The 115343-nt window shown below is 41.4% G+C and carries 109 protein-coding genes and 2 tRNA genes (2 of these 111 cut by a window edge); 39 read left to right on the top strand and 72 right to left on the bottom strand.

Annotated elements, in window-relative coordinates; genetic code table 11:
- Positions 1-1223: the 5' portion of a SusC/RagA family TonB-linked outer membrane protein gene (locus H8B17_RS04665; protein ID WP_190307968.1), read on the bottom strand. 1804 nt of this gene lie to the left of the window's left edge; 1223 of the gene's 3027 nt are visible here — the first part of the coding sequence; its start codon is at positions 1221-1223; the stop codon falls past the left edge of the window.
- A 294-nt stretch (positions 1224-1517) separates the two neighbouring features.
- On the bottom strand, positions 1518-2255 hold the full coding sequence (mtgA, locus tag H8B17_RS04670; protein ID WP_190307969.1) for a monofunctional biosynthetic peptidoglycan transglycosylase: 738 nt from the start codon (positions 2253-2255) through the stop codon (positions 1518-1520).
- Positions 2256-2398: 143 nt separating this feature from the next.
- On the opposite strand from mtgA, the gene mutS reads away from it, so the two are divergent.
- Positions 2399-4975 (top strand): DNA mismatch repair protein MutS, encoded by a 2577-nt coding sequence (gene mutS, locus H8B17_RS04675; RefSeq protein ID WP_190307970.1) that lies wholly within the window; start codon positions 2399-2401, stop codon positions 4973-4975.
- Positions 4976-5389: 414 nt separating this feature from the next.
- On the opposite strand, the gene H8B17_RS04680 is transcribed toward mutS, so the two are convergent.
- Positions 5390-6559, bottom strand: a complete 1170-nt coding sequence (locus H8B17_RS04680; RefSeq protein ID WP_190307971.1) for a hypothetical protein — start codon at positions 6557-6559, stop codon at positions 5390-5392.
- A gap of 374 nt (positions 6560-6933) precedes the next feature.
- Here H8B17_RS04680 and H8B17_RS04685 point away from each other — a divergent pair, with 374 nt between their 5' ends.
- Positions 6934-7641 carry a tRNA1(Val) (adenine(37)-N6)-methyltransferase gene (locus tag H8B17_RS04685; RefSeq protein WP_190307972.1) on the top strand — a complete coding sequence of 236 codons (708 nt, stop codon included), beginning with the start codon at positions 6934-6936 and terminating at the stop codon, positions 7639-7641.
- Between the two features lies 1 nt (position 7642).
- Entirely contained in the window at positions 7643-8137 is a 495-nt protein-coding gene (locus H8B17_RS04690; RefSeq protein ID WP_190307973.1) for a metallophosphoesterase family protein, read from the top strand.
- 11 nt (positions 8138-8148) lie between these two features.
- On the opposite strand, the gene H8B17_RS04695 is transcribed toward H8B17_RS04690, so the two are convergent.
- The gene (locus H8B17_RS04695; RefSeq protein WP_190307974.1) at positions 8149-8484 is read right to left on the bottom strand and encodes a MerR family transcriptional regulator; all 336 of its coding nucleotides are present in this window, start codon (positions 8482-8484) and stop codon (positions 8149-8151) included.
- A 284-nt stretch (positions 8485-8768) separates the two neighbouring features.
- On the opposite strand from H8B17_RS04695, the gene H8B17_RS04700 reads away from it, so the two are divergent.
- Genes H8B17_RS04700 through H8B17_RS04710 form a run of 3 tightly spaced genes read left to right on the top strand, consistent with a single transcriptional unit; the run spans position 8769 to position 10908 of the window.
- The gene (locus tag H8B17_RS04700) at positions 8769-9749 is read left to right on the top strand and encodes a deoxyhypusine synthase family protein (protein WP_190307975.1); all 981 of its coding nucleotides are present in this window, start codon (positions 8769-8771) and stop codon (positions 9747-9749) included.
- Positions 9750-9766: 17 nt separating this feature from the next.
- Positions 9767-10297 (top strand): hypothetical protein, encoded by a 531-nt coding sequence (locus tag H8B17_RS04705; RefSeq protein WP_190307976.1) that lies wholly within the window; start codon positions 9767-9769, stop codon positions 10295-10297.
- A 29-nt stretch (positions 10298-10326) separates the two neighbouring features.
- Positions 10327-10908: a non-canonical purine NTP diphosphatase gene (locus H8B17_RS04710; RefSeq protein ID WP_190307977.1), complete on the top strand. Its 582-nt coding sequence runs from the start codon at positions 10327-10329 to the stop codon at positions 10906-10908.
- Positions 10909-11596: 688 nt separating this feature from the next.
- Here the strand turns inward: H8B17_RS04710 and H8B17_RS04715 are convergent.
- Positions 11597-14140: an OstA-like protein gene (locus H8B17_RS04715; protein ID WP_317170990.1), complete on the bottom strand. Its 2544-nt coding sequence runs from the start codon at positions 14138-14140 to the stop codon at positions 11597-11599.
- Positions 14141-14585: 445 nt separating this feature from the next.
- On the opposite strand from H8B17_RS04715, the gene tilS reads away from it, so the two are divergent.
- The 5 genes from tilS (at position 14586) to H8B17_RS04740 (ending at position 18287) form a co-directional block, all read left to right on the top strand.
- The gene (gene tilS, locus H8B17_RS04720) at positions 14586-15920 is read left to right on the top strand and encodes a tRNA lysidine(34) synthetase TilS (RefSeq protein WP_190307979.1); all 1335 of its coding nucleotides are present in this window, start codon (positions 14586-14588) and stop codon (positions 15918-15920) included.
- Between the two features lie 5 nt (positions 15921-15925).
- Positions 15926-16417: a hypothetical protein gene (locus H8B17_RS04725; RefSeq protein WP_190307980.1), complete on the top strand. Its 492-nt coding sequence runs from the start codon at positions 15926-15928 to the stop codon at positions 16415-16417.
- Positions 16418-16504: 87 nt separating this feature from the next.
- Positions 16505-16828 (top strand): DUF4834 family protein, encoded by a 324-nt coding sequence (locus H8B17_RS04730; RefSeq protein WP_190307981.1) that lies wholly within the window; start codon positions 16505-16507, stop codon positions 16826-16828.
- Between the two features lie 48 nt (positions 16829-16876).
- Positions 16877-17980 (top strand): DNA replication/repair protein RecF, encoded by a 1104-nt coding sequence (gene recF, locus H8B17_RS04735; protein ID WP_190307982.1) that lies wholly within the window; start codon positions 16877-16879, stop codon positions 17978-17980.
- Positions 17973-18287, top strand: a complete 315-nt coding sequence (locus H8B17_RS04740; protein ID WP_190307983.1) for a DUF721 domain-containing protein — start codon at positions 17973-17975, stop codon at positions 18285-18287. Before recF ends, H8B17_RS04740 begins: the two co-directional genes overlap by 8 nt.
- Here the strand turns inward: H8B17_RS04740 and H8B17_RS04745 are convergent.
- From H8B17_RS04745 to sucC, 3 genes are all read right to left on the bottom strand, one after another.
- Entirely contained in the window at positions 18282-18902 is a 621-nt protein-coding gene (locus H8B17_RS04745; protein WP_190307984.1) for an L-threonylcarbamoyladenylate synthase, read from the bottom strand. The two genes, H8B17_RS04740 and H8B17_RS04745, sit on opposite strands and share 6 nt — an antisense overlap.
- 81 nt (positions 18903-18983) lie before the next feature.
- Entirely contained in the window at positions 18984-20429 is a 1446-nt protein-coding gene (gene asnS, locus H8B17_RS04750; protein ID WP_190308358.1) for an asparagine--tRNA ligase, read from the bottom strand.
- A 428-nt stretch (positions 20430-20857) separates the two neighbouring features.
- Entirely contained in the window at positions 20858-22051 is a 1194-nt protein-coding gene (sucC, locus tag H8B17_RS04755) for an ADP-forming succinate--CoA ligase subunit beta (RefSeq protein WP_190307985.1), read from the bottom strand.
- Between the two features lie 167 nt (positions 22052-22218).
- On the opposite strand from sucC, the gene H8B17_RS04760 reads away from it, so the two are divergent.
- From H8B17_RS04760 to H8B17_RS04775, 4 genes are read left to right on the top strand one after another with little or no spacing between them, the layout of a single operon-like run.
- Entirely contained in the window at positions 22219-22872 is a 654-nt protein-coding gene (locus H8B17_RS04760) for an ABC transporter ATP-binding protein (RefSeq protein ID WP_223816400.1), read from the top strand.
- Between the two features lie 8 nt (positions 22873-22880).
- Complete coding sequence (locus H8B17_RS04765) at positions 22881-23342, top strand: ATP-grasp domain-containing protein (RefSeq protein ID WP_190307986.1); 462 nt, start codon at positions 22881-22883, stop codon at positions 23340-23342.
- Complete coding sequence (locus tag H8B17_RS04770; RefSeq protein ID WP_223816369.1) at positions 23343-23915, top strand: HAD hydrolase-like protein; 573 nt, start codon at positions 23343-23345, stop codon at positions 23913-23915. It begins immediately after the preceding gene.
- Positions 23916-23942: 27 nt separating this feature from the next.
- The gene (locus H8B17_RS04775; RefSeq protein WP_190307987.1) at positions 23943-24950 is read left to right on the top strand and encodes a LacI family DNA-binding transcriptional regulator; all 1008 of its coding nucleotides are present in this window, start codon (positions 23943-23945) and stop codon (positions 24948-24950) included.
- Between the two features lie 31 nt (positions 24951-24981).
- Here H8B17_RS04775 and lpdA (H8B17_RS04780) read toward each other — a convergent pair whose 3' ends face one another.
- Positions 24982-26370, bottom strand: a complete 1389-nt coding sequence (gene lpdA / locus H8B17_RS04780; RefSeq protein ID WP_190307988.1) for a dihydrolipoyl dehydrogenase — start codon at positions 26368-26370, stop codon at positions 24982-24984.
- A gap of 339 nt (positions 26371-26709) precedes the next feature.
- Here lpdA (H8B17_RS04780) and H8B17_RS04785 point away from each other — a divergent pair, with 339 nt between their 5' ends.
- On the top strand, positions 26710-27018 hold the full coding sequence (locus H8B17_RS04785; protein ID WP_190307989.1) for a DUF3817 domain-containing protein: 309 nt from the start codon (positions 26710-26712) through the stop codon (positions 27016-27018).
- Here H8B17_RS04785 and H8B17_RS04790 read toward each other — a convergent pair.
- The 3 genes from H8B17_RS04790 to H8B17_RS04800 all read right to left on the bottom strand — a co-directional run bounded on the left by H8B17_RS04790 (position 27015) and on the right by H8B17_RS04800 (position 29560).
- Complete coding sequence (locus tag H8B17_RS04790; protein WP_190307990.1) at positions 27015-27425, bottom strand: acyl-CoA thioesterase; 411 nt, start codon at positions 27423-27425, stop codon at positions 27015-27017. The genes H8B17_RS04785 and H8B17_RS04790 overlap by 4 nt on opposite strands.
- Before the next feature lie 52 nt (positions 27426-27477).
- Entirely contained in the window at positions 27478-28884 is a 1407-nt protein-coding gene (gene lpdA / locus H8B17_RS04795; protein ID WP_190307991.1) for a dihydrolipoyl dehydrogenase, read from the bottom strand.
- A gap of 139 nt (positions 28885-29023) precedes the next feature.
- Positions 29024-29560: a plastocyanin/azurin family copper-binding protein gene (locus tag H8B17_RS04800; RefSeq protein ID WP_190307992.1), complete on the bottom strand. Its 537-nt coding sequence runs from the start codon at positions 29558-29560 to the stop codon at positions 29024-29026.
- A gap of 360 nt (positions 29561-29920) precedes the next feature.
- Between H8B17_RS04800 and floA the strand changes: the two genes are divergently transcribed.
- From floA to H8B17_RS04815, 3 genes are all read left to right on the top strand, one after another.
- Positions 29921-30904 (top strand): flotillin-like protein FloA, encoded by a 984-nt coding sequence (floA, locus tag H8B17_RS04805; RefSeq protein ID WP_190307993.1) that lies wholly within the window; start codon positions 29921-29923, stop codon positions 30902-30904.
- Between the two features lie 270 nt (positions 30905-31174).
- Positions 31175-31693, top strand: a complete 519-nt coding sequence (locus H8B17_RS04810; protein ID WP_190307994.1) for a KdsC family phosphatase — start codon at positions 31175-31177, stop codon at positions 31691-31693.
- Complete coding sequence (locus H8B17_RS04815; protein ID WP_190307995.1) at positions 31694-32278, top strand: Maf family protein; 585 nt, start codon at positions 31694-31696, stop codon at positions 32276-32278.
- A gap of 24 nt (positions 32279-32302) precedes the next feature.
- Here H8B17_RS04815 and H8B17_RS04820 read toward each other — a convergent pair whose 3' ends face one another.
- From H8B17_RS04820 to trpD, 6 genes are all read right to left on the bottom strand, one after another.
- Positions 32303-34879, bottom strand: coding sequence for a TonB-dependent receptor domain-containing protein (locus tag H8B17_RS04820; RefSeq protein ID WP_190307996.1), 2577 nt, complete (start codon positions 34877-34879; stop codon positions 32303-32305).
- Between the two features lie 105 nt (positions 34880-34984).
- Positions 34985-35419 (bottom strand): hypothetical protein, encoded by a 435-nt coding sequence (locus H8B17_RS04825; protein ID WP_190307997.1) that lies wholly within the window; start codon positions 35417-35419, stop codon positions 34985-34987.
- A 293-nt stretch (positions 35420-35712) separates the two neighbouring features.
- Positions 35713-36489 (bottom strand): tryptophan synthase subunit alpha, encoded by a 777-nt coding sequence (trpA, locus tag H8B17_RS04830; protein WP_190307998.1) that lies wholly within the window; start codon positions 36487-36489, stop codon positions 35713-35715.
- A gap of 2 nt (positions 36490-36491) precedes the next feature.
- The gene (trpB, locus tag H8B17_RS04835) at positions 36492-37676 is read right to left on the bottom strand and encodes a tryptophan synthase subunit beta (RefSeq protein WP_190307999.1); all 1185 of its coding nucleotides are present in this window, start codon (positions 37674-37676) and stop codon (positions 36492-36494) included.
- Positions 37669-38289 (bottom strand): phosphoribosylanthranilate isomerase, encoded by a 621-nt coding sequence (locus H8B17_RS04840; RefSeq protein WP_190308000.1) that lies wholly within the window; start codon positions 38287-38289, stop codon positions 37669-37671. The genes trpB and H8B17_RS04840 overlap by 8 nt, the downstream gene beginning before the upstream one ends.
- A 3-nt stretch (positions 38290-38292) precedes the next feature.
- Positions 38293-39282, bottom strand: a complete 990-nt coding sequence (trpD, locus tag H8B17_RS04845) for an anthranilate phosphoribosyltransferase (RefSeq protein ID WP_190308001.1) — start codon at positions 39280-39282, stop codon at positions 38293-38295.
- A gap of 386 nt (positions 39283-39668) precedes the next feature.
- Here trpD and H8B17_RS04850 point away from each other — a divergent pair, with 386 nt between their 5' ends.
- On the top strand, positions 39669-41015 hold the full coding sequence (locus tag H8B17_RS04850; RefSeq protein ID WP_190308002.1) for an FAD-dependent oxidoreductase: 1347 nt from the start codon (positions 39669-39671) through the stop codon (positions 41013-41015).
- A gap of 72 nt (positions 41016-41087) precedes the next feature.
- Here the strand turns inward: H8B17_RS04850 and H8B17_RS04855 are convergent, their stop codons facing one another.
- From H8B17_RS04855 to H8B17_RS04875, 5 genes are all read right to left on the bottom strand, one after another.
- Complete coding sequence (locus H8B17_RS04855; RefSeq protein ID WP_190308003.1) at positions 41088-41543, bottom strand: hypothetical protein; 456 nt, start codon at positions 41541-41543, stop codon at positions 41088-41090.
- 60 nt (positions 41544-41603) lie between these two features.
- Positions 41604-41825 (bottom strand): DUF2795 domain-containing protein, encoded by a 222-nt coding sequence (locus tag H8B17_RS04860; RefSeq protein ID WP_017258669.1) that lies wholly within the window; start codon positions 41823-41825, stop codon positions 41604-41606.
- A 123-nt stretch (positions 41826-41948) separates the two neighbouring features.
- A complete protein-coding gene (locus H8B17_RS04865) occupies positions 41949-42707 on the bottom strand; it encodes an ABC transporter ATP-binding protein (protein ID WP_190308004.1) in 759 nt (252 codons plus the stop codon).
- Positions 42708-42741: 34 nt separating this feature from the next.
- Entirely contained in the window at positions 42742-43482 is a 741-nt protein-coding gene (locus tag H8B17_RS04870) for a lysophospholipid acyltransferase family protein (protein ID WP_190308005.1), read from the bottom strand.
- 48 nt (positions 43483-43530) lie between these two features.
- The gene (locus tag H8B17_RS04875; RefSeq protein WP_190308006.1) at positions 43531-44901 is read right to left on the bottom strand and encodes a dipeptidase; all 1371 of its coding nucleotides are present in this window, start codon (positions 44899-44901) and stop codon (positions 43531-43533) included.
- 157 nt (positions 44902-45058) lie between these two features.
- Between H8B17_RS04875 and H8B17_RS04880 the strand changes: the two genes are divergently transcribed.
- Both H8B17_RS04880 and H8B17_RS04885 read left to right on the top strand, forming a co-directional pair.
- Entirely contained in the window at positions 45059-47824 is a 2766-nt protein-coding gene (locus H8B17_RS04880; RefSeq protein ID WP_190308007.1) for an outer membrane beta-barrel protein, read from the top strand.
- A complete protein-coding gene (locus tag H8B17_RS04885) occupies positions 47824-48615 on the top strand; it encodes a GLPGLI family protein (protein WP_190308008.1) in 792 nt (263 codons plus the stop codon). The genes H8B17_RS04880 and H8B17_RS04885 overlap by 1 nt, the downstream gene beginning before the upstream one ends.
- Positions 48616-48688: 73 nt before the next feature.
- Here the strand turns inward: H8B17_RS04885 and H8B17_RS04890 are convergent, their stop codons facing one another.
- Positions 48689-48868 (bottom strand): histone H1, encoded by a 180-nt coding sequence (locus H8B17_RS04890; protein ID WP_148917667.1) that lies wholly within the window; start codon positions 48866-48868, stop codon positions 48689-48691.
- Positions 48869-49001: 133 nt separating this feature from the next.
- The gene (locus H8B17_RS04895) at positions 49002-51140 is read right to left on the bottom strand and encodes a S46 family peptidase (protein WP_190308009.1); all 2139 of its coding nucleotides are present in this window, start codon (positions 51138-51140) and stop codon (positions 49002-49004) included.
- Between the two features lie 94 nt (positions 51141-51234).
- On the opposite strand from H8B17_RS04895, the gene H8B17_RS04900 reads away from it, so the two are divergent.
- From H8B17_RS04900 to H8B17_RS04915, 4 genes are all read left to right on the top strand, one after another.
- Positions 51235-52563, top strand: a complete 1329-nt coding sequence (locus H8B17_RS04900; RefSeq protein WP_190308010.1) for a DEAD/DEAH box helicase — start codon at positions 51235-51237, stop codon at positions 52561-52563.
- A gap of 3 nt (positions 52564-52566) precedes the next feature.
- On the top strand, positions 52567-52806 hold the full coding sequence (locus H8B17_RS04905) for a hypothetical protein (protein WP_317170991.1): 240 nt from the start codon (positions 52567-52569) through the stop codon (positions 52804-52806).
- A 70-nt stretch (positions 52807-52876) separates the two neighbouring features.
- Positions 52877-53227, top strand: a complete 351-nt coding sequence (gene gldC, locus H8B17_RS04910; protein WP_190308011.1) for a gliding motility protein GldC — start codon at positions 52877-52879, stop codon at positions 53225-53227.
- Positions 53224-53631, top strand: coding sequence for an EVE domain-containing protein (locus H8B17_RS04915; RefSeq protein ID WP_190308012.1), 408 nt, complete (start codon positions 53224-53226; stop codon positions 53629-53631). Before gldC ends, H8B17_RS04915 begins: the two co-directional genes overlap by 4 nt.
- A gap of 20 nt (positions 53632-53651) precedes the next feature.
- On the opposite strand, the gene H8B17_RS04920 is transcribed toward H8B17_RS04915, so the two are convergent.
- The 7 genes from H8B17_RS04920 to H8B17_RS04950 form a co-directional block, all read right to left on the bottom strand.
- Positions 53652-54176 carry an acyl-CoA thioesterase gene (locus H8B17_RS04920; protein WP_190308013.1) on the bottom strand — a complete coding sequence of 175 codons (525 nt, stop codon included), beginning with the start codon at positions 54174-54176 and terminating at the stop codon, positions 53652-53654.
- 51 nt (positions 54177-54227) lie between these two features.
- Positions 54228-55157 carry an SDR family oxidoreductase gene (locus tag H8B17_RS04925; RefSeq protein WP_190308014.1) on the bottom strand — a complete coding sequence of 310 codons (930 nt, stop codon included), beginning with the start codon at positions 55155-55157 and terminating at the stop codon, positions 54228-54230.
- A gap of 34 nt (positions 55158-55191) precedes the next feature.
- Positions 55192-56148 carry a M20/M25/M40 family metallo-hydrolase gene (locus H8B17_RS04930; RefSeq protein ID WP_190308015.1) on the bottom strand — a complete coding sequence of 319 codons (957 nt, stop codon included), beginning with the start codon at positions 56146-56148 and terminating at the stop codon, positions 55192-55194.
- Positions 56149-56353: 205 nt separating this feature from the next.
- Complete coding sequence (locus H8B17_RS04935) at positions 56354-57004, bottom strand: lipoprotein signal peptidase (RefSeq protein ID WP_190308016.1); 651 nt, start codon at positions 57002-57004, stop codon at positions 56354-56356.
- 66 nt (positions 57005-57070) lie between these two features.
- The gene (locus H8B17_RS04940; RefSeq protein ID WP_190308017.1) at positions 57071-57451 is read right to left on the bottom strand and encodes a TraR/DksA family transcriptional regulator; all 381 of its coding nucleotides are present in this window, start codon (positions 57449-57451) and stop codon (positions 57071-57073) included.
- An 8-nt stretch (positions 57452-57459) separates the two neighbouring features.
- The gene (gene ileS, locus H8B17_RS04945) at positions 57460-60876 is read right to left on the bottom strand and encodes an isoleucine--tRNA ligase (RefSeq protein ID WP_190308018.1); all 3417 of its coding nucleotides are present in this window, start codon (positions 60874-60876) and stop codon (positions 57460-57462) included.
- A 121-nt stretch (positions 60877-60997) separates the two neighbouring features.
- Complete coding sequence (locus H8B17_RS04950; RefSeq protein WP_190308019.1) at positions 60998-61351, bottom strand: HesB/IscA family protein; 354 nt, start codon at positions 61349-61351, stop codon at positions 60998-61000.
- Positions 61352-61627: 276 nt separating this feature from the next.
- On the opposite strand from H8B17_RS04950, the gene H8B17_RS04955 reads away from it, so the two are divergent.
- The gene (locus tag H8B17_RS04955; protein ID WP_190308020.1) at positions 61628-62899 is read left to right on the top strand and encodes a serine hydroxymethyltransferase; all 1272 of its coding nucleotides are present in this window, start codon (positions 61628-61630) and stop codon (positions 62897-62899) included.
- A 282-nt stretch (positions 62900-63181) separates the two neighbouring features.
- Positions 63182-63772 carry an RNA polymerase sigma factor gene (locus tag H8B17_RS04960; protein WP_190308021.1) on the top strand — a complete coding sequence of 197 codons (591 nt, stop codon included), beginning with the start codon at positions 63182-63184 and terminating at the stop codon, positions 63770-63772.
- Here the strand turns inward: H8B17_RS04960 and purE are convergent.
- The 8 genes from purE to H8B17_RS05000 all read right to left on the bottom strand — a co-directional run bounded on the left by purE (position 63769) and on the right by H8B17_RS05000 (position 69922).
- A complete protein-coding gene (purE, locus tag H8B17_RS04965) occupies positions 63769-64278 on the bottom strand; it encodes a 5-(carboxyamino)imidazole ribonucleotide mutase (protein ID WP_190308022.1) in 510 nt (169 codons plus the stop codon). The genes H8B17_RS04960 and purE overlap by 4 nt on opposite strands.
- Before the next feature lie 4 nt (positions 64279-64282).
- Positions 64283-65425 (bottom strand): 5-(carboxyamino)imidazole ribonucleotide synthase, encoded by a 1143-nt coding sequence (locus tag H8B17_RS04970; protein ID WP_190308023.1) that lies wholly within the window; start codon positions 65423-65425, stop codon positions 64283-64285.
- A 17-nt stretch (positions 65426-65442) separates the two neighbouring features.
- A complete protein-coding gene (locus H8B17_RS04975) occupies positions 65443-65949 on the bottom strand; it encodes an NADH-quinone oxidoreductase subunit B (RefSeq protein ID WP_190308024.1) in 507 nt (168 codons plus the stop codon).
- Between the two features lie 3 nt (positions 65950-65952).
- On the bottom strand, positions 65953-66540 hold the full coding sequence (locus H8B17_RS04980; RefSeq protein WP_190308025.1) for an NADH-quinone oxidoreductase subunit A: 588 nt from the start codon (positions 66538-66540) through the stop codon (positions 65953-65955).
- A gap of 23 nt (positions 66541-66563) precedes the next feature.
- Positions 66564-67907, bottom strand: coding sequence for a signal recognition particle protein (ffh, locus tag H8B17_RS04985; protein WP_190308026.1), 1344 nt, complete (start codon positions 67905-67907; stop codon positions 66564-66566).
- A 165-nt stretch (positions 67908-68072) separates the two neighbouring features.
- Positions 68073-68765 carry a zinc metallopeptidase gene (locus H8B17_RS04990; protein ID WP_190308027.1) on the bottom strand — a complete coding sequence of 231 codons (693 nt, stop codon included), beginning with the start codon at positions 68763-68765 and terminating at the stop codon, positions 68073-68075.
- Between the two features lie 217 nt (positions 68766-68982).
- Positions 68983-69405 (bottom strand): SH3 domain-containing protein, encoded by a 423-nt coding sequence (locus H8B17_RS04995; RefSeq protein ID WP_190308028.1) that lies wholly within the window; start codon positions 69403-69405, stop codon positions 68983-68985.
- A 19-nt stretch (positions 69406-69424) separates the two neighbouring features.
- Positions 69425-69922 (bottom strand): BON domain-containing protein, encoded by a 498-nt coding sequence (locus H8B17_RS05000; protein ID WP_223816370.1) that lies wholly within the window; start codon positions 69920-69922, stop codon positions 69425-69427.
- Positions 69923-70381: 459 nt separating this feature from the next.
- Between H8B17_RS05000 and H8B17_RS05005 the strand changes: the two genes are divergently transcribed.
- Positions 70382-70765: an HU family DNA-binding protein gene (locus H8B17_RS05005; RefSeq protein WP_190308029.1), complete on the top strand. Its 384-nt coding sequence runs from the start codon at positions 70382-70384 to the stop codon at positions 70763-70765.
- A gap of 329 nt (positions 70766-71094) precedes the next feature.
- Here H8B17_RS05005 and H8B17_RS05010 read toward each other — a convergent pair whose 3' ends face one another.
- Complete coding sequence (locus tag H8B17_RS05010) at positions 71095-72114, bottom strand: glycosyltransferase family 2 protein (protein WP_190308030.1); 1020 nt, start codon at positions 72112-72114, stop codon at positions 71095-71097.
- Positions 72115-72212: 98 nt separating this feature from the next.
- Positions 72213-73277, bottom strand: coding sequence for an MACPF domain-containing protein (locus H8B17_RS05015; RefSeq protein ID WP_190308031.1), 1065 nt, complete (start codon positions 73275-73277; stop codon positions 72213-72215).
- 234 nt (positions 73278-73511) lie between these two features.
- Here H8B17_RS05015 and H8B17_RS05020 point away from each other — a divergent pair, with 234 nt between their 5' ends.
- Positions 73512-74516, top strand: a complete 1005-nt coding sequence (locus H8B17_RS05020; protein ID WP_190308032.1) for a hypothetical protein — start codon at positions 73512-73514, stop codon at positions 74514-74516.
- Positions 74517-74522: 6 nt separating this feature from the next.
- Here H8B17_RS05020 and H8B17_RS05025 read toward each other — a convergent pair whose 3' ends face one another.
- The 4 genes from H8B17_RS05025 to H8B17_RS05040 all read right to left on the bottom strand — a co-directional run bounded on the left by H8B17_RS05025 (position 74523) and on the right by H8B17_RS05040 (position 78370).
- Positions 74523-75314, bottom strand: coding sequence for a glycosyltransferase (locus H8B17_RS05025; RefSeq protein ID WP_190308033.1), 792 nt, complete (start codon positions 75312-75314; stop codon positions 74523-74525).
- Positions 75315-75402: 88 nt separating this feature from the next.
- On the bottom strand, positions 75403-76422 hold the full coding sequence (locus H8B17_RS05030; RefSeq protein WP_190308034.1) for a hypothetical protein: 1020 nt from the start codon (positions 76420-76422) through the stop codon (positions 75403-75405).
- Positions 76423-76453: 31 nt separating this feature from the next.
- Complete coding sequence (locus H8B17_RS05035; protein WP_190308035.1) at positions 76454-77545, bottom strand: glycosyltransferase family 8 protein; 1092 nt, start codon at positions 77543-77545, stop codon at positions 76454-76456.
- A gap of 72 nt (positions 77546-77617) precedes the next feature.
- Positions 77618-78370, bottom strand: coding sequence for a glycosyltransferase family 2 protein (locus H8B17_RS05040; protein ID WP_190308036.1), 753 nt, complete (start codon positions 78368-78370; stop codon positions 77618-77620).
- Positions 78371-78529: 159 nt separating this feature from the next.
- Here H8B17_RS05040 and H8B17_RS05045 point away from each other — a divergent pair, with 159 nt between their 5' ends.
- On the top strand, positions 78530-79294 hold the full coding sequence (locus H8B17_RS05045; protein WP_190308037.1) for a glycosyltransferase family 32 protein: 765 nt from the start codon (positions 78530-78532) through the stop codon (positions 79292-79294).
- Here H8B17_RS05045 and H8B17_RS05050 read toward each other — a convergent pair.
- The 9 genes from H8B17_RS05050 to nuoH all read right to left on the bottom strand — a co-directional run bounded on the left by H8B17_RS05050 (position 79291) and on the right by nuoH (position 88824).
- On the bottom strand, positions 79291-80325 hold the full coding sequence (locus H8B17_RS05050) for a glycosyltransferase family 9 protein (RefSeq protein ID WP_190308038.1): 1035 nt from the start codon (positions 80323-80325) through the stop codon (positions 79291-79293). The two genes, H8B17_RS05045 and H8B17_RS05050, sit on opposite strands and share 4 nt — an antisense overlap.
- A gap of 5 nt (positions 80326-80330) precedes the next feature.
- The gene (locus H8B17_RS05055; RefSeq protein WP_190308039.1) at positions 80331-80936 is read right to left on the bottom strand and encodes a DUF4254 domain-containing protein; all 606 of its coding nucleotides are present in this window, start codon (positions 80934-80936) and stop codon (positions 80331-80333) included.
- Positions 80937-81235: 299 nt separating this feature from the next.
- Positions 81236-82690, bottom strand: a complete 1455-nt coding sequence (locus tag H8B17_RS05060; protein WP_190308040.1) for an NADH-quinone oxidoreductase subunit N — start codon at positions 82688-82690, stop codon at positions 81236-81238.
- Positions 82691-82703: 13 nt separating this feature from the next.
- Positions 82704-84308 carry a complex I subunit 4 family protein gene (locus H8B17_RS05065; RefSeq protein ID WP_190308041.1) on the bottom strand — a complete coding sequence of 535 codons (1605 nt, stop codon included), beginning with the start codon at positions 84306-84308 and terminating at the stop codon, positions 82704-82706.
- 3 nt (positions 84309-84311) lie between these two features.
- A complete protein-coding gene (locus H8B17_RS05070) occupies positions 84312-86321 on the bottom strand; it encodes an NADH-quinone oxidoreductase subunit 5 family protein (protein ID WP_190308042.1) in 2010 nt (669 codons plus the stop codon).
- A 2-nt stretch (positions 86322-86323) separates the two neighbouring features.
- On the bottom strand, positions 86324-86629 hold the full coding sequence (gene nuoK, locus H8B17_RS05075) for an NADH-quinone oxidoreductase subunit NuoK (protein WP_190308043.1): 306 nt from the start codon (positions 86627-86629) through the stop codon (positions 86324-86326).
- Positions 86626-87174, bottom strand: coding sequence for an NADH-quinone oxidoreductase subunit J family protein (locus H8B17_RS05080; protein ID WP_190308044.1), 549 nt, complete (start codon positions 87172-87174; stop codon positions 86626-86628). The genes nuoK and H8B17_RS05080 overlap by 4 nt, the downstream gene beginning before the upstream one ends.
- A complete protein-coding gene (locus H8B17_RS05085; RefSeq protein WP_190308045.1) occupies positions 87175-87738 on the bottom strand; it encodes a 4Fe-4S binding protein in 564 nt (187 codons plus the stop codon).
- Positions 87739-87750: 12 nt separating this feature from the next.
- Positions 87751-88824: an NADH-quinone oxidoreductase subunit NuoH gene (gene nuoH, locus H8B17_RS05090; RefSeq protein ID WP_190308046.1), complete on the bottom strand. Its 1074-nt coding sequence runs from the start codon at positions 88822-88824 to the stop codon at positions 87751-87753.
- 194 nt (positions 88825-89018) lie between these two features.
- On the opposite strand from nuoH, the gene H8B17_RS05095 reads away from it, so the two are divergent.
- Positions 89019-89792: an META domain-containing protein gene (locus H8B17_RS05095; protein WP_190308047.1), complete on the top strand. Its 774-nt coding sequence runs from the start codon at positions 89019-89021 to the stop codon at positions 89790-89792.
- Positions 89793-89840: 48 nt separating this feature from the next.
- Here the strand turns inward: H8B17_RS05095 and H8B17_RS05100 are convergent, their stop codons facing one another.
- Complete coding sequence (locus H8B17_RS05100; RefSeq protein WP_190308048.1) at positions 89841-91127, bottom strand: citrate synthase; 1287 nt, start codon at positions 91125-91127, stop codon at positions 89841-89843.
- A gap of 183 nt (positions 91128-91310) precedes the next feature.
- Between H8B17_RS05100 and H8B17_RS05105 the strand changes: the two genes are divergently transcribed.
- Both H8B17_RS05105 and H8B17_RS05110 read left to right on the top strand, forming a co-directional pair.
- Complete coding sequence (locus H8B17_RS05105) at positions 91311-91673, top strand: BlaI/MecI/CopY family transcriptional regulator (protein WP_190308049.1); 363 nt, start codon at positions 91311-91313, stop codon at positions 91671-91673.
- Positions 91674-93572: a M56 family metallopeptidase gene (locus H8B17_RS05110; RefSeq protein ID WP_190308050.1), complete on the top strand. Its 1899-nt coding sequence runs from the start codon at positions 91674-91676 to the stop codon at positions 93570-93572.
- Between the two features lie 22 nt (positions 93573-93594).
- Here H8B17_RS05110 and pth read toward each other — a convergent pair whose 3' ends face one another.
- Together pth and H8B17_RS05120 are read right to left on the bottom strand one after the other, a co-directional pair.
- On the bottom strand, positions 93595-94158 hold the full coding sequence (gene pth / locus H8B17_RS05115; protein WP_190308051.1) for an aminoacyl-tRNA hydrolase: 564 nt from the start codon (positions 94156-94158) through the stop codon (positions 93595-93597).
- 86 nt (positions 94159-94244) lie between these two features.
- Positions 94245-94841: a 50S ribosomal protein L25/general stress protein Ctc gene (locus H8B17_RS05120; protein WP_190308052.1), complete on the bottom strand. Its 597-nt coding sequence runs from the start codon at positions 94839-94841 to the stop codon at positions 94245-94247.
- A 347-nt stretch (positions 94842-95188) separates the two neighbouring features.
- Here H8B17_RS05120 and H8B17_RS05125 point away from each other — a divergent pair, with 347 nt between their 5' ends.
- Positions 95189-96145, top strand: a complete 957-nt coding sequence (locus H8B17_RS05125; RefSeq protein WP_190308053.1) for a ribose-phosphate pyrophosphokinase — start codon at positions 95189-95191, stop codon at positions 96143-96145.
- A gap of 115 nt (positions 96146-96260) precedes the next feature.
- On the opposite strand, the gene H8B17_RS05130 is transcribed toward H8B17_RS05125, so the two are convergent.
- Both H8B17_RS05130 and H8B17_RS05135 read right to left on the bottom strand, forming a co-directional pair.
- A tRNA-Met gene (locus tag H8B17_RS05130) sits at positions 96261-96333 on the bottom strand.
- Positions 96334-96384: 51 nt separating this feature from the next.
- Positions 96385-96457: transfer RNA gene (locus H8B17_RS05135), tRNA-Met, on the bottom strand.
- Between the two features lie 329 nt (positions 96458-96786).
- On the opposite strand from H8B17_RS05135, the gene H8B17_RS05140 reads away from it, so the two are divergent.
- From H8B17_RS05140 to H8B17_RS05150, 3 genes are read left to right on the top strand one after another with little or no spacing between them, the layout of a single operon-like run.
- Positions 96787-98841, top strand: coding sequence for a ComEA family DNA-binding protein (locus H8B17_RS05140; protein ID WP_190308054.1), 2055 nt, complete (start codon positions 96787-96789; stop codon positions 98839-98841).
- A complete protein-coding gene (locus tag H8B17_RS05145) occupies positions 98835-100934 on the top strand; it encodes a ComEC/Rec2 family competence protein (protein ID WP_190308055.1) in 2100 nt (699 codons plus the stop codon). Before H8B17_RS05140 ends, H8B17_RS05145 begins: the two co-directional genes overlap by 7 nt.
- Complete coding sequence (locus tag H8B17_RS05150) at positions 100924-102825, top strand: RecQ family ATP-dependent DNA helicase (RefSeq protein ID WP_190308056.1); 1902 nt, start codon at positions 100924-100926, stop codon at positions 102823-102825. The genes H8B17_RS05145 and H8B17_RS05150 overlap by 11 nt, the downstream gene beginning before the upstream one ends.
- A 29-nt stretch (positions 102826-102854) precedes the next feature.
- Here H8B17_RS05150 and H8B17_RS05155 read toward each other — a convergent pair whose 3' ends face one another.
- From H8B17_RS05155 to H8B17_RS05200, 10 genes are all read right to left on the bottom strand, one after another.
- Positions 102855-103607 (bottom strand): SGNH/GDSL hydrolase family protein, encoded by a 753-nt coding sequence (locus H8B17_RS05155; protein ID WP_190308057.1) that lies wholly within the window; start codon positions 103605-103607, stop codon positions 102855-102857.
- Positions 103608-103643: 36 nt separating this feature from the next.
- Positions 103644-104831, bottom strand: a complete 1188-nt coding sequence (locus H8B17_RS05160; protein ID WP_190308058.1) for an aspartate aminotransferase family protein — start codon at positions 104829-104831, stop codon at positions 103644-103646.
- A 103-nt stretch (positions 104832-104934) separates the two neighbouring features.
- Entirely contained in the window at positions 104935-105387 is a 453-nt protein-coding gene (locus H8B17_RS05165; RefSeq protein ID WP_190308059.1) for a hypothetical protein, read from the bottom strand.
- Positions 105387-106112, bottom strand: a complete 726-nt coding sequence (locus H8B17_RS05170; protein ID WP_190308060.1) for a hypothetical protein — start codon at positions 106110-106112, stop codon at positions 105387-105389. The genes H8B17_RS05165 and H8B17_RS05170 overlap by 1 nt, the downstream gene beginning before the upstream one ends.
- Positions 106113-106147: 35 nt before the next feature.
- A complete protein-coding gene (locus H8B17_RS05175; protein WP_190308061.1) occupies positions 106148-106693 on the bottom strand; it encodes an RNA polymerase sigma factor in 546 nt (181 codons plus the stop codon).
- Between the two features lie 13 nt (positions 106694-106706).
- Positions 106707-107660, bottom strand: a complete 954-nt coding sequence (locus H8B17_RS05180) for a transketolase family protein (protein WP_190308062.1) — start codon at positions 107658-107660, stop codon at positions 106707-106709.
- Between the two features lie 30 nt (positions 107661-107690).
- Complete coding sequence (locus tag H8B17_RS05185) at positions 107691-108539, bottom strand: transketolase (protein WP_190308063.1); 849 nt, start codon at positions 108537-108539, stop codon at positions 107691-107693.
- A 128-nt stretch (positions 108540-108667) separates the two neighbouring features.
- Positions 108668-109222, bottom strand: a complete 555-nt coding sequence (locus H8B17_RS05190) for a NifU family protein (RefSeq protein ID WP_190308064.1) — start codon at positions 109220-109222, stop codon at positions 108668-108670.
- 74 nt (positions 109223-109296) lie between these two features.
- Positions 109297-110646 (bottom strand): adenylosuccinate lyase, encoded by a 1350-nt coding sequence (gene purB, locus H8B17_RS05195; RefSeq protein ID WP_190308065.1) that lies wholly within the window; start codon positions 110644-110646, stop codon positions 109297-109299.
- Between the two features lie 158 nt (positions 110647-110804).
- Entirely contained in the window at positions 110805-111023 is a 219-nt protein-coding gene (locus tag H8B17_RS05200; protein WP_190308066.1) for a hypothetical protein, read from the bottom strand.
- A 233-nt stretch (positions 111024-111256) separates the two neighbouring features.
- On the opposite strand from H8B17_RS05200, the gene H8B17_RS05205 reads away from it, so the two are divergent.
- Entirely contained in the window at positions 111257-112606 is a 1350-nt protein-coding gene (locus H8B17_RS05205) for an acyl-CoA dehydrogenase family protein (protein ID WP_190308067.1), read from the top strand.
- 63 nt (positions 112607-112669) lie between these two features.
- Here H8B17_RS05205 and yidC read toward each other — a convergent pair whose 3' ends face one another.
- Positions 112670-114487, bottom strand: coding sequence for a membrane protein insertase YidC (gene yidC / locus H8B17_RS05210; RefSeq protein ID WP_190308068.1), 1818 nt, complete (start codon positions 114485-114487; stop codon positions 112670-112672).
- A gap of 44 nt (positions 114488-114531) precedes the next feature.
- Positions 114532-115343 carry the 3' portion of a CTP synthase gene (locus H8B17_RS05215; protein WP_223816371.1) on the bottom strand. The gene runs 796 nt beyond the window's last position, so the window shows 812 of its 1608 coding nt (coding positions 797-1608); its start codon lies beyond the right edge, outside the window; its stop codon occupies positions 114532-114534.

Genomic DNA, 115343 nt, shown 5'->3' on the forward strand with positions numbered 1-115343 from the left:
TCATTGATCAACGGAGCTGTCGGGTTGCGTTGTACAGCCTGTTCGAAATCACTCCCGGTTGTTTTGCCGTAATCTGCTGAAGTAAAGTCGTTGTTTACACCACCTCCCAATAGGTTTGCTTTACTGAAGTTTGCGGCTATGTTGGTAGATATCGTTAATCGATTGCCAAGTCCGGTCTGCGTAAAATTAAATCGCCCGCCAAATTGTTCCTTTCCGCTTGCTTTTGCAATACCCTCCGCATTTTCAAAGTTAATGGCTGCGCGATAGGTAGAATTGTCACCTCCACCGCTTGCGACAAAATTATGAAAATGAGAAAAGTTGTCTTTGTTAACCAATTCGTCGAACAAATCAGTAGATGCCCCAAGGTCCAAATTTGGTCTGTCCTGACCGTTCACCACGAGTTCCCTAAACTTCGATGCATTCAACATAGCAGGTCGCTTATCTACAAATTCTCGCTGTCCATAGGTGTAGTATTCAAATTGTGGTGTGCCAGCCCTTCCCTTTTTTGTCGTCACCAAGATAACGCCACCGTTACCTCTTGTTCCATAGATAGCCGCTGCCGAACCGTCTTTTAAAACATCGATAGATTCAATGTCTCCTTGTTTGATGAGATCCAAGCTTCCGCCCGGGATCCCATCAATGACGACCAAAGGGGTATTTGTTCCTTTAATAGATGCCATTCCCCGAAGTTGTATGTTTGTTTGCCCATTCGGATTGCTCCCTTGTGGACTTGTAATATTAAGTCCGGCGACTTTTCCTTGTACTAACTCCATTGGATTCCGAACACCACCGCGATTGAAATCTTTCTCTTTAACGGAAGCTACGGCCGACGTTATTTCGCGCCTGCTCTGGGTACCGTATCCTACAACAACAACCTCTTCCAATGTTTCCTCGTCAGGAACTAAGCTGAATTCTACCTGTTCGGCGACAGGAAGTTCCAGCGATCCATACCCGATAATGGAGGCAACGAGTACCTCACCAGCACGGGCTTCGATAACAAAATGACCGTTTTGATCAGTTTGTGTACCCCGATCTGTACCTTTAACGACGATACTGACAGCTGCTATAGGTTGGTTTGTTTTAGCGTCTATAACCGTTCCCTGTACTTTAAGTTCCTGTAAGACGGAATGTTGCCTCAGTGAAATAAGCTGATTCGATTTAGCAGGTTGTGTCGGTCCGATATAAGCGACCAGAAGCGCTAATGGTATAACAATTTTCTTCATGGTTTTTAGCAATAAGTAAATGTAATGTGTATTCTGTTTATATGTTTGAAAGCTTTGATGCCAACTGCGATAGCTGATTTATACATTGATGAATGCTAATTTACATCTACTCGGTATGTGTACTTGTTAATGACTGGTTAACGACTTTTTAAATTTGACATGAACATCCCTTTGGAAACTTCCTTGTATTCCATCATCTGGTTCGGGATGCGCAATAGAAATTCCTGTCGAACAATAGTTCTTCGTTCGATAGATATGATGTTACATGGGAGAGAAAGTCTTCGGTTATACCGATTACTCTGGAATACGGTAGTGGCCCATATATCTTACAATGCTGTTTGCCCGTCGGTTGACATAGGCAGACGGACGTCTAGCGTCCCATTTTTGCGGGCTTGGCAGAATGGCAATAATCAATGCGGCTTCTTTTCTTGTCATGCTTTTAGCCGATTTGTGAAAATAATAATTCGCCGCTGCTTCTGCTCCATATACGCCTTGCCCCATTTCAATGACATTCAGGTATACTTCTAAAATACGTTTTTTGCTCCAAAAAGCTTCTATAAGGACGGTGAAATACGCTTCCATTCCCTTTCGGAACCAAGAACGCTGTGGCCACAGAAAGACATTTTTTGCTACCTGTTGGCTGATGGTACTGCCACCCCTCAAGGTCTTACCGGCTTGATTTCGTTCGATCGCCTTTCGGATCGCTTTCGTATCGAAACCGCTGTGCGATATAAAATAGGCATCCTCTCCTGCAATGGCGGCACGCTTGAGGTTGTCGGATATGTCCTCATACGGCAGCCACTTCTTGTCTATCTTCCATTCTTTACCGGCGGCTTTTCGTTCAAAAGCGCGCTTGACCTGGAGATAGGTGAGAGGCGGGTTTATGAAAGTAAGTAGTAATACCCAGGTAATGGTACCTCCAAAAAAAGCAATAACAAGACGTATCAACCATTTTTTGACAAGGGTATTCAACTTATTCGCTGTTGTTTTTTTCTTTGTATTCTTTCTTTTTGATGACCGCTTGATTGCCATTTTTTTCTTGGTTCGATACACAAAACTAGAAGATTTTTTTCAAAATAGCATTCACCTTGTCAAATCACATCATTTCCCTTATTTTTACGATTCATTAAAAAATCATAAAACCATTGGCAAAGGCGAAAAAACAAACACCTTTAATGCAGCAATATAACACGATCAAGGCGAAATATCCAGGTGCGTTATTGCTGTTTCGAGTAGGCGATTTTTACGAAACGTTTGGAGACGACGCGGTCAAGGCAGCAGGAATTTTGGGGATCGTTTTGACAAAACGAGGAAACGGCACCGAATCGGAAACGGCACTCGCGGGTTTTCCTCACCATTCTTTAGAGACGTATTTGCCGAAATTGGTGCGTGCAGGACAACGTGTTGCGATATGCGACCAGTTGGAAGATCCTAAGCAAACTAAAACGATCGTCAAGCGTGGTGTCACCGAGTTAGTGACGCCGGGAGTCTCCTATAATGACAATATCGTACAGCAGAAAGCTAATAATTATCTGGTATCTATTTTTAGCGAAAAAGGACAATATGGGGTGGCGTTCCTGGATATATCTACCGGGGAGTTTTTGGTGACACAAGGAAACGCCGGTTATGTAGATAAACTTTTGCAGGGCTTTAAGCCGACCGAAATTATTTTACCTAAAAAACAGTATAGGGACTTTTTAGAACAGTTTGGTAGCCAGTATTATACCTACACGTTAGATGAATGGCCCTACACGGGAGATTATGCTACCGAAACTTTACTGAAGCATTTTGAGGTCAAGTCTATGAAGGGCTTTGGAATCGATCGGATGCCCGTAGGCATTGTTTCTGCTGGTGTTGCTCTACATTATCTAAATGAGACAGAACATCGGAATCTACAACATATATCGAATATCTCCCGCATTGAGGAAGATCGTTATATGTGGTTAGACCGTTTCACCATACGCAATTTGGAGCTTATCGGTTCACCAAATGAAAATGCCGCGACCTTAGTTGATATCCTCGATGAAACTGCATCACCTATGGGTGCGCGGCTATTGAAGAGATGGATGGTGATGCCATTGAAAGATCTACAGTCTATAAATGAGCGACTGCATGTGGTATCTTTTTTTTATGCGAATGCGACCTTACGGGACGAGCTAATCCGGGAAATAAAGCAAGTGGGCGATTTAGAGCGTTTAATTTCTAAAATCGGCCTTCAAAAAGCGAACCCGCGGGAGATTACGCAGTTGAAGCGTGCCCTATATGTCGTGGAAAAACTGAAAGCCCTAACGCATCAAGACACATCGGAGGCATTACGAATCATATCGGACCAGCTGAATATTTGTCAGGATATTCGGAACAAAATGGAGCGGACTTTGCACCCAGAGCCTCCCGTATTACTTCATAAGGGGAATGTGATTGCCGATGGGGTAGATGAAGAATTGGATAAATTACGTAAAGTAGCTTTTGGTGGTAAAGACTATCTTTTGGAAATACAACGTCGGGAATCGGAAGCAACGGGCATACCCTCATTGAAAATAGCATTTAATAATGTCTTTGGATACTATTTGGAAGTGACCAATACGCACAAAGATAAAGTCCCCTCATCTTGGGTGCGTAAACAGACGTTGGTAAATGCAGAGCGGTACATTACAGAAGAACTCAAGGAATACGAAGAGCAGATATTGGGCGCAGAAGAGAAGATGCAGGCGATTGAGAATCGTATTTATGCGGAGCTTTTGCTTGATATTGCGACTTATATTAAACCTATTCAACTAAATGCCCAGCTAATAGCTAAGCTTGATGTACTGTTGAACTTTGCACGGATTGCGGAGAAGAACTTTTATGTGAAACCGCAACTCAGCGATGGGAAGATATTAGATATCAAAGGTGGACGGCACCCGGTTATTGAGAAGCATTTGCCTATAGGCGAGGATTATATCACCAATGACACGTTATTGGATCCAGAAACGCAACAAATCATTATAATCACTGGTCCCAATATGGCCGGTAAATCAGCGCTATTGCGTCAAACAGGCTTAATTGTATTGATGGCTCAGATAGGCAGTTTTGTGCCAGCAAAAGAGGCGTCTATCGGTCTGGTAGACAAAATATTTACGCGGGTTGGCGCATCGGATAATCTTTCCTCTGGTGAATCGACGTTCATGGTGGAAATGAACGAAACAGCCAGTATTATGAATAATTTGTCTGATAGATCGTTGGTGTTATTGGACGAAATTGGACGCGGAACGAGTACCTATGATGGTATATCCATTGCATGGGCAATTGCGGAGTTTCTCCATAACCATCCCTTTGCACGGGCGAAAACACTCTTCGCAACCCATTACCACGAACTAAACGAGCTGACAAACTCCATGTCGCGTATCAAAAATTTCAACGTCACGGTCAAGGAGATGAATAACAAGGTAATCTTCTTACGGAAACTGGTTCCAGGTGGATCAGAGCATAGCTTTGGTATCCATGTGGCTAAATTAGCCGGGATGCCACCGAAGTTAATTGGACGTGCCAATGAAATCTTGAAGCGCTTAGAGCAAGAACGTACAGGAGGGGAGCAGATTAAAGATAGTATGCGTAAAATACAAAAGCAGGCCTATCAATTACAAATGTTTTCCATCGATGATCCTGTTTTAGAAAAGATAAGAGATATGTTGAATAATCTTGATGTAAATACGTTGACACCGGTGGAAGCACTGATGAAATTGGATGAAATACAACGGTTGTTAAAGAATTGATTTTCCACTTTTGACCGCAAAAGTGGAGCGAACCGACCAACGGGAGCTCATGAACACCCAAATAAACACTTGTTCATAAACTCGTCGCTTCGGATGTTTTACATCGTGGGTAGTACTAAGGATGAATTTCTACAGTTGTAAAACATCGGGATGCGACATTTTAATGTTAAGGGAGGGGAAGTGCATTGGATGTAGAAACTATCCGAAGTGTTCAGCGAAGCGTCACTTCGGATTTTATTTTTGGTTAAGAGGGGTTCATGCATTTGTATTGTCCCACCCTTAACTTTTTAGAGGTCGCATCTGGCTATTTGAGGTTTGTAGAAATATTCCTTTGCACTACAAATCCTCTCAAATAGCCAAAGCGACGAGTTTTTTGTTACTTTTTTGCGGAAAAAAAGTAAAAGATAAATCTTTTTAAAATCTAAAAAACAATTGCAAACTGCCGTAATTCGGTTGGACTGACGTTAGGAGGTTGCTGTCCCAATTGTAGGGGACATAATGATAAGCTGCTTCCAATCCAATATAGGTTTTTCCGGAGAGATGGCGCATAGCGGATAGAGCCAGGCTACTGCGCATGGTGTTTATATAGAAATGACGAACAGATCGTGTTTCGTAATAGTCATAACCATCATCGTAGTAGCCTTCATTGACCTCTGAAAGCCCTGTCGTTGCCATTTCCCAGAATAGACCAACTTTAGGGGCTATAATAAACTTATCGTTGTCGAAAACCTTATATCCCACTGTACCGCCGATGCCAAGGCTTGCCATTGATCGAATGACTTCTATCTCATCGTATAACCTATATTCTACCTCTCTGTCGTTGCTGTTGATGCGTACCTTTAAACCCGCTTCAAACAAAAAGGGATTGGAAAGTCTAGAAGAAAATAGAACGCCGACAGCGGGGCTTGTTGTAAATACAGGGGCGGAACCTGTTAACGGAAACTCGGCACCTGCGTAAACACTCACGCCATGACGGTTCTTACCGTAATACTTATCAGAAGTGGGTTTTGGGGTATTGTTGCCGCTCGGTTGACGAGTCGCTCCATCATGCACCTGATAAAATTCATCAATGTGGTCAGCAAACAGCAGCGCAATTTTCTCTTCTTGTTCGGTCAAATTATAAGAGGGAGAGTTTAATAGCGCTAAAGCTTTGGTTTTGGTCAATGAGTCGATGGCATGCCGTAGCGGCACGAAGTCAAAGTCTGATCGGTTTTCGCGGTATATTTCGGCGTGTTTTTCCTCGACCGAATAATCCCAGCGCATCACCAATACCTCTTGATAGTCTTTGGATAAATAATTTGCTATGATATCTCCCGTTGTTTTTTTCTCGATTAAAGCACGTAGGATCCGCAACCGTTGTGTGAATTCATTTTCTCCACAAGTACTCTGAATCGTGTTTAAGACAGGTTCTAGCCTTTCAAAATCATTTTTACGAAAAATATCGACAAGTTGTTCCAGGGCTACTTTCGTTATTTGTTCACAGTCCTGCCATTTTATAGATATATTATGTTGTTCTTTGCCATAACCATCGATGGGAAGAGAGGCAAACTGTATAAACAGGAGAAATGTTAAAATTTTAGCCATGGCGTAATGAATCGCCAACCAAAGTACGGAATTTTTACTTTTTTCCCTCAAAAAAAATAAACAAAACCGAGCGCAGCGAGCTCATGGATACCAAAATAAACACAAATCCATAAAACTCGCCACTTTAAAATTGGATGCGTCCCACTACCCCGCACCTTTCCCGCATCGAGAATAGTTTACATGTCGCATTAAGAGATTAAGGATGGAATAGTACAATTGCACCAGCCGTTCTTTAACTTTTTAGGTCGCATCCGGAATTTTGAGGTTTGTAGGAACCCCCGTTTTTTGCACTTTCCATTTTCTCAAAAATCCAAAGCGACGATTTTTGCGTTCCTTTTTCTAAAAAAGGGGCAAAGAAAAATTACCTTTGTACTATGCGTTCGGTTTTTCGTTTTAAACAGTTTGAGGTAGATCAGGGTACTTGTGCAATGAAAATTAATACAGATGGTGTGTTGTTGGGTGGTTCTACTTATTTTCCGGAAGCGAGACGTATATTGGATGTCGGAACTGGTACCGGTGTTATAGCATTGATGCTCGCGCAAAGTCATCCCCATGCCTATATCGATGCAGTCGAAATTGACGATGCTGCGTACCAGCAAGCCGATATTAATTTTCAAAAATCAGATTTTGCGGAACGTCTGAAGGTGTTCTTAGGTTCATTTGCGGATCTTCAACCGGAATTAGCTTATGATTTGATCGTATCGAATCCACCATTTTATACGAATTCACTTCATAATCCCGATACGCGAAAACGTCTAGCAAAACATACAGACATGTTATTTTTTGAAAAACTGTTGTCTTTTGTATCGCGCTACTTAACAGATAACGGGCAATTTAAACTGATTATTCCGGCTGCATTGGCAGACGAAGAAATTGCACCTATTCTTTCTGACTATAAATTGTATGTGCAGGATGAAATAGCCATATCATCTTTTTCGAAGGAGCTGCCAATGAGGAAAATATGGGGGATTGGAAAGAAAGAAGTACCTCTGAAAACAACGGTTCTTCATATTTATACAGAAAGAGGTATTTATTCTGCAGATTATAAAACATTATTGAAACCTTATTTTTTAGCGTTCTGACATGACGAAGATTGGACTTATATCGGATACCCATGGTTTTTTGGATGAGGCTGTTTTCAATTATTTCGATCAGTGTGATGAGGTATGGCACGCAGGAGATTTTGGATCTGTCGCCATAGTCGATACACTAGCGGCTTTTAAGCCTTTTAAGGGCGTATGGGGAAATATTGATGGGAAGGATGTACGAGCAGTGTGTCCAGAGCATCAGCGGTTTTTTTGCGAGGGAGTCGATGTGTGGATGACGCATATCGGAGGTTATCCCGGACGATACGCGGTGCAGGTGAAACCGGAAATTGTTCTTCATCCCCCAAAGCTTTTTATCTGTGGCCATTCTCATATCCTAAAGGTACAGTTTGATCCAAAACTGGGTTTGTTGCACCTCAACCCCGGTGCTGCTGGTAAACAGGGTTGGCATACGGTGCGTACGTTAATGCGTTTTGATATTAACGGAGATAAAATAGAAAACTTGGAAGTGATTGAGTTGGGTGTGCGGTAGAAAACGAAAATTTATAGGCTGTCCCGAACCTCCACTAAGAATTTCTTAAGCCGTTCTAACGAGTCGATAACCCGCTGATTCTCTTTTACTTCATTTTTATTGGACCGAATATAATCCCTGGCGCCCTGCAGCGTATACCCCTTATCTTTTACAAGATTAAAGATGATTTTTAAATTGGAGATGTCGTTTTGCGTGAAAAGACGATTCCCTTTTTTGTTTTTCTTGGGTTGTATAATATCAAACTCCCGTTCGTAAAAGCGTATCTGTGACGCATTTACATCGAACATGGCAGTCACCTCACCCATGGTATAGTATAGCTTGTTTATTTCGCGTTCTTTGTACGGCATATGTTCCAAGAATTTGTAACCTAAACAAATATATACAATTTTATGTCGAAGGACAATAATCTGTCTTTTTACTTTCTAAGTAAAAAGATGTAAGTTTGGATATGCACATACTTACATGGGTAATAGGAACGGAGGAAATTATTATCCTTTCTATTCTCGTCTTGATTTTGGTTTTTTTTGGGGTTGTTTTTAGTCGTTTGTTGAAGCGGAAGTAATGATAATCTGCATCGCCAGTATCTTGATAAAATCCGTACCTTTGCTTCTAAAATACAAAGTTTGAAATTATGAGTACACAAAAAGGTCCTATTTCTCAATTTATTGAGAAAAACTACCTGCATTTCAATGCGGCTGCTCTGGTAGATGCGGCCAAGGGATATGAAACGCACCTATTGGAAGGTGGAAAGATGTTAGTCTCTCTAGGCGGTGCGATGAGTACGGCTGAATTGGGGATTTCATTGGCAGAAATGATTCGGCAAGATAAAGTCCACATTATTTCTTGTACAGGTGCAAACCTCGAAGAAGATGTCATGAATTTGGTGGCTCATTCCCATTACAAACGCGTGCCGAATTACCGAGATTTAACGCCGGAGCAAGAGCGTGAATTGCTTGACCAGCATTACAACCGTGTAACGGATACCTGCATTCCGGAAGAAGAAGCTTTTCGCCGTTTACAGAAACACTTGGAAGATGTATGGCATGCTGCCGAAGAAAAAGGAGAACGTTATCTACCGCATGAGTTTCTGTATCAGGTGGTGAATTCGGGTGTATTGGAGCAATACTACGAAATTGATCCGAAGAATTCTTGGATCGTGGCAGCTGCAGAGAAAAACCTCCCTATTGTATGCCCAGGTTGGGAAGATTCTACAACCGGAAATATCTTTGCTTCGAATGTGATTAAAGGTAACTTGAAAGCCAGCACGGTGAAGTCAGGTATTGAATATATGATCTATTTAACAGAATGGTATCGCGCTAATTCCGATGGTAAAGGAGTAGGATTCTTTCAGATTGCGGGCGGTATATCAGGGGATTTTCCTATCTGTGTTGTTCCGATGATGTATCAGGATTTAGAATGGGAAGACGTACCTTTTTGGTCTTATTTCTGTCAGATATCGGATTCCACAACCTCGTATGGTTCGTATTCAGGTGCTGTTCCTAATGAGAAAATTACCTGGGGTAAATTGGATGTTGATACACCAAAGTTTGTCGTAGAGTCGGATGCGACTATTGTGGCACCGTTGATTTTCTCTTATATTTTGGGATATTAATCTTTCTCTCCTCCTTGATGAGTCATTTAAAAACGAATAATCCTGTTGCGCTTCAAGCGTTGATGTCAGAAACCCTTTTTATTCCCAAGGAGAAAGCGGACTTTGTAGCGCCGCGCTCGGGGAACGTGCTGGATGGCGGGACAGGAGGAGAGACAGAAGAATTTATTTATCAAGGCGATAAATCTACGGGAATCTTGTTTATTTTGCGGTATCCAGATTTCCCGTATTTTTCGCCGCAGGCGGAGGATGCCTTTGTGAAAACCTTGGGTGCGTTGAATTTGTCGTTTGAAAATGTAGCGGTTGTCAATCTAGCAAACTCCCATAATCCAAATGATTTCAAGCGGATTATGCAGTTTTTTCAACCGACTAAGATTACATTGCTCGGCGTGGAACCGATCTCGCTCAAGCTTCCCGAGATCGCGCACAATTCGTATATGAAAGGTAAGGTAGCGACCGTCTTCCATACCTTTAGCTTTGAGGAAATGTTTGCCGATGTGCAAAAGAAAAGACTGTTCTGGAATGAATTCAAGACATTTGTGGTGTCATAATTTAGTATAATCTAGGAAATTACAAACATATGGAACTAATTTTTGCGACGAATAATGCCCATAAGCTCGAAGAGGTCCAAGCGATTATTGGCGATAGGTTTGTTGTTAAATCTTTAGCAGATATCGGTTGTACGGATGACATCCCGGAAACAGGTGTGACCTTTGAGGAGAACGCTAAACAGAAAACAGACTATCTTGTTGATAGATACGGCTTGGATTGTTTTGGTGATGACTCCGGGCTAGAGATTGATGCCCTTAATAAGGAACCAGGTGTTTACTCCGCGCGCTATTCCGGTTCGCGTGATATGGAAAAAAATATTGATTTGGTGCTAGCCAAATTGGGCGATAATCCGAATCGAACAGCACGTTTTCGAACGGTGATTTCGCTGTTTCTAAATGGACAGCAATATTTCTTTGAAGGAGCGATAGAAGGAACGATCATCCGCGAGCGTAGAGGATCGGGAGGTTTCGGTTATGACCCTATTTTTATTCCTGCGGGCTACGACCAGACATTTGCAGAAATGACTTCTGAAGAAAAAAATAAAATCAGCCATCGGGCTATTGCGGTTGGGAAATTAGCGACGTTTTTGAAAGAGAATAGTCCTGGTTAAAGCGTTATCTAAAGTAGATTCGCTATTTACCTTTAAAATATCCCAGCACGGCAGCCTTTGGCAATGCTTTTATTCCTTCCTGTACACTTCCCTCATTTTTCCGTACCTCAACAGCTTGACGACGTACGAGTCTGCAACGACGACGCTCCTCATGAGCGTGCCGAGGCCCCGATATGCGGCTTATACGACCATCAAGGAAGCACGGAGGCCCTTCTTACATTCCTTGTTGTCCCTCGACAGCAGTGTGAGTGCCCTCAGAACACCGTATCCGTACGTCTACACGTTATATTCAACCCTCTTTGTAAACTAGCCATCTCTCCATATAGCTATCTCACACCGCAATAACATTTTGAGCAACGGCAATGCCGCATTTACGTCCTTCGACACCACTTTGACGCCCCTCAAGGCGTTCAAGAGGGACGGCATATAGCCATAGAGATTCCTCTACTTGGTTTTGAGGTGCATCAACAAAGCAAAGAGGCTCGTCGTAAAGATAAAGACGTGCCTCAACAAGTCACAGAGGTCCGGGATCGAAGCAAAGAGGGGGCTCGTTAAAGTGAAGACATTCCTCGTTAGGACAAAGAGGTACCTCGCTATGTCGTTCCCGTTCTGCAAAAAATGGAGACAATCCGTTACCAAGTTCTATATATTTTGTTGAACGGATGCAGGTGCCCCGATTGTCATGACGTTATTCGGGGTCAGGTACATTTTCTTTCTCCACAGCTTCTTCTTTTTTAGCTGCTGCTTTCTCCACCTCTTCTTCGGTAGTGATCGGAGCTTCGCCCTCTTGTGGCGCTGGTTCTACCTCTGTTTCATTTTCGTTCGGCTGTTTCGGATCGGTCGGTCTCTCATCCGTCTCATTATTCAAAACAGGTGGATTTTCTGCTGTCTCCTGTTGTGTTGCCGGCTCTTCAGAAGTTTCTGTCAATTCATCGAGTTCCGTTATGTCATCAGGCGTTCCGAGCGGGCTTTCATCCTGTGGGCCTCCCGCAGGAGCTTCTGGTTTTTCGACTTCCCGCTTCCTGTTCATCATATCCTCTTTCGATTTTGGTCGATCTTGTGGGCGCCAGACAAACCCAGGTAAGACTTCATTTTCCTGTGTCACTTGCTTAAAAGGATAAAGCTTCTGGTCTACTTTTCGTATCGTGATGTAGTCAATGATTTTTTTACCCTCCATCTTAATTTTGATACGCGCCCCCCTGTCGTGAAACATCTCCGTTATCCGATGGGTTTTATCGTTCGTGGCAAAGCTTAAATTCTCCGCATTTCCATCCACATACATCCGATCAATGGAATTATTGGCAAAGAAAGCGGTAATTTTTCGACCCTTAAGCTGATTGAACTTAACGGTGTCCAACACGGCGTTTACCATAAAGGCGTTGTTAATCAAAAGTGCATTATCCATGCGTTGATTTTGAATCTGCATATAGATCGTGTCGGAAGAAATTTGAGACCCTTCGGCCCAAATCATGGGACGACCCATAAAACGGAACATGGAATCTGCCATGCCATAGTATACAGAATCAGCTACCGCCTGCAAATCGGATTTGAACATCCGAACATTGTAGTAGGCTTTGACAATACGTGTCCGAGCGGTATCCAGATACGCTTGATTGGTCGTGTCCTTGAATGTCGTATCAGGCGTTTGTGCAACCGATATAGCTTGATTAATGAGACTGTCGGCGGTTGCCTCTTCGGGCATGGTGGCTTGCAGGCGTAAAATCGAATCCTGTGCCATGCTTCGCGCGATATCTGCCCGCGCTGTCTCCTTGATAGCCGCTTTTTTGGTGGAATCAACCGGTGTTACTTTCTTGGTGTCCGCCGGCTTCGCTATGGCTAACTTCTCCTCAACTTTTTGTGCCACGACGGTCTCCACGCTGTCCGTTTTCATCCGGTTAATCGATGCGCTATCGATGGGTATGCTATCTGTGGAGACGCTATCGATTGCTGTTTTAACAGAGTCGGACAGTTGTGTTAGATTATCCGTTTCTATGCCGCTATCCTCCGATCCATAGTCGTCCTCGTCTCCATAATCAATATCCTCATCCGTCTCTATTTCTCCGCCACTCCGATCTAGCTTAAAGTCTAGCGCCTGGTAATCGCGCAGCATAATCATACGGGAATAGAGGGTGTCTGCCGTCATATAAACGGAATCCACCTTAGCGGTGTCCCGGGGAAGTGTCATTTGTGTAGAATCTGCTGCGGTGATAATTTCTTTATCGGCAGCGACATCCTCTTCTTCTATTTGAATGATTTCTTCCTGCGTTACCGTGTCTTTCTTTGCCTCCGTTAGGTCGATTTTAACAGAATCTACCGGAACCATTACCGAACTATCGGCAGGGGCAGAACTGGTCGAGTCGTTCTCCACCACCATGGTGATCAAGGGCTTGTCTGTCATGGTAATCGATTCATCCGCTTGGTCATATAAACCATAACCACCGTACGCATAGAATTTATCCAGCGTATCGACAAATACGACATTCCGATAGGCTTTTCCTACACCCGTAGCGCGATCGTAGTAAAGACTGTCGCCCTTTAAAAAACGTGTTCCCTCGGTATATAAATTGTTTTTGTTGAAATTGGCGATACCTTTTTCCGTATTGTAGTTGCCTTTTTCGGTGTACAGATTCTCTCCGCTATTCCCTTTGATGTTTGTCGGTCCAAAGAAATAAGTCATCCGCAGATCAGAATTGTACCGCATTGTATCTGTATAGATCTTTACATCCGGTGTGCGCACCACGACTTTATTGCGGAAATAGGCATCTTGTGTGTTTTCGAAGTAGTAGGCATTTCGGGAAGTAATCGTATCTCCTTTGGAAATAATTCTTCCACCTCCGGTGTAGTTGCCTATTTTGTCACGCATCTTGTAAATAAGGTGATTGGTCGTTAAAACCGAGTTGGCATCGACCATGCGTACGTTATTGGTTAATGTAGCAATTTGGGGAGAAGCATCATAATGTAAGCGGTCAGAATAGATGATTGTCCCTGACGGCTGCGTGATGACGACATTGCCGAATGCCTCAAAGAATTGTCGGCCAACCTCATCCTCGTAAATAATGCCGCTGTCGGCAGACAATGTATTCCCTTTATGCGCATACACAGGTTGAATACTGCTAAAACCCTGTTGGTCGATAACCGTACTATATCTCGAGGAGATAAGACGTAACTCCTCCTGAGCAAACACCGATGTAAGCCACATGAGGTTTAAAATAAGTGCAAAACAGTATTTCACGAAGACAAAAATAGTTAATTAAATAGCAAAAATTTGTTAAAGCAATTTTTTTCATGTTCTTTTATCCATGAGTGTTTAATTGTATGGATGAGCACTTCGTGGTTTCCCCGCGAAAAAGAACCAAAACCGAACGAAGTGAGCTCATGGATACCATAATATACACTTATCCATAAAGCTCGCCGCTTCAAATGTTTTACATTTGAGATACTACTAAGGATGATTTTGTACAGTTGTAAAACATTTGGATACGGCATTTCGATGTTAAGGGAGAGACAATGCAATTGTACTATCCCTCATTAACTTTTTATGTCGCATCCGAATATTTGAAGTATGTAGAACCTTCATTTTGCACAGACCTTTGTTTCAAATATTCGCAGCGACGATTTTTTGTACAACTTTTTTCTAAAAAAAGTTGTTTAAGAAAAACAACCCTTAACTTTGACATATGAATCTAGTTCACCGTTTTCAACAGTATATACGAGAAACACTACATATTAGCGCAGATGACAAGGTATTGCTAGCGGTCAGCGGGGGGCGTGATTCGATGTTGATGGCACATCTGTTTATAACGAGTGGCTATACCTGTATAATAGCACATTGTAACTTCCAGTTACGGGAGGGGGAGGCTGACCTAGATGAACAGTTGGTAAGCACATTTGCGCAACAACATAAAGTACCTTTTTTCGCGAGGCATTTTCAAACTACTGACTACGCACAGCAGCATGGCTTGTCCATACAAATGGCTGCCCGCGAGCTACGCTATGCTTGGTTTGAAAAACTACGAGTACAACAGGATGCACGATGGATTGCGATTGCCCAGCACCAGGATGATCATATCGAAACGGTTCTGCTTAATTTGGCAAGAGGAACCGGCTTGCTCGGCCTACAAGGTATCCTCCCTAAAAGAGGAGAGATAATTAGACCGCTTTTACGTTTTTCATCGGAAGAGATCACCACCGGTGTACAGCAATTACAGATCCCATTTCGGGACGACCAATCTAATTTTTCTACGAAATACGCGCGCAACAAAGTGCGGTTGGAAATTATGCCCAAATTCCGAGAAATTACGCCAGAATTTGATGGTATCATGCGAGAGAATATTGTTCACTTTCAAGAGGCATATGATCTGCTCCAGTCTTTTGTTTTGCCGATCCGCGAAGAATTGTTTGTGTTACAGGATAATAGGGTCCGAATTAGCAAGCAAAAATTGGAGCCGTATATTCAACGGCTTCCCTTATTATTTGAATTGTTTAAGCCATACGGTTTTTCTAAGAATGTTTTGACCGACCTACAAGAGCATTGGCGCGGTGAATCGGGGAAAATCTTCCATTCACCACATTATGAATTACTGTTGGATCGGAACGATATCTGGTTGAAATCGAAAAATCTCGTTTCGAATACAGGTAATCTTCTAGAAATAGCTGCGGATAGTGCCAATTTTGCTTTTGGAGATAAACAATTTGAGATGTGTGTCGTAGAAGATACGTCGATTCGCCAATCTGAAAATGTATTACAGGTTGATTTCGAAAAGTTAGTGTTTCCGTTGACAATGCGCTTCTGGCAAGAGGGCGATTATTTTTATCCGCTAGGGATGGGGGGGAAGCGACAAAAACTGAGTGACTATTTCGTGCAACAGAAAATAGGGCGATACGACAAAAATACAATACCGATTTTAATCAACCGAAATGGGGATGTTGTATGGATTGTGAACTATCGTGCAGATAATCGATATCGGATAACAGAAAGTACAAAAAAAGTCTTTACTTTAGTTTGTAAATAAAAGCTATGAGCGGAAATTATCTTTTTCAGGAAAAGCAATATTTGGGACGGGATGCAACATGGATTAGCGTGCGGTTGATTTTGGCCTTATTTTGTTTTGTAGCCTATTATTTGAATATAGAAAATTTACCTTCCCGACAGTTGTTTTTCATTGTTGGTACAGGGGTGATTATTGTTTCTGTGGTCATGATTTATATGGTGCACTATAAAACAACTGTATCGGGTAAGTTTTTAATACTAAGCGGTCTTTGGTCGTCTAAGCTTGTTAAAATAGACTTGTATAATATTGCGAAGGTCGAGCTCAAGCCGTATAGCTCCTTCATCTTCAATAATCCGGTTTATAATTTGCATAAAGGGGGGAAAATACGTTTTTATTCTGGCGGAAAGGATGCGGTGTGGCTGACGGATAAAGAAGGTTTGGTATATATTATCGGTTCGCATAAAGCCGAGGAATTTGCCCGTGCAGTTATGGAAGCAAAACGGAAGCTGAATTCTTAAATTTTGTTAAGGGTTTTGATGCTGACATTCCGTTGACGGTGAAAAAAGAATTAAATTACTAAATTTGAGGAAAACGTAGAAAAAAGCATGGAATTACTTAAAATACTCGCTATCTTTTTGCTGGTCTTTTATGGATTGAAATATTTGTTTCGCCTGCTGATGCCTTTTGCCCTGCGCAAAATGACGGAACGCCTCATGAATAAAGCCCAGCAGCAACAAGCCGCAGGAGGGGGACGCAAGACACATTATTATAATACCACTGGAGGAAACCCTTTTGATCAATTTAAGCAACAAACGCCGCCCAAAAGAGAAGGGGAGGTGCGTGTGGACTATGTGCCGCAAGAGGAAGCGAAACCCAAAAAAGGGGCACAGACGGCGGGTGAGTTTATCGACTTCGAAGAAATTAAATAACCGTTTGCCTCCCACTCTTTTACTTTTGAGTTTTTACTGTATAAAAAAATGTGGTTGAAGCAACTTGCTGTTTTTAATTTTAAAAACTACACGGAATCCTCTTTGGAATTTTTGCCCCAGATAAATGCTTTTGCAGGACTAAATGGTGCAGGGAAAACCAATTTACTAGATGCTATCCATTATCTCGCTTTATGTAAATCTTATTTTAATCCAATAGATTCACAACATATCAAAAAAGGCTGTGACTGGTTTATTGTACAAGGCGAGTTTGAGCGCGAACAGGTGCCGGATGTTATTTCTTGCAGCTTAAAAAGAAATCAGAAGAAACAGTTCAAGCGTAATAAAAAGGATTATCAACGTTTAGCCGATCATATCGGTTTATTTCCGTTGGTGATGATTTCACCTAATGATGCGGCTATCGTGACAGAGGGAAGCGAAGAACGACGTAAATTCATGGATAATGTGATCTCTCAAACCGATAATCATTATTTGGACATTCTTATTCAATACAATAAAATCCTTTTACAGCGTAATACATTGCTTAAGCAGGTAAAAGAGAGAGGAATATTGGACTTGGGCTTATTGGATATTTTGAATCTTCAACTGACCGAAGTAGGGGAGCGGATATTCGAAAGAAGAAAGCAATTTATGGATGAATTTCTTCTTGAATTTGAACGGTACTATGCTTTTTTAACAGATGGTTCGGAAGAAGTTTCGTTGGTTTATGAATCGCCATTGATGGGGGCGGATTTCGGGAAGTTGTTGCGGGATAGTTTGGAAAAAGACCGGGTGTTAGAGCGAACGTCGCAGGGGATACATAAAGATGACCTTGTATTCACTATTCACGATGGCATGGCGTTAAAAAAATTTGGCTCACAGGGTCAACAGAAATCTTTTCTGATCGCGCTGAAGTTAGCGCAATATAGTTTCCTTAAAAACAAAAAAAACGCTAAGCCGCTACTTTTATTAGATGATATTTTTGATAAATTGGATGAGAATAGAACAAAAAAGCTTATGCAGCTCGTTTCAGAGGACGAATTCGGGCAAATATTCATTACGGATACAGAGGCCAAAAGAATAAAAGATATTTTTGAGGAAATAGCGCAACCAATTCGTATTTTTGAGGTGAAAGGTGGCACTATAGATGTATAAAAAGAAACAGGACGAAATCCCGACAAAAGATGATATAGGTATTAAGGAGGCCGTAGAAAAGTGGATTGAGACCTATCGTCTACGTTCTAAATACGATGAATCATCGATCGTGAATGCTTGGCCAAATATAATTGGGAAAGCTATTGCCAATCGTACCCAACAGATCTATATTCGCGATAAAAAATTGTTTGTTAAAGTCGAATCGGCGGTCATTAAAAATGAATTGGCGATGATGCGTCGACAAATAATAGGTCGGGTGAATGAATATGTCGGACACGTGGTGGTAGAAGAATTTATTATTTTATAAGTACTCGTCGAGGTCTCCTTTTCCGTCCCGTATAATTTCAAAATCGCCTGAAGTAACATCCACAACGGTAGAGGCAACATTGTCGCCGTACCCGCCATCAATCACCAAATCTACTAACTCCTCGTATTTTTCATGAATGAGTTCGGGGTCTGTAGAATATTCGATAATCTCATCTTCATCACGAATAGAGGAGGTTACAATTGGATTACCTAGTTCTTTAACTATTTCGCGTACGATGTTGTTATTGGGAACACGAATACCTACCGTTTTCTTTTTGGTACTTAATAGCTTAGGGACTTGGCTGCTGGCATTAAAAATAAACGTGAACGGACCGGGCAATGCCTTTTTTAACACACGGAATACAACGGTATCAAAAGGTTTGGTGTACTGGGAAATATCGGTCAAATCATAGCAAATAAAAGATAGATTTGACTTTTCCGGTTTTAGACCTCTTATTTTGCATACACGCTCAATAGCGCGTTGATTCGTAATATCGCAACCTATACCATACACCGTATCCGTAGGATAAATAATAACACCTCCCTTTTTCAGTATATCTACCGCCTGCTCGATAAATTTCGGATTCGGATTTTCCTCGTGTATTCTTAAAAGCATTGTTAAATAAATAAAGAAGCTGAAGCTAACAATAATAAAACCGCTGAAACTTAAAATTGTTCAGCAGTTTCATCTCCTTTGTTAAAATTCTGCATTGTTGGGCGTTCTCGGAAATGGAATAACATCCCGTATGTTGGTCATCCCGGTTACAAATAGTACAAGACGTTCGAAACCTACACCAAAGCCAGCATGTGGAGCAGATCCAAAACGGCGGGTGTCTAAAAACCAATCCATCTCTTCTTCTGGAATACCGACTTCAGCCATACGTGTGAGCAGTTTATCCAGATTTTCTTCTCGTTGTGAACCGCCAACCATCTCTCCGATACCAGGAAACAAAATATCCATAGCACGTACTGTATGGCGGCCTTGTGCGTCGGGTTCATTCTGCTTCATGTAGAACGACTTAATCTCACGTGGATAATCAGTCAGAATTACCGGTTTTTTATAATGTTTTTCTACCAAATAGCGTTCGTGTTCCGATTGCAAATCTGCGCCCCATTCCTCAATAAGGTATTTAAATTGCTTCTTCTGATTGGGTTTGCTGCGTTTCAGGATTTCGATAGCCTCTGTGTAAGTAACGCGTTCAAAATCGTTTTCGATAACGAAGTTCAGTTTTTCAATTAAGTTCATTTCAGAACGCTGCTGTTGCGGTTTTGATTTCTCTTCCTCCAACAGACGGTTGTTCAATAGCTCGATTTCTTCTGGACAGGTGTCTAACGCATATTTGATAACATATTTCAACAGATCTTCCGCTAGATCCATGTTATCGTCCAACTCATAAAAAGCCATTTCCGGCTCAATCATCCAAAACTCAGCCAAGTGGCGGGTCGTATTCGAGTTTTCTGCTCGAAAAGTGGGGCCAAAAGTATAAATATTACCTAACGCCATTGCCGCAAGTTCTCCTTCCAATTGGCCGGATACGGTTAGATTAGTCTGTTTGCCGAAAAAATCCTCTTTGAAATCTACTTCGCCAGATTCGGTGCGGGGAGGATTGTTCAGATCTAACGTTGTTACCTGGAACATTTCGCCGGCGCCCTCGGCATCCGAGCCCGTAATAATAGGGGTATGCATATACACGAAATCCCGTTCGTTGAAGAATTTGTGTACGGCAAATGAGAGTGCATTTCGGATTTTAAATATGGCACTGAATGTTCCCGTACGAAAACGTAAATGCGCTATTTCCCTTAAAAATTCCAAACTGTGCTTTTTCGGTTGTAATGGATATTTTTCAGGATCGGAATCACCCAAAATGGTCAACTCATTAACTTTAATTTCTACGCGTTGCCCTTTTCCTAAAGATTCGATAAGTTGGCCTTTTACGCGTACGGCAGCCCCTGTGGTTACTCTTTTTAGCAAGCTCTCATCCGTATTCTCGAAATCTACAACAGCTTGTATATTATTGATGGATGAACCGTCGTTAATAGCTATAAATTGGTTGTTACGAAAAGTCCGTACCCAACCTTTTACAATGACTTCCTTGCCAAATTCTTCTGACTTCAATAACTCTTTTACACGTGTATGTTCCATTTTCTTAATAGTATTTCTCTTCATTTTTTTCTTGATAAAAAAACGAAGCAAAAAAATCAAGGCTTAGTATGTTTTCGCTACCTTTACTTGCCTCTTCCTAAACGGAATAGTCTACGTAAAGCTGGCCGCAAAAAAACACAAGGCCGTTTAAACCGCGTCATCACTTACCTTACTGGTCACATTTATTTACGCAATACACACGACCAGTTTGTCTTTCAGTACGCATTGCACGATCCCTTCCTTTAACCTATAATGTCGCCTCAAAAATTTTGAAAATGTAGAAACTGCTTTTTTTTGCACTTTCCATCCCATCAAAATTTTTCAGCGACGCTTTTTTCGTTCTTTTTTCTAAAAAAAGAACATAAAAAATATTTTATCAAAAAAGCCGGTTTTCAAAAGGAAACCGGCTTTTTATACTATAATCCTGACTATCCTTTCAGTACTTTCGTTACTAATTCCGCCGCTTCTTTCAATAAAATAGCAGAATAAACTTGTAAGCCAGACTCATCGATTAATTTTTTGGCTTCTGCTGCGTTTGTTCCTTGAAGACGGACAATAATAGGTACTGGAATATTTCCAATTTCCTGATACGCATCAATTACCCCTTGTGCAACGCGATCACAACGAACGATACCACCGAAGATATTAATCAAAATAGCCTTAACGTTCGGATCTTTCAAAATGATGTTGAAACCGGCCTTTACGGTCTCTGCATTTGCTGTACCACCCACGTCCAAGAAATTTGCTGGTTCACCACCGGCAAGTTTAATGATATCCATAGTAGCCATAGCTAAACCAGCACCATTTACCATACAACCTACGTTACCATCCAATTTCACATAGTTCAAATTCGATTGGCCAGCTTCAACCTCCGTAGGGTCTTCTTCTGCTAGGTCACGTAAAGCAGCATAATCTGCGTGGCGGTATAATGCGTTCTCGTCAAAATTAACTTTCGCATCTACAGCTAAAATTTTGTCGTCAGACGTTTTCAACACTGGGTTGATTTCAAATAATGCAGCGTCAATCGTGTCGTAGGCCTTATACAGGGCGGCAATAAATTTTACCATTTCCTTCTGTGCGGCACCGGACAAACCTAAGTTGAAGGCAATTTTACGAGCTTGGAAACCTTGTATGCCAACTTTAGGGTCGATTTCTTCTTTGAAAATTAGGTGTGGTGTTTTTTCCGCAACCTCTTCAATGTCCATGCCACCTTCGGTAGAATACATGATGATGTTACGTCCTTTTGCACGGTCTAATAAGACAGAAACATAAAATTCTTTGACTTCACTCTCTCCAGGATAATACACATCCTGTGCAACCAAAACTTTGTTTACTTTTTTTCCTTCTGGCCCTGTTTGTGGAGTAACCAATTGCATGCCAATGATATCTGTTGCCCGTTGCAACACCTCGTCATGGTTTTTTGCTAATTTCACGCCGCCACCTTTACCGCGACCACCGGCATGGATTTGTGCTTTTACAACCACCCAGTCCGAGTTAAAATCTTGTTTTAATGTCTGTGCAGCTTCAACAGCTTGCTCAGGAGTTTCTGCAAGGATTCCTTCTTGAACTCTTACGCCAAAACTTTTAAGTATTTCTTTTGCTTGATATTCGTGAATGTTCATCTTAAAAAATTTGTCGTAAAATTATGATTTTTAAATGGAAAGGGCAAGTAATCTTTTCCCCCTTTTTTCATGTAATTGTTTTTTCTTCCAGGGTGATGAAGCGGCCATGATTTAAATATAATGGAAAGTGATTTTCGAAAATCATGGCGGTTTCTTACCTTCGCATTATGATATTGGATGCTACCCAAATATATAAGTCTTTCGGTCAGTTACCGATTCTGCGCGGAGTAGACCTCTCTGTGGATAGGGGAGAGATTGTTTCGATCGTTGGTGCATCGGGAGCGGGAAAAAGCACCTTATTACATATTGTCGGTACGCTAGACAGGCCGGATAACGGGCGTGTGGTTATTGATGGAATCGATGTAAACGCACTGAGTGAAAAGAAAATGAGTTTATTCCGTAATAAACATATTGGTTTCGTTTTTCAATTTCATCATCTGTTGCCGGAATTTACAGCTCTTGAAAATGTCTGCATTCCAGCTTTTATTAACCGCGTCGAAAAAAAAGAAGCGGAAGCACGCGGAATGGAGCTTTTGGAGCGACTGGGGGTTGAACATCGCGCGCAACACAAACCATCGGAAATGTCTGGAGGAGAGCAACAAAGGGTTTCGGTGGCTCGTGCGCTGGTTAATAATCCTTCCTTAATTCTTGCAGACGAGCCGTCCGGTAACCTCGATTCAGAGAATGCGGCTTCGTTACATCAGTTGTTTTTTGATTTACGTGCGTCCCTCGGTCAGACTTTTATCATCGTTACGCATAATGAAGAACTGGCAAGCATCTCGGATAGAACGGTGCACATGCGTGATGGACAGATTCTTTAAAATAAATAATGGATACTATTTTAATCACTTTTGGTACGCGGCCCCTTGCTCAACGTGTGGGCAGGTTATTGTCGTCGCGTTATGAAGTTGCTTATGCCACTTCAGAAGCCTTCCCTGATCTGCTGTTGAAGCAAAACTATTTTCGAATACCGATGGCGGCAACACCCACCTTTGCGCATGAAATATTAAAGCTATGTTTGGATAGCGGTTGTAGGATGATACTTCCGTTGGGTAAAAAGGAACTGCAACCGCTACACGAAGCCCGAATTTTATTGGAAGAATACGGGATAGTTGTTTTATTACCACGTAATTTGGAATATTGTTTTATGCTCGAGAGTCCGTCAGGAGAAATACATGTAGTGGAAGCGGGAAAAGATATGTTGACAGGGGATCAGCTATGCCATGACCATTTTTCGGGCGTGGCGATGTTGTCCGACTCCAGTGATGAACCGATACTTTGTTTAGTGTAGATGATGATAAATAACGATATAGTCTCTTTTGATAAATTGGTTTATGTCTTTGAAATCGATGATGTTTTATATCCGAAGCAGGATTATCTATTGCAGGTCTATTATTTGTTTTCCAATTTCGTAGAATATACGGAAGGACGGTCGATAGCGAAAGAAATGGTAGACTATATGAAGAAAACTTTTGAGGATCTAGGAGAGCATGAAGTACTGCCAAAGACGATTATGTATTTTGGGTTAAATGAAGCGTATCTTGAAAACTTTGAAAGGCTGAAAGCCAATGCACACCTCCCTTTGAAGCTAATTTTGACAGATAATATTAAAAAAATATTGTTATCTTTATTCGAACAGGGAAAGCAAGTGGGTATATTAACAGATGGGAATCCTGTAGAGCAACTAAATAAACTGAAGCACATCGATTGGCAAGAGCTAGCTAGATTTTTGCCTTCATTAAAAGTGTTTTTTATACGTGAATTGATATTTCGTAATATCAATCCTATTGATTTTCTTAAAGAGGAGTATCAGGTTTCTGCCGATGAAATTTCGATCTTTAAGGAGGAGAGTTTGAAATTTTGATGGATTGTTTTTGTCAAAGGAAAAGATATGAAGAAAAAACCGGCAACGATAAAGGAAATTGCTCGTAGACTGAAAATATCGCCGTCCACGGTGTCGCGTGCACTTAATGATCATCCGAGCATTGGTTTGGTAACAACAATGCGCGTAAAAAAGGTGGCCGAAGAACTTAATTATGAACCTAATCAGACGGCGATATTTTTTAAACAACGACGCACATTCACCATCGGCGTCATTCTTCCAAGTCTTTCCGAACCTTTCTTCTCCTCTGCGATTAGTGAAATTGAAAAAGTGGCAGTGGAGCATGAATACACTGTGCTTATGGGACAGTCGCATGACGATGCTGCGCGTGAATTAAAAATTCTAAAAACGTTTAGAAAACACCGCGTGGACGGTATTCTGATGTCGCTTGGTAAAAATACAGAAGACTTGAGTTTTATCAAGATGTTAGCGGATGCAGAAGTGCCGATTGTTTTCTTTGACTGCGTGCCGAGCATTGATGGGGTTAATAAAGTATATAGCGATCTTTCGACAGGTATGCGCGAAGCGGTTCAATCGTTTGCTTCCTTAGGGCATAAGAATATAGCGTTGATTAACGGTCCGAGAAATTTACTGGCATCCCAAGAACGAGCAGCAGCGTATAAAAAGGCGCTGAAAAGTGAAAATCTGGAATACAGCGAACGTTATGAAGTTGATACCGACTTAACGGAACAGGGTAATATCGCGGCGATCGACAAATTATTGACGTTGTCAGAACGCCCATCGGCCATTGTGTCTTTTAACGATTTTGTCACCCTAGATGTGATAAAACATGTACGACAAAAAGGACTGGTGCAAAAGAAAGACGTTTTTTTTATTAGCTATGCTAATTATCCTTTATGGAAATATATGGAAAATCCGCCGATGGGAAGCATCGAACAATATCCAGACAAACAGGCTCGTAAAGCGGCTGAAATTCTGTTTAAACATATTGGAACAACAGAGGGGGAACAGGAACCGGAAACGGTTATTTTTAAATCGAAGTTAGTGTTAAAATAAAGAAGCGAGGTATATGCCTCGCTTCTTTATTTTATAAATGAATTACTTCGTCATAGGCCGCCGCCGCAGCTTCCATAATAGCCTCACTCATTGTCGGGTGTGGATGAACAGCTTTGATCATCTCGTGTCCTGTAGTTTCTAGTTTTCGGGCAACAACAATTTCTGCAATCATTTCCGTTACGTTGGCACCTATCATATGTGCTCCGAGAAGCTCTCCGTATTTCGCGTCAAAAATTAATTTGACAAACCCGTCTTTAGCACCTGCAGCCGAAGCCTTACCAGATGCCGAAAACGGGAATTTTCCCACTTTAAGTTCGTAACCAGCTTCTTTCGCCGCTTTTTCCGTATAACCGACAGATGCAATCTCTGGCGAGCAGTAAGTACATCCCGGTATGTTATTGTAGTCAATAGGGTCTACATGTAGGCCTTTTATTTTCTCTACACACGTTATACCTTCAGCAGAAGCAACGTGCGCCAAGGCCTGGCCTTTTACGATATCACCGATAGCGTATACGCCGTTGATATTGGTTTGGTAAAAATCGTCGACCACCACGCGGCCTTTATCGGTTTTTACACCCACTTCTTCTAATCCTAAATTTTCAATATTTGGTGTGATACCTACTGCAGAAAGAACAACTTCAGCTTCAATAGTTTCTGTCCCTTTTGCGGTTTTGATCGAAACTTTTGATAACGCACCTTTTGTGTCCACCGATTGAACCTCTGATTTGGTCATAATATCGATGCCTACTTTTTTTAACGATTTTTCAAGCTGTTTCGATACCTCTTCGTCTTCTACGGGCACTATTCTGTCCATGAATTCGACAATGGTTACTTTGGTGCCGATCGCGTTATAGAAATAGGCAAACTCAACACCAATAGCTCCCGATCCAACAACAACCAACGATTTAGGTTGTTCAGGAAGATTCATGGCCTGACGATAACCGATGATCTTCTTGCCATCTTGAGGTAGGTTCGGTAATTCACGTGAGCGGGCGCCTGTGGCTAATATAGTGTGTTTAGCGCCGTATTCTTTTGAAGAACCATCGGCGCCTTTTACTTCTATCTTACCACCTTTTTTTATTTTTGCGGCACCCATAATGACATCAATTTTGTTCTTTTTCATCAAGAACTGGATGCCTTTACTCATACCATCAGCAACGCCACGACTCCGTTTTACGATCGCAGAAAAGTCTGCTTCGCCCCCTTGCACTTTAATGCCATATTCCTCAGCATGATTTAAATACTCAAATACTTGTGCACTTTTCAAGAGAGCTTTGGTGGGTATACAGCCCCAGTTTAAACAGATGCCACCTAATGCTTCGCGTTCTACAATCGCTGTTTTAAAACCTAATTGAGATGCACGGATAGCAGCAACATATCCTCCCGGACCACTACCGATTACTATGATATCGTAGTTCATAATGTGTATTTGTTTTTACGCGTATTCATTGCACATGAGGCATTCCGAGTACGCATTTAATTTAAACGTTTTATAGTAAAAGATCTTGCTCGCTTTGCGAACGTTCCAAAAATACATATTTTTTTCATATGTATATAACTTGTTCTTTACCGGCCATATGGAATATTCAGTTATGTTATGCGTGTTCTTGTCATGAATCCGTGGATATTTCCGCTGTATATCATGTTGTCTTCTTTAAGATGTGGAAGCTATCGTGTCAGCATTTGGTCAATAGATGATTAAAATATAGGGCGATTGGAGTTTAGAACGTATGTTTGCGAAAACTTTTAATTGTTCATTATGCTACGTATTTTTCAGCAAATTGCCTTGTGGGAGGCTGTCTCCACTGTCATTCTTTTTTTTGTCGCTATGCCCTTAAAATATCTAGCCGATATACCTGAGGCCGTTCGTATTGCCGGCTCTATTCACGGTTTTCTTGTGGTATTGTTTGTTGTTTTGCTCGTGATGTGCTGGAATGAATATAAATGGCCGTTTAGCCGAGTAATAAAATATTTCTTGGTATCCTTGATTCCTGTTGTTTCCTTTTGGGTAGAGCGGGATGTTAAACGCCAGATCCACACACAAAAGACGACCGGTAGTTCACTTTAGCCTTGTTGTTTGTCCGGAAAGGAGTCGATGCTCATGTAAGCATAGGTAATCTCTGTCTTTCCGTGTGGTACAGGATTGCCATCCTTGTCCAGATTGACGAATACAAGCTTGTCGATCGAAAGTATAGTTTTTCGGGTAATCTTGTTGCGGACCTCACATCGCATGGTGATGGATGTCGTGCCGAAATTTGTAGCCGTAATGCCCATTTCTATAATATCGCCCTGCTTGGCGGAACTAACAAAATTGATTTCGGAAATGTACTTTGTGACAACATGCGGGTTGCTCAATTGTACAATCGCATAGATGACGGCTTCTTCATCTATCCAACTTAACAACCTGCCACCGAACAGGGAACCGTTGGGGTTAAGGTCTTCGGGCTTTACCCATTTTCTAGTGTGAAAATTCATAATGTTATTCTTCATTAAGAAAGGCAAGATCGGTGATCTTGCCTTTTATTATTTAAGCGTGGATGGCTCGGTTTGCCGTTGCGGCCAACGCCGCTTCTTTTATTGCTTCCGTAAACGTAGGATGTGCGTGGCATATTCGGCCTATATCTTCAGCAGATGCGCGGTATTCCATCGCTACCACCGCCTCTGCGATCATGTCAGCTGCTCGGGGCCCAATCATATGTACACCCAATACCTCATCAGTAGCGAGATCTGCTAACACTTTGATGAATCCATCCGTGTCTCCCGAAGCTTTCGCTCGTCCCGATGCTTTAAAAGAGAAGGAACCTGTTTTATATTTTACACCGGCTTCTTTCAATTGTTCTTCTGTTTTTCCGACAGAGGCCACCTCAGGCCAGGTATATACTACACCTGGTATCAGATTATAGTCTATATGGGGCTTTTGTCCAACAATATGTTCTGCTACATAGACACCCTCATCTTCTGCTTTATGAGCAAGCATGGCGCCTTTTATGACATCACCGATTGCGTAAACACCTTCCACAGCTGTTTCTAGATGCTCATTCACCGGGATCTTATTTCCTCGTTCTTCCGTTTTGATGCCAATATTTTCTAAGCCGAGACCTTCGGTATACGCGGTTCTTCCCACGGCAACAATACAATAGTCGCCTTCTAAAGAAACTGTTTCGCCTTTAGGGTTTTCCGCAGTAACGGTCACTTTTTTGCCCTTTGCGGTAGCGCCCGTAACTTTGTGTCCTAAGAAGAACTCGACACCTAAGTTTTTCTTTAAGACACGCTGTAATTCCTTTCCTAACCCTCCATCCATTGTTCCGATGATGGATTTCTCATATTCGACAACGGATACTTTTGCACCCAAACGTGCATAAACAGATCCCAGCTCCAAACCGATTACACCACCGCCAATAACGATAAGATGTTTCGGAACTTCTTGAAGATTCAATGCTTCCGTTGATGTGATGATGCGCTTTTTATCAATTGGTAAGAAAGGCAGGGCTGTAGGTTTTGACCCTGTTGCGATGATTACATTTTTTGCTTTTAGTTCGGTTGAGCTACCATCGTTTTGGACGACTTTAATGGTGTTTTTATCCAGAAAAGATCCAACGCCTTCGTAAGTATCTATTTTGTTTTTCTTAAAAAGAAACGTAATACCCGCCGTGTTTTGCGATATGACATCGTTTTTACGCGCCATCATCTTTTTTACATCGATCTTAAGATTGGTCAATCCGATACCATGTGTCTCAAAACTGTGGGCGGCGTTGTGATAATGCTCTGAGCTGTCTAATAACGCTTTAGAAGGAATACATCCAACGTTTAGACACGTGCCTCCAAAAGTGCTATATTTCTCGATTACAGCCGTTTTTAGTCCAAGCTGCGCACAGCGAATAGCGCTTACATATCCACCGGGACCGCTTCCTATAACGATTACGTCGTATTGCATAAAAAATAGTATTGTAGTTTCGACCTCAAAGTTAACGATTTAAATAGATTTAATGACATTTTAATGCGTAAATAAAAAGCATTTACCTGGGGGTAAATGCTTCTCGATTTGTAACACATTTTATAAAATGTAAAATCGCTTATTCGGCGACAATCTTACCTTGCATCACCCCGAAATGTCCGGGAAAACTACAGATGAATGTGTATACACCCTTTTCTAAGGTAAACGTAATTTTATCCTCTTCGCCTGGTCCTAATAATTTCGTGTGGGCAACGACAGAACTCAACGATGTTTTGGGAATGTAATCATTATCTGCAGCGGCAACTGCCTCTGCGCCAAAGGTCGCCACGTCTACACCTGGAGCCAATATCACGAAGTTGTGACCCATAGATTCTTTGGGTAATTCACCTACATTTTTTAGGGTTAGTTCAACTTCCTCGCCTGCTTTTACCCGTAAAAGCTCGGTGTTAAATTTCATTTGGTCATTACCTTCTACAACAGGCTTATTGGATAATTCCACGTTTTCAATTCCAGGAACCGTTTCTGTAGACGTGCTTCCTGCGTCAGCTGTCGTTGTTTCTTCGGTTGTAGTCGAATCGCTCTTATTTTCGGAACCGCCACAAGCTGTGAATGCCAAGGCGACAGCAATTGCTGGAAAAACAAATAATTTTTTCATTTTAAAGAAGTTAAATATATATTTATTGTATATGCTTTTAAACAAAAATAGCCAATATTCTTTTATAATCAAGATATCACCCCCTTTTTAAGATAAGTTTAGCATTTTTATGATATAAGTCTCCCTTCATTTCTTACAGCTTGTCTATATAGGATGATACCGATCATGGTAGATGTTTTTGAGCGCATAATCTCGCCTCGTATCTAACGCTATGGAAGTCGTTAGCTGTGCGATATTTTAGATTCGATTTAACTTTGGGGAAGATAAGCTCTTGGTCTAGGGTGTTTTATTGTCAATTAGGTTGCAGAAAATGCAAAATAAAATAATACCTTTAAGGAATTACTTTAATGAATATAATATATGGAACCTGAAATTAGCTTAATTTTAATTATCGTAGGGGGAGTCGTCGCTTTTTTTGTATTGATGTATTTACTACCGGTAAATCTGTGGTTTACGGCCCAACTTTCCAATGTAAAAATTAGTCTTTTAAATTTAGTATTGATGCGCTTGCGGAAGGTGCCACCATCGTTGGTAAGCAATGCGATGATCACATCAACAAAAGCGGGTTTGCGCATTTCTACCAATGACATCGAAACGCATTATTTGGCCGGAGGAAATGTGAATAAAGTAATCAAAGCCCTTATATCTGCTGATAAAGCGAATATTCCGCTTGATTTTAAGTTAGCGACGGCTATTGATCTTGCCGGTCGGGATGTTTTTGATGCGGTGCAACTGTCTGTCAATCCGCAGGTTATTAATACTCCGCCTGTTGCGGCTGTTGCAAAGGATGGTATACAACTCATTGCGAAAGCCAGAGTGACGGTACGGGCCAATATCAATCAATTGGTTGGTGGAGCAGGAGAGGAAACAATATTAGCTCGGGTAGGGGAAGGAATTGTGACCACGATTGGTTCTTCGACGAACCATAAAGAGGTATTAGAAAATCCAGACCGAATATCCAAAACGGTCTTATCCAAAGGACTGGACTCGGGAACAGCGTTTGAGATTTTATCCATCGATATCGCCGATATCGATATCGGCGAAAACGTGGGCGCGAAATTACAAACAGACCAAGCGGAAGCAGATTTAAAAGTAGCCAATGCGCGGGCGGAAGAACGTCGTGCGATGGCTGTGGCTACGGAGCAGGAAATGCGTGCCAAGGCACAAGAAGCAAAAGCAAAAGTAATTGAAGCGGAATCGCAGGTTCCACTGGCCATGGCCGAGGCTTTCCGAAATGGAAATCTGGGCTTGATGGATTATTATAAAATGCAGAACATACAAGCTGATACGGATATGCGTTCTTCCATTTCTAAACCGCCATCGGGTGAAAAGGGAAAATCGTAGAAAAAATACGACAACAAAGTTGTTCTTAAAACAAAACCCTGACGATGGGCGTCAGGGTTTGCTACTAACCAATTATAAACCTAAATTATGAAAAGACAATTTTAATACTGTAATCGTTATTTGCTCATTGATTACAATACAAAAGTACGTCGAAAAATGGGATTTGTCAAGCGTATTTCGCTTATAGTTGTGTTTGCAATCAATATGTGACAAACTTTTGATGATATGACTTTTTTAGATAAGGTTTTGACTTATATTAATTAGCAATTTATGGTTTTACAACAGTTCGCCAACGTTAAAGTTCTTTTTCTAGATGTCGATGGCGTACTTACGGATGGTTCTGTCCTTGTTACGGAACAAGGAGAGCAACTACGACGTTTTTCTATTAAAGATGGATACGCTATACAGTTGGCGGTAAAATGTGGACTTCGGATTTGTATAATCAGTGGTGGAAACTCGCAGGGGGTATTACACCGCTTGCGTGGCCTTGGTGTGCAGGACGTGTATCTTGGTGTTTCCGATAAATTAGCCGTTATGCAGGAAGTCGCTCTTCGCTACGGTGTGGTGTTAGCCGAAGTCGCGTTTATGGGAGATGATATGCCGGATGTAGCGTGTATGCGACAAGCGGCTTTGCGCTTATGCCCGCAAGATGCTGTCGAAGAAGTAAAAGCAGTGGCACATTATATCTCCCCCAAGAAAGGTGGCGAGGGGTGTGTTCGCGATGTCATCGAAAAGATTTTGAAACTGCAAAAAAAGTGGCATGATCACGATAAAGTTAGAAGTATCTAGATGTTACTAAATAAATTCAAAAATATCCCCATCATCTTAGGTTCCCAATCGCCTCGGCGGAAAGAACTATTGCAAAAAATGGGGTTTGATTTTCAGGTTGTTGTTAAGGAAACGGACGAACATTTCGATCCGCAGCAAACACCACAAGAGATAGTCGAGCATATTGCCATTGACAAAATTCAAGGCTTCGATAGCATTTCATTCTATGACACCCTTGTTATTACAGCGGATACAGTTGTTGTTTGTGGAGGTAGTATCTTAGGGAAGCCCCATGATCAGAAAGAAGCATTTCAAACGCTGCATAAATTGCAAGGGGGGGATCATCGGGTACTAACAGCTGTGGCATTGCGCTACCAAGGAAATCTACATTGTTTTATGGAGGAAACGCAAGTAACATTTTATCCCTTATCGGAGCAAGAAATTTTCTTTTATCTGGAAAATTATCAGCCGTTTGATAAAGCAGGCTCTTATGGTATACAGGAATGGATCGGGTTTATTGGTGTAAAATCGATTCAGGGCTCGTATGAAAATGTGGTAGGATTACCAACGGCGCGACTATATCAAGAAATGAAAAAATTAGTATAGGGGCAGAATTTTGCCCCTATACGATTATTTAATGGTGTACCGCACGCCTGTGTAGAACATTCGTCCGGTTATCGGACCCCACAACAAGTTGGTGTCAAAGTGATTCCCGAAAGGTTCTTCAAATGCTAGAATCGGATCTTTCTGATAGAAATCTGTCAAGTTTTCTCCACCAAGATAAATGGTGAAGTTTTTGTCTGCACCGAAGCTTTTGCTGATTTGTGCATTCATGGTGACATAGGCATCAGAATAGGTCGCCAGTTGATATTCGGCTGGGTTGTCTAAGGTGGAAGGCAGCCGTTTTTTACCTACTACATTTAAGGTATAATCAAAACTCCATCCACTATGTAGGTTGTATGCCATATTGACGAAACCCCTGTGCTTGGCCGTCAATGGTTTCTGTTGACGTCCGTTTTGATAATCTGTTTGTACGTCTAATAATCTATAAGCCATCCTGGTTTCAAAGTGCTGAATGGGCATGAATCTAAATTCGGCTTGTAAGCTATTGGAGTAAGATTTGCCATCCAGATTATAGAAGGATACCGTTCTGGGGTTCTCCCAGTCTACAACCACTTGATTGGTGAAATTGTTGTGAAAAAGCTCTAGGGACATCCCCGATTCTCTACCAAACAACCTAAAGTCTTGATCAAAAGTAAGTCCGGTGTTCCAAGATACCTCTGGTTTTAGTCCATAAGCTGTACCATCATTATTGGCCAGTTGGGGGTAGTTTATAGCACGGCTTGATGCGAATATACCCAGATTTTCCGCAAATATGTTGGCGGTACGTTGCCCTCTTCCGGAGCTCAAGCGGATGGTAGTCGTATTGGTGGGCGCATAGCGAAGTACCGCTCTTGGTGTCGTAAACCAGCCGTAAATGCTGTTGTAATCTTGACGGAGACCTAATACGGCGTCGAATTTCTCGCTAGGTGTATAGGTGTACTCTAGGAACGCGCCCGAAACTGTCTCTGTGCGATTAAAGTCGTGTTGGAGGATATGCTCGTTGTATTTATCGTACGACATGGAGAGCCCGGTTCTGTACTTATGATTTACATTGCCGATAACATCCTGATAAAGCAAGTTGGCATATCCGCTATTTTGCTCATTGTCATAGGTCGTTAAACCAAAAAAACTATTCTGGCGAAAATGTGCCCCGGATAATTGTAAACCGATGCTGCGTAATTTATTCCCGGGGAAAACATAACCAATTTTTGCAAAACCTTCTACACGATCAATATCGAATCCTAATCCGTAACGATTCGTGGTTAACTTGTCGGTTTTTTTATCAAAATCGATTTCCCCCCCCGTCCGGTCGTCACTTAAATACTTGATGCCGAATTGGGCGATTAAACCTTTGCCATCTTCATAATGCCACCTGTTTATACCCGAAAATGTGTTGCCCACAGGCATGTCTCGAAATCCGTTATTGCTGAAATTCATGTTTTTGTTGTACATGAAATTGTCATGCAATAAGAGGCCTACAGACCATTTATCGTTTATTTTTTGTGCCAGATTTAAATTGACGTCCGTACGCCCCATATTGTTGGCATAAGCATTGAAATAGAGTCGATCTGTTTGGTGTGGTTTTTTTAATTCCACATTGATCTGTCCCGACATGCTTTCGAATCCATTCGCGACAGAACCCATACCTTTACTAATCTGTATGGCTTCAATCCACGGCCCGGCCATGCTGTTTAATCCCAACGGAGAGGCAAAGCCACGAGGGCCGGGTAGATTTTCCACCGTTAATTGTGTGTAGATGCCACTTAAACCTAGTAGCTGCACTTGCTTAGCGCCTGTTACTGCGTCACTCGCGACAACATCTACGGAGGCGTTCGTCTCGAAACTTTCACTGAGATCGCAACAAGCAGCCTTAAACAGTTCCCTTGCCGTAATCGTTTCTACCCGATTGGCGTTCAATTTATCTACATAGGCGGTACGTTGTCTTCTGGAAACAACTACTTCTCCTAGAACATTATCTTTTGCGTGGATGACCAAAATCTCGTGTAGATTTTTTACTTCGACGGTATCGGGCAGCATACCCGCGTAGCTCACGACGAGATTTTTATAGCCTTTTTCATGTTTGATATCAAACACACCCTCTTCGTTGCTTTGTTTTTGTGCAGTTTTATCTTCGAGCCAATAGACGTTTACACCTGGAATAGGTGTTAGATCGCCGCGATTATTTTCTTGTACCACAACACCGCGAACGATATGTTCGTGATCATGGTGGTCATGATCGTCATCATGCCCCTGACTACTTTTTTCTTCATCGAGGCGGTCGTACAGACAACATTGATGGAGCTCTTCATAAACTTCTTGTTTTGCTCGCGTTTCATCTGTATCATGTCCAGCATCGGCAATCGACTGCTTGATGTTTTTCGAAGAGGTAACATTTGGAGTAAAGACGACGGTTGCCATACCATTTTCTATATTCCAAGTCGCTTGCGAAACGCCGTTGATTTTCGCTGCTTTCTCAATCCGTTGTTTACACATCGCGCAATTTCCCGCTACTTCAAATGTAATCGTACTATCTTGCTGTGCAAAACTAAAGGTATATATGCTGATAAAGAGTAAGGTAACTAGCCCCTTATATAATCTGTTCATTTTATTTCTTTATGTGATTCCTGTTAATTAAATAATGCTTACATTCCGTTTGCTGCCTCCGGGGAACAATGTGGAATGTGTGGGTTAACCTAATAACAATGAAAATCAGATACGGAAATTACAATGAAGAAGATATGTCGGTGTAGACTGTTTGGCCAGTATGAACCGATCAGACCTGAGTTTTATTTTTTGTGTGTCGAAATGTGGCTGAAAAACGACGAGCCAAATGATAGAGAGCGTAGCGGGCGATAGTGTCATCAAATTAAAAGACGACGGCGTACTTTCAACCTCTTCTTGTCCTTTCTTTAAATCAATTTTGAAATCTTTGCAGCAAGTAGTTTCTTCCATATCACAGATATGGGAGGGAGCTTTTTCTTCATGTTCATCTTGTAAGCAAACAGGACAACTCTGGTGGTGTTCCTCCACACGATCTTCTAGCATAACAAACGAGCCCCCATGACATTGGTGCATGTATACGGTCATTCCCGTACATGTCAGGGTGTAAAACAATAAGATGATGCTCGATAAGAATGCTCTCATGACAAACAAAGATAAGAAAGATATTTTATCTTGGAAAAACGGTGTTTAAAAAAATAGTTGAATGATCTTGCATTTAAGTTATGAAGATATTAAATTTATATCATCATAAAACTAATCGATATGGAGCAACTAATGTCAGAACCTAGGGTTCTTCTTTCTTTAGCGGTATCACTATTAATAATAGCTGTTGGTGTATTTAAAGTGTACTCCCGGTATGTGAAGGAACAGTAAGAATCATCTTTATGCCTGTCTGAAGCGGAGCTGTAAGACAGGCATAAAGAGCTAACATCTCCTTAAGGGGCTTTGATTCCCTTTATAAAAGGATCTATTTTGTGTAGGTAATTCTCGTCTGTTAATAAACGGACAAAAGCACTTCCAATAATGGCTCCTTTGGCATAATCTGTAGCTTTCTGAAATGTTCCTTTATCCGAGATCCCAAATCCAATGACCAATGGGTTCGTTAATTTCATATCTTTTAAGCGTTGAAAATACTGTTCTGCTTGCTCACCAACTTTCAGGTTTTTACCGGTTGTTGCATTGGAAGAGAGCAGATAAATAAAGCTATTAGAGAGCGCGTCTATTTTTCGTATGCGTTCCACAGAGGTTTGCGGCGTGACTAAAAAGATATTACTGATCCCATATTGTGCAAATATAGCCTGATAAAGTTCCTCGTACTCGTACATAGGCAAATCTGGAATAATGGCGCCATTTACACCAACTTCCTGACAAGATTTGCAAAAGTTTTCCACACCATATTGTAAGACTGTATTAAAGTACCCCATCAAAAAAACGGGGATAGATACCCGTGACCTCAACGCTTTCAATTGTTGAAAGAGTAGCTGGAGTGTCATACCGTTTTTAAGGGCTACCTGTGAGCTATGCTGAATAACCGGTCCGTCCGCTACCGGATCGGAATAGGGAAAACCAATCTCGAGAAAATCTGCACCCGCCTGTTCTAATTTTTCAGCAATAGCTATCGTGCTATCCAAATGCGGATAGCCCGCCGTGTAGTAGATGGATAGCAAATTTTCTGACGTATCCTTTTTAAATATATCTTGTGTTTGCATCATGTTTAAAATCCAAAATATTTCATATAGTTATCCAAATCCTTATCGCCACGGCCTGATAAGCAGATAACGACATTCTCCTTGCCCTGAAATTTCATTTTTTCGAGATAGGCGATTGCGTGTGCGCTTTCTATTGCCGGTATGATTCCTTCCAGTTTGGTGAGCAATAATCCGGCTTGCATGGCTTCTTCATCGGTAATGCTGACATACTTTCCCCGACCACTTTTATATAGCCAGGCATGTTGGGGACCGATACCCGGATAATCTAAACCGGCGGAGATAGAGTATGGTTCGACAACTTGTCCGTCGTCGGTTTGCATGAGAATAGAACGGCTCCCATGTAATACGCCTTCTTTCCCTAAGGCTGTTGTAGCTGCAGATTCACCACTATCTACACCATGTCCAGCAGCCTCTACCGCGATAAGCTGTACCTGTTCGTCTTCTAGAAAATGATAAAACATTCCCGCTGCATTTGAGCCCCCGCCAACACAGGCAAGTACATAGTCCGGTAAACTACTACCTGTTTTTTCTACCAGTTGTTTTTTTGTTTCTTCAGATATAATGGATTGAAAACGAGCTACTAAATCAGGGTAGGGGTGTGGTCCCACCACCGAACCGATAATATAATGCGTATCCACCGGATTATTTATCCAGTCGCGCAAAGCCTCATTGGTCGCATCTTTCAACGTCTTGCTCCCCGATTGAGCCGCAACAACAGTGGCCCCCATCATTTTCATACGTGCCACATTTGGTGCTTGCCGTTGAATGTCGATTTCACCCATGTATACAACACATTCCAATCCTTTTAGGGCACAGACGGTGGCCGTTGCGACACCGTGTTGACCTGCGCCAGTTTCTGCAATAATCCTTTTTTTGCCAAGACGTTCAGCGAGGAGGATCTGTCCGATCGTATTATTTATTTTGTGTGCACCTGTATGGTTGAGATCTTCGCGTTTAAGGAAAATGTTGGCACCGTAACGTGCTGATAAACGTTTGGCGAGATACAAGGGAGAGGGGCGTCCTACGTAATCTTTCAACAATTCCTGAAACTCTTGTTGAAAGCGCTCTTCCCGCATGATCTCCCTATATTTTTTTTGGAGTTCCTCCACATTGGGGTACAACATCTCGGGGACGTAAGCGCCTCCAAAGGGGCCATAATATCCTTTTTCGTTTACGTGATATTTACTCATGTCTGATTATTTTCAATGCTTTCTTTAATTTGTCGATATCTTTTAATCCCGGCTCTAGTTCAAATTTAGAATTGATGTCTAAGCCGATTAAGCGTTCATCTGCAATAGCTAATGCATGGGGAATATTAGCTAAGTCTAAACCGCCACTAAGGAAATAAGGAACGTCATAAGGGTAGCTTTTTAACAAGGCCCAATCAAAAGTACGTCCGGTTCCGCCGTGTTGTGGACTGCTCGTGTCGAACAGGAAATAATCGACCACGCCCACATAGGGTGCAAAGGTTTTCCACGATAAGTCCGCATCCATTCCGAACGCCTTGATGACTTCTATATCCGCTGTTTTTACTTGTTCACAAAATGCAGGTAATTCTTGTCCGTGTAACTGTATCGCCTGTAGACCCTGCTCTACTTTTTTATGTATAAATGCCTTCTCCGCATTCACGAATACGCCTGTCTTTTTAATTCGATCGGGGATAAGCATGTTTGGGAGTTCTGGCGTATAGCGAGCGGATTTTTCATAAAAGATGAATCCCATATAGTCGATGGGAAGCAAGGCGAGCGCCTGCATATTTGCCGGTTCACGCATGCCACATACTTTTACTTTTAGCCTTTTCATGTTTTATGCGGAAATCAATTTATGAAAACTTTGCAATGCTTTTTTCCCCAGTAAGGATGATTCCGCTTCATAATAACAATCCCCGAAGGTTTTTTCAGGATGGATCGTCTTTATAGCAAAAGCGGCGTTCGTTAGCACTACATTATTTTGTTTGTCGTTGCCTTCCCCGCTGATGATGCGACGGAAGATAGCGGCCGCTTCTTCCACCGTATTTCCTCCTGCGAGATCGGTAGGTACCAGTGGAGAAAAACCGAGCTCTTCGACCTTCATGTATTTCTCGCCTTGATTGTCTATGATTTTAAAATCTCCTGTGAGGGATATTTCGTCGTAGCCGTCTAGTGCGTGAATGACGCTGTATTGTTTGGTGGTTTGTTGATATAGATAATTATATAGTCGGGCCAGCTCCAGACTGAATACGCCTACAGCCTGAAACTTAGGATTGGCCGGATTGGTAAGTGGACCCAACATGTTGAAGAAAGTTTTAACCGCTAATGCACGTCTGATCGGTGCTACGGTTTTCATGGCAGGATGGAAGAGGGGAGCATGTAAAAAACAGATATGGGCTTCATCTAACTGCCGTTGTAGTTCATCATGATCGTTGGTGAAGGTATAACCTAGATATTCCATTACATTGGAAGAGCCGCATCCAGAAGAGACCCCCACATTACCATGCTTTGCCACGTGATAACCGGCTCCCGCTACAACGAAAGACGCTAATGTGGAAATGTTAAAGGTATTTTTACCGTCTCCACCCGTACCACATAAATCAATGAGGTCGTATCCCGGAAATTCAACTTTTTGACAGAGGTCGTACATGGCATTACGAAAACCGCTAAGTTCCTCTACGCGGATGCTCCGCATGCCATAGGTCGTCATAAACGCCGCTATTTGATGCGAATCATATTTCCCAGTCGCAATATTCGTAAGAATATCGTATGCTTCTTCCTTTGTGAACGTTTTGTACTCAAATAAATGAGCGAGTATTTCTTTCATCTGATGCAGAACAAAGTCTATAAAAAAGGCTTGCCTAATCTTTAGGCAAGCCACTATCTTTTGATGTAAAAATTTCAAGCAATAGGTTTTTGCCACAACATTAACTGTTGTGCCACCACCATGCCCTATTTACATTGTTAAGTTTCATTTTTACTACTATACATTAGCAAATGTCTCATATTTGTTAATCAAAAGCAAGAAAAAATGTGAAAATTATCTCAAAAATGAGAGTTCATCTGGAACATCGGCAGGAATCGCACGGTCAATATAAGTGAAATATCCAGTCAAGAGCTGACTTTCTTACAACCTTTTTCCTTGAGTTTTGTTCTGTTCTAAAAGACCACGGAGATCTTTCGATACTTATTTTTAATGGGAGGATATAAAGAATGAAAAAACATTATAACAACGTTGTTATTGGCTTTGGAAAGGCAGGGAAAACGCTGGCTACTTGGCTGGCAGCGCGGGGTGAAGAGGTGGCTGTCATTGAGAAGTCAAAGCAAATGTATGGTGGATCTTGCATTAATATCGCTTGTATTCCGACAAAGTCTCTGATCGTGAATGCGGAAAAGGGAACATCTTATACGGATGCTCATGATATCAAAGATCAGCTGACCGGAGCGTTGCGTGAGAAAAACTATAAGAAGGTAGCGGACGCAGAGAAAGCAACGGTCGTCGACGGATCGGCATCTTTTATATCGCCAAATACACTGAGAGTCGTAGGACACGACGGAGAGCAGACTATTGTAGCTGATCGGATTTTTATTAACACCGGGACCAAGCCGATGGTTCCTGAAATAGAAGGAGCAGACGGTAGCAAAATTTACACGAGTACGACCCTCATGGAGCTGGAGGAGAAACCGCAACGCTTGGTGATTGTGGGAGGTGGTTTTATCGGATTGGAATTTGCCGATATGTATTTGAAGTTTGGGACGGACGTGTACCTGTTGGATAGCCACGAGCGGCTCCTACCAAACGAAGATGCCGATATCCGCGAAGCAATCGAGAGTGTGCTGGAGGAAAAAGGACTCCATTTCCTGCCAGGTGCCAAAGTGGAGCGTTTTCGCGAAGGACAAGAAGGAGTAGCAGTTGATTATAAGATGGGAAAGCAGCGGGATACAATCAAGGCCGACGCGGTACTTTTAGCGACAGGCCGGACAACGGAGACGGAACCGTTGGATCTGAAAGCGGCGGGAATTGAAACGGACAAAAAGGGGTATATCGTAGTCGACGACCAGCTACGGACGAGTGCCGAACATGTTTGGGCAATCGGTGATATCAATGGCGGTCCGCAGTTTACTTATATTTCGCTGGATGATTTCCGAATTATCAAAAATCAAATTATAAAAGGAAAATACAATTCGGTTAAGAAAAGACAACCATTCGCGACGACGGTTTTCATCACACCGCCTTATGCGCGGATCGGAATGAATGAAACGGAGGCAAAAGAGCAAGGACTCGATTTTTCGGTTTATATGCTTTCGGCAGATCATATTCCAAAAGCAGCGATACTGCGTGAGGAAAGGGGAATTTTAAAAGCAATCGTTGATAACGAGTCGGGCAAAATATTGGGATGCATGCTGTATTGTGCGGAAGCGCATGAGATGATTAATACCATTCAACTCGCTATGAACGCCAATTTGCGTTACGAAATTCTGCGTGACCAGATCTATACACATCCTTCCATGACAGAAAGCTTTAATGAACTTTTTTCTTCCGAGGCACTAAACCGATAATAACTTGGATATTCCGACAGCATAAGTGAAATGTGCAGTTGGACAGAGATTGTCAGATTCTCCATACAAGGGTCAATACGTCACAAAATGAGCTTTATCGCCTTTAGATACCAGTGTGAACGATGCAATTTTACCTTGGGCAATATAAACGGCGAGCATCTGACGGTTGTGATAACGTAAAAAATACATGCTATCTGTAGGTTTTCCTTCCGGATCGATGTCTCGCGTTTCTCGGTTGGGTAACGCCTTAAAGGGCGTATAAACTATTTCGTTTAGGTTCTTGGGTTGGAGGTTAATGCGTATTTCCTCTATACTCGCTTCCAGATAGTCGTATTCCTCATCGGTGTCTGTTTGTTCCAATAATACATGTCTGCTTAGAATTATATCTGGACGCAATGTTTCATCCGCTATATCCGCGACAAAATCTTTAATAAGTTGAATGTCATCTTGCTTAGTCGTGACGGTGGTTTGTGCCGTAACGTGTGTAATGAAACAGAAAAGAAGGAAACCGGATAATATTTTTAACATAAAAAGCTTGCTTTTTATATAAGACAGCTTTTCAAAGAGAAGGATTAATACCTTCTCTTTTTAATATTCATCTTCGTTAAAGAAGAAATCGTCTTTCGTGGGGTAGTCTGGCCAAATTTCCTCGATGTTCTCGTAAGGCTCTCCATCGTCCTCCAGCGCTTGAAGGTTTTCAATAACCTCAACTGGAGCCCCCGAACGAATACCATAGTCAATTAACTCATCCTTAGTTGCTGGCCATGGCGCGTCTTCCAAATGTGAAGCAAGTTCTAGTGTCCAATACATATATCTACTATTTTAGTGAATTCCTTTTTTTCGCAAAAATAACATTATTATCCACTAAATCAAGTCAGGCGATTGTTATTAAATTTGTTTTGTTGTAATTATCTGTTTTATAGGTAGATAAAATTATATATTTTCAAAATCAGTGCCTTTTTCTTTCAGTGCATCAAGTCGAGGGTGTACAGATTTAATATCCGGGTTGGGGTAGTCGTCTTCGATTAACCCATCGCGCATCCGGACAATACGATGCGCATGTTGCGCTATATCTTCTTCATGGGTTACGAGTATAATGGTATTGCCTTTGGAATGTATATCTTCCACTAGCCCCATGATTTCAATAGATGTTTTCGTATCCAGATTACCCGTCGGTTCGTCTGCTAAAATAATGGAAGGGTCGTTGATAAGGGCGCGGGCTACAGCCACACGTTGCCGTTGTCCACCGGATAACTCGTTGGGCTTATGATCCACACGGTTTCCTAATGCGACGTTTTCCAAAGCCTGTAATGCCTTTTCTTCCCGCATTTTTTTATTGTATCCGGCATAAATTAAGGGGAGCGCGACGTTTTCCAAAGCCGAATTTTTTGGCAGGAGATTGAACGTTTGGAAAACAAAACCAATTTCTTTATTGCGAACCTCGGCCAGTTCGTTCTCGCTCATGTCCGAAACGTTAATGTTGTTTAGTATATATTGCCCTTTGGTGGGGGTGTCGAGACAGCCTAGAATATTCATCAGCGTAGATTTACCCGAGCCAGATGGTCCCATAAGGGCAACAAACTCCCCCTTTTTGATGTTTAGGGATACGGACTTTAGTGCATGTATCCGCTCTGCGCCGATGACGTATTCTCTTCCAATATCTTCTATCTGAATTAAGTAATGCTCTTCCATGCGTTTCGCCTTAAAATGGAGGATAAGATACAATTTATTTATTATAGATGTTCCATGCTTTCTTCATTTTGTGATAAACTTCGGCTTCTAACGAAGGGGAGGCCTTGTCTCTTTCGGCGTCAGACGAAATGGGAGCCAGTACTTTGACATGTATGATACCCGGTTTTGATCCATAGGTTTTTCCGTCATCCCACAGTATCTGCCAAGCATCTTGAATAACAACTGGGAGAATGGTCGTCCGGTTTTCAGAGGCTATTCGGAATGCGCCCGATTTAAAGGGGTGCAGCATCGGCGGATAATCGTCGTCAATTTTCCCCTCTGGAAAAATCGCCAGTGATTTTTCTTTCTGTAGAAGCTCGAGCGCTCTTTTATACGCTTTAAATGCGGATATTTTACTGTCTCTTTTGACAGGTATGTCAATGGTTTGAAAGAATATACGCGTAATTGGATTTTTCAAAAGTTCTATTTTCCCCATAAAGGAAAAGGGAGATTTACACAGGTAATTTAAGACGGTGATATCAAGAATGGAGGTATGGTTGGCACATAGTACATAGTTTTGGGACCAATCGATAGGTGTTTCATATTCTACATGGATACGGATACCGACGACGTAGATACCCGCTAAGCTGATCCATCTTCGAAACAGCACCAATTTACGGTAGTACTTTTGGGGAGTTCGGGCATAATAAAATAGAAACGGGTAGCCTAACAGAAAGAAAAATAGGACAGCAGTAAAATAGGCATAAAGATGTATCTTTTTTAAGAATCTTGTCATATTAAAAAGGTAGAGACGCCATCTTTACGTCTCTACAATTATAATTTATTATTTACTTAATTCCGCATAATATTTGAAGAATAATGGAATCGTCTCAATACCTTTTAGGTAATTCGCGATATCGTATTTTTCGTTTGGTGAATGTAAATTATCACTGTCCAGTCCAAAGCCTAATAAGACGGTTTTTACGTTAAGTTCTTTTTCAAATAGCGCTACGATGGGGATAGAGCCTCCGCCTCGGGTTGGAATAGGTTTTTTGCTGAATGCCTCTTCTAATGCTTTTTCCGCAGCTTGGTATGCAATACTATCCGTTGGTGTTACAACCGGCTCCCCTCCATGATGTGGTGATACGATTACGTTGACATAAGGTGGAGCGATTGCCTCAAAATGCTTTTTGAAAAGATGGGTGATCTTTTCGGAATCTTGATTAGGAACCAATCGCATGGATATTTTAGCGTGGGCTTTAGCTGGTAATACTGTTTTTGCCCCCTCACCAATATAGCCACCCCATATACCGTTTACCTCTAGTGTTGGACGAATTCCAGTGCGCTCGATCGTGGTATAGTCTTTTTCTCCCCACACCTCGTCGATACCTAAATCCGCTTTATATTCTTCGATATCAAACGGAGCCTTGTTCAGTGCTTCTCGTTCTTCCTCGCTCAATTCTGCAACATCATCATAAAATCCAGGAATGGTAATATGATTGTTTTCATCGTGTAAGGAAGCAATAAGCTTGGCAAGGATAGTTGCCGGATTCGCAACAGCTCCGCCATAAACGCCCGAATGCAGGTCACGGTTTGGTCCGGTGACTTCTACTTCTACATAAGAAAGACCTCGGAGCCCGGTTTCTAACGAAGGTTGTTCGAGGCTAATCATCGATGTGTCGGAGATCACAATGACATCGTTCTTTAGACGCTCTTTATTCTCTTTGACAAAAGCTCCTAAATTGGCGGAACCTACTTCTTCTTCGCCTTCGATCATAAATTTGATGTTACAGGTCAACGCATTGTTTTTCATCATATATTCAAATGCCTTGACATGCATATAGAATTGCCCCTTATCATCCGCAGCTCCCCTGGCGTAAATTTTTCCATCGCGAACCGTCGGTTCAAACGGAGGCGTGTCCCACAGTTCCAAGGGGTCGGCAGGCTGCACGTCGTAATGTCCATACACCAACACCGTAGGAAGGGATGGATCTATTATCTTTTCTCCGTAAACGATAGGGTTACCGGCTGTTGGACAAACTTCGACCTGATCAGCACCTGCTTCTTTTAACTTGTCAGCAACGAAGTTTGCCGTCTTTACGATGTCTTCTTTGTATTTCGAATCGGCACTTATGGATGGGAAACGTAATAGCGCGAATAACTCTTCTAAAAATCTATCCTTGTTGGATTGGACATATTCTTTTATTGTCAGCATAATGTTGTGTTTTTACAAAGTTACCTATTTTTTTTAAACGATCGATCTAGGTGGAAGATGTTAAAAAATGCAAAAGATTTCGAAAAAACATGAATTGTGACTTAATTATATATATTTTCGTGTAAACGTTAGTTTATGAATTTTAGCGACCTATTTAATGAAAAGACTATCTGCCCTACTTTTTATCATCTCTTTCCTCTTATCTTTTAATTCTTTACAAGCACAAACGGAAATCACAGGCAAGGTGTTGGACGAAGGCGACCAAACCGCGCTCACGAATGCGACGATTATGCTGTTGCAGGCCAAAGACTCTATTTTGGTGGAACACACAAGAGCGGGAGCGAATGGCGAGTTTAAATTGCATAAACCGGATACCATTCCGTATTTGCTTATCGTAAGTTATCCAAAATACGGTGATTATTTTAAGCATATCGGAGACGATGCGAATGTACATTTAGGCGATGTGAAATTGACGAGTATAAGCCATCTTATTGAAGAGGTTATTGTGACGGGTCGAATTCCCGTTGTTATAAAAGGAGACACAACCGAATATGATGCATCCAGTTTCGTCGTTGAAAAAAACGCGAAAGTAGAAGACTTATTAAAAGTACTACCGGGTATTTCGGTGGACGCCGACGGAAAAATAACAGCGCAAGGAAAAACCGTAGAGAAAGTTCTGGTAGATGGCGAGGAATTTTTTGGTGATGATCCAACACTGGTGACACGTAATATCCGTTCGGATATGGTGGACAAAGTTCAGTTATACGAAAAGAAGTCAGAAGAAGCCGAGCGGACGGGCGTGGATGATGGCGAACGCATCCAAACCATCAACGTAAAATTGAAAGAAGATGCAAAAAAAGGAATGTTCGGGAAGGTTGAAGGAGCCGGAGGGACAGACGATTTTTATTTAGGAAAGCTTGCGCTTAACAAATTTAGCGGTAGTCAGAAAATTGGAGCTTATCTGATGGGTGCTAATGATGGTAACCTAAGTTTAAATTGGCAAGAAGCAGAGAAGTTTGGCATGTCAACGATGGAATCAGGGATGACCGATGACGGGGGAATGTATTTTTATTCATCTGGTGACAGCTTTGATTATTGGGATGGGAAAGGTAGGCCTGAGGCATTGAGTACGGGCGTCAGTTTTCTGGATGCTTGGAAAGAAAACAAGCATAAATTAAACGGGAGCTATAAATACGGCATGATTCAAAATGAGGTGGGGGAGAGTTCCCTATCCAGAAATAGTTTGCCGGATAATGAAGAACTAAATACATCCAGTACATCCAATAGAGAAACGGATGCGCGTAGACACCGCTTTAATTCAAAGTACGACTGGAAAATAGATTCATTGACGACGCTTACGCTCAATCTATCCGCGTCAAAAGGTCGATCCGAATCGAATAGCTATACTCGGGCCGAGTCTTGGAATCAGGATGGCGAGGCGATAAACGACAACCAGCGAGCGGAAAGCTCCATCTCCGATAATACGGATTTTAACTACCGCGGTTATCTTACGCGACGGTTCAAAAAAATGGGGCGTTCGATATCCTTTCGATTTGGCGGTAATGTCAGCGATAACAAAGGGTCGGGCTTTTTGAATTCAACCCTGAACATCTATGATGAGGACGGGAATACGCAGAGAGATACGACAGACCAACAAAAAGAAATGAACCGGCAATCGAATAGTATAACCACCTCGTTAACATATACCGAACCGATTACTTCCAAATTGAACTCCTCGATCGGATATGAGTATAATATGTCTAGAGCGCACGCCATCAATACCTCCTATAATGGCGATGGCGAAGGTAACTATACGGACTTCGATGAGGAATTTAGTAGTGATTTTAATTTCAATACGGTTAGAAATGCGGTGAATGTGGCCCTTAACTATAAGCTGGAAAAATTTGAGGCTAATTTCACGAATAACTTTCGGAACGATGATATGTTCCAGCAAAATAATTACGAAGACCTCAACGCGAGCCGAGACTTTTTTACGTACAATCCTTCTGCAAGATTACGCTATAATTTAAGTAGCAATAAAAGGATCGGGTTTCACTATAATCATTCGAATACGTTGCCCTCGCTTTCCCAGATCCAGCCACTCCGACAGAACCAGGATCCTTTAAATATCGTTGTCGGAAACGAGGATCTGACGCCAGCGCGCAACGACCGATATAATATGTATTACAGCAACTATAATATGATGAAGGGTACGAATTTATATGTCGATATGGAGTGGAGGCAAACCAGAAATGCCATTCAACAGAATGTCATGATTGAAAACGGTGTGCGGACGTTATTTTATGAAAACTTGGATGGATACGTTAGTAACAACGGAAGGATATGGTTAGGTGGCGGGTTTGACGTGAGCAAAAAAATGCAATTGAAAGCGCGTATTTCGGGTAATGGAAGTTACAATAACTACTATAATTATATCAATTCACAATTGAACGAGAATACAAACTATGACTACTCCTTTGGGTTGAATATTTCTAAGAATACGACGAAAAATATTGATTTCAATATCGGTTTCCATCCGGGGTGGCGGCTAATGGAGACCTCCTTGCAACCGGAGTTAAACAGCTCGGGGTTTGTTTATCGCACCAACGTATGGTATTCTTGGAAATTGCCGTGGAAATTCAGTTTTTACGGAGATATGTCGTATAACTACGAGGCGCCAACGAAAGCGTTGAACGAGAAATTTGAGCTCTTGTTGTTCAAACCGGGGATATCCAAGAAGTTCTTAAAAGATGAAAGCCTTGCTGTGGATGTCTACGTTAACGATATTTTTAACCAGAATAAAGGATTCAGAAGGTTTCAATCGGGAAGTATGATTTCTCAAAATACCTATAACACGATATCGCGGTATTTTATGTTGAAAGTCAGTTGGGACTTTACATCTATGAAAGGAGGAAAGGAGTAATGAAGAAGGCAACCTATGTGATGATTTTGGTACTGACGATTTTTGTCGGTGGAATGGCAAATGCACAACACGCTTATTTTCCTACAGAGGGTACCATTCTTTATGATAAGACGATACACGTCAAGAATCTTTTGAGAAGACATATTTCCACCTTAAAAGATGATAATTTTAGTAAGAAATACTATCAAGAATTGATGGATAGGGTTTCTGAAACAGCCGTGTTAAAAAAGAAAGTCTCTTTTCGGGGGCAGGAAATGAGCTTGGAGAGTATAAAGGAAACCTATGATCCTATACTTTCCAACCTATTAAGATCGGGTTTATTGGATTATCAACCGACCCTCTATCAAGATCTTTCAAAATCCATTTCAAAATCAACCTTTGAAATAGGTGGATCTCCCGTTTTCATCCAAGACTCGTTGTTACAGGTGAAGTGGAAGATTACAAACGAATACAGAAATATCGCGGGATACGATTGTCGAAGAGCAAACGGGGTAACCCTTGATTCCGTATACGTTGTCGCTTTCTATACCGATCAAATCCCATTGTCTGCCGGACCCGGTACGGTACATGGACTCCCTGGAATGATTTTAGGGTTGGTCGTGCCGGAGCAACATTTCAATATTTACGCCACAGATGTGAAATTCGGCTCTCCAGATCTAAAAACAGTAACAAGTCGAAAAAGAGATGAACCGATGACACGCCAAGAAGCGCATAGCAGGCTGAAAGATATTCTTGGGCGATGGATGACTGATCAACAGCTTAACCTGTTGTTTGCGGCCATGTTTCTATAGGAGAAACGAATATGATGAAAAAAAGCCCGATTGTACACACAATCGGGCTTTTTATAAGCGAAAAGCCAAAAGACTATTTCTCGGAATTTTTCTTCGCCGTCACTTCGTTACGAAGTTCCTGCGCTAACGTTTTGATTTCTTGTAAACCTTTACGTACACGTGTTCCTGCAGCAGAATTACCATTGTTAAAGAATTTGTCTGCATCTCCTTCGATTGATGCTACTAAGTCTTTTAGTTTGTTGTAGTTTTCCATTTTTAAAAAGTAATTTAGTTTTTATGAATATTATATTTTAAGCTGATTCTAAATACAAGCTAAATATACAAAAACAACGTTTTAAAGTGCAATTTTTGTATTAAAATCGAAAAATAAATTTCGTTTGAAGCTATTATTCGACAATTTTTAGCTCATCAATGATGTTTTGTGCTCCTGCAAATTTATCGATAATGAATAATACATAACGAATATCTACCGATATGGTACGTTGTAAAACCGGGTCGAAAATTACATCGCCCGCCATCGCCTCTATATTTCCATCAAAAGCCAAGCCAATAAGTTCGCCGTTTCCATTTAATACGGGAGAACCAGAATTACCCCCGGTTATATCTTGGTCACTCAAGAAATTCACGGACATATGACCGTCCTTATCAGCGTAACGTCCATAGTCTTTCGCCTCATATAAATCCATCAAGCGTTGGGGCAAATCAAACTCCTCGTCGCCGGGTTGATATTTCGCGATCGTACCTTTTAAGGTGGTGTAGTTATTGATTTTAGCATCATTACGCGAATCTTTCGGCAAGGCCCGAATGGTTCCATAGGTCAACCGTAAGGTAGAATTCGCATCTGGATAATACTTTCCTTTGGGATTGGCCTCCAATGTACCCGCAATGTATTTACGGTAAGCCGACTGGAACGTGTCTTCCAAGGCTTCTATTTCTGGCGTTTTTTCACGGTATTTATCCATTAAAGCGGTAGAAATCAAATACAGTGGGTCGTTATCAATCGCTTCTACGGATGGGTTGACCAAGAATGAATGTAGTCGGTCAGCCGAAGCAAAAATGCTTTGGTCGAATGCCGTTTGAACTTCTGTTTGGAAATTGCCATTATTTTTGGAGGCAAGCTCTTGTATATAGGGCGCAATATTTCCCGCTTTTGCAGCGTAAAGATTGAGTTCATCCGATAAAACATCCATTTCCAATGGAAGATAGATATTCTCAAATGTCTCCGCAATTCCATTTTCCAGACGCGGGAGCATATCTGCACGACCCTTTTCATTAGCAGCAGCATATTGTTTTAAAGCACTTCCCAGACTATACGGGAGTGGAGCAAACGTCGAGGAACGAAGCATGCCGATCAGGTAGTTGTCATGCCTTGCTTTTTCATTGGTGGCGGCATAATAAGCGTTAATATCGGAAAGTACATCGCCGTATTTTGCACGATTCGTTTTTTTATTTGCCCACTTTTGGAATTTCTTTTCTTGCTTGCGTTTGGTTGCCGCCGTGCGATGTTTCGTTAATGCATCAATCATTCCCTGGCGGTTCTTCCAATAGTTTGCAACACCCGAATAGGTGGAAGCATAATTTAATTTTACGGCTTGATTGTTGTCCATGTGCTTTTTCATGGCATCCATCCCTACCTTAGAGGCCTCTACCCATGCTGGGTACGCATATTGCACATTTTGATCAATGCCTGCGGCAGGCATCCAACGATTTGTACGTCCCGGATAACCTAAAATCATCGAGAAATCACCCTCTTGAAAACCTTTGATACTGATAGGCAAGAAATGTTTTGGTTTAAGAGGTACATTATCTTCTGAATAAGCTGCAGGATTACCATCCTTATCGGCATATACGCGGAAAACAGAAAAATCGCCTGTATGTCTAGGCCACTCCCAATTGTCGGTATCACCACCGAATTTTCCGATGCTATTCGGAGGCGTACCCACTAAACGTACATCCGTGTAATCTTGGTAAACGAAGTAATAGTATTCGTTTCCATTATAAAATGATTTAACGGAAACAACGTATTTACCATTTTCGCTATTTTCCTGTTCAATTTTAGCAATTTCCTGGTTCACAATTTTTTCCCGCTCTTTTTCGTTCATGCTGTCATTCACCAGACCCAGTATGCGCTGTGAAACATCATCCATCCTTACAAAAAAGCGAACAGATAATGACTTGGGTTTTAGCTCTTCCTCCAACGACTTTGCCCAGAATCCATTTGTTAAATAGTCGTTTTCGGGTGAGGAAAGCTCGGCAATGGCACCGTAACCGCAGTGATGATTCGTAAACACCAATCCTTTGCCCGAAACAATCTCTGCCGTACACCCGCCGGCAAACTGTACAATAGCGTCTTTAAGAGAGGAATTATTAATGCTGTAAATTTCCTCGGCTGTTAGCTTCAGCCCCTTTTTCTGCATATCCGCTTCATTCAAGCGTTTTAAATGCATTAAAAACCACATGCCTTCATCAGCAAATGTGGTTATACTCCCTGTGATAAGGAGTATAAAAATCCAAATTTTCTTCATTTTCAACCAATTTTGATATGCAAATTTGACGTATTTATCGCAAAGTAGCAAACGGCAATTGATAAGTGGAGACAGAAATTACTATCTTTGTTCAATGGCATCATTTGAAGATTTCAAGCTCAATAAACAATTGCAAAATGCAATTACGGAAGCGGGTTACACGATCCCTACGGAAATTCAGCAAAAAGCAATAACTCCCATTCTGGCCGGGCAAGATGTGATGGGAATTGCGCAAACGGGTACAGGGAAAACGGCGGCTTTTGTGTTGCCGATGCTGATGAAATTGAAATATGCGCAAGGGAATGACGCACGCGCCTTAATTTTATCACCCACACGTGAACTGGCGATGCAAATCGAAGAGCATATTCGTTTGTTTTCTACCTATCTCGATTTACGTACCGTGTTATTATTCGGGGGGCTAGGCCCTAAAACACAAAAAGAGCAATTAGCCAAAGGATGTGACATTATCGTCGCCACGCCCGGACGCTTTCTCGATCTGTATTTAGCAGGGGACATCCACACGAAATCCCTGAAATTTTTAGTCATGGATGAAGCCGATAAAATGATGGACATGGGGTTTATCGGTAAAATCCATCGGATACTGGAAATCGTACCTCGGAAACGACAAAACCTACTTTTCTCGGCCACGATGAGTGAACTGGTCCGCAAGATAGCTGGTGACTTTTTGGCGTTCCCGACGGTTATCGAAGTAACAGAGCAAGCAACCCCTGCGAAAACGGTAACCCAAGCACTTTACAAAGTCCCTAACTTAAAGACTAAACTCAACCTCCTGCAACATCTTTTGAAAGATGATGAATCCTTTCACCGGATTATTATTTTCTGTAAAACAAAAACGGTTGCGGATAACGTTTTTCATTACCTGGAACGAAAATACGGACGAGAGCAAGTACGGGTTATCCATGCGAACAAAGGACAGAATACGCGTATAAATTCAATTAATGCCTTTAAAGAAGGAAACATCCGTATTTTGGTTGCGACAGATGTAGCGGCACGGGGCTTGGATGTGTCGAATGTAAGTCATGTGTTTAATTTTGACGTGCCTATTGTGATCGAAGATTACGTGCATCGGATTGGTCGGACAGGACGAGCGTTTAATCAGGGCGATGCGATAACGTTCTGTAATCCGGCAGAACAATATTACGTGGATAAGATCGAAAAGCTTATTCGACAGGGTATACCGGTCTATCCTATCCCGAATGAAGTTTTTGTTGAAAAAACAGACTTTCAAGAAAGCCAGTCTATAGCTCGTGAAATCGATAGCCAAAAAAGAAAAGAGAATCCGGATTTTCAAGGCGCATTTCATGAAAAGAAACATGCCCCAAAAGTCAATTCCCGGACAAAGAAACCGTTGAAAGGAAAAACGGGGCCTAAAGGAAAAGCAACTAAATTTAGAAAAAAATAAATCGTGAAGCTTACACCTTTAAATATTACATTAGCCTGTTTGCTGGTTTGGGCTATTTCGGAAATGAATTTGGACACCGAAATGACATTCTCATGGGGATGGCTAATCGCACTATGCGTAATTTTGTCCCTGATAGATTTAGGATTTCGGATGATCTTCAAAGATTTGAAAAAAGTGTGGTTTGCCCAGATCGCGTTTATATTGGTCGTCGGCGTCTTGATGGTGGTTATACGGGTAATGTGAGGGGTACCGAGTGAAACGTTATACATTAAAGAGATTATAGCCTACAGCACATAGCTAAAGCAAAAAAGAAATGAAAAAAGCAGAAATAAAACTAAATGTTACATTAGACGAACAAAATGTTCCTGAACGTATAGATTGGTCGTCTACAGACGGAGAAACTTCTGAAGAAATGCCTTCAAAGGCCATGTTTTTGGCACTTTGGGATGCCCAATATAAAAATTCAATGCGTATCGACCTTTGGACAAAAGATATGCCTTACGATGAAATGAAGCGGTTCTTTTACGAAACGTTGCAAACCTTGGGCGATTCTTTCCTACGGGCATCGGGAGGAGATCCTATGGCCGATAAGGTTATTGGTGATCTGCGGGATTACTGTGCGCATTTTGCTGAAAAAATGGAAGTATTGGAGGAGGAAAAATGAACTATTTCTTAGTGAAATCTGAGCCGTTTAAATATAGCTGGGAGCAATTTAATAAAGACGGGGAAACGTTTTGGGATGGAGTGCGCAACTACCAGGCGCGTAACAATCTGAAAGCGATGAAAAAAGGAGATTTGGTCTTGTTTTATCATAGTAATGAAGGAAAAGAGGTCGTTGGGATAGCGCAGGTCGTTAAAGAATTTTATCAGGACCCGACGACAGATGACGAACGTTGGGTCGTAGTCGATTTGGCACCCATAGAAACCTTGAAGAAACCCGTTACATTGGAAGACGTAAAGGCAGACCCATTCTTACAGGATATCGCTTTGGTACGCCAAGGGAGACTTTCGGTTATGCCACTGAAAGCGGAGGAATTTGATCGTATCGTGGAATTAGGGAACGGATAATTCAACTAGCTTCTGGAGTATTAATGGGTCGCAGCAGAATTGATAAGCTGCTGGAGGCTTTTCGCATCTTTAATCTCCATTTTTCCCGCCAGAATTAATCGCAGCTCCCGTCGTTGTAATGCCTCGTCGAATAGCTTTTTTTCTTCGTCGGTTTCGGGGAGAAGTTCGGCTACTTTTCTTGGTTTGGTATGTTCATCAATGGCAACAAACGTGTAATAGGCTTCATTTGTTTTCACCCGTGTACCTTTCGGTAAATTGTGTGCAAAAATCTCCATCCGCACTTCCATCGAAGAATTGAATGCACGTGTTACCTTGGCTTGTATGGTGACTACTTCACCTAGTTTGATCGAACGTTTAAAAGACACGTTATCCACTGATACCGTTACGACGGGGCTATTGGAGTGTTTTTGAGATGCCATAGCAGAACAAATATCCATCCAATATAATAACCGTCCTCCCATGAGATTACCGAAGGTATTCGTGTCGTTTGGAAGCACGAGCTCGTTCATTTCTGTATAAGATTCTTTTGCGAATTTTTTATTCATGCGTTTGTTGACGTTATTATGCACTATGGCAAAGGTAAATAAACGTTTTGTCTATCTGTTATAAAAACTAAACTGCTGTTCTATCTCCTTTAGTGATTTTATAAACGGCGTAGGGGAGTATCCTAATGCTGTTTTTGCCTTGTCGAGGATGAAGCCGGTTTTTCTTGGGCGGTTAGTTTCCTGCCCTATATCCATTGCACGGATTGGATTAATGAGCGACCTGTCCAAACGCCAAAAATCTGCGATTCGATAGACGGCATCTATTATAGTCATCATTTCATCGCCTGATATATGGTAGATGCCGGTTGCTTCTTTCTCCATGGCGCGTATACAAGCATCGGCTAAATCATCTACGAAAGTAGGCATTCGCCATTGGTCGCTCACGACGTTGATGCGGTTATTGCTTTCCAATTGTGTTTTTGCCCATAACACCAGGTTGGAGCGCTTCGTGTCACCGTTTATACCATACACTAAAATAGTTCGGAGGATAGCCGCGCGGCAATCTATGGATGATAGGCGCTTTTCGGATATCGTTTTACTTTTTCCATAGGCATTGCATGGATTGGTTTGACCGGTTTCTCTATATGGGCCTTCCATTCCGTCAAATACAAAATCTGTAGATAGATGGACAAGATGCGCGTCATGTTCAGCGCAATATTGTCCCAATTGGTAAACGGCTCGTACATTGATTTTTTCACATTGTACCGGATCGTTTTCACACGCCTCTACACTACTCATCGCGGCAGTATGAATGATGTTATCGGGGCGAACTTCGTCCAGCAGCGATTGTAGAGAAGCAGGATCGGCTATGTTACAGGGCGTATAGGTGTAACCTTCGCGGATAAAAATCCGGTTTTCACTTTTAGAAGTGGCTACTATACGATAACCTGGTTTATCGACTAATCTTTCGATTAACTTCTGTCCGAGAAATCCATTTGCTCCTGTCACCAAAATGGTTTGTATCCGTTTTAAATTTGTCATGAATGTCGGTAAAAGCAGGTTCGTAAACGTGAGATTAATTGGTCCATTGAAAATCCATTTTGTCCTGTTTCATGGAATTGTCGATAACATCAATTTCCAATCTTAAAATAGATTCAAGTGCTTTGTAATCAATTTTTTCGGGATCATCTCCTGGCTTATGATAGTCATCATGTCCGCCGGTGTGGAAAAACAAAACGGGAATATCTTTTTTATAAAAGGAGGTTTGGTCCGAACCGCCGTTTCCGTCACGGCTGAGATTAAATTTAATCTCGCTTGTTATATTTTTAAAAATTGTCGGGAATTTCGAACTGGTTCCATAGCCGATGACGGCAAGGCCATTATCTGGATTATAGCGGCCGATCATATCCATATTTAACATCCAATGGATATTTTCCAGTGGAACCGTAGGGTTCTCCGTGAAATATCGGGAACCTACCAAACCCAGTTCTTCCGCTCCAAAAGCAATAAATAATAAGTTGAAAGGCTCTTTGATATCATTGCTGCTGTAGTGGCGCGCAAGTTCCAATAGGCCTGCAACGCCGGAAGCATTATCATCCGCACCATTATGTATTTCACCAACCCCTAGTGAATCCCTCGAGCCACCTTGGCGTCCATCTCCTAAATGGTCGTAATGTGCGCCAACAACAATAGTGTATGGAGCATCGTTATCAAGGTAACCAATAACGTTGTCTGCTTGGCGGATACTATCTTCTACCACGACGCGTCGTACCTTTGCTTCGAAGGGTTGGCGGTAGCCTTTTTCACCCTGAGGTTTCAGTCCGTATTCTTTGAAATAGGTTTCAATGTATTTTGCAGCTTTTTTGACTTGTTTGGAGCCTGTTCCACGACCTTTCATATTGTCGTCTGCCAAATAATAAATGTGTTTTTTCAGGTTTTCTTGCTTAATCTGTGCAAAAACAGGGGAAAGTGGTGTACATAATAGAAAATGGAGTACTATTATATAAAACGAAAAAAGGGCTTTGTTATTCATGCCCTAAACCTAAATAAAATGCTTTGCATTCACGAATTCCTAAAAGAAAAACTATTATGAGTAATTCATTTTTATATGCAATATAATCTTTATACATATAAAATGAATTATTCGTAAGCATATGTCTTAAAGGTACTCATGAGCACTGCGTGGTTTAATTTCGCTCTCCTCTACCATTGAAAACATTCTAACAGAGGAAATATACTTAATCTTCCAAAACTTCGCTGTTTACGCTTTCTTTTTCTATGTGCTCCTCTTTGAAATAACGTTTCTGAAAGATTAGAATAAGAAATACACCAACCGAGATAGCAGAATCAGCAATATTGAATACCGGGCGGAAAAACAAAAAATGTTCTCCTCCCCAAATCGGAAACCAATCTGGAAAATTTCCTTCGATCAACGGAAAATAAAGCATATCCACGACTTTTCCGTGAAACAGGGAGGAATATCCTCCACCATCCGGAAACAAAGCTGCCGTCGTATAGAATGTGCTCTCGCTAAATATGACACCATAAAAGGTCGAGTCAATGATGTTGCCTAATGCCCCAGCAAATATCAAGGCCACATTGAGGATAAAACCACGATGATACTTGTTTTTAACCATATAATGTAACCCATATCCTATACCGATTACAGCAACGATCCGAAACAGCGTAAGAAAGAGTTTTCCGAATTCTCCGCCAAATTCCATACCATAGGCCATTCCATTGTTCTCAATGAAATGAATGAGAAATTTATTGCCTATGATATTAAAATCCTGTCCAATCGTCATGTTGAGTTTTACCCAAAATTTTGATACTTGGTCAATGAACAAGATAATGGCGATCAGTAAGAGTGGTCGGTTATAGCCTTTCATAAGTGCAAAAAATGGAGATGCTTAAAATTGCGTTTTGAACATCTCCACTTTAGTTTCATATTAATATTAATACTGTTTGTTTTTCGCTTCAATACTCAACGTCGTGTGTGGGACAGCTTTTAAACGTTCCTTTTGGATAAGCTTACCCGTTTCCCGACAGATACCATACGTTTTGTTTTCAATACGTACCAAAGCAGCGTCTAGATTGTCAATGAATTTTTTCTGGCGAGCTGCAAGCTGGTTGGTTTGTTCTTTTTCCAATGTGGCAGAACCATCTTCTAAAGTCTTGTATGTTCCCGCAGTGTCATCGGTGCCATTCGCGTTGCTACTGCTCAACGCAGAAGTCAGTGCAGCAAGTTCTTCTTTCGCGATGCGAAGCTTTGCAAGAATAATTTCTTTAAACTCTTGAAGTTCAGCGTCACTGTAGCGTGTTTTTTCTGTACTCATTCTAATAATTAAATTTTATCAACAATTACTCTTAACTCCTTACCATCGATCTCTACAGGATCTCCGGACTCCAATGATGCTTCTTTAAAATCAATAGAGTTTGCCAGAATTTCGGTGCAAATATACGATAAATTATTTTCTACAGCTTCTTGTATTTCAGTATTATGCGTTATGGTAACGTTAATTCGATCTGTAACCTCAAACCCCTTCTCCTTACGAAGGTTTTGTATGCGGTTAATCAATTCCCTAGATAGCCCTTCTTGTTTTAATTCTGGCGTAATATGGATATCTAGCGCAACCGTTAATTTCCCTAGATTTGCTACCTGCCATCCGGCGACATCTTCTGCTATAATCTCCACATCTTCCGGTGTGATGCTGTAGGGCGTATCTGCCAGTGGCAAAACGCCCTGGCTTTCCAGTACACCGATCTGTTCGACATCTAATGCTTGGATAGCAGCCACAACCATTTTCATATCCTTTCCTACTTTTGCACCAAGTACCTTAAAATTTGGTTTTATTTTCTTTTTAATTATTCCGGCCGTGTCCGTAATAAAAGAAACCTCCTTCATATTCGTTTCCGATAGAATAAGCTCTTTGACCTTTTCTACTTTTTCCTGGAAAGCATTGTCCAATACCGGGACCAAAATTTTATTTAAGGGTTGACGGACATTGATTCCTGTTTTCTTCCGTAAGGATAATGTCAGTGAGGATATATCTTGTGCCAGTGCCATGCGTTCTTCCAGATCCTTGTCTACCAGTTCGCTGTGGTAGCTTGGAAAATTCGCTAGGTGTACGGATTCGTATGTCTCCTTACGCGATCCCGCATTTAAATCAAGATACAAATGATCAGCGAAGAACGGCGAAATCGGTGCCATCAACTTGGCTATCGTATCCAAACACGTATATAATGTTTGGTAAGCCGATATTTTGTCTTCGGTATAATCACCTTTCCAAAAACGACGGCGGCACAAACGTACGTACCAGTTGCTGAGATGTTCATCTACAAAATTCTGGATGGCACGTGCGGCTTTGGTCGGTTCAAAGTCGGCGTAGTACGCATCCACTTCTTTCGTTAAGCTATTCAATAATGAAATAATCCAGCGATCAATTTCCGGACGCTTTTCGATGGCGATATCCGGCTCATTATAACTAAAATTATCAATATTGGCATATAGTGCGAAGAAAGCGTAGGTATTATATAGGGTACCAAAGAATTTACGTCGAACCTCATCGAGACCCTCTTCGTTAAATTTAAGGTTATCCCACGGGGCTGCATTGCTGATCATATACCAACGCGTGGCATCGGCACTGTATTTATCAATGGTGATAAAAGGGTCAACCGCGTTACCCAAACGCTTAGACATCTTGTTTCCGTTTTTGTCTAAAACCAACCCATTAGACACGACGTTTTTAAAGGCTACTGATCCACGGATCATAGTGGATATTGCATGGAGTGTGAAAAACCAACCTCGTGTTTGATCGACACCTTCCGCGATGAAATCTGCCGGAAAAGCATCCTCGTATCCGTCTTTGAAAGGATATTCCTCTCCACGAGCTAGTTTGTCATGGTCAAGCCCCCACTGTGCGTAAGGCATGGCGCCCGAATCAAACCAAACATCGATTAAATCCGGTTCCCGGAACATCTTTTGTCCATTATCGGAAACCAAAACAATATCGTCTACATAAGGACGATGCAAATCAAGGGTGTCCGTTCCAAATTTATCCAGATAGGATTGATTTACCGCTTTTTCTTCGGCACTTAATACATCCGATTGGACGGCCTGTTCTAACTGTATTTTCAATTCCGGCAAGGAGCCCACACATATTTCCTCATTTTCATCTACCGAGCGCCATATCGGAAGCGGCGTTCCCCAATAACGGGAACGGGAGAGATTCCAATCTACCAAATTTTCTAGCCAGTTGCCGAAGCGCCCCGAACCAGTAGCCTCCGGCTTCCAGTTAATCGTTTGGTTTAAAGCAACCAACTTGTCTTTAACAGCCGTGGTACGGATAAACCAACTATCTAGCGGATAGTACAGTACCGGTTTGTCCGTACGCCAGCAATGGGGATAAGAGTGTTCGTATTTCTTGACATCGAAGGCTTTGTTTTCCTCTTTGAGTTTGATGGCTATCAGGACATCTGTAGGTCTGAAGTCTTTATCTGCACGCTCTTCGGCGGAATAATACTCTTCTTTGACAAAGCGGCCTGCAAAATCAGTTATTTCATTAACAAAACGTCCGGTACGGTCTACAGTAGGGATGTCCTTTCCGTTTTCATCACGCACCAAAATAGCGGGGATGCCATTCTCCTTACAAACCCTAAAGTCGTCTGCACCATAGGTTGGCGAAGCATGTACGATACCCGTACCGTCCTCGGTCGTCACAAAATCTCCCGGAATTACACGAAAGGCTTTCTCTAGTAATTCTTCGCTGGTGACATAGGGTAGCAGTTGGTGGTAACGCAGTCCTACCAATGCTTCTCCTTTAAATTCTGCTGTAATTTCCCACGGAACGATTTTATCGCCTACGTGATAATCTTGAAAAGAAGCTTGTTGTCCCTCAGCTTTAAAATGCTTTCCGATCAGATTTTTCGCTAAAATAACCGATACGGGAAACCCTGTATATTGATTAAAGGTTTTTATTTTGACATAGTCAATGTTCTTCCCGACTACCAATGCGGCGTTACCCGGTAGTGTCCAAGGGGTGGTTGTCCAGGCGACAAAGGCAACATCTTCTTCCTCGGATTCCACCAACGTAGTCATAAGCGGATGTACCTGTGTTTTATCTAAACGGAATTCTGCAACAATGGTCGTGTCTTTGACATCTTTGTATGTTCCCGGCTGGTTTAGCTCATGGGAACTCAAGCCCGTTCCGGCCGCTGGAGAATAGGGCTGTATGGTATAGCCTTTGTATAAAAGACCTTTCTTGTAAAGCTCTTTCAGCAAATACCATAGCGTTTCTATATATTCATTCTGATAGGTGATATATGGATTGCTAAGATCAACCCAATAACCCATTTTCTGGGTAAGGTCGTTCCATACGTCGGTATATTTCATCACCTCTTTTCGACAAGCGTCATTATAAGCTTCTACGCTAATTTTCTTGCCGATATCTTCTTTGGTAATACCTAATGTTTTTTCGACGGCTAGCTCAATAGGCAATCCATGTGTATCCCATCCTCCTTTACGCTTTACCTGAAAGCCTTTTAGGGTTTTATACCGACAAAAAATATCCTTAATCGAGCGTGCCATTACATGATGGATGCCCGGCATACCATTGGCGGATGGGGGACCTTCATAAAACGTATAGGGTTTGCTGGCCGGACGATTTGAAATACTTTTTTCAAAGATATTATTCGATTCCCACCGTTCTAGTATGTCTCTACCTATTTCAGGCAAGTTTAACTGCTTATATTCCTTGTACATCCGAAATTGCGATTGTTTTTTAAAGGTCGCTAATTTAGTGATTTTAAATTGAAAATGGTAGTGCGCAATTTCCAGTAAGCTCCTGTAAGCTTATGTTGTTTGTGTTTTGGAAGGCAGGGGTTTATGCCGAGAACGAACTTCCACAACCGCAAGTACTTGTTGCGTTTGGGTTATTAAATGTAAAGCCGCGTGCGTCTAAGCCACTTTTGAAGTCAATTTCCATGCCCGCTAAATAGAGTCCATGCGCTTTATTCATAAAAAGGCGTATGCCTTCAAGTATATACTCATTGTCACCATCTTTCTTTTGGTCGAAACCGAGTATATAACTCATGCCCGAGCAGCCTCCGCCTTCAACGCCGATACGTAAGCCGAAATCTGCGCCGATTTCCTGTTGGTCGATCAACTTTTTCAGTTCCGAAACTGCCCCTTCAGTTAGGGTTACGGGAGCAGTATTTGTTGTAGTCTCTGTACTCATTACGCGTTGTTTTAATTATTTCGTTTGTTACAAATTTACATCTTTCTTTTAAAGAAGCTTTTGGAAGTCGTTTATTTTTGACAATAATAAAACATTACTAACTTTTTTATGGATTTATATGATGTTTCCTCTGAAGTCATCTATTTTTAAAGGCAGAGGAGAGCGAAATGAAAATTCTTTATTATATGCTGTAGAATTAAATTGCATATAATCACGATTTTATTTAGGTTTGCAGCAAAATTTAGAAGTTTTATAACACTCCTTAACAATAACACGATGGAAAGAGATCAGGTGATTTTTAACCTAATAGCCGATGAGCTAACGCGTCAAGAAGAAGGTATCGAATTGATTGCTTCAGAGAACTTTGTAAGTAAGCAAGTGATGGAAGCCGCTGGTTCTGTTTTAACCAACAAATACGCGGAAGGCTTGCCCGGAAAGCGTTACTACGGAGGTTGTGAGGTTGTCGACGAAATTGAAACGATCGCTATCGACCGCGCGAAGAAGTTGTTCGGAGCAACGTGGGTAAACGTGCAGCCTCACTCTGGAGCGCAGGCAAATGCAGCGGTTTTCTTGGCGACAATTCAGCCTGGAGATAAAATTTTAGGGCTTGATCTATCTCATGGAGGACATTTGACGCATGGTTCGCCTGCGAATCTCTCGGGTAAAATATACCAACCGGTATTTTATGGAGTAAAAGAAGATACAGGGCTGATCGACTATGAGCAACTAGAAGAAACCGCATTGCGTGAAAAGCCCAAAATGATTATATGTGGTGCTTCGGCGTATTCCCGCGATTGGGATTATGCCCGTATCCGCAAAGTGGCCGATGAAATCGGAGCACTCGTGCTGGCGGATATCTCACATCCTGCCGGGTTGATCGCAAAAGGTTTATTAAACGATCCACTTCCGCATTGCCATATCGTGACAACAACGACACATAAAACATTACGTGGCCCCCGTGGCGGTATGATTATGGTTGGTCAGGATTTTGAAAATACTTGGGGTGTTAAAACGCCGAAAGGCGAAACGCGGACGATAACACAATTGCTCGATTTGGCGGTATTCCCTGGGACACAAGGGGGGCCGTTGGAACATACGATTGCAGCGAAAGCTATCGCGTATGGAGAGGCGTTAAGTGACGAATACTTAGCATATGCTAAACAGGTGCGTAAAAATGCCCAGACTTTAGCGCAATTCTTTGTTGATCGCGATTATAAGATTATTTCCGGAGGTACAGACAACCATTTGATGCTGGTTGATTTGCGGAACAAAGATATTTCTGGTAAAGAAGCAGAAGCGGTATTAGGTAAGGCTGGTATTACGACGAATAAAAATATGGTTCCATTTGATACACGCTCACCATTCGTGACTTCGGGTGTACGTTTCGGAACAGCAGCCGTTACTACACGCGGTGTCAAGGAGGACGAAATCATTCAAATCGGTGAATTGATCGATGAAGCATTGGCAAATCGTTCGAATGACAGTGCTTTAGATGCGATTCATGGTAAAGTGAAAGCCTTGATGGCACAATTTCCGCTGTACAGATAGTACGACATCATATTCGCTTTAATATATAGAGGTGGGCTTACTTTAGCCCACTTTTTTTGTGGGTACGAATTGGGGAAATAGTAAATAAAATAAACTATTCGGTGTTCTTATTTGTTATATCGGGAAAGCGAAAGATGTGTGAATAAATGTTAAAATATAATTGTATAATTTGAATCTTCGTTATTTTTCATTTGCTTTGGAATATGATAATTCAAACGAAAGGACGCCTATAAAACACTTTACTCTTTAAAATAAATTCAAACATAAATCTAGGGATTTACTATGAAAACGTTAAAAGAAAAAAGTGACCTTGAGTTGATTCAGGCTTATATAGCGGGGGACGAAACGGGAATAGAGCGATTACTAAATAGATATAAGTCAAAAATATATACATCGATCTACTTACAAGTGAAAGATCAGTACCTTGCGGAGGATATCTTTCAAGAGACCTTTATCAAGGTTATCAAAACATTAAAATCTGGGCGATATAATGAGGAAGGCAAGTTTCTGCCTTGGGTAGTTCGGATTGCCCAGAACATGGTGATTGATCATTTCAGGAAAGAAAAGCGAAGCCCGACTGTGGTGAGTAGTGATGGGTACGATATTTTTGGTGTATTGGAGTTTGCGGACGATAATGCTGAATCTAAATTGATGACCAACCAGCGTGATGTAGATTTACAGAAGATTATACAGAAGTTACCCGATGACCAAAAAGAGGTGCTGATTATGCGTCATTTTTGTGATATGAGCTTTAAAGAAATTGCGGAGATAACCGACGTCAGTATCAATACCGCGCTTGGCCGTATGCGCTATGCACTCAACAATTTACGGAAAATGATCGAGGAGCACAATATGATACTGAATATGGGCTAAAAGCCCATATTCTCCACTTCTTTAGCATTTTCTTCCACATTCGTTCTCAACTCCGCCTTAAATGCTAAAACAGCTTTTGCGAGTTCTTCTGAAGAAGTGGCTAAAATCTGAGCGGCTAAAATGCCCGCATTCTTTGCCGCATTCAATGCGACAGTTGCCACAGGTATCCCATTCGGCATTTGTAAAATTGAAAGCACCGAATCCCAACCATCAATAGAGTTCGAAGATTTTACGGGAACACCGATTACCGGTAAATGCGTAATAGATGCAACCATCCCCGGAAGATGAGCGGCACCGCCAGCTCCGGCGATAATAACTTTCAATCCGCGTGTTGCAGCTGATTTTGCATATTCATACATCCGCTCGGGCGTACGATGAGCGGAAACAATCGAGACTTCGAATGCCACGCCCAGTTTTTTTAAAACTTCGATAGCGTCCTGCATGACGGGAAGATCCGATTTGCTTCCCATGATTATACCTACTTTTGCCATACTTTCGTGATTCATTTTACTACGCTTTTACCTTTAATGTTTCCTGTACCCAACGTGCATTTTTTATGGCCAATTCGCGGTCGTCATTTACAATGCATACATGCCCCATTTTTCGGAAAGGTTTGGTGTATTTTTTTCCATATAAATGAACAAATACACCTTCTACCGCCAGGACATCTTCTACGCCTTCATATTTCGCTAGCCCCTCATATCGCGGCTCACCTAATAGATTTATCATCACCGCATTTGTCCTGGCTGTTGTTGCGCCCAACGGCAAATTAAATATGGCACGCAAATGCTGAGCAAATTGCGATGTTATATTACCCTCGATAGTATGATGTCCGCTGTTGTGCGGACGGGGAGCAAGTTCGTTTACCAAAATCTCTCCTTCTTTCGTCAGAAACATTTCAACCGCTAAAAGCCCCACAATTTGTAAGTCCTCCGCTATTTTCTTCGCGATCTCATCGGCTTGCGTTTGAACCTCAAAAGGCAATGTTGATGGTGAAATCAGAAATTCTACTAAGTTCGCATCGGGATTAAACTCCATTTCCACCAGCGGAAATGTGGTTATATCACCTTTGTCATTTCGGGCCACAATTACCGCGATTTCTTTCTCAAAATCGATTAGCTCTTCTACCAAAGATGGATCTTCAAAGGCCTGTTCTATTTCTGATGTATGGGTGATTTTCTTTACTCCTTTACCATCGTAGCCGTCTTTACGGAGTTTTTGTATGTAAGGAAATGGAATGGGTGTTTCATACAAATTTTCCTTATTAGAGATAAGCTGAAAAGCGGCTGTCGGAATATCATTCTGTTTAAAAAACTGCTTTTGTAAACCTTTATCTTGAATCAAACGGATGATTCGGGATTGTGGATATACGATGACGCCTTCGTTCTCTAACTTCTCTAGTGCATCCACATTTACTTTTTCGATTTCAATGGTGATCATATCCAGATCCTTACCGAAATTATAGACGGTTTCGAAATCACTTAACGAACCGCATTCGAAGCGGTTACATAATTTACGGCAAGGTGCATTTTTATCGGGATCTAATATATGCACGTTTACGTTGTAATTGATGGCCTCTTGAATAAGCATACGACCTAACTGGCCACCGCCAAGAACGCCCAATTGCAACTCGCCATAAAAATCTTTTGTCATAATGTTTGAAAAATATATTAAGCTTGTTCAGAAAAATATTGATCTTGTAATATATTCTCTGTTTCTATTTTCTTTTGAAGTTCTAAAAAAGCCCCTATCAATGCTTCTGGTCTGGGGGGACATCCCTGCACATAGACATCGACCGGAATAACCCTATCGACACCTTTCACCACATGATAGCCATGTTGCCAATACGGGCCTCCACAATTTGAACAGGAACCCATCGATATGACATACTTAGGTTCGGGCATCTGCTCGTAGAGCTTTTTAATCCTATCTGCCATCTTAAAGGTTACTGTGCCGGCGATAATCATTACATCCGATTGTCTGGGAGAGGGGCGCGGGAAGACGCCCAAACGGTCCAGGTCGTAGGTGGAAGCCATAGCGCCCATCATTTCAATGGCACAGCAAGCGATTCCAAAACTGACCGGCCACATAGATGATAGCCTGGCCCAATTCAGCAAATCGTCCATTTTAGCGATAATTACGCCGCCACTTTGCGCTTGATTTTGTGCTGCATCCATGTTTTATTCGTTTGACGTTTTGAATTTTGGTCGAAACCCTAAACCGCCACTGCGAGTCACTTTTGTATCGGTGTCTTCCGTTTTCGCGGAAACAGTTTTCTTGTAGTCACGAACGTTATATTTTTTGTTGTTTAGCTGTTCGTAGGCTTTTGGGGGAATACCTACAGAAACGCTGGGCTGTATATGTGCAGGTTTAATCCATGAAATATCACCCCGTTTCCATACATAAACTAATCCTACAATCAGAATGCCCAAAAACATGCCCATCTCCATTAATGTGAACCAACCCCAACGCCCATCGGCATGGATAAATTCCCTGTTTCCGAAAACCGTTGCCCAAGGAAATACGAAAATCAACTCCACATCAAATAAGAGAAAGACCAACGCAATGACATAAAACCGTGGATTTATCTGTATCCAAGCCGTACCGATGGCTTCCTCACCACATTCGTATGTGCTGAGTTTTTGCGGGTTTGGATTTTTGGGTGATAGTATTTTCGCTAGCAAAATGGTTACGCATACCAAGAGGATACCTACTATTGCTATTAATAGTATTTTTCCGTATTCTGATAGCTGCGCGGGGTCGTCCATAAGGCAAAATTACAAAATAATATTTAAAAAGGTTTACCGGGCATTTTGGGCATATTACGCATCATCTTCGCCGCCATAGCCGGATTGGACATCTGCTTCATGACTTTGCGCATATCGGCAAATTGTTTCATGAGCTTGTTCACTTCGTTAACATCCGTGCCGGAACCTTTTGCTATACGCGTACGTCTTTTCGTGTCAATCGCATCGGGATTTTCTCTTTCAAAAGGGGTCATAGAGTCGATAATAGCTTCAATCGGTTTAAAAGCATCATCCTCTATCTCCACATCTTTTATGGCTTTGCCGACGCCAGGAATCATTCCCATCAAATCTTTCATATTTCCCATTTTCTTAATCTGTTGGATCTGGGATTTGAAATCGTTGAAGTCGAATTTATTTTTCCGGATTTTCTTTTGTAACTCTGCGGCTTCTTTTTCGTCAAATTGTTGTTGGGCTCGCTCGACCAAGGAAACCACGTCTCCCATACCGAGGATACGGGATGCCATACGGTCGGGATGGAATACATCGAGGGCTTCCATTTTCTCGCCCGTACCGATAAATTTGATTGGTTTATTGACTACGGATTTAATAGACAAAGCTGCACCACCGCGGGTATCACCATCCAACTTGGTTAGAACCACGCCCGTGAAATCTAAGCGGTCGTTGAATGTTTTGGCGGTATTAACGGCATCTTGACCTGTCATGGCATCCACCACAAATAGGATTTCATGCGGTTGTGTCGCCTCTTTTACGGCGGTTATTTCCGTCATCAATGCCTCATCAATGGCTAGCCGTCCAGCCGTATCAATAATGACGATGTTATTCCCGTTGCGCTTGGCTTCTGCCACACCTTCTTTAGCGATGGCAATGGGGTCGTTTGATTCGCGGTTCACATAGACGGGTACACTCACCTGCTCGCCCAATACTTGCAACTGATCTACCGCAGCCGGGCGATAAACGTCACCTGCGACTAATAAAGGCTTTTTACCTTTTTTATCCCGGAGATAATTTGCCAACTTGCCGGAGAAGGTGGTTTTACCCGCACCGTTCAAGCCCGCTATTAAAATTACCGTGGGATTTTGCGATATATCTAAGTCATTGACCGTTCCGCCCATGAGGTCTGTCAACTCATCGTTCATGATTTTAGTGAGCAACTGTCCTGGTGAAATGCTGGTGAGTACATTTTGGCCCAGTGCCTTTTGCTTTACTTCGTCGGTGAATGTTTTAGCTGTTTTATAATTCACATCGGCATCCAATAAGGCCTTGCGAATTTCTTTCATCGTCTCTGCGACGTTTATTTCAGTGATATTTCCTTGCCCTTTTAGTACTTTAAAGGCTCTATCCAGTTTATCCTGTAAATTCTGAAACATGTTATCTCTCGTCTTAAAATGTGCTAAGTGCCAAAGTTACAAAATAGTGGTGAATTTTATTTCATCATACACGGGGAATCCATGATAAAACAAAGAAATGCGACAAAATATATCGCATTTCTTGTTGCATATTATAGCAAGGACACGGAGTATGCACTTCGTGTATTAATCTCTTCTTCCAAAAAGAATATATGCGTAATATAATAACGTTACCAAGGCTGATAAGGCGGCTACCACGTAAGTCATTGCGGCCCATTTCAAGGCATCTTTCGCTCCGTCGTGCTCATCGCGGCTATGGGTGATATTTGCGGTTTCCAACCATTTCAAGGCTCTACCCGATGCGTCAAATTCCACCGGTAAGGTCACGAAGGCGAATAGTGTGGTCAGGAATAGTGCTCCTACACCGACCGCGAGTAACCATGGATTTTGTCCCTGGCTGAATGCCATCAGCAAAACACCACCAATCAATACCCAAGACGTTAACCGGGAAGCCACACTAACCATCGGCACCATGGCGGAGCGGAACTGTAGCCAAGAATAGGCTGTTACGTGTTGTACGGCGTGGCCACATTCGTGCGCGGCAACAGCAGCGGCAGCGACACTACGACCGTAATAAACTTCGTTGCTCAGGTTGACGGTTTTATTTGCCGGGTTATAGTGGTCCGACAAGCCGCCGCCGTCAGCGACGAGCACCTTTACGTCGTATATGCCATTTTCATGAAGCATTTTTTGTGCAATCTCCGCACCGGAAAGTCCCGAACTTAGTGGGAATTCTGAATATTTTTTAAACTTGTTCTTAAACCTCGATTGCACAATCCAACTGATAACCGCAATCCCAATAAATATAATCCAATACATAGTCTTTATTTCTTTTTAAATCGTTTCGCTATTTCTCCTAGCTCTACAAACCACATTCCATTTGTTGTTCTTCGCCTTGAAGATAATAAAAACGACTCATTTTGTCAGATTAAAAGAAAAAAATTGATATTAATCTGTCATTATTGCTTGCTATTATTGTTAAAAAAGCCCTTCTTTACTTATTTTAACTATGTACTGATTATGAAAACATATGTCTTTAAGAAACAGGCTCTAGGTACTGCGCGTAGCAATACCCTTCTTCGCCATCTTTGGTACGAACAAGCCACCATTGGTCGTTGGCACGGCTGATCAATGTGATCGTTTCGCCTTTTGCCGCTTTGCCGACGATGGGCTGATCCGTTCCGGGGCCTTTGCGAATATTCAGGTTGGAGTTTTGTGTGATAACCTTCACCTGAGTGCCGGCTACTGCCGAAGAGACGTCAATATCCATGACAACATCCCCGGATAGAAAATTCGGATCAATCTGGTTGTAGATATCCCACAGTTTGTTTTTTATATCCGCGTTGGGGGCTGTTCCACGAATCTGCAAGACACCTTCTTGTTCTGCATATTGAAAATCGTTTATTCCAGCGGATTTTGCTGTATCCAGCAATACCTTATATTTATCTAATAGTGCCATTTCTATAATCTTTATATCTCTATTCTACGATTAATGCGGTCATATCTACCTTTTTAGGATGCAATGCGTCTAGCGCCATTTTTAAGGTCTGAACACGCGCCTGTTCCAAGGAGCCGGTTACGGTAATCACACCACCGTTTACATCGGCTTTAATGGTAGGAAAGTCTTTGGTCAAGTCCGACACTTTGGCGGCCAGATCAGCATCGTTACTATTGGTTTCGATTTGTGGCGTTTCAACTACGATATGGTTAACGACTGATTTGACGTTTTTCTCGTCTGCATTTTTAACGGCCTTTTCCAATTCCTGTTTTTCTGTTTCCGTAGCGACGGTGCCCGAAAGGGTGATAACGCCATCCTTTGCATCAACCGATATATCGGAATGTCCTGCTGAGATAACAGATTCTACCTTGGCTTTTAGATCGGCGTCGGAAACTTTAGGTTTACAGGAGATGGCGACGCACGCTATGGCTATCACCACAGCAATCGCGGACATTATTTTATTAAATTTCATCATCATACTTTTTGTTAAATATTAAATTGTACTGTCTGATAAACAGCACGAACACACAAAATGTTTTGACGTATAAGTTATTTTAGTATGGGTATAACGGCGATTCGGACATTTCGGTCATATCCGGACATTTGATACCATTTCGGTCATTTCCGGCCATTTCGGACAAAGGATTTTGGATGATGTTTTATGTTTGTGCTGTTCGATCGTCTTGCGAAGAGTTGACAGACAGGTACAGTGGTTTCGTTAGGGTTAATTTTTATCAAATCCTATCAATTTAGATCAAATCGGATCAAAATTTCATTTTGTTTGATCGCCGTCTTTACGTTTGTGCTGTTCGATCATCTCGCGAGGCCACGAACAAGAAGAGAAGGTAACGGATCTCCAAAACGGAAAGAGCTCGCCGCAGGAGGAGTAGACCGGTACCGACAAACATTTTTTTTAAACTTTTAAATTATTAGTATTATGGCAATTAAATTTAATGTACAGGAAATCGGCAACCCGCAGGATGCGGCTGCCCCTAAGAAGTTCTATGCACGTCCGGTAAGCAGCGGAGAGATCACTTTAGAAGATCTGGCTTCCGACATTTCCCATGCTTCGTCCATCAACGAGGCGGATGTTATGGCTGTTTTATACAGCTTAGTGCGGGAAATCCCGCGTAACATCTCGCAGGGCTATATCGTCCGTTTAGGTGGACTCGGTTCTTTCCGTTTGGGAACGGGCAGCATGGGTAGTGATACAGCAGAAGAAGTAACAGCTGCTAACATTCACCGCAAACGGGTGCTGTTTCAAAATGGTACACGTATCAAAAAGGCTATAACGGATTTAACTTTCAGGAAAAGCGAATAATTTGTTTTTTTAGCTTAACAGTTGGGTCGGTATCTTAGGATGTCGGCCCTTTTTTGTGTTTAGATACCATTAAATGACCGTGGTTGTTAAAAAAATGAAGGTTTATTTTTCTCAAAAGAAGGTTTGTATTATTCAAACGGCCATGGTCGCTTTCCAAAAACAAACTTCGAGTCGAGAAAGTTACCGTGGTTAATTTTTTTGGAGCCATTTTGGGCTTTAAAAACCCTATTAGAGTGAATTTTATTTAATTCGGAGTTAATTTTATCATACCTGCTTCTCTGATAGGAAATAGTGTTTTTTCTTCTATTTGGTAGTGATTGGCAATTTTTTTAACGACGAATCCCTAACAAGTATTTCAGTGACTGTTTGAATGTTTTCCGGATTTGTTTCGCGGTGACATATCGCCCGTTGAAAACCGGCTTACGAAGAAAAAGTGGAAAGGTATTGGATTTCGCTTTCTCCATCACGATAGCGTACCAGTTATCGAAAAATGTACGTTCCAATTCTACAATAGGGTATTGTTTTTTTTGTCGGTTATGGTGAATGATTTCGCGATACACGGTGTAATATTCATCTGGAGTGTATTTACTGTTTATAATCGGGGTCAATAAGATATCTAAATCAATGTGGTCGGTCTTGGGCAATAATTTATCCAACTGGTAGCGTAGAATAATGCGGAGTTGCGCAGCAGCGAGATCTTTTTTTCGAATGGAGATGTTGTTGTCGTGTATGCGGTATTCCCCGAGAAACTCCGAGACATTATCGACTTCATATTTTAAAGCCATCCGCGAAAATAAAGCGTAGTCCTGGGCAACGAGATGGTTGGGATAACCTCCAATGTCCCGAAATGCTGCCATGCGCATCATGACGGTAGGATGTACAAATGAATTGTAGAATAATAATGCTGCATGCAGTTTTTTCGATCCACAAATCGGAATCACCTCTTGACCGGTTCGCATCCCGTGTTTATCAATGATATGTGCTTTTCCGCCTAAAACAGCAAGTTGGGGTCTGTTTAAAAAATGTTGGAGTTGTATTTCCAGCCTGTTTGGAAAAGCAATGTCATCACTATCTAACACGGCTAAAAATTCTCCATTAGCTTCTTTTAACGCGAGATTTCGTGTATAAGGTTGCCCTTTATTTCCATCATTTTGAATGAAGCGTATCCGGGGATCTTCAAAACTCCGAATGATTTCAACAGTATTGTCGGTAGACCCATCGTCTACAATTAGGAGTTCAAAGTTCGTGTAGGTTTGTTCTAATACACTTTCTATTGATGCTGCTATATAATCTGCTGCATTGTAGGCAGCCATGAAAACGGTTATTTGAATCTTCTTTTTATCGGGCATGTTTGCATTTCTATAATCGATTCCGATTAAGGACAGCGTAAATATACGCCTTTTTTGGCCAGCAATACGTTTCCATTTAAATAGCGAGCGACGAGTAGCTACTTAAGGGTCACCTCATTCGCTTTGATATACGCATTGATATAGTTTTCTACTTCTATCTTTTTCTCTGCATCCTCAATGAGATCAGAAATAGGTAATAAATTTTCTAATCCATCTAAATACGCGAATCTAGCATTCTCTTCGGTGATGCTTTCTTGCCACTCTTCGATTCTTACAAACGGATTTTCCCCAGCTTTTTCTTCAATTCTAATTTTAGAGGGGTCGCCGCCAACTACTTCAAAAGCTATTTTAGGATCCGTCACTCCCTTTAATGCCGCTGAGTCAATCGGGTCAAGAAATCCGGAAAACAATCCAAAACATTCTTTCAGACCTATTCTAAAACTATTCTCCACAGCTTTACGTCTATCTTCTTCTGTATATTTGGCTTGATAGTTGACGCTTAATTTCGCGCCAATTTCTAATGAAATTAACGCATGCGTACCGTATTTCTCTATAAGCTCGGGAGAACTTAATGACTGACAATCAAATTTAAAACTTTCCGTTAGGTAAGGAGATAATAAACGGTCGTAAGCATTCAATGACAATCTACGGTATTTTATTTCTAGTTCATAAAGCCCATACAAATAATTGCTTGAGGTTACTTCTGTTTCGGGGAATGCGTGGACGATATTTCCTTTAAAATAGCTATAACTGTGCGGTTCATGCTGTCTTAAGAAAACATGTGTTAAGTTTTTGGTGAACTGTTCTGCGTCAGTAGCATATATGGGGGTGAAAGTTGAGCTCAAAAGACGTGCAACGACGAAACGACCGGTATGATCTTTTACGAAGTCCGGGGTATTGATCACCGGTTCTCTTATAGAAGTAGCATCGGCATATCTACCTGTTATGTCGTATCCATAACCTAAAAAGTTATAATCATTGTATCCCTCCTTGTGTGTATTATTTTCATCGTCCCTAAGGTTCTCTACGGAGAATTCGAGTTCTATCTTTTCCTCTAATTCTGGATCTATTGTTTCTGGGTTATCGAGAGTTGTTTTTTTACAGGAACTTAGTGCAATGACAACCGATAAAACAAATAGGAGTATATGTTTAGTTTTTAGCATATTTTTTAAGTAAATACATAAAGAAAAAATATATAACTTTTTCATTTGGCAATGATAATACATTTTAATGATTCTCTTTACAATAGTTTTTGAGAAATAAATAAAAATACCTTTTACTTAATGATTTGAACTTTGTATTTGAATATATTGTTTATACAATTAATGCTGCTTATTTCTTATATGCATAGTTTTTTATTAAGTTTAACACATTAATAATAAATGATCGTCCCCTTGATGAAAAAGAAAATACTGCTTCTCGTTCCTGATGACTACAGCTTATATATATTGATAGAGAAGAATTTAAAAGAACTCGGTTTCGAGGTTACCACCATTCTTCATAACTCTGTTAGGTTTAAGTATAAAAACATCTCACAACGTTTATCAAATCTGTTTCGAAAATTAATCGATGGGAACACAAATTATAAGAAAAAACTAAAAGATGCTCATGCGGCTGCGTGTTTAGTTAAAGAAATTGACAGGTTTAATAGATTTGACTATTGTTTGGTAATACGAGCCGATTTTTTTCATAAGGATGTATTGCATAAAGCCAAGGAAAAATCTGATTTCATCGTTTCTTACCATTATGATGGATTGCGACGAAATCCTCTTATTTATGATCGGATACCTTTGTTTGATCGTTTCTATGTATTTGATGAAGAAGATTTAATATCGGATGGAAAGATAAAAACCTATCTTTCTCATAATTTTTATTTTGATTATGAAGAAGTTGAGAAAAGAGAACCAATATATGATTTATATTTTCTAGGTTTTTACAACGACACTCGTGAAGACCTGTTATTAAAATTCTGTGATTTAGCTAGGCGTTGTTTGGGGAATGTTAAGTTTCAGGTGGTGTTCCTTCCCAAGAATATGGATCGCTTAGCGGAGTATGAACGGCGAGGTATTGAATGTTTGACTGAATTAGTTCCCTTTGAGGAATATTTACAAAGAGTGGAACAAGCAAAAGTCATTGTAGATTTTGTTATTAGTGACCATAAAGGTCTTTCATTTCGGATATTTGAAGGAGTCAAATATCAAAAAAAGGTTATCACGACAAACGCAAATGTTGTAAAATACGACTTTTATACACCCGACAATTTCTATGTGTTGGATTATGACTCACTTAATGAAGCAGAGCTCTTAAAATTCGTCAACACTTCTTTTAAACCTATTGACGAATCCGTACGATTGAAATATAGTTTTTCCTGTTGGATAAAAGATGTACTGAATATAGAATAGGTATTTTTAATAAGCTGATGGCGAATCCAGATTTCCCTCCTCATCAAATTTCCACGAATTGGAAGTTGAAGAGGTTTTCATATAATGTCTTTGTTCCTCCGTCAGATTTTTAGGATCTATATACCAGCCCATATGTTTGGATGTGAAATTGCCACCTAATCTGATTGCTCTGTAAAAATTACGTTCTTTGACTTTAAATTTGGTAGGGTAGAATGGCTTATACAGCGCGAAAGTAGTATCTACATCAGCTCGGAAAATGTCATTTTCCAACCTATCTTCCCAGAATTTCTGTTCCCAGGTGACAACCTTTTCTTTCAAGGGATAATAATCGGGAATGCTATCGATGTCTAAAGCAAATCCTACTTTGACAATTTTCTTATTGTACTTATCCATTTTCTTTATCATTGTCTTGATAAAGTCTTTCGGCAGATCAGGATTAGGTAAGATGTCCGCATCGGTAATAAAATAGTAACCCTGTCCATACTTCTTTTGAAGGTCTTGATTTTCAAAAAAAACCATGTGGCCGAAATTTTCGTTCATTAGTTCAACTTTAACTTGTGGCTGGATGGTGTTATAGTACGCCAATAGCGGCGGATAGTCAGATTTATTATCAATTATAACGATATTTTCTAGCTTTCTTTCTAAAAGGAAGTCAACTAGCTTTTTCAGATTGTCAAGTTGATTGAAATTGATGATAATGACGGGGATACTGTCTGGTTTTTTTCGCTGCTTTATTACAGATGAATTAAATAATATCGTGAATTGATATAGAACGGAACGTAAGAAGCTTTTTGCCATTTTAATGAGTTTTTATTGAATAAGTATTACCGGAAGATTGACGAACACGCGTCAAAGTTAGAAAATAATTCCTAATTTATTGTCATAACTATGAAGGGAGCTGTATTGGTGTATAAGGCGTTTTATCAAGCACATATGCTATCCAGTTTGAAAAGCTGTACTTTACTTTGATAGCGTCGTCAAGTGACTTATATGGAGTTGCAATAAATTCTGCAAGTTCCTGTACGTTTTGCCCCTTCCAAATCAAAAAGTTCTCGGGCTGATAAAAATCATAGTTGACCACGTTCGAATTAGTGGTAATTACTTTCTTATTATACCCTATTCCCTCAAAAATCCGAAAAGACAATCCTTGATGGACGGGATTCTGTATGTCGATAAGGATATTCGCCTTGAAAACATCTTGTAGATTTTTTTCATATGATAGAACGTCCGAAGTTGGTGTTAGGCCTTTTGATGCCACAAGCTCCATAATCCTATTTCTATCCGACACAACTTTTATATGCTGAGTTACATGCGATAGCTCCAATTTTGATTTGATGTCACTTAGGGTGTCAATACGTTCTTCCATATAGCTGCCCAGGTAGTATACCGTGTTCTGACTGTGAGGAAAAGTAGACATCGTGTAATCGAAATAAAAATTGGTCGTAGGAAGCACACCCTCTACGGATAAATCGGATGCATCAAACACAAAGAACCTATCCATTAAAGGGATGTACTGCTGTATTTCCGGATATCGATCTAGCCCATCCCATTGATAGCCCACAAATGTCTTACATTTCTTATTTGCTAATTCGATAAATTCGACGGGATAAAGATCTGGTCGGATAACGAGCCCATAATCCATATTTCCAAGGGTATTTAGATCGTTGAGAAGTTGCTCTCTATGTTGCTCAAGGATAAGGTTACGCTTAAAACTTTTGTCGCCTAAAATAATTTTCCTCCAAAAGTTACGAAGCCGCTGTGCGAAATTTTTGTACCTAAAATTTCTGGCATCCAAAGGCCTAACTATATAAACGTCAAATCCCAAGAACTTTAAGTTTTTCTCAAAAGCGCTTGGGAATACGACTTCGTCAGGGGCAATAAAGAGTATACTTTTATGCCTAAACATTTTTGCCTATTATAAAATAAACCCTTGCATGTTAAACTCTCGAAGCCCCTATTTCACACTCATAAATAGAGGTGTCAATCGTATTTCTAAAACGCGACAGAATTCGACGTATTTTGGGATTGTTGATGACGTTTTCCCGAGATTCTTCATCAAAGAAAGAAAGTACATGTTTCAGTTTTTCCTTGCCTACAAATACACCAATTGATAGCTGTTCGCGGATGGGATTTTTGTATTTTCGTTTTTTCTTGCGGCTTTCAAATTTGAGCTCAAATTCTGTTTTCGAGTCAATATGATGGGTCGGAAAATATTGTGCGATGTAATGTTCATATTCAGCGTAAAAAGAGCCTATAAAACCGTGCTCGGTATTCCAAGGTTTTAACTCGCCTACAAAATGAAAGATTTTAGGCTGAAATTCTTCTAATAAAGGTATAGTTGTATCGATAAGCTGGTAATTATATAAAAAAGATAATGATCCGATTTCGTCGTGCAGTACCGTATTGATTAATGTTTGGTCGTGCCGTAAAAGTTTATGTCTATTTTTTTTCGCATAATCCATCATCTGCGTCAGATAATCTATCTCGAGCAAACGGCGGGTATTAAACAAAATTACGCCAGCATTCCTGTATTGATGCTTTAGTGCAATATAGCGGTTTAGGTAGGCATTGTGAAAGTTGAATCCCGATTTACGTTCGATTTCTGATATGTCAATGGCCATCATAAGCCCCTTTTCTTCTTGATGGTTGTTCAAAATTTGCGAAACACATTGCCCGCTAACGTAAACATCGGCATCCAAATACAATATCTGCTCGTATTCATCCCTAAAAATGTGCGGTAAAAATATCTTGTGGTATGTCGCGGACGATAGCCGGCCTACCGGAAGCCCCTGAATAGCCGAAAAATCAACAGTGCAATAGCGGATATCTTCGTGTGCTGATACCGGTATTTTTTCCGTATCCGGCAGACAGATCACGATATCGAAATCACGCTCTTGCTCTTTTTTTAGTATTTGCCCCGCAACGAAAGAGGCATACGGTAGATAGGCATTATCTACACATAACGCTACAGCTCTTTTGTTTTTTGCAGGTTTCGTACTTTGTTTAATCGTGGGTAAAGAATATGTCATCTATTAATGTTTAGTTCTTATCTTACTCTAAATTCTTAAAAACGAAGTAGTGTCATACAAAATATATGCCACCTATATTTTACGTTGGCGCTGCACTTCCAGCATCTTCGCATACTTCATATAAGAGAAAAACGATTGAATTAACGAAAACGTTACACCATCAATGCCATGAAATATACCTTTTTTTAAAAAATAGGCTTTAAAGAAGGCTGTAACGCCATGAATCACGGGTGAAAGCGCATTTACTTTTTTCTCTTTTTTTATAAATTCTTCTACTTGCCATTCCGTGTATTGATTCTTTTTGGAGATCAATTGATGGAAACTATCCCAAGCGTAATGAAGCAAATGCATGTTTGATTTGTATAAATTGGTAGCGATTACGCGTTGATGCACATGATGGGAGGAAGGGTGGGCGGTGTTTTTATTAAAGAAGCGACAAGCATAATCAGGATACCAATCCGCAAAATTTATTTCCTTGTCTTTTAAAAAGTTCCTTCTTTTGAAGCTATAGGCATCATAGGGGAGCTGTAAGTATTTTTTGTTTTCAAAAAATGGAATACAATCCTCGTCCAAAAACTCATCGGTATCCACATTAAGTATCCAATCGTGCTGGCAGAATTGAAGCCCGAAGGTTCTTTGTGGGCCATCCCCCAAAAAAGCTTGAGAAATAACGGTTGCTCCTAGTGCGGTGGCGATTTCAACGGTTTTGTCCTGACTGTTTGAATCTATGATGATAACTTCGTCACAGATTCGCTGTAAGCCCTCAATACATTTTCCGATATACTTTTCTTCGTTGAACGTGATAACCAGTCCGCTTATCCCCATATTGCTAATTACTCGTGCTAATTATTTCTTTAGGCATTATTCATAGTATTCATTTATCTTTGTTTTTAACAGCATGGATGAGCTTACTGAATCCGGTTCGTGAATACTATGCTTTTTTGTCTACGCGAGGCAAAGATAAATAAATTAGAAATTAAAACGATGATTCCTAAAATAATTCATTTTTGTTGGTATGGGGGTGGAGCGTATAGTGAAACGATTCAAAAGTGCATTAAATCTTGGGAAACGTTTCTGCCAGATTATAAAATTATAAGATGGGACGAATCCAATACGCCATTTGATCGTATGCCTTTTTTGAAAGTCCTGTATAAGCAAAAGCGATGGGCTTTTATAGCCGATTATGTGCGCCTATATGCTGTTTTTAAGCATGGAGGAATTTATTTCGATACGGATGTGGAAGCGATAAGGACATTTGACGGCTTGCTGGCGGAAAAAGCTTTTATTGGATTCCAGACGGAGATAGGCTTGTCGAAGTATCCTTTCAATACAGCGATCATCGGCTGTGAGCCGGGAAATCGTTTTGTGGAGCTTTGCTTGCAAGAGACCGAAAAACGGCAACGGATGAAATATCACCCGATGGCGGCGCCCGTCGTTTCAACGGAAGTATTGATGACCAAGTATAATGTGCGTACCTATAAAACCCAGCGATTAACGGATGTCCTCGTCCTCACTAAGGATTATTTTTATCCTTTTTCGTGGATGGAGACATTTCATGAGAGTTGCATCACACCAGATACGCTAGCGATACATTGGTGGGAGGACTCTTGGGGGAATAAGAAGAAAAATATGGCATATTATTGGCGGTCGTTATCTAGAAAAATAGAGCGCACACCTTTAATTTTGGCATCACGATTGGCTTATACATTCGGGAAAGAGGAAAATTTCTTTTTGTATACCCGTGACTAAGCGCGAGAAGCGGGCAACGTTTTACGGATTTTTTCCAAAACCATCTCTGGTGTAACGAGATCGATGGCTTCTACACCGTTACAAATACAGGATTTATTTCCATAGATGGAGCTGGGGCGGTTCGGATGTTCTACCTGTATACAATCTTCTTTCGATTGTCCATAACCTAGAAAACCGGCATAAGGATGAGTGGCTCCCCAAATGGAAAGACAGCATGTACCTACCATGGAAGCCATATGCATACCCGAGGAATCCATGCTGATCATAAGATCCAAATGGCTGATGAGGTCGAGCTCGCCTGTTAACCCTATTTGACCTATTGTGCTGTGTACATGTGGATGTTGGCTACTCCATCTTGCGGCGATTTCCGATTCCTGTTTTCCGCCACCAAAGATAAAAAAGGAATAAGTAGAAGCTGGAAACGTTTTGAAAATCGTATCCCAATGGCTTAGCTTCCACACTTTATAAGGATGCTGGGCAAAGGGTGCGATGCCGATTTTAATCTTTTCGGACCCTAATAACGATTGATAAACGACGGGTATGGGGCGTTCTTCTTTTTGTAATCGATGTTTTAGCTTTATGGAAAACCCTAAGTTTCGGAATACATCTGCATAACGTTCCACGGTAGGGCGTAGTGGCTTAAAAATCTTATGTCTCTTTCTAGTCAACTCTTTCTTTCGATGGCGTGCTTTATCAAGAATAGCCAAATGATAACCTGCGGTCTTGAAAAATAGAGTGAGAATCCGCGAGCGGATATTGTTGTGCAGATCGGCTACATAGTCGATGTCGTATTTTTTGAGCTCGTTGAAAAGGCGCCATAGTCCCTTGGGGCCTTTGTGCTGCTCATCAGGAAAGATGGGATGAAAAGTGAGGTTGGGAATGCCTTCAAAAAAGGCCGCGAATTGTGGGCGGCTTACCATGATGAGTTCCATTTGCTTATGTTGAGCACTAAGCTCACGCAAGACAGAAGCCACCATAGCCACATCGCCCATTGCCGAGAAGCGTATAACCAATACTCGGGCTTTCTTCATTTTCCCTATGGTGTTTTTTTGTAAAGGACTGGATTCAGCGAAGGGTCATTATACATTTTCATTTGCTTGTAGACCTTCATATATTTATCTCCTGAGGCAATATCGGACAGCAGTTCATCAATGCTTTGTGATAAATCTTTGCGCTGCTCTAGCAATATGTCTAATTTGGATTGACAAGAAAGAATATGTGCCCGCTCAACATCGGTACGCTTAGTTTCCTGATCCATATGGTAGATCTTCAGCGCCAAAATGGATAGCCTATCGATAGCCCAGGCGGGACTTTCTGTATTGATTCGTGCATGCTCTTTTGTTTGCACGTCACGGTACTGGTGTAGATAGTAACTATCGATATATTCTACAGTATCGGTACGCACTTGATTTTGTTTGTCGATACGACGCTTCCAGTTTAACCCCTCTTGTGGTAGAATATGTGGATTACGGACGACATCTTCCATGTGCCATTGCATCGTATCTATCCAGCATTTTAAATAGAGCAAGTGTTCTAACGATTGATTGTCGAAAGGGTTCTCCATAGGATGGTCAATATCATCATAACGATGATAATCCTCCAGGACGCGTTGAAATATGTTGTTGGCAATTGCGCTGATCATAACGGCAAAGATAATGTTTTCTTTTGTTCTTTTTTTCCTCAAAAAAGAACCAAAAAAATCGTCGCCTCGAATGTTTTACATCAGGGATAGTACTAAGGATGAGTTTGTACAGTTGTAAAACATTCGCATGCGACATTGGAGGTTAAGGAGGGACTGTGAAATTGCGTAAATTAACCGATTAATAGTGCTCCAGAGTTATGCGGATGAAGACAAGTCTTGACTTTTATGGATTCGTGTTTATTTTGGTATCCATGAGCTCGCAAGCTCGGTTTTGTTTCTTTTTTTGTCAAGAAAAAGAGTTATAGCATCACCCAGTTCGGGAATATTCCAAATAGGATAACCAATACCGTTAGAATATACGCTATAATAAGCAAAATACTGATTTGTTTTTTAGCGGTTATAGGTTGGTCACTACTGCGCAAAAATGCATATAACGGGATCTTGAAATAGAAAAATAGCGAGATAACGGATGTAAGTGCGCCGACAATAAGTAAGAGAAGTGCACCTGTGTCACCAGAGGATTGGAACACAGAGAAAGTGGAGGTAAAAACCATCAGCTTCGCTACAAATCCTACTGTTGGAGGGATGCCAATAAGCGAGATGGCAACCAGCGTAAATGCGGTAAACAATATCGGCATCTTCTTGCCTAGACCTGCGTAGGACAGGAGGGAAGTAGAGCCGGTTTGTTGTTCTATTTGATCGATAAAAATAAACGTAGCCAGGTTCATGATGACATAGGCTACGATGTAGAATAGCAAATAACTGCTCGAATCTTGATAAGCAAATACGGCCATCAGTAGTAAGCCGGTATGCCCGATGGACGAATACGCCATCATTCGTTTGACGTCTTGTTGTCGAAGTGCGGCGAGATTACCCACGAGCATGGTAACGATAGCCACTATAGTAATAAACCAAGTGCTTAATTCAGAGAAGTAAAATGCAGTGGATGACCAGGATGCGTAGAGACGGGCAAACAATATAATAGCGCCTACTTTAGGGATCGTAGATAGAAAAGCGGTAATCGCTGTAGGGGCACCTTGATAAACGTCGGGGCTCCAAACGTGGAAAGGTACAAAGCTGAGCTTAAATCCGATACCAGCAAATACAAAAAGCAAAGCCAACGTAATAACTGCTTCGGGTGCATCCATGAGCCCTTGTAAGTGTTCGACCGATTGAAAATCTAAACTGCCCGTTAATCCGTATACAAGCGAAAGTCCATAAAGCATTACAGCGGCACATACGGACCCGAAAAGTACATATTTCATGGCAGCTTCTGATTGTGCTTTATTTTGTGAGAAATAGCCCACCAGTATATAAGAAGCGATAGAGACGATCTCGATACCGATAAATGCCATTAACCAATGGCTCGTACTACTTAGAACATGCATCCCCAAGGTAGCGGCTATTAATATACTGTATACGTCGCCGTTGTTTTTGCCATGACGTTGTTGTATAAAGATCGCAATAATGACCGTACTCAACCCGATGATGAGACGGGCAAGTGTGCTCCAACTGTCTACCAACCACATGCCCGAGAAACCTACCGCAGTTATTGATAATTGCCCGGCGAGATGATATAACGAAAATCCCAAGGTAACCAAACAGCCGATAAATGTGCTGTTTCTCCAACGTTTTTCCAGAAATAAGGCGAGGAAGATACACACAATAAAACCAATGATCAATGCCAGTTCCGGTTTGAAAAGCGGAATAGAGGCAATAATCTGGTCGAGTATGTTTGGTATGGATACGTTCACGTTATACTTAACTTTACAAATAGGGGTTTATTAAATCAATAAGTTGTAGTACAGAAGCATTCAGGTTGCCAAATATAAGGGAAGGCATAATTCCTAAGAGCAATGCTAAAGCCAGCGCAGGGAATAAAATGAGCTGTTCTCGGGTGTTTAGATCGGTCAATGCTTCTTGCCAGGCCAATCCGCCTTTTAGTCTTACCTGGCCGAAAAACATACGTTGTAACGTCCATAATAAATAGACTGCACTCAACAGGATACCGAGCGATCCCCCTATCGCCATCCAACGAGGTACCCCGGTCGCCATACTTTCTGCATTGAACGCCCCGATAATGACGAAGGCTTCCCCAATGAAAGCGGAGAAACCAGGTAGACCTAAGGAAGCAAAAAAAGCAATAGCCACGTAAGCGGTATATTTTGGCGTAAGTGAGGCCAGTCCGCGAAAATTATAGATATACCGGTCGTGTACGCGATCGTATAGCACACCTACTAAGAAAAACAGCGCAGCGCTCAAGAATCCATGAGAAATCATTTGAAACATAGCACCCGATATCCCCTCTGCAGTTAATGAGGCAATTCCCAAGAGCACGAATCCCATATGTGATACGGAGGAGTAAGCAATCATGCGCTTTAGATCTTTTTGTGCTAATGCATTGAGTGCTCCATATAATATCGATACAACGCCAATTAAGGCAAGCCACCAGTTCGTAGCAGCAGCAATATCAGGAAAAATGCTGTAGCAGACCCGAATAATTCCATATCCCCCGATTTTTAGTAATATACCGGCAAGGATAATGGAAACGGGTGTTGGGGCCTCTACGTGTGCATCCGGGAGCCAAGTGTGTAGCGGAACAATCGGTACTTTAATGGCGAAGGCAAAAAATAAGACAATAAAGCCAATCAGACGAGCGGGTATGCCAAAGACTTCATGATAATTGGCGATATAAGCAAAAAAGGAGCCGTCAACGTAGTTGGCCGGGTTCATCATATGCAACATATTGAACGTGTGTGCGCCTGTTGTGGGATTGATAACTGAGAAATAAAGTCCCACAATAACCAATAGCATAAGTACGGAACCTAGGAGGGTATAAATAAAGAACTTGATGGCAGCATATTCACGACGCTCTCCACCCCATATGCCTATGAGGAAATAAAGGGGAAGCAGCATCACTTCGTAGAATACATAGAATAGGAAAAAATCCAGTGCGGAAAAAATACCCATGACAGCGGTATTCAGTACCATCAATAGCGCAAAGTAACCTTTCGGACTTTTTTCGGTGTTCCACGACGCACCTACTCCCATTAACATGACCAATGTACTTAAGACGATAAGGGGCAGTGAAATCCCGTCTACACCGACTAAATAATCTATTTCTAACTTCCCAATAGCACCGAGATCCATGCGTATCCATGCTAGCTGTTCCACATATTGGTAAGCTTCCAACTGGTGGATGCCACCTAATGACGCATCGAAATTTCCGTAAAGATAAAGGGAGAGCCCGAATTGAAGAAAGGTGAAACCTAATGCAATGTATTTAAAGGTCGCTTTGGCTGATAACGGTAAGACCAAAATCAGCAATGTCGCAACAAGTGGTAAAAATATCAATATGGATAATACGCCCATTTTCTATTTAATTATCAGATAAAGTAGTCCTAAAACAACGATGGTCAATGCAAAGCCCAAATACGTTTGTAACTGTCCATTTTGAACATGGCGGACGAGATGACCGATATAATACATTGTCCCCGCCAGTAAATTGACTATTCCGTCGACAATATGTTTGTCAAACCAGTATGCAACCACGGATAGTTGACGAACAAGCCAAGAGAAAAATTTCGTAAACCCGTCTACCACATAGCGATCGAAAGTATAGAGTATGCGGCTAAGACCGGTGGTCCCCCTTACAAAAATATGTTCGTTAAATTCGTTTAGATAGCCTTGTTTATAGGCAAAGTGTACGAATCTATTATTTTCCGATAACGGATACTTTTGCTTCACGTACCAGCGCCATCCCATAAACCAACTCAAGATTGCTCCGCCGGTTAAAAGAATAGGAATGAATAAATGAGCCTGCGCAAGAATAGGGTAATTGGTGCCCGCGTCCAACGTTAGCATAATCCATGCGCTGTGATAATCGGTTAATGATATCCCGAAAAGTGGAAATAAACTTCCTGCGGCAAGGAAAAACATCGGTACAAGCATGAGGCTTGGTGCTTCGTGGAAGATGATGCCTTCGTCGATATAAGAACGATATTTGAAATCGCCAAAAAATGTTTTAAAAATAAGACGACCAATATAAAAGGCGGTAAGTAAACTAACGATAGTCAACAATATAGGGATAAGCACATAAACCCCACGGAGGTGATTTGCCCATTCGTATGCTGTAATTACGATGCTGTCCTTAGAAAGATAACCCGAAGTGAACGGAAATCCGGCTAGGGATAGCGAGGCGACAACCATGCAGATAAATGTTTTCGGCATAAAATGTCGTAGCCCCCCCAAGTGACGTAAATCCTGTGGATCGATGTCCAGTTTTGCTTTTGCTTTCAGATGCGTCATTTCGTGGATAACCGCGCCTGCACATAAAAACAACAAGCATTTAAAAAAAGCATGTGTGGTGAGGTGAAACATGGCGGCGTCCCATGCACCAATGCCCACGCCGACCATCATAAAACCCAGTTGGGAGATGGTCGAAAAGGCGAGTATCTTTTTGATATCATGTTGCCCTAAAGCGAAAATAGCGGCCGATAATGCGGTAAGTGTACCGATAATACAGACAACGAGTAACACCGTATCGTTGAAAAGTGGAAAAACGGTGCATAATAAAAATATGCCCGCTGCAACCATCGTGGCGGCATGGATAAGAGATGATACGGAAGTAGGTCCCTCCATGGCATCCGGCAACCACACATGCAACGGAAACTGAGCCGACTTTGCCATTGCCCCCAAGAAAAATGCTAAACCTGCAAAAGTTACCCAAGTGGCATTCTTGTCGATCGCTATTTGGGTGCCGGTTTGATTAAATAATACCGATAAATCTAATGTACCACAATGTGCATAAACAAGTGCTATACCGATTAGAAAACCGATATCTCCGATTCTATTGACCAGAAATGCTTTTTTATTAGCCTGCACGGCGGTTTCTTTGGTAAACCAAAAGCCAATTAATAAGTAAGAAGCAAAACCTACTAGTTCCCAGAAAATATATAATTGCAATAGATTGAGCGATACGGTGAGTCCGAGCATAGCGAAGCAAAACAGGCTCAGATACATCCAATAGCGGTGTATGCCTTCGTCGCTTTTCATATACGCGCGCGAATAGATATGGACGGGTAAGGAAATAATACAGACAAGCAGCTGCATGAGTGCAGTGAGGTTATTAAGAAGAATACCTACTTCGAGTGTATATTCTCCGATGGTGAACCATGCCCATTTTTGTAGCGTCGTTGTTTCGTTCCAGATGGGTAGAAAAACACCGAACAAACTGATGCCCGTGCTGGCAATAATGGCAACTAATGCTATGTTTCCTGAAATTGATTTTTTGCCTATCAGTGCCTGTGCCAGGCATGCGAATAGCGGTAACAGTGTAACGAGGATACTGGCGGTAACGGGCGATATGTGAAGAAAAGTGTTCAAGCTTAATCTTTCAATTCGTGAATGTTTTGGGGGTTAATCGTATTAAAGTGCCGGTAGACATTTAAGATAATTGCTAACCCCACGGCAACGGCAGCGGCGGCTAATACAATGGCAAAGATAGCAAAGACTTGCCCCCCGTAGTTTACTTTATCATATTTTCCAAATGCGACAAAATTCAATATGGCAGCGTTGATCATAAGTTCGATACCTACGAGGATCATGATCGTATTGCGTTTAGCTAACACAGCATATAAACCAATACAGAAAATACAGGCACTGACAACAAGAAAGTGAGTGAGTGTGATCATTTGTTGCTCTCCTTTCGTGATAGGTGTGCAGCTCCGATAAGTGCCATCATGAGGAAAACAGATATAACTTCGAATGGTAACACATATTGCGTCATAAATTTGAAACCTAAGGTTTTGATGTTATTATCTGTAGGCAATATCATTCTTCCTTTGGCTTCGGCTTGAGAAATCCACTTGGGCATATGTTGTGCCCAACTGATATAACTGTATATCATCAGGCTTAGAAAAGCAAGGGCTAAAATTATTGCCTGCCAATTGGGTAGAGATATAAAACGTTTTGATGACGGTTGCAGATCGTCAAGCAATTCCTTGTTGGACAGCATAAAAGCAAATATGAGCAGGATAAGTACCCCGCCTACATAGACTAAAATCTGCGTAATAGCGATAAAGTCAGCAAGGGCGAAAAGGTAAAGCCCTGCCATTGCGAAAAGGACAATAAAAAGTAGAAACAGCGCCCGGGCAATATTGCGTATGTGGACTAATAAAAGAGCGGAGAGGATTGCTAGACCGGCAAAAGCATAAAATAGTAAAGATTCGATCATCATTTATTTTTTCTTGGCTGCCTCCTTATCAGCTTGAAAGCGTGTCCATTCCTCTTTTCGTTTAGCTATATCTTCATCTGTCATATCGGAAAATCCGTAAATTAAATCCGTCAGTTTCGTGGTGCTGCGGTCGTATTGGTCGGTCATCGTGATACACTCCGTAGGGCATACGACAGTACATAGTCCGCAATACATGCATTTTGCCATATCGATATCAAATCGCTCCGGATATAAACGTTTGACACTGCCATCTGACGTTTTCCCAATGACACCTATGGATTTGATAGATTGAATATCTATACAATCTACCGGACATGCTTTCGCACAGAGGTCACAGACAATGCAGTCGTCAATATCTACTTGTAATTGATAACGTGCGACTTCCGGAATAGGCATCTTTTCTTTTGGATATTGCACCGTCGTAACACCTTGTTGTTGCTGGAAGTAATTTTCGTTACGAATGTCTCGTGTAGTACGCGACTTCCGAGCGCCAAACAAGTGTTTTACCGTTAAAAATAAACCTTTAACAGCTGTTATAAATCCTTGTATGGTTGTTTTTAATACCAAAGCGATCTTATTTTATAACATAACCAATATTCGCCATAACCCGGATATAGCGAGACATACAAACGCCAGGGGGATTAAGACTTTCCAACATAGGGTCAACAATTGGTCGGCCCGAAAACGTGGTAATGTCCAACGAATCCACATCTGTACGCCAACAATGGCCAGTGATTTCAACAGTGTCCACATGATTCCCCAACCCAAGCCGGTCGTCCAATCGGCCAGGCGTAGACTACCTATGTTAGGTAATGGGCTGTTCCACCCGCCCAAGAAAACTACTACACCCAATATCGCGACTAGAAACATCATCGCATATTCGGCAAGAAACAAAAAAGCAAATTTGATCCCACCATATTCGGTATGAAACCCACCAATAAGCTCTGACTCGGCTTCGGGAATGTCAAATGGTGCGCGGTTACATTCCGCGAGCGACGAAATAAAGAATATTACATAGACAACGAGTAGATGAGGTGCTTGGAAGATGTGCCAAGCCAATATTCCACCGATATCGCTTACATCCCAAACCCCCATAAAATAGATTTGCTCCGGAGAGGAAATTCCCTGCAGGTAGGCGATGTCGTTCAGATTTAACGTTTGTGTAATCATGACGGCAGCAATCAAAGAAAGACCCACAGGGAGTTCGTAGGAAACCATTTGCGCGATAGCGCGGATGGAACCGAGGAGGGAATATTTGTTATTCGACCCCCATCCAGCCATTAAGATACCGATAGCATCAATGGATACAACGGCCATGATAAAAAAGAGTCCGGTGTTGGTGTTAGCCGGGATGAAGTCAGGCGCCCATGGTACAACACTGAAGCCAATGAACACCGCGACAAATATCACGATAGGGGCCACCGCAAATAAAATTTTGTCTGCTGCCGATGGAGTAATAAATTCTTTCTGCAATAGTTTTAAAATATCCGCCAATGTCTGGATGAGCCCATATTTCCCCGTTTCCATCGGGCCTAAACGATCTTGTACAAAACCTGCAATTTTGCGTTCTGCATATACAGCAAAAAGCGTAAACCCTGCAATGAAAGCAAAGATGACAACGGGTACAATAATATGGACAACAAGATCGGCCAATTTGTCTTTTTTAGAATAGTTCTTAATTGGATGCAAACATACGGAAAACGTAGCAAAACGCCATAATATTTAAAAAAAATATACTAAAACAGTAGATTTTATTTTTAATCATCTATTTTATTCTTGTAGCATAGGCCGCAAACCTTTCGTTTGAAGAAGTGTTTTAATAAATGAATAACGAATAAATTAATAGAATGAAAAAACATAACTTTATTTATCTAGCCATTTTTGTAATGTTGTTAACCAGTTGCGCAGTGCGTAAACCTTCGGGGGATAATGGGGCCACTTTAGTAGGAAAACATTGGCAATTGGTCGAGTTGAACGCGGAAGCTGTTCCGGCAAAAGTAAACGGCAAAATGCCGTTTTTGAAATTGGACGAAGAAAACGGCCGTTATAGTGCCAGTGGTGGCTGTAATGGCATAGGGGGGGAGTATACATTGCAAAAGAATAACGGTATCACTTTTTCTCGGGGTATGTCTACGATGATGGCCTGTGCGGATATGCGTGTTGAAAACGGCTTACGTACTTTGTTTGATGAGGCAGATACGTATACAGTTACTGAAAATACGTTGATATTATCGAAAGGAAAGGAAGGGGCTGCATTGGCTAAATTTGTGCTCGTGGCGGATCAATCTGATAAATTGGCAGGTACATGGGAATTAGACTATATTATGGAATCAGCCGATTTTGCGCAGTTGTATTCGTCGCGAAAGCCAACGATTACATTTGATATGGCAGAAAATAAAGTGAGTGGTAACAGCAGTTGTAACAACTTTTCAGGAAGTGTTAAAATCGAAGGACAAGCGATTTCGTTTGGCCCATTGATGTCGACGAAAATGGCTTGTCCAGGCGATGGTGAACGGGTGTTTTTCAAGAATATCGAACGGGTCACGGGGTTTGATGTTCAGAACGAAAGTCTGACGATGCTGATGGATGATATTGTCGTTATGCGCTGGAAGAAAAAATAAATAATAAAAAACGCGATGAATTTAGTTTTCATCGCGTTTTTTTATCTATTACCGCTTATCGAAGCCAACGTAGTCACGTTTTGTTTCTCCGACATAAATTTGACGCGGCCGGCCGATTGGTTCTTTATTGTCACGCATTTCTTTCCATTGCGCAATCCATCCTGGCAGGCGTCCTAATGCAAATAATACCGTAAACATATCCGACTCGAATCCTAAGGCTCGGTAGATGATACCAGAATAGAAGTCCACATTTGGATATAGTTTTCTATCCACGAAATATTGGTCGTTTAAGGCTGCTTCTTCTAATTTTTTTGCAATATCCAATATGGGATCTTGTACCCCTAATTTTTCTAAAATATCATCACAGGCTTTTTTGATAATTTTTGCACGTGGGTCGAAGTTTTTGTACACACGGTGTCCAAAGCCCATTAAACGAAATGGGTCGTTTTTATCTTTTGCTTTAGCAAGGTATTTATCCGCGTCGCCGCCGTCATTTTTAATGGCTTCCAACATTTCGATAACGGCTTGGTTGGCTCCGCCGTGTAGCGGACCCCATAATGCATTGATCCCTGCCGAAATGGAAGCATATAAATTAGCATTGGATGAGCCTACAATACGAACGGTGGAGGTAGAACAGTTTTGTTCATGGTCTGCGTGTAGAATCAATAACTTGTGCATCGCACTAATAACCACCGGGTCGAAAGTGGTCTCACCAGTGACCTCTCCAAAAATCATATTTAGAAAGTTCTCAATATAGCCGTAGTTGTTTTTAGGATAAACTACCGGCTGGCCTAACGATTTTTTCTGAATCCAGGAAACGATCGTGGGCATCTTTGCCAAGAGATTGATGATGGTTTTATTGTCTTCTTCTTCTGTCGCATTCGGATTCAACGACTCAGGGTAGAATGAAGACAAGGCGCCTACCAAACAAGATAATTGTCCCATTGGGTGAGATTTGGATGGGAAGCCAACGAAGAAATTCTTCATATCCTCGTGGATCATCATCTGCTTTCTAATAGCGGACCGGAACTGTTCTAGCACCTCTTTTGTCGGAAGTTCTCCATATATTAGAAGATAGGCGACTTCTATAAAGGTTGATTTCTCTGCTAATTGTTCGATAGGGTAGCCCCTGTAATGTAAGACGCCCTTTTCGCCATCAAGAAAAGTAATAGCACTTTCGGTAGAGCCTGTGTTTTTAAACCCCGGATCTAGTGTAATATACTCCGATTCACCCCTTAATTTGGAGATGTCAATTGCTTTTTCGTTTTCAGTACCAATAATAACTGGCAATTCATAAGATTTTCCGCCTAAATTTATTGTTGCTTTATCCGACATATGTTGTTAATATAAATAATCTCTTTTTACAAATTTATAAAAATAGGTGATAATATCTAATAGTGAAGCAATTTAAATGACAAAGAACTGTCACTATTCATTTTTAATCTTGTAATCTTTTCTGTTAAATATGTTTTGATGTTTACGAAATTTTCGTAGTATTGTGAAAGATTAGTATTGATTATGGAAAAGTTAACCATTCAAGAAGAAGAAGCCATGTTGTCCATTTGGCAATTAGATGGCGGATTTGTGAAAGAAATATTGGATAATTTAAAAGGAGAGAAGCCGCCTTATACCACATTAGCATCGACTATTAGAAACTTGGAACGCAAAGGCTATGTGAAAGCTGTCAAATATGCTAATGCTAAGCGCTATGAATCTATTATTTCTGAAGAGGAATACAAAGGGAGGTTTATGCATGGGTTCGTGGGTGATTATTTTAGAAACTCCTATAAAGAAATGGTTTCCTTTTTTGTAAAAGAAGAGAAACTTTCTGCAACGGAATTGAAGGAAATCATGGATATGATACAGAAAAAACAATCTTAGATGATGTATTCTTTACTTGCCTATATCGCCCAAGTCAATATTCTACTGATTATTGTGTACACCGGATATCACGTATTGCTAAGAAAATTGACATTCTATCGTCTGAATAGAGGGTATTTTCTTGTAGGAGTTGTTTTCGCGTTTGCGTACCCTTTTTTGGATATTAAAACCCTTGTTCGGCAACATATAGAGCCTGTAGGTGAGTGGATGACGTATTTACCTGCTTTTTATATGCAACAAGCAGAAGAATCTGTTTATACGTTAGAGAATGCAATATATAGCGGTATCGCGGTCGTCGGATTGTGGTTTGCTATACGATTCTGTATACAACTGCTGAGTTTATTGCGTATTCATCTTTACTCGAGGAAAGCTATATGGAAAACATACTGGTATCAGGATGTATTATTTCCTATTGTTCCTTTTTCTTTTTTAAACAAGATTTACCTTCATAAAGAACAACATCAGGAACCAGAACTCTATGATATTTTTGAACATGAGGATATCCACGTGAAAGGCCTTCACAGCATGGATATATTAATGTTTGAAATTTTACGGATAGTTTGTTGGTATAATCCCTTCGTTTGGTTCATGCGCAGAGCCGTACGTCAAAATTTGGAATACTTGACTGATCAACAAGTGCTGAATAAGGGTGTGGACCGGCAAACCTATCAGTATTCGTTGCTGCAGGTGTCGAAGCAGGGTGCTTCGATCGGCCTCAGCAATCAGTTTAATTTTAAATTTTTAAAAAAGCGCATTATGATGATGAACAAAAAAAAATCGTCGAAACTTGAATTGAGCAAATATGCTTTTCTGCTACCGATCGTTATTTTCACGGCAGGAGCATTTACGATCAGCAAGGCTGATGAGAAAATTACAGAAGCTGTAAAAACGGTGAAGGATGTTCGGCTCGCTAGTGTAATAACTCAGGAAGATACGGCAAAGACAGCGGTACCGGAAACGAAGAGGTTGGAAAGTAAATCGGAAATTGATCAAACACGTAATTATTTGTATTTGTATGATAAAAAGGAGCTGTCTAAAGATGACTTTTTTCAAATAGACGATTCGGAATTATTCGATATACTGTTTATTTCCAAAGTTGATTTAAAAGGGCCGTATGCAGCGCATAAAGATCGGGAAGGTGTAATTTCCGCTTATTCCAAAGAAGAGCATAACAAGCGAAGAAAGCAACAGGAAAAGGTTTTAATTGTGATAGACGGCGAGATTCGGGGTGAAGGGAAAGCTGTGATGGATGCCATCAATCCGAATCAAATTGAATCTATGAATGTCCTGAAAGATGAATTTGCAACAGAAAAGTATGGCGATAAGGGTAAAAATGGGGTTATAGAATTTACCATGAAAACAGCCAAAGCTGATACAGAAGTTGTCGTTACGGGTCATCGGTCGGAAATGCCGGCGGATTCGCTGGATGGAAAAGCGACAGGTATCCGTATTGTCGAAACGGAGGAAATAACGAATGTAGCGGATACGACAAAGCCTCCGAAAATTGTTATCAGAGGAGTGAAAAGTGAAGGGGGGGCGCCGTTAATTGTGATAGACGGTGTGGTACAACCTGTAGATATGAGAGTAGATAAACTGAATCCGGAGCAAATTGAATCTATTTCTATTTTGAAAGACCAGTCTGCCGTTGCAATATATGGAGATAAGGCGAAGGAAGGAGTTATGCTCATCACGACAAAAAATAGTGCTAAAGCTAGGCAAAGGGAAGGAGGTGATCGCTATACCGATGATGATGTGTTTTTTATTGACGGTAAAGCGGTATCTAAAAACGAATTTACAGCCGTTCCTGAGAATAAGATTATTGTGAAAGATATACGTGGAAAAACTGGAGAAAAAGGACGGGAAATAGAGATAAAAACACGGAAATGGACAATAAAATAACAAAATAAGCGGCTCTTGCTGCTTATTTTGTGTTAAGATTCGTCATCGTCAATTCGATACCAATGTGAACAAAACTTTGTATCATCTTCACGGCGTGATCTATGAGCGCAGGTAATTCTTTCTGTTCATCACGGTCAAAAGGACTCAATACATAATCTACTTGTCGCCCTTTTGGGAAATTGTCGCCGATGCCGAAACGTAGACGAGGATAGTTTTGCCCACCGCAAGTAGCCTCTATGGAGCGCAGCCCATTATGACCCGCGGCAGAGCCTTTGGGACGGATCCGTAACGATCCAAATGGAATAGCAAGATCGTCCACGACGACCAATACATTTTGTATCGGAACTTTGAGTTCCTGCATCCAATAGTTAACTGCCTTACCACTTAAATTCATATAAGTGGTAGGCTTAATCATGTATATGTTTCTGCCTTTATGTTTAAATTCCGTATAGTAAGCGAGCTTCATCAGTGACCAGGAGGACCCTGCTTGATTTGCAGCTTCGTCTACCACCATAAAACCAATATTGTGGCGTGTATCCGCGTATTCTTTGCCGATATTGCCTAGCCCGACAATTAAATAATTCATGGATGCAAAGATAAGGATTCGTGTTAGACAAATAAAAAAGCATCGCACGAGTGCAATGCTTTTTATTTATTGTAAATAACTCAGCGTTATTTCTTAGGACCTTTTGCTGCTTTCGCGGCTTCTTGCTCTGCTTGACGCAATGCACGAGACATAACTACAGATACAATGGTGTCATCAGCGTTATTAAGAATTTTCGCATTTTCCAATGACACTTGGCTTACTCGGAAAGATTTACCTACCTCTAACGATTCCATAGGAACTTCAATTTCTTGAGGAAGATTGTTTGGTAGTGCTTTCACACGCAGGCTGCGTAATTTCTGAACCAGTTTACCACCCATTTTAACGCCTGGAGAATCTCCTGTTAATTTAATAGGAATGTTTACGGAAACTTCTTTGTCATCGAACAATTCCATAAAATCCACGTGCGTTACCAAATCGGTAAGTGGATGGAACTGTGCCTCTTGAACGATAGCCCTTGTTTTTTTGCCGTTGATATCCAATTCTACAAATACTACGTCAGCAGTATAAAGAACAGATTTCAAATCAGCTGCGGATACAGCAAGGTGGGTTTGTTCTTTGCCACCATAAAGAACTGCAGGAATCTTTCCTTCGTAACGCAATTCTTTTGCATCTCTTTTCCCTACGTTCTGCCTAACAGAACCGCTAATAGCAATTGATTTCATCTAATTTGTTTTTTGAATGGTTGATGAGAGCTCCCCCGTTATCGGGGTCGGTTTCATCTTTTGTAAATTATCTAATTTTGAGGTGCAAAAATACGGTATTTTTTTTGATAAGCAAATTTTATTTGCTGTGATCTATAGCAATTTAACCATTTTGTTTTAAGAAACATTTGGCTAACTTTGTGGCAAAACTAAGTTAATCTTGGAGTTTTGTCCGATAGTATAAGGGTAGTACAAGTGATTTTGGTTCATTTAGTCTTGGTTCGAATCCAGGTCGGACAACTTTTTGATTTTTCTTGATCATCATTGGAAATATTAATAAATCCAACATATAAAACACGCATAGAGAAATGCCTTTGCAATTTAACACGGTGAAGCTGTTCGCAGGGTCTGGGACAGTGGAATTAGCGGAAAAAATCTCCAACTCTTACGGGAAGCCGCTTGGCGACATGACCTTATCTAAGTTCAGCGATGGGGAAATTCAGCCTTTTTACAATGAATCCGTACGCGGCAGCGACGTGTTCTTAATCCAATCCACAAACCAGCCAAACGACAATCTTTTAGAGCTTTTATTTATGATTGATGCGGCAAAGCGTGCCTCTGCCCATTATATCACGGTGGTCGTTCCTTATCTCGGTTATGCCCGTCAAGATAGAAAAGACAAACCGCGTGTCGCTATTGGTGCGAAGTTAATTGCAAACCTCATTGTGGCCGCCGGTGCGCATCGTATCATGACCATGGATTTGCACGCTGCGCAGATACAAGGATTTTTTGATATACCGGTAGACCACTTAGATGGATCTATTATATTTGTACCGTATATCAAATCGTTGAAACTGCCGAACCTGACCATTGCATCTCCGGATATGGGTGGATCATATCGTGCCCGCACATTTGCCAAATTTTTCAATGCGGAGGTTATCATCTGTGACAAACGCCGTAAACGTGCCAATGAGATTGAGTCCATGTCAATTATTGGCGATGTGAAAGATCAAGATGTGGTTTTAATCGATGATATCTGTGATACGGCCGGTACGCTGTCAAAAGCGGCGGCACTAATTATGGAAAACGGCGCTCGTTCGGTAAGGGCTGTCTGTACGCATGCAGTCTTATCGGGAAAGGCTTATGATACCATCGAAAATTCGGTTTTAACAGAAATGATTGTCACGGATACGATTCAGCTAAATCCAGAAAAACGAAGAAGTTGTAGCAAAATTAAAGTATTATCTACTGCGGAATTATTTGCGGGCGCGATTAAAAATGTAAATGAACACGGTTCAATTTCAGATCTATTTGAAATAAAATAACGGTAAGACGATATAAGTTTAACAAGAAAAGGTCGACGCATTAGTCGACCTTTTCTTGTTGTTCTAAATACAGATACAAAAAAAGCACTAAGTTTCCTTAGCGCTTTTGATTTAGTAGCGGGGATCAGACTCGAACTGATGACCTTCGGGTTATGAGCCCGACGAGCTACCAACTGCTCCACCCCGCAATGTTTCTTTATTTTCAGCTCGGCCTCGCGCTTTGCTCTTTCTTTTGTTAGTAGCGGGGATCAGACTCGAACTGATGACCTTCGGGTTATGAGCCCGACGAGCTACCAACTGCTCCACCCCGCAATTTTTTTGGTGACACAAAGATAGTGTTTTTCCCCCTTAAATCAAAACTGAACATACTTTTTAAAAAAGTTTAAGCCAAAAAATTGGATAATGTTCTGGTATTCTGTACTTTCATATTATCAATTATAATGAATTGTGATGAAAAGAAGTTTACTACTAACCGTTGTAACGCTCTATTTATCCGTTCAGCAACTTTATTTATCCTTTTTATATAGGAGGAAAAATGATGCGTTAACGTTTAAAAGGAGCTTTTTGCTGCCAGATAGTCTGGCAGACAACACTACCTGTATCAGCAAATCCTATCTGTTTATTTCAAATGCTCACCGTCTATGCGTTTTGCCAGTGTACGAATTATGACGGCTGTGTTCTTACTGGGGTATAGTACGCTGGTAAAAAGTCAAACATGGGAGGAAAGCCCGGCTGTAGAACAGATTATGGAGCAGCTTTCGGAAGAATTGGATGACGTGATAGATGCCGATGAGTTTCTGGAGCATCTTCGATATTATCATACACGACCAATTGATTTGAATCAAACCAACGAACAGGAGCTGGCAAAACTGTTGATTTTATCCCCTTTGCAGATTACCAGTCTTTTGGAGCATCGTGAACAGACAGGCAAGTTTCTTTCGCTTCTTGAGCTGCAAGGAATCGCCAATTTTGATCTGTCAACTGTCGAACGATTAAGTCCTTTCGTTAAGGTATCATCCGTATCTACACTGGAAGGATTAACGTTGCGGCAACTTTATAATGATAGTGAGCAACAGCTTATGGCGCGTTATGGTACTATTTTTCAGGAACAGCGTGGTTACCTGATTACGGATAGCACACGATCACGTTACCTAGGAGATGCTAACCGCTATATGCTGCGTTACCGTTTAAATTTTCGAAATCGTCTACGTGTGGCAATCAATGCGGAAAAAGATGCTGGAGAACCTTTCTTTCGTGAGAAGCAACGCTTTGGTTTTGACCATTATGGTGTTAGCCTATATGCAAAAGATGTCGGTATATTTAAAGAATTGCTGCTCGGTAATTATGCGTTACAGATTGGACAAGGACTAGTGATGTGGAATGGTCTGAGTTTTGGTAAAGGCGCGATGATGACCAGCAGTGCCAGACAAGGGGTTGGATTACGAAGTTATACGTCTATGAATGAACATAACTATCTTTCTGGCCTTTCCACGCGGTTATCTATTGATAAGTGGGAAATTACACCTTTTATTTCTTGGCGAAAATTATCTGGCAACCGCTCCCTAGCAGAAGATGGCCGTTACATTATCAGTTCTATTTCAGCATCTGGATTACATCGCACACCTAATGAGCAACGTAATCGTCGTGCTATCAATCAAGGTGTTGTCGGCATCGATGTGACGTATCGTTATAAGCGCTTGAAGTTAGGTGCTGTAGGAGTTTATACACAATATGATGGTACTATTGTACACGATGGTTCCCGACGTCATGCCTATTCTTTTGAAGATGACCGATTGATCAATTTTGGGGTTAATTACCAATATACATTTAGGAATATTTATCTCTTTGGAGAAACGGCTCACGAATATGGACGGGGCTGGGCGACGCTAAATGGCCTAATAGCGAGCTTACATCCGAAGGTATCGGCATTTGCCAATTATCGGAATTACCAACGGAACTACCATGCTGTTTTTGCACAAGCCTTGGGCGAGGGAAGTGCGGTTGCCAACGAGGAAGGGGTTTATACAGGAATTATGCTCCATCCAAGCAGAAAATGGGAGTGGATGAGTTACATTGATATGTTTCGTTTCCCTTGGCTGCGCTACCGGGTTGATGAACCTAGTGCCGGAATGGATTTGCTGTCGCAACTGACGTATACCTGGTATAAGATAGGTCGTGTTTCCTTACGCTATCGTCATCGATTAAAGCAAGAAAACAATCGTGATCGTCCTCCGGAAAGGGTAGTGGTAGATGCACGGAAAGACCAAGTGCGTTTAGCCTTTCAGTATAAACTGTCCGCCAAATGGGAAATCCGAACGAGGGCAGAGGGTGTGCGATATGAAAAGGAGGGAAGAACTGATTTTGGATGGATGGCCTATCAAGATGTATTTTGGAAACCCGATCGCTTGCCTATCCAGGTAAACATGCGTCTGGCCGTGTTTGCTACGGATTCGTATGACGCAAGATTATACGCTTACGAAAATGATGTGTTATATGCGAGCGCGTTTCCGATGTATAACGGGAAAGGTGGTCGTTCTTATGTCAACCTGCGTTATCGTATCGGTCGTAAAACAGATTTTTGGCTCCGTTATGCTCGTAATCGCTATTTGAACGTAGAGACGGTAGGCTCAGGGTTGGATCAAAGCGAGGGGCCACATCGGTCGGATATTAAAGTTCAATTCCGATATCGATGGTAGGGCAGACTTTTTATTTGGCATTACGGAAAGTACCGTTTGCTCGAGCTTTCTTATTCTTCGGAACAGGCATTGTTGGCGGTTATTATATACCGCTATCGACATGGGCGTTTCAAGTTATAGTCGTATGTGTTATAGCGATGCTTCTGCTTTTGATCGGCGTGGAGGTGTTTTGTCGACGATGGCGACGTGTTTCTTTTCCGTTGATTTTTTACATCTTATTATTTTTTCTGGGTGTTGTTTGGCTGGGAAAGGAGCTCCCCGCGCAGCAATCACGACATTTTGTTGATAAGAAAGCCGATTATTTGATAGGGATAATAACGGATGAGCCCGTATATGGCGAGGAAAGCATTCGCTTTCCCTTAGAAATTTGTCATACCGTACACGACGAAAATTTAACTCCAGCAACCGGCCAAATTATGCTGCGTATTTCTCGGAAGAGCGCGGATCCTGATCTAACATTATCTTATGGTGACAAGCTATTGTTTCGTAATAAGGTCGCAGAAATGCACGCACCCCATAATCCGAAACAATTTGATTATAAGCGGTATCTGGCACATAAAAATATCTACCATCAGGCCTATATACAATCTGTGGATCTCAGGCTGATCGGGAGTGGAGAAGGAAATAAAATCGTCGCAAAGGCGTTGTGCATACGTCAGTATTTTGTCCGCAAATTCAAACGCTTTATTACAAATAGAGAAGCTTTAGAAGTTTGTTCAGCACTCATTCTAGGCTATCGCGCTAATTTTCAGGCAGAAACCTTGGCCGCTTTTATAAATACCGGCACAGTGCATGTGTTGAGTGTATCGGGATTGCATGTAGGTATGGTATTCTTCCTATTGAACTTTTTGTTCGGGTTTTTAGATCGTTTCTCTCCTGGTAGACCCATTCGATTTGTACTGATCTTGTTTTCTATTTGGGCTTATGTTTTATTGACGGGTATGGCGCCGTCTATTTTGCGTGCGGGTGTGATGATCTCTTTTCTCTTATTAGCAGGGTGGAGTCAACGATCTAACCAGAATTTAAATTCGCTTTTTGCGTCAGCATGCTGCCTACTTCTGTTTGATCCTTTCATGATCTTTGATATGGGCTTTCAATTGTCCTATTTGGCTGTTTTAGGTTTATTTACCTTATACCCGATATTGAATGGTATATTTTCGATAAACAATAAATTTCTACGTGTAATATGGCAAGCTGTATTGGTTTCGGTCAGTGCTCAACTTTTCACAACGCCTTTAGCGTTGTATTACTTCCAGCAGTTTCCTAATTATTTTCTGCTCGGAAATTTATTTGTATCGCTGCCTGCTACAGCGTTGATGTATATCGGTATAGCATTAGCGATATCTCCTTTTTTATTTCTAAATGGTTATTTGGGAATAGGCTTAACCTATTTGTGTCGCTTTCTCCTTTGGGGGCTTACGGCTATTGAATCTTTACCTTTTGCTATTGTGCAAGGTGTTGATCTGACGGGAACACAACTCGTTTTATTCCTGTTGGTTATCATTTTTCTGCTGATTACCTGGTATGGGTTGAGTAAACAATTCTTGTGTTGTACGCTCATCTCGGGAACATTACTGTTACTTTCTGCGGCTGTAACTTCTATAAGGCATACTTCTTATCAGGGGATAAAAATATATAATGTGGGGCGTGAGATTGCTATTGCGGTGATTAATCGCAGAAAAGTTTCTCTTATTTCTACACTGGATAGCATCAAGCATCCACGGCTGGTTGCGCAGGTTTTGCCGGATCTTCGCCATTATATGCGAACCGAAGATATCGTTTTCCGAACATTGCCATTAAAAAAGGGACAGCAGATGGAAATACAAACTCCGATTGGGATGCTCGGTATTCTGGAGGGTGGAAGGCTAGTAAGAAAGCCTAGTGGATACGATATTTTGTTGTGGCGTAACCTCACACCTTATGCTGTGGTCGACGATGAGAGTTTCCGTGGTGTTCAGCTTTTGATATTAGATGGATCAAGCAAAGCGAACATCTTGTCGGAAATGGCAAAAAAAGCAGACTCTTTGGGTATATCCTATTATGTGTTGAAAAATAATTTTGCTTATGTTTGGGATAAGAAGCATGGAAAATAAAAGTCTGGATATACTAGAACAGTATTGGGGATATAAGGCCTTCCGTCCACTGCAGCAAGATATTATCAATGCGGTGTTGCAGGGACGTGATACACTTGCGCTTATGCCGACAGGTGGAGGAAAGTCTATTTGTTTTCAAGTGCCGGCGCTTCAGTTGGCAGGTATATGCATCGTGGTAAGTCCGCTGATCGCATTGATGAAAGATCAAGTCCAAAGCTTACGGAAAAAGGGTATCGAAGCAGTAGCTATCTTTTCGGGCATGTCGCATCGGGAGGTGGATATGACGTTGGATAATTGTGTGTACGGACGGATCAAGTTTCTGTATCTTGCGCCAGAACGTCTTTATAGTGATCTGGTAAAAGAACGGATACGCTATATGAAGGTGAGTCTTTTTGCCATCGACGAAGCACATTGTATTTCGCAATGGGGGTATGATTTTCGCCCGGCCTATTTGGAGTTGGCGAAGTTGCGGGAAATTCACCCAAATACACCTTTTTTAGCATTGACGGCTACGGCGACGCCGCGGGTTGTCGAAGACATCCAAGATAAATTATCTTTCGTGGGAGGGCGGGTATTTAAAAAAAGCTTCCGAAGGGAAAATTTAGCCTACATAATACTTGCCGAGGAAGACAAAATGGCGCGTATGTTACGGATGATTCACAAAATTGGAGGCTCCGGAGTGATCTATGTCCGTAACCGCCGGGAAACACAAGAAGTGGCGCAATATTTAATCAATCATGGTATACCCGCAGATTTTTACCATGCCGGACTTGATCCGGTAACCCGTTCGCAAAAACAGGACAGCTGGATGGAAAATCGCGTGCGTGTTATTGTGGCGACAAATGCGTTTGGAATGGGGATCGATAAGCCGGATGTACGGTTCGTATTGCACTTGGATATTCCAGATTCATTGGAAGCGTATTACCAGGAAGCGGGCCGCGCTGGTCGTGATGGAAAAAAAGCTTTTCCGGTGCTGATGTATCAACAGGCTGATCGGGAAAAATTGTGGGAAAATTTTATAGCCAATTTCCCGCCTATACCGTTTATACAACAGGTTTATCATCATTTAGGAAACTACTTTCAAATTGCGTATGGGGCTGGAAAAGGGCTGTTTTTTGATTTTGATGTAGTCGATTTCTGCAAGCGCTATAAAATGGACGTTCTACCCACATTGAGTGCTTTGAAATTTTTGGAAAGAGATGGATGGATTGCCGTATCTGAATCGGTTTTTATACCGTCTCGATTTAAGTTTGAAATCGAATATCAGGAACTGTATAAATTTCAAGTACAGTCGGCGAAATACGATCCGATCATAAAACTGATTTTGCGTACAACAGGTGGTGTATTCGATTTTTATATCACGTTGAATGAATATGAATTGGCAAAAAAACTTCGGATTTCATATGATATGGTGGTGAGTATGTTGCAGGGCCTTCAACAATTGGAAATAGCGTCTTATCTGCCTAAGACTGATGCTCCGCAATTGGAGTTTCTCCAAGCGCGTGTGGATTATAAGCATCTCTTTATCGATACGTCTTTTATAGCGGAGAGAAAGCGTATCAAAGAGCAACAGATAAAAGCTATTTATGCTTATCTGGATACAAAGGATTGCCGAAGTGTCGCATTGCAGACGTATTTTGGAGAAGAAGAGGAAACCTTTTGTGGGAGCTGTGATTTATGTTTGATGCGCCAGCATCGGGACGATATACACAACACATTACAGGAAGAAATAAAGACAGCGCTGTTAGCAGGGGAAAAAGATGTGAAAACGTTGGTTGACGAATTAACGCTTGGTGACGATGATACGAAGCTGCACGTGATTCGATTGCTTATGGATAAAGAACAGATTGTTTTGCGAGATGGTTTGTATTATTGGAATAGTGATTTTTAGGGCAGATTTTATTCCTGCCCCAAAAATTATTATTTAATCAAGCTTAACCAAGCTTCCGCCATGAGATTTGCACCTGCTAAGGAAGTATGTACACCGTCTGTTGTCCAATAATCGCCCGCACCTCGGCTCGCGGCTTTGTCAAATACGGATTGGTAAGGCAGAAATGTCGCGTTATACTCTTTAGCTATTTCCTTTGCGGCTTCTTGATAACCTAAGAAATTGGGATACCAGGCGTCCGTTACATGCTTTACGCCTTTGACACCGAATGGCTCGCCAATAATCAATTTAACTTGTGGAAGTTGTTTTAATGTAGTATCTAACAATTGTTGGTATTGTTGTTTGTATTGTTGCGGCGTATTTTGAGCACCTCGGTCTACGGTACGCCAAAAATCGTTTACACCAATAAGAATGCTTAATATCGTTGGACGAAGTTGAATCGCATCCGTATCCCATCTGTTGATCAGATCCGGAACTCTATTCCCGCTGATACCACGGTTATAAACCTGAATGTTTTTGTCTGCATATTTATTGAGTAGGGTGGCGGCGGCCATCATCGCATACCCATGACCAAAAGCACCGGTATCGTTTGGATTTAAATTATCCCGTTTGCGTCCCGCGTCGGTAATAGAGTCGCCTTGAAATAAGATGATATCATTTTGTTGTATGCGTAAATTGCCTCCTTTTTTCAGGCTTTTTTCTTCCGCAAACAGTGCTTTCGTGCCGATTGTGGCAGCTCCTATGGTGAGGAGGCTTTTCGCTAAGAATTTTCTTCTTGTTTCCATATAATATGAAGGTTTAAGAAAACCAAGTTAGCTTTTTCAGACGAACTTTTCAATACCGCGTCGTATTATTTCACACGCATGTTTTATTTCGGCTTCTGATATAGTAAGTGGAGGAGCAATTCGTAAGGCAGTTTCACAATGCAAATACCAATCGACCATGAGTCCGTGCGCAGCACAAAATGTACTCACTTGGTACACCTGTTCAAAGGTTTCTAATTGCAGGCACATCATCAAGCCCATTCCCCTAATCTCTTTTATTTTAGGATGGTTTAGTTCCTTGCGGAACAAAGCCGCTTTTGTGTCCACTGTAGCTAGCAGGTTTTCATTCTGGATGACCTGCAAGGAGGTTAACGCAGCAGCACAGCTTACCGGATGGCCCCCGAAAGTGGTAATGTGTCCTAACATGGGATTGTCTTTGATGACGTCCATAATTTCCTTTCGTGCAACGAATGCGCCAAGTGGCATACCGCCTCCAATACCTTTTGCTAACATCAACACATCTGGTACAATCCCAAAATGTTCGAAAGCGAACATTTTTCCTGTTCTTCCGAAGCCGGTTTGTATCTCATCAAAAATCAGAATAGCACCCGTTTCGTCACATTTTCGGCGGAGATCTTGCATAAATGTTGTGGAGGGAACACGCACGCCTGCCTCTCCTTGGATAGCCTCCACGATAACCGCTGCGGTTTGGTTTGTAATGCTGTCCAAACTACGTACGTTGTTGAACTGGATAAATTCTATTTCGGGGAGTAGGGGAGCATACGCTTCTTGATAAGCAGGATTCCCAATTAGACTTAAAGCCCCTTGTGTGCTACCATGATATGCTTTTTCCGCAGCAATAATCTGCCGACGTCCGGTATACTTCTTGGCGATTTTCATGGAACCTTCGACGGCCTCCGCTCCACTGTTCGTGAAATAAACGGAGCCGAATGACGAGGGCAGTATAGAAAGTAACTCGGTGGCAAATTGTACCTGAGGGGCTTGTATAAACTCCCCGTATACCGTAACATGTAGGTATTTTTCCAACTGCTGTTGGATGGCCGCTAATACCTTGGGGTGCCGGTGTCCGATATTACTGACATTAAAACCGGATACGAGGTCTAAATAGCGTTCGCCATGAGGACCGTATAGATAAACTCCCTCGGCTTTTGCAATTTCGAATAAACGGGGAGACGAAGATGTTTGCGCTGTATTATTAAGAAAAAGCTCTCTGTTGCTAATCATTTTTTAATGACAAGTGATCCGTAACGACTAACCTGTGATGCGTGTTCTGTAAAGAGTACCCTGATAACTTGTAACGTTGTCACTACTCCGGACGCTACCCAGATTAACGGTTTCTTCTTTGTAATTCCTTGTAAAGTAACTCACGGAAATTCTGTTCGACTTCAAAAAATTGAGAGGCTCTGGCGGAGCCAACTACTTCTGCGAATTTTTTTCGATATTCTTTTTTGACATCCAGTTCTTTCGCATCATATGAAAGTATGTCCCGTTTTTCAGACCGATCCGATTTATTGAAAGCATTCACTCCTCTTGGTGAAGGTGTGGTTGTACTTTCTTTTTTCTTAGACCGAATAGCCCAAATTTCTTTGCTATATTGATTATATATCGGGAAGAAACGTTGTGCTTCAGCAGGCGTTAAGCTTAATTCTTTCGTGATATAAGCAATCTTTTCACTCTCAATCGCCGCAAATCGTTTGGAATCCCGGGGTTGTGCACTCGCAGATGCTATACAGAGTATAATCGCGCCAATCGTAACAAACAAATGTTTAAAACGTAACATTATAATGCATAATTTAAATAGTCTTCAATATCATTTTCCTTAACATGTGTACAAACCCCTTCCGCATCATGAGCATGATCGATACACTCTATGACATAAAGGATGTCATCGCTGTCATTCAAAGCACTTAGATAATTAATAATCTCGTCATCAGGAATAGAAGACAGATGCGACTCGTCGACGCTGCCTTGGGTTTTATTGTATATGCCGTTGTATGAAGCAATTCCAACGATTACGGCGATACACGCTGCAGCCACATAGGAAACCCACTTATTGAAATGGAGCCTTCGTACAGGTATATGCTGACGCGCCTTCTCTACAGTTCGCGCAATAATCTTATCCTGCAGTACTTGTGTATAACCTTCGGGTATGACAAATCCGTCATTAGATACCTGTTTTTTTAATTTATCTTCAAATATTTTGTTTTGGATGCGTCCTGACAAGCTTTCAAAATAGTTTGCTGGAACAACGAAGTTCGCTCGTGGTACGGCGTTTTCTATTCTTGTTTGGGCAAGAATTTTATCTGATAAATCTTCAAAGTATCCTTTAGGAATGTTGGCATCTTGAGTTACAGTATCTTTATACTGCTCCATTTTGATGTGAAGCTGTATATGATCCGTTAATTGAGAAAAATAATTTTTGGGTACCACAAAGGGGGGGACACGTAATGATCCCGGAAGGTTTAAACCATCCATTCCATCGTAATATGTATTATCTTCCTTCATAGTCACTTGTTTAGAGTCAAAAAACCGTTTAGGGTTTAATCGTTTGATGTAAAAAAGTGCTCTATTTTTTTAACGGCTAGGTGATAAGACGCTTTTAATGCACCTACGCTTGTACCTAGAATCTCGGATATTTCGTCGTATTTGAGATCCTCAAAATATTTCATGTTAAATACCAACCGTTGTTTGTCTGGAAGAGTTAACAATGCTTGTTGTAATTTCATCTGTGCTTGATCACCGTTAAAATAACTTCCTTCCGCTAACGTTTCGGATAGATAAGCAGAGCTGTCGTCATCTAACGACACGCTCTGCTTTTGTTTTTTTCTATTTAGAAAAGTGATACATTCATTGGTAGCGATACGATATAGCCATGTATAAAGCTGGGAATCTTCGCGAAATTTTTCGAGGTTTCGCCAAACTTTGATGAATATATCTTGCACGACGTCATCCGCATCATCATGATCAATAACCATCCGGCGAACGTGCCAATATATTTTTTGTTGGTATTTTTTGAGCAAATAGCCAAACGCCTCTTCACGTGTACGTTCATCAGCAAATTTTGATATAATTAAGGCGTCTTCCATTTGTTCTTTGTCACTATTTTCTGGTAATTACTTTTCTTGCTGCTGCTACGATTGAAGCGGCATTAAGTCCATATTTTTCCATCAGTTGTGCGGGTTTTCCCGATTCACCGAAGCTATCGTTGACGGCAACAAACTCTTGTGGAGTAGGTCTCTTTGTCGCTAAAAGTTGGGCAATACTGTCGCCCAGACCACCTAAACGGTTGTGCTCTTCAGCAGTGACCACACAGCCTGTTTTAGTCACAGAGTTTAATACGGCCTCCTCATCGAGGGGTTTAATGGTGTGGATATTTATAATCTCCGCATTAATCCCCAATGTTTCTAACTCCTCGCCTGCTTGGATAGCTTCCCAGACCAAATGTCCCGTGGCAATAATCGTGACGTCTGTTCCCTCATTTAACATGACAGCTTTACCTATTTCAAATGTTTGGTCGGCCGGGGTAAAGTTAGGGACTACCGGACGTCCGAAACGCAGGTAAGCTGGGCCTTCATGGTTGACCAGAGCAAGGGTTGCTGCTTTGGTCTGGTTAAAATCGCAGGGATTAATTACGGTCATCCCAGGTAACATCTTCATTAATCCGATATCTTCAAGAATCTGGTGTGTAGCGCCATCTTCACCCAATGTCAACCCCGCATGTGAAGCACATATTTTCACGTTTTTGTCTGAGTAAGCGATGGACTGCCTAATTTGATCGTATACGCGACCGGTTGAAAAATTGGCAAAGGTACCGGTGAAAGGAATCTTGCCACCAATGGTTAAGCCTGCGGCAATACCCATCATATTGGCTTCTGCTATTCCAATTTGGAAGAAGCGTTCTGGAAATTCTTTGATGAAATCGTTCATCTTTAACGACCCGATCAAGTCGGCACAAAGTGCAACTACGTTATCGTTCTGCCTTCCTGCTTCTAACAGACCAGCACCAAAGCCGGAACGCGTATCTTTTGATTCTGTATATGTGTATTTTTTCATTTCTTAGTATCTCTCCTATCCAACATCTATTTAATAGTCTCCCAATGTTTCGGCATTCTGTGCCAATGCAGAGGCCAGTTGTTCATCGTTAGGTGCAATACCATGCCATTTGTGCGATCCCATCATGAAATCAACCCCGTTGCCCATTTTTGTATGCAACAAGATCATCACTGGTTTGCCTTTTCCCGAACGTGATTTGGCTTCATCTAAACCTCGGATTACTGATGTCATATCATTACCCTGTTCTACGTCCAGCACATCCCACCCGAAAGCTTCCCATTTCGCACGAAGATTTCCGAGAGACAGAACATCCTCCGTCGAACCATCGATCTGAGCGCCATTATAATCAATGGCAGCAATGATGTTGTCCATCTTATTGTGGGGGGCGTACATCGCTGCTTCCCACACTTGTCCTTCTTGAAGCTCTCCATCGCCCATCAACACGTATACCAAACTGCTGTCTTTGTTCAATTTTTTAGCTTGCGCGGCTCCGATAGCAACAGATAAACCCTGGCCTAATGAGCCCGACGCGATACGAATGCCTGGTAACCCTTCGTGCGTGGTGGGATGCCCCTGCAAACGAGAGTCCATTTTTCTAAAGGTACTAAGTTCACTTGCAGGAAAGTATCCGGCATGTGCTAAGGTACTATAGAAAACAGGAGAAATGTGTCCGTTCGATAAGAAAAATAAATCTTCTCCGACGCCGTCCATATTAAAAGAAGGGTCATGTTTCATCGCATAAAAATACAACGCTACAAAATAGTCCGTACAACCAAGCGAACCTCCCGGGTGACCGGATTGGCAAGCATGCACCATACGAACGATGTCACGTCTTACTTGTGAAGCGATCTGTTCTAGTTTGTTGATATCTGCACTCATTTTTGAAATTTAATGTTTCGGTTATTTTGGCTGTAAAGTTAATGATTTTTAGCAGAGTAGCTGACAAAAACCGTAACTAAAAAAGGGAAGACTATACAACCTTCCCTTTTCTGCTTTTTTATAATGGATTATAGTGCCTCGGCAACGACTTCTTCGACTTCTGGCACCATTCGTTTCAATAAACCTTCAATTCCCGCTTTTAGTGTAATGGTAGAGGATGGGCAGCCACTACATGAACCGCGTAACTCTACGGTAACTACACCATTATCAAATGACCGGTAGGCGATAGCGCCGCCATCTTGCTCTACGGCTGGACGTACATAATCGTGCAATACCTGTTGTATTTTTATCTCTGTTTCCGATCCCTCAAAATTTACCTCTTCCGAATGTTCGATTGGTTTTACTGGTAATTCTGATTCCACAGCCCCTTTAACAAAATCTTTTAATAACGGTTCAATATCGCTCCATTCTACACTTTCGCTTTTGGTAACTGTCACGAAATTGCTCGCAAAAAAGACCCCTTCTACAAAATTAAATTTAAATAATTCTCTGGCAAATTCGGATTCTTGGGCTTTTTCCCGGTCGGGATAATCCAGACTACCATTGATTAATAACTTGTTGACCAAAAACTTCATTGTAGAAGGATTGGGAGTTGTTTCTGTATATACGTTAATTGTTGCCATACTGTGTATCATCTATAATAGTTGACAAATATACACCAAAAATGTACCAACACAGGTCATCTTGACGTCAAAGCTTAGCGTATGAGGCCCGTGTAATTATTTGGCGAAATTGCTTTAATTTCTTTTTTGATTTCTTCACTTACATTTAATCCATCAACAAAAGTGGCGATTGTTTCTTGTGTTACGTGTGCATGCGTACGTGTTAGGTCTTTCAATGTCTCGTATGGTTTTGGGTGCCCGTCTCTTCGTAATATCGTTTGAATAGCTTCAGCTACGACAGCCCAATTGTTCGCTAGATCCGCTTGGAGTACAGGTTCGTTAAGAATGAGTTTCCGTAGCCCTCTCAAGGTGGATTTAACTGCGATAATCGTGTGGGAAAGGGGTACGCCTATATTACGGAGTACTGTCGAATCGGTCAAATCACGTTGCAGACGAGAGATAGGAAGCTTCGCTGCCAAATGCTCGAATAATGCATTAGCGAGACCTAGATTTCCTTCCGCATTCTCAAAATCTATAGGATTGACCTTATGTGGCATGGCTGAAGATCCAATTTGTCCCGCTGTTATTTTCTGTTTGAAATATTCCATGGATATATAAGTCCACATATCCCGACATAGGTCTATGAATATATTGTTAATGCGTTTGATAGCATCACAACTGGCAGCAAAATTATCATAATGTTCAATTTGTGTTGTTGTTTGAGAACGGGATAGCCCCAGGGTCTCATTCACAAATTTATTGCCAAACGCCACCCAATCTGTCTCTGGATATGCGACGTGGTGGGCATTGAAGTTTCCAGTTGCACCACCAAATTTTGCGGAGAAGGGTATCTGTTGCAACAGCTCTAACTGCTTTTCTATCCGTTCGATGAAAACCTTAATCTCTTTTCCTAAGCGCGTCGGAGAGGCGGGTTGTCCGTGCGTTCTGGCCAACATGGGGACGTCCTGCCACTGTTTTGCAAGCGATGTCAGTTCGCTTAGTAATTCCTGGACATTCGGGAGATAGATTTGATTTAAGGCCTCTTTCCAAGAATAGGGAATAGCTGTATTGTTTATATCTTGTGAGGTCAGCCCGAAATGGATAAATTCGAGTGAATTATGCAACCCTAGTTTTTCAAACTCATTTTTTAGAAAGTATTCTACTGCTTTAACATCGTGGTTAGTTACTTTTTCAGTGTCTTTTATCCATGCTGCGTTTTCCAACGAAAAATTCTGGTAGATTTGACGAAGACGCTCATTGAGAGAGCCATCAAAATGAGCTAACTGTGGAATTCCAGATTCACACAACGCGATGAAGTATTCTACTTCCACTAAAACGCGGTATTTAATCAAGGCGAACTCCGAAAAATAGTTTGAAAGTTCCTTTGTATTGTTATGATAACGTCCATCGATAGGAGAGACGGCAGTTAGGGGGGATAAGCTCATGATTACGAAAAATAAAAATTAAAATTAAACATCTGCTTTTTAGGGCAGAATGAAACTACGCAACAAAAATAATAAAAACTCGAAAAGAAGCACTTGTAGAAAAAAAGAAAACCCACACAGCTGTGTGGGTTTTAACGTATTTTTTAATGTCGTTCGGATTATTGAACGTTTTCCAAAGAGTCAACGATAGAATCGCCTTCTGCTCTAACTGAATCAGCGACATTTTCCAATGAATCTGCTACTTGCTCAGTAGAGTTTTCGATTCCTTCTGTTAATGTTTCTGTAGCATCTTCGTTTTGAGTTTGCTGACCGCCACATGAAGCAAGTCCGATTGTTAACGCAAGACCTAAAAATCCGAATTTAAATAAATTTTTCATTTTTAATTTTCTGTTTAATTGAAACAAATTTGTTTATTACATCTTAATACCGGCAATTATAAAAGGTAACCCAATTTTTTTACACAAGGATAAATAAAAATTAATCCATTCATAAAGGACCTCTTTTATAAAGCAGGTGCGAATATAATAGTGTTTTGCCGAAATACAACAATAAAAAACATTTTTTATGAAAAAAGTGTTACAATTGAGGAGGATAACTCAAATAACTTAATATGATAAAAAAACTGAGGAATATGCTTCAATTGTTGAAGCACGTAGATCTGGAGCAATTAGATGCGCTATCAAAGAAGGTTGATATTCCTACATTGATGGATGGGATGTCAAAAATGAGTGAAGAACAGTTGAAAGGGATGGCTAAACTATTAACAAGCAATACGAAGAGGCGGGAGGCACCTGAAATTGATGCAGATTTCTATGATATAGAGGCAAAGTTGTCTTCCGAGAACCGCACCCTACAATTGAAGGTAAGGGAGTTCTTAGAACGGGAAATTAAACCCATTGTCAATAAATATTGGTTGCATGACGAGTTCCCCTTTGAAATCATTCCCAAATTAGCAGAGCTTAATGTTTGTGGTTATGTTTATGAGGGGTATGGCTGCGCAGGAGGTACGTCGTTGATGGATGGTATTATAGCTGCAGAATTTGGACGGATCGATCCTTCGATCGCCACATTCTTAGGGGTGCAAAGTGGATTGGCAATGGGGTCTATCTATATGTGTGGTTCTGAGGAACAGAAGCAGGAGTGGCTGCCAAAAATGCAGCGACTGGAGAAGATCGGTGCATTTGGATTGACAGAGCCAGAAGTCGGATCAGGAACGGCAGGTGGTTTAACGACAACTTGTCGTAAGACAGCAGAGGGATGGGTACTAAACGGACAAAAGAAGTGGATTGGCAATTCTACATTCTCTGACATGACGATCATTTGGGCGCGTGATGTGGATGATAACCAGGTGAAAGGATTTATTGTTCGTAAAGACAACCCAGGTTTTATGGTTGAAAAAATTAAGGGTAAGATGGCGTTGCGCATTGTGCAGAATGGATTGATAACATTGACGGATTGCTTGATTCAGGAAGTTGACCGTTTGCCACTTGCCAATAGTTTTAAGGATACAGCGAAAGTATTGCAAATGACGCGCGCGGGTGTAGCTTGGATGGCGGTTGGCTGTGCCCGAGGTGCATACGAAAACGCGCTGGATTATACATTGAAACGCAAGCAGTTTGGTAAACCGATTGCTTCCTTTCAGTTAATTCAAAACCATTTAGTAGAAATGTTGTCTAATTTGACGGCTATGCAGACGCTCGTTTTCCGTTTGTCAGAACTACAAGACGAAGGGAAATTGAAAGATGAACACGCCTCCTTGGCCAAAGTGTTTTGTACACTGCGTACACGGGATATTGTTTCGAGAGCACGTGAAGTGATGGGGGGTAATGGAATCTTGTTGGAATATAATGTTGCCCGATTTTTGGCTGATGCAGAAGCTATTTATTCGTATGAGGGGACAAAAGAGATTAATTCTCTGATTGTCGGGCGTAGCATTACAGGTATAAGCGCGTTTGTATAACGTGTAGATGCCAAATGTCGACATATAAAAAAGCCCAGCTGTTTAGCCGGGCTTTTTTATTATTTACTTCTTTCTGTTTTTCTGTTGTGCTTGCTGTTGACGCATCATCTCTTCCATTTTTTGTTGAAAAGAGGATTTTTTTGCTGCTTTTGGGTTTTTCTTATGTTCCTCGATCTTTGCTAAGATTTTGTCATCATCAATAAACTGACGAATGATAAACTGCGTGAGTAATGTTAAGACTGCTGATAAGAAGTAATAGTAGTTTAATCCAGCAGGGAAACTGTTCAATACAAAGAAGAATATCAACGGCATAAAGTAACCGATGTATTTCATTTGATTGTTGGCTGCTGCGCCAGATGTAGCATTGTTATACCATGTCGTTACCAATGTGGTCAGTGTCATGAGCACACACATAAATGAAATATGGTCTATTCCAAAAATAGGGGTAAAAGTAATCGGTGCGTCATAAGTGGACAAATCTTTTACCCAAAGAAAACTCTCTCCTCGTAACTCAAATAGATTGGGAAAGAAGAAGAAGAAAGCAAGTGTGAAAGGCATCTGTAGCACGAGGGGTAAACACCCCCCTAGCGGATTTACGCCGGCTTGTTTATACAGCTTCATGGTCTCCTGTTGAAGAAGCATAGGATTATCGTTGCCTACTTTTTCCTTTATTTCGTCGATTTGTGGCTTTAATACACGCATTTTCGCCATGGACTGATATGATTTGTAGGTCAATGGGAACAATACGCCCTTCAAAATAAGGGTTAATATTAAGATAATGATACCGTAGCTCAAATGAAGACCGTCGAGAACGTCAAAAATTGGAACCGTGATAAATTTGTTTATCCAACCCATAGGTCCCCAACCCATCTTAATGATTTGTTCGAAATCATCTCCATGTGCTTTCAACACTTTGTATTGGTTCGGACCAAAAAATAAATTGAAAGTGTAGTGATTATCTTTTTGGGCTGAGAAATCCAAATCTGCAGAAGCCTTGTAGTGTTTGATTACGCCATCGTTGGCGTCAAAAGACACACTAAGTTCTGTGTTGTTTAACGGTTGATCAGATGTTATGGCGGCAGAAAAGAAGTGTTGTTTGAACGCGATCCAACTTAGTTTTTCCGAGATCTGCTCCTTATCGTCACTTGTCTCTGATAGATTGTCTACATTCCCCGTAGATTCTTTATAGAATATTGTTGACCGTTCACGTTCGGATTTAGCATTTCGTTCTTTTCTGAGCAGCGTTGTTTCCCAGTTTAATCCGATGGAATTGGACTTGATGTCCATGAGGTTTTGAATACCCACTGCTTTCACATCAAGTCCAATGTTATAATCGTTACCTTTAATAGTATACGTGTATTCTAAATACTGGGTTTCATTATAGTTCAGTCTAAAAGTTATCGATTGGGTAGACTCTCCGGTAACGGAAATATCTCCACCTTGTGGGGTGAAGGTCAAATTGCTGGTGTTGATATTTTCGTCATTGGCCTTGAAAGCGAAACCGAATTGGTTCTGACCCTCGTCAATAATCATGAGAGGTTTCCCATCGTAATTTGTTTCGTTCTTCAACTGAACAGATCGGATTTGCCCACCTTTGGAACTTACCTTAGCAATAATCAACTCATTTTCTAGTGTAACGACTTGTTCATCTCCCAGACGAGCATTGCCAAATGGTTTGCTGGATATTTCGGCGGTGTCAATTGTTGTTTGCGAATTAGCGCTTAATGTGTCTGTAATAGGAAGGCCATCTCTAACTCTTTTTAACGAATCCTGAAGCCTTTGCTCTTGTTGAAGTTCTTGCTCCGTAGGTTTCATTAAATAAAAAGAGCCTGCCAGGATTCCGAAAATTAGTACTAATCCAATGAGGGTATTTCTATCCATTTTTTATTTTTTATTTTTTCAATTATATATTACAAATGCATGTCTTAACCTTTTCTATAGGAGATGGCAGCGGCTACAAAGCTAACAAAAAGCGGGTGAGGATTTGCTACAGTCGACTTTAGTTCGGGGTGGAATTGTCCTGCCACAAAGAAAGGGTGGTTTTTCAATTCGACAATCTCTACCAGTCCAGTTTCCGGATTCTTCCCCGACGCGATCATACCCGCATCTTCATATTGTTTTAGATACGCGTTATTAAATTCGTAGCGGTGTCTGTGCCGTTCGGATATCTTAGTTTTACCGTAGATAGAATAGGCTTTCGTACCTTTTTTTATGTCGCAGGCATATGCCCCCAGTCGCATGGTGCCCCCCATATCGGTAATGTTTTTTTGTTCTTCCATTAAATTAATAACCGGATGAGGTGTATTTTCATCCATCTCAAAGCTGTTTGCTTTTTTCAAACCAAGGACATTTCTTCCAAACTCTATAACGGAACACTGCATACCCAAACAGATACCGAAGAAAGGGATTGAGTTTTCTCGTACGAATTTAATTGCAGCCAATTTGCCTTCTAATCCACGTTCGCCAAAGCCGGGAGCGACCAAAACTCCCGCGAGATCTTTTAGTTTCTCAGCGACATTGTCATCGCTGATACTTTCTGCTGCGATATATTTTACTTTTACTTTGGTTTCATTGATCGCACCAGCATGGATAAACGCTTCGGTAATGGATTTATAAGCGTCGGGAAGTTCGATGTATTTGCCCACTAAACCTATACATACCTCACTTGTTGGATTTTTGAGTTTGCCCAAAAAAGTTTTCCAGCTTTCTAAATTAGGTTCGTTCTTGCTGGATAACT

Source organism: Sphingobacterium arenae (genome assembly GCF_014692505.1).
In the GTDB taxonomy this organism is placed as follows: domain Bacteria; phylum Bacteroidota; class Bacteroidia; order Sphingobacteriales; family Sphingobacteriaceae; genus Sphingobacterium; species Sphingobacterium arenae.

Excerpts from the sequence above, each read along its gene's own strand:
- H8B17_RS05190 (WP_190308064.1), bottom strand. The coding sequence starts at position 109,222 with ATGGCAACAATTAACGTATATACAGAAACAACTCCCAATCCTTCTACA.
- H8B17_RS04745 (WP_190307984.1), bottom strand. The coding sequence starts at position 18,902 with ATGCTTTTAAGAATACACGAGGAAAATCCGAATCCGAAATTTATCGAG.
- H8B17_RS05100 (WP_190308048.1), bottom strand. The coding sequence starts at position 91,127 with ATGTCGGATAAAGCAACAATAAATTTAGGCGGAAAATCTTATGAATTG.
- yidC (WP_190308068.1), bottom strand. The coding sequence starts at position 114,487 with ATGGATAGAAATACCCTCATTGGATTAGTACTAATTTTCGGAATCCTG.
- H8B17_RS04950 (WP_190308019.1), bottom strand. The coding sequence starts at position 61,351 with ATGAGTACAGAGACTACAACAAATACTGCTCCCGTAACCCTAACTGAA.
- H8B17_RS04700 (WP_190307975.1), top strand. The coding sequence starts at position 8,769 with ATGAGTACACAAAAAGGTCCTATTTCTCAATTTATTGAGAAAAACTAC.
- trpA (WP_190307998.1), bottom strand. The coding sequence starts at position 36,489 with ATGATGCAAACACAAGATATATTTAAAAAGGATACGTCAGAAAATTTG.
- H8B17_RS05160 (WP_190308058.1), bottom strand. The coding sequence starts at position 104,831 with ATGATTAGCAACAGAGAGCTTTTTCTTAATAATACAGCGCAAACATCT.
- H8B17_RS04840 (WP_190308000.1), bottom strand. The coding sequence starts at position 38,289 with ATGAAAAGGCTAAAAGTAAAAGTATGTGGCATGCGTGAACCGGCAAAT.
- H8B17_RS05065 (WP_190308041.1), bottom strand. The coding sequence starts at position 84,308 with ATGGGCGTATTATCCATATTGATATTTTTACCACTTGTTGCGACATTG.
- floA (WP_190307993.1), top strand. The coding sequence starts at position 29,921 with ATGGAACCTGAAATTAGCTTAATTTTAATTATCGTAGGGGGAGTCGTC.
- mtgA (WP_190307969.1), bottom strand. The coding sequence starts at position 2,255 with ATGGCAATCAAGCGGTCATCAAAAAGAAAGAATACAAAGAAAAAAACA.
- H8B17_RS04970 (WP_190308023.1), bottom strand. The coding sequence starts at position 65,425 with ATGACAAAAGATTTTTATGGCGAGTTGCAATTGGGCGTTCTTGGCGGT.
- H8B17_RS05105 (WP_190308049.1), top strand. The coding sequence starts at position 91,311 with ATGGAAAAGTTAACCATTCAAGAAGAAGAAGCCATGTTGTCCATTTGG.
- H8B17_RS04765 (WP_190307986.1), top strand. The coding sequence starts at position 22,881 with ATGGATACTATTTTAATCACTTTTGGTACGCGGCCCCTTGCTCAACGT.
- H8B17_RS05030 (WP_190308034.1), bottom strand. The coding sequence starts at position 76,422 with ATGTTTAGGCATAAAAGTATACTCTTTATTGCCCCTGACGAAGTCGTA.
- H8B17_RS04935 (WP_190308016.1), bottom strand. The coding sequence starts at position 57,004 with ATGAAAGGCTATAACCGACCACTCTTACTGATCGCCATTATCTTGTTC.
- H8B17_RS04915 (WP_190308012.1), top strand. The coding sequence starts at position 53,224 with ATGAACTATTTCTTAGTGAAATCTGAGCCGTTTAAATATAGCTGGGAG.
- purE (WP_190308022.1), bottom strand. The coding sequence starts at position 64,278 with ATGAATCACGAAAGTATGGCAAAAGTAGGTATAATCATGGGAAGCAAA.
- H8B17_RS04900 (WP_190308010.1), top strand. The coding sequence starts at position 51,235 with ATGGCATCATTTGAAGATTTCAAGCTCAATAAACAATTGCAAAATGCA.
- H8B17_RS04925 (WP_190308014.1), bottom strand. The coding sequence starts at position 55,157 with ATGACAAATTTAAAACGGATACAAACCATTTTGGTGACAGGAGCAAAT.
- H8B17_RS05020 (WP_190308032.1), top strand. The coding sequence starts at position 73,512 with ATGAAAAAGAAAATACTGCTTCTCGTTCCTGATGACTACAGCTTATAT.
- lpdA (WP_190307991.1), bottom strand. The coding sequence starts at position 28,884 with ATGCAATACGACGTAATCGTTATAGGAAGCGGTCCCGGTGGATATGTA.
- H8B17_RS05185 (WP_190308063.1), bottom strand. The coding sequence starts at position 108,539 with ATGAGTGCAGATATCAACAAACTAGAACAGATCGCTTCACAAGTAAGA.
- H8B17_RS05165 (WP_190308059.1), bottom strand. The coding sequence starts at position 105,387 with ATGTTACGTTTTAAACATTTGTTTGTTACGATTGGCGCGATTATACTC.
- H8B17_RS04850 (WP_190308002.1), top strand. The coding sequence starts at position 39,669 with ATGAAAAAACATTATAACAACGTTGTTATTGGCTTTGGAAAGGCAGGG.
- H8B17_RS04785 (WP_190307989.1), top strand. The coding sequence starts at position 26,710 with ATGCTACGTATTTTTCAGCAAATTGCCTTGTGGGAGGCTGTCTCCACT.
- H8B17_RS05000 (WP_223816370.1), bottom strand. The coding sequence starts at position 69,922 with ATGATGATGAAATTTAATAAAATAATGTCCGCGATTGCTGTGGTGATA.
- H8B17_RS04995 (WP_190308028.1), bottom strand. The coding sequence starts at position 69,405 with ATGGCACTATTAGATAAATATAAGGTATTGCTGGATACAGCAAAATCC.
- H8B17_RS04760 (WP_223816400.1), top strand. The coding sequence starts at position 22,219 with ATGATATTGGATGCTACCCAAATATATAAGTCTTTCGGTCAGTTACCG.
- H8B17_RS04940 (WP_190308017.1), bottom strand. The coding sequence starts at position 57,451 with ATGAGTACAGAAAAAACACGCTACAGTGACGCTGAACTTCAAGAGTTT.
- pth (WP_190308051.1), bottom strand. The coding sequence starts at position 94,158 with ATGAATTATTTAATTGTCGGGCTAGGCAATATCGGCAAAGAATACGCG.
- H8B17_RS04865 (WP_190308004.1), bottom strand. The coding sequence starts at position 42,707 with ATGGAAGAGCATTACTTAATTCAGATAGAAGATATTGGAAGAGAATAC.
- H8B17_RS05170 (WP_190308060.1), bottom strand. The coding sequence starts at position 106,112 with ATGAAGGAAGATAATACATATTACGATGGAATGGATGGTTTAAACCTT.
- H8B17_RS04975 (WP_190308024.1), bottom strand. The coding sequence starts at position 65,949 with ATGGATGCAGCACAAAATCAAGCGCAAAGTGGCGGCGTAATTATCGCT.
- H8B17_RS05175 (WP_190308061.1), bottom strand. The coding sequence starts at position 106,693 with ATGGAAGACGCCTTAATTATATCAAAATTTGCTGATGAACGTACACGT.
- H8B17_RS05015 (WP_190308031.1), bottom strand. The coding sequence starts at position 73,277 with ATGCTAAAAACTAAACATATACTCCTATTTGTTTTATCGGTTGTCATT.
- H8B17_RS04775 (WP_190307987.1), top strand. The coding sequence starts at position 23,943 with ATGAAGAAAAAACCGGCAACGATAAAGGAAATTGCTCGTAGACTGAAA.
- trpD (WP_190308001.1), bottom strand. The coding sequence starts at position 39,282 with ATGAAAGAAATACTCGCTCATTTATTTGAGTACAAAACGTTCACAAAG.
- H8B17_RS04990 (WP_190308027.1), bottom strand. The coding sequence starts at position 68,765 with ATGTATTGGATTATATTTATTGGGATTGCGGTTATCAGTTGGATTGTG.
- H8B17_RS04880 (WP_190308007.1), top strand. The coding sequence starts at position 45,059 with ATGAAAAGACTATCTGCCCTACTTTTTATCATCTCTTTCCTCTTATCT.
- H8B17_RS04815 (WP_190307995.1), top strand. The coding sequence starts at position 31,694 with ATGTTACTAAATAAATTCAAAAATATCCCCATCATCTTAGGTTCCCAA.
- lpdA (WP_190307988.1), bottom strand. The coding sequence starts at position 26,370 with ATGAACTACGATATCATAGTAATCGGTAGTGGTCCGGGAGGATATGTT.
- mutS (WP_190307970.1), top strand. The coding sequence starts at position 2,399 with ATGCAGCAATATAACACGATCAAGGCGAAATATCCAGGTGCGTTATTG.
- H8B17_RS05200 (WP_190308066.1), bottom strand. The coding sequence starts at position 111,023 with ATGAAAAATTTATTTAAATTCGGATTTTTAGGTCTTGCGTTAACAATC.
- H8B17_RS04810 (WP_190307994.1), top strand. The coding sequence starts at position 31,175 with ATGGTTTTACAACAGTTCGCCAACGTTAAAGTTCTTTTTCTAGATGTC.
- H8B17_RS04870 (WP_190308005.1), bottom strand. The coding sequence starts at position 43,482 with ATGACAAGATTCTTAAAAAAGATACATCTTTATGCCTATTTTACTGCT.
- H8B17_RS04725 (WP_190307980.1), top strand. The coding sequence starts at position 15,926 with ATGAGCGGAAATTATCTTTTTCAGGAAAAGCAATATTTGGGACGGGAT.
- H8B17_RS04860 (WP_017258669.1), bottom strand. The coding sequence starts at position 41,825 with ATGTATTGGACACTAGAACTTGCTTCACATTTGGAAGACGCGCCATGG.
- H8B17_RS05095 (WP_190308047.1), top strand. The coding sequence starts at position 89,019 with ATGAAAAAACATAACTTTATTTATCTAGCCATTTTTGTAATGTTGTTA.
- H8B17_RS04740 (WP_190307983.1), top strand. The coding sequence starts at position 17,973 with ATGTATAAAAAGAAACAGGACGAAATCCCGACAAAAGATGATATAGGT.
- H8B17_RS04705 (WP_190307976.1), top strand. The coding sequence starts at position 9,767 with ATGAGTCATTTAAAAACGAATAATCCTGTTGCGCTTCAAGCGTTGATG.
- H8B17_RS04800 (WP_190307992.1), bottom strand. The coding sequence starts at position 29,560 with ATGAAAAAATTATTTGTTTTTCCAGCAATTGCTGTCGCCTTGGCATTC.
- H8B17_RS04955 (WP_190308020.1), top strand. The coding sequence starts at position 61,628 with ATGGAAAGAGATCAGGTGATTTTTAACCTAATAGCCGATGAGCTAACG.
- H8B17_RS04770 (WP_223816369.1), top strand. The coding sequence starts at position 23,343 with ATGATGATAAATAACGATATAGTCTCTTTTGATAAATTGGTTTATGTC.
- H8B17_RS04710 (WP_190307977.1), top strand. The coding sequence starts at position 10,327 with ATGGAACTAATTTTTGCGACGAATAATGCCCATAAGCTCGAAGAGGTC.
- H8B17_RS05055 (WP_190308039.1), bottom strand. The coding sequence starts at position 80,936 with ATGATCAGCGCAATTGCCAACAACATATTTCAACGCGTCCTGGAGGAT.
- H8B17_RS04730 (WP_190307981.1), top strand. The coding sequence starts at position 16,505 with ATGGAATTACTTAAAATACTCGCTATCTTTTTGCTGGTCTTTTATGGA.
- H8B17_RS05035 (WP_190308035.1), bottom strand. The coding sequence starts at position 77,545 with ATGACATATTCTTTACCCACGATTAAACAAAGTACGAAACCTGCAAAA.
- H8B17_RS05150 (WP_190308056.1), top strand. The coding sequence starts at position 100,924 with ATGGAAAATAAAAGTCTGGATATACTAGAACAGTATTGGGGATATAAG.
- H8B17_RS04875 (WP_190308006.1), bottom strand. The coding sequence starts at position 44,901 with ATGCTGACAATAAAAGAATATGTCCAATCCAACAAGGATAGATTTTTA.
- H8B17_RS05010 (WP_190308030.1), bottom strand. The coding sequence starts at position 72,114 with ATGCCCGATAAAAAGAAGATTCAAATAACCGTTTTCATGGCTGCCTAC.
- H8B17_RS04930 (WP_190308015.1), bottom strand. The coding sequence starts at position 56,148 with ATGAATAACAAAGCCCTTTTTTCGTTTTATATAATAGTACTCCATTTT.
- H8B17_RS04890 (WP_148917667.1), bottom strand. The coding sequence starts at position 48,868 with ATGGAAAACTACAACAAACTAAAAGACTTAGTAGCATCAATCGAAGGA.
- sucC (WP_190307985.1), bottom strand. The coding sequence starts at position 22,051 with ATGAACATTCACGAATATCAAGCAAAAGAAATACTTAAAAGTTTTGGC.
- H8B17_RS04920 (WP_190308013.1), bottom strand. The coding sequence starts at position 54,176 with ATGAATAAAAAATTCGCAAAAGAATCTTATACAGAAATGAACGAGCTC.
- H8B17_RS05140 (WP_190308054.1), top strand. The coding sequence starts at position 96,787 with ATGCGTTTTGCCAGTGTACGAATTATGACGGCTGTGTTCTTACTGGGG.
- H8B17_RS04960 (WP_190308021.1), top strand. The coding sequence starts at position 63,182 with ATGAAAACGTTAAAAGAAAAAAGTGACCTTGAGTTGATTCAGGCTTAT.
- H8B17_RS05080 (WP_190308044.1), bottom strand. The coding sequence starts at position 87,174 with ATGATGATCGAATCTTTACTATTTTATGCTTTTGCCGGTCTAGCAATC.
- H8B17_RS04895 (WP_190308009.1), bottom strand. The coding sequence starts at position 51,140 with ATGAAGAAAATTTGGATTTTTATACTCCTTATCACAGGGAGTATAACC.
- H8B17_RS05125 (WP_190308053.1), top strand. The coding sequence starts at position 95,189 with ATGCCTTTGCAATTTAACACGGTGAAGCTGTTCGCAGGGTCTGGGACA.
- ileS (WP_190308018.1), bottom strand. The coding sequence starts at position 60,876 with ATGTACAAGGAATATAAGCAGTTAAACTTGCCTGAAATAGGTAGAGAC.
- H8B17_RS04980 (WP_190308025.1), bottom strand. The coding sequence starts at position 66,540 with ATGGACGACCCCGCGCAGCTATCAGAATACGGAAAAATACTATTAATA.
- H8B17_RS05180 (WP_190308062.1), bottom strand. The coding sequence starts at position 107,660 with ATGAAAAAATACACATATACAGAATCAAAAGATACGCGTTCCGGCTTT.
- gldC (WP_190308011.1), top strand. The coding sequence starts at position 52,877 with ATGAAAAAAGCAGAAATAAAACTAAATGTTACATTAGACGAACAAAAT.
- H8B17_RS04695 (WP_190307974.1), bottom strand. The coding sequence starts at position 8,484 with ATGCCGTACAAAGAACGCGAAATAAACAAGCTATACTATACCATGGGT.
- H8B17_RS05040 (WP_190308036.1), bottom strand. The coding sequence starts at position 78,370 with ATGGGGATAAGCGGACTGGTTATCACGTTCAACGAAGAAAAGTATATC.
- H8B17_RS04825 (WP_190307997.1), bottom strand. The coding sequence starts at position 35,419 with ATGAGAGCATTCTTATCGAGCATCATCTTATTGTTTTACACCCTGACA.
- tilS (WP_190307979.1), top strand. The coding sequence starts at position 14,586 with ATGAATCTAGTTCACCGTTTTCAACAGTATATACGAGAAACACTACAT.
- H8B17_RS05110 (WP_190308050.1), top strand. The coding sequence starts at position 91,674 with ATGATGTATTCTTTACTTGCCTATATCGCCCAAGTCAATATTCTACTG.
- H8B17_RS04855 (WP_190308003.1), bottom strand. The coding sequence starts at position 41,543 with ATGTTAAAAATATTATCCGGTTTCCTTCTTTTCTGTTTCATTACACAC.
- H8B17_RS04790 (WP_190307990.1), bottom strand. The coding sequence starts at position 27,425 with ATGAATTTTCACACTAGAAAATGGGTAAAGCCCGAAGACCTTAACCCC.
- H8B17_RS05205 (WP_190308067.1), top strand. The coding sequence starts at position 111,257 with ATGATAAAAAAACTGAGGAATATGCTTCAATTGTTGAAGCACGTAGAT.
- H8B17_RS04820 (WP_190307996.1), bottom strand. The coding sequence starts at position 34,879 with ATGAACAGATTATATAAGGGGCTAGTTACCTTACTCTTTATCAGCATA.
- recF (WP_190307982.1), top strand. The coding sequence starts at position 16,877 with ATGTGGTTGAAGCAACTTGCTGTTTTTAATTTTAAAAACTACACGGAA.
- nuoK (WP_190308043.1), bottom strand. The coding sequence starts at position 86,629 with ATGATCACACTCACTCACTTTCTTGTTGTCAGTGCCTGTATTTTCTGT.
- H8B17_RS05050 (WP_190308038.1), bottom strand. The coding sequence starts at position 80,325 with ATGAAGAAAGCCCGAGTATTGGTTATACGCTTCTCGGCAATGGGCGAT.
- H8B17_RS05005 (WP_190308029.1), top strand. The coding sequence starts at position 70,382 with ATGGCAATTAAATTTAATGTACAGGAAATCGGCAACCCGCAGGATGCG.
- asnS (WP_190308358.1), bottom strand. The coding sequence starts at position 20,429 with ATGGAACATACACGTGTAAAAGAGTTATTGAAGTCAGAAGAATTTGGC.
- ffh (WP_190308026.1), bottom strand. The coding sequence starts at position 67,907 with ATGTTTCAGAATTTACAGGATAAACTGGATAGAGCCTTTAAAGTACTA.
- H8B17_RS04690 (WP_190307973.1), top strand. The coding sequence starts at position 7,643 with ATGACGAAGATTGGACTTATATCGGATACCCATGGTTTTTTGGATGAG.
- H8B17_RS04685 (WP_190307972.1), top strand. The coding sequence starts at position 6,934 with ATGCGTTCGGTTTTTCGTTTTAAACAGTTTGAGGTAGATCAGGGTACT.
- H8B17_RS04885 (WP_190308008.1), top strand. The coding sequence starts at position 47,824 with ATGAAGAAGGCAACCTATGTGATGATTTTGGTACTGACGATTTTTGTC.
- purB (WP_190308065.1), bottom strand. The coding sequence starts at position 110,646 with ATGAGCTTATCCCCCCTAACTGCCGTCTCTCCTATCGATGGACGTTAT.
- H8B17_RS04680 (WP_190307971.1), bottom strand. The coding sequence starts at position 6,559 with ATGGCTAAAATTTTAACATTTCTCCTGTTTATACAGTTTGCCTCTCTT.
- H8B17_RS05155 (WP_190308057.1), bottom strand. The coding sequence starts at position 103,607 with ATGGAAACAAGAAGAAAATTCTTAGCGAAAAGCCTCCTCACCATAGGA.
- H8B17_RS05045 (WP_190308037.1), top strand. The coding sequence starts at position 78,530 with ATGATTCCTAAAATAATTCATTTTTGTTGGTATGGGGGTGGAGCGTAT.
- trpB (WP_190307999.1), bottom strand. The coding sequence starts at position 37,676 with ATGAGTAAATATCACGTAAACGAAAAAGGATATTATGGCCCCTTTGGA.
- H8B17_RS05145 (WP_190308055.1), top strand. The coding sequence starts at position 98,835 with ATGGTAGGGCAGACTTTTTATTTGGCATTACGGAAAGTACCGTTTGCT.
- H8B17_RS05025 (WP_190308033.1), bottom strand. The coding sequence starts at position 75,314 with ATGGCAAAAAGCTTCTTACGTTCCGTTCTATATCAATTCACGATATTA.
- H8B17_RS05120 (WP_190308052.1), bottom strand. The coding sequence starts at position 94,841 with ATGAAATCAATTGCTATTAGCGGTTCTGTTAGGCAGAACGTAGGGAAA.